Here is a 102,098-nt window from a genome sequence, read left to right as displayed (position 1 = left end):
CGTTGCCCGGAATGTCCACAAGGGACCCGATGGCGTAGGACCGGTTGCGGATGTTGACCGCCTGTTGCTCGGGCACGTCGGCGACATCCGCGTAGTAGACGTACCGATTGCGGGCCGCGGACAGCTGCGGCCGCGGCGTGTTGAGGATTTCCAGTGGTGACCGGTCGTCGAGGGGGAACGCGCCGTTGGCGGTGGCCTCGGTGAACCAGAGTTTGGTGAGCTCCTCGAGCTTGTCGGGGTGTTCGGCCGCGAGGTCGTACACCTCGGAGCGGTCGACGTCGGTGTGGTAGAGCTGCCACACGTCGTCGTCGAAGTTGCTCCAGCCGCTGATGGTCGGGTGTGTCGTCACGGCCTTCCAGCCGTCGTGCCAGATCCCGCGCGAGCCGAGCATCGAGTAGAACTGGGTGGATCTGGCCGAGGGCGCCGACGGATCTTCGAAGCTGTAGCGCATGCTCACCCCGTCGAGCGCGCTTTGCTTGTGTCCCTTGATCGCCTCCGGCACCCGCACGTCCAGGCAGTCGAGCACCGTGGGCACGAGGTCGACGGCGTGGTGGTACTGGTGGCGGATCTCGCCGCCGTGCCCGAGTACCGACGGCCAGGAGATGATGCACGGGTCGGCTGTGCCGCCGTTGAACTCGTAGCGCTTCCACATCTTGAACGGCGTGTTGAAGGCCATCGCCCAGCCGTTCGCGTAGTGGTTGTAGGTCTTCGGACCGCCTAGCTCGTCGAGCATCGCGAGGTTCTCGTCGAGATCGTCGGGGATGCCGTTGAACAGCTTGTTCTCGTTCACCGAACCGTTCGGGCCGCCCTCGCCGCTGGCGCCGTTGTCGGAGACCAGGATGACAAGCGTGTTGTCCCGTTGCCCGGTCTCCTCCAGGTGGTCGAGAAGCCGGCCGATGTGGTGGTCGGCGTGGGCGAGGAAACCCGCGTAGACCTCGGCCATCCGCGCGAAGAGCCGCTGTTCCTGAGTGGACAGGGAGTCCCACGGCTTCGTGTAGTCCAGCGGAGGGAACGGCTGCCCGTCCGGACCCTGGCGGGTCTCGGGTGTGCCGATCGGATTGATCGGCGGGAGCTCGGTGTCGGCCGGGACGATGCCGATCTCCTTCTGCCGCGCCAGCACGGTCTCGCGCAACGCATCGTATCCCCGGTCGAACTGGCCTGAGAATCGTTCGATCCACTCCCGCGGCGCGTGGTGCGGCGCGTGGCACGCCCCCGGTGCGTAGTAGAGGAAAAACGGCTTGTCCGGCGCGATCGCCTTGGCGTCCTTGATGAACTCGATCGCCTTGTCGGTGATGTCGTCGGTGAAGTGGTAACCCTCCTCGGGCGTTTTCGGTTGGTCCACGGGGTGGTTGTCGTACACGAGGTCGGGGTACCACTGGTTCGTCTCGGCGCCGAGGAACCCGTAGAACCGCTGGAAACCGCGACCGGTCGGCCAGTTCCGCCGTGTCGCGGCGAGGTTCATCTCGTCGGTCGGGCACAGGTGCCACTTGCCGACGATGTAGGTGTTCCAGCCCTGCTCCTCGAGGATCTCGGAGATCATGCCGTTTTCCGGCGGGATGGTGCCGTTGGCGTTCGGGAAGCCGATCGCCGCCTCGGTGATGCACGCCATCGCGTTGCGAGTGTGGTTGCGGCCGGTGAGCAGGCAGGACCGGGTCGGTGAGCACAGCGCGGTCGTGTGCCACTGCGTGAACCGCACGCCGTCGGCCGCGATGCGGTCGACGTTCGGGGTGTCGATGACGCCGCCGTAACAGCTCATCGCGGAGTACCCGACGTCGTCGAGAACCATGTAGACCACGTTCGGCGCGTCGTCGGCCGCCTGTGGTGGTTCGAACGGCGCCCAGTCCGGCACCGAGTCGCGGATGTCGACGTTGATCTTGCCCTGGAACGAATTGTTCATGTCACTCCTCAGCTCGCGCGACAGCGCCCGGCTCCACGTGGACCATCCGACCTCGAACGCCGGCGCCCGGCCTCACCTGCACCAGGTGAACACCGCAGGTGCCGGGTTCACGCGAGCGCACCGATGCCCTTGCCGATCAGAACCGCGCCGATGACGAGCAGCACGACCGCCATCACTACGGCGTTGTTGTGTTCCAGCCATTTCCGCAACGAGGTCAGCGTCGGCGTCATGCGTTTCCTCGCCACGAGATAGCCGACGACGGGAACGAGCACGGTCGAAGCCGCGACGACGGTGTAGACCGCCACCGCGACGACGTTCTCGGCAACGGACAGACCACCGCCCGCGACCACGGCGCCGGCGGCCACTGCCATCGCGAGGTTCTTCGGGTTGACCGCCGCGAGCAAGAAGCCGAGTCCGACCGCCTTCACCTGCGTGAACCGGTCGATCGTCGCCATCCAGGTGGGCAGCGTGGCCTGCGTGCCGGGCGTCGGCCTGGCACGCCACTGTCCGAACGCGAGCGCCAGGCACCCGACCCCGAGCAGCAGGAGGACGATGGCTGTGACGGTCGACGGACCGGTGCCCTCTTCCGTGCCGGTGGTGGCCCCGAGGACCAGCGCGACCACGGTGGTGGCGACGACGATTCCGGCGACCCACCCGAGCAAGTACCCCACGCTCGCCGCGGCGGCCCGTGGTGCGAGCAGCATCAGGATGACCGCGATGACGGGCACGGGCGAGATCGCGACGCCGACGGCGAACGGCAACAGGTCGCCGATGACCCCGTTCACGGTGCCCGCGGCAGACCGAGCGCAGGCCCGCTGTCAGACCGGAATGCAGGTTCCAGGCCGGCGAGGGCTGTCATTCGCGGACCCTAGGCGATCGCGGCGGGCGGCCGCGTCACCCCCGGCGAGCGAGAAGTCCCGCGCAGGTCATCCGGGAAGGGTGATGACGCGCGGTCAGGGCCACTGGGAACGTGTGCCGACGTCGCGCACAGCAGGTAGGGGTACGGATGGCCACCGCGCACACGGGGCAGGGACGTCGGCAGGGGGCGGGCGCGAAGCCCGGCCTGACCACGGAAATGGTGTGGATCGGCGGGCGCACGTTCGCGATGGGCTCCGACGAGCACTATCCGGAGGAGGCCCCGGTCCACGACGTGACCGTCGGCGGGTTCTGGATCGACCCCACCGCGGTGCGCAACCGCCGCGACTTCGAGCGCTTCGTCCGGGCGACGGGCCACGTCACGCTCGCCGAGCGCGCACCCGATCCGGCGGACTATCCGGACGCCTTGCCCGAGCTCCTCGTGCCGGCATCGTCGGTGTTCGTCGCACCGCGGCACGAGGTCGACGTGCGCGACGCCTACCGCTGGTGGCGCTCCGTGGCCGGTGCGGACTGGCGGCACCCGGCGGGCCCTGGCAGCTCGATCCGCAAGCGACCCGATCATCCCGTGGTACAGGTGGCTTGGGAAGACGCCGAGGCCTACGCGCGCTGGGTGGGCAAGGACCTCCCCACGGAGGCGGAGTGGGAGCTCGCCGCGCGGGGCGGGCTCGAACGCGCCGCCTACGCGTGGGGCGAAGAGCTCACCCCCGGCGGCGGGTGGATGGCCAATACCTGGCAGGGCCAGTTCCCGTACACGAATACCGGCGCCGACGGTTACCTGGACACCGCGCCGGTCGGGCGCTACCCGCCGAACGGCTACGGCCTCCACGACATGATCGGCAACGTGTGGGAGTGGACCTCGGATTGGTACTCCGCGCACGCCGACCAACCCGGTTCGTGCTGCGGCCCGAGCCCGCGTGACCGCAGCATCGAACGCGGTGAACGCGTTCCGCGCAAGGTGGTCAAGGGCGGCTCGTACCTGTGCGCGCCGAACTACTGCCGCCGTTACCGCCCTGCCGCCCGCATGGCGCAACCCGTCGACACCGCCACCTGCCACGTCGGCCTCCGCTGCGTGGTCCGGCCCTGACCATCGGAAGGAGAGTGGTCCCGTGCTGACCACCTGGCGCGACGGCGCCGCGAAGAAGGCCATCACCGAGTTCGTCGAGCACGCAGCAGAGGTACCGGCCGACGAACGGGTGGCCACATTCGACAACGACGGCACCCTGTGGTGCGAGAAACCGGCCCCGATCCAACTGGACTTCATCCTCCGTCGCCTCGTCGCGATGGCCCAGGAGTCACCCGAGCTGCGCTCGCGCCAGCCTTGGAAAGCCGCGTACGAGAACGACCTGGCGTGGTTCGGGGCCGTGGTCGCCGCACACTACGCCGGGGACGACACCCAGCTCCCCGCACTCGCTGCCGGAGTGCTGGAGGCCTATACCGGCATCGGCGTCGAGGACTTCGAAGCCCAGGCCAACGAGTTCCTCACCACCGCCCAGCACCCCACATTGCACCGGCCGTACGTGCAGTGCGCCTACGCGCCGATGGTCGAGCTGCTGGCCTACCTGCGGGACAACGGTTTCAGTACCTATATCGCGTCCGGCGGCGGCCGCGACTTCATGCGGCCCATCAGCCAAGCGGTTTACGGCGTGCCGCGCGAGCAGGTCATCGGCAGCACCGCGACACTGTCCTATGAGGACGACGAACGCGGCGGAACCATCCGCCACCAACCCGTGCTGGACTACCTCGACGACGGCCCGGAGAAGCCCATCCGCATCTGGAGCCGCACCGGACGCCGGCCGCTGCTGGCCGCGGGCAACGCCAACGGCGACGTCCCCATGCTGCGTTTCACCCACCACACCGGCAAACCGACCCTGCGACTCCTCGTACTCCACGACGACCCCGAGCGCGAGTTCGCCTACACCACCGGCGCCGAACAGGCACTCGACCAGGCCCACCGCGACGGCTGGACGGTGATCAGCATCCGCGATGACTGGCACACCGTCTTCTGAGTCACCGCCGGTGCGCCGCTTGCCCATTTCTGAGTCAGGGACTCGATGCGTGAGCCGCGATCACGGCCGCGGCGAACTCGCGGGTGTGTCAGTCGGCGAGCCGAGCACCCGAACGCTGCGGGTCCCGACGGTGATGCCTGGGTGGAGGTCGGTTTCGTCCTCTTCGACGGGACGCTGTTCGTCCGCGCGGTCCGTGGTCCGGTCTCCCGGTGGTTCCAGGCCGCTTCGAACCACCGCGGGGGCCGTATCCGGGTCGACTCGCTGAGCCGCGCCGTCGTGTTCGCTGCCGACGGCGAGGACCCGGCCGGGATCGACGAGGCCTACCGGGCCAAGTTCGCCAGCCGCTTCCCTCGTCACCACTGCCCGTGCGCGAGCCGCGACGCTCCGGAGCACCACTGATTGAGACGGCCGGATCCGCCGTCAGCACGTGAGGCTGCGGGCCAGGACGTCCTTCGCACCTTGCCATCGTGTTGCGCGTGTTCCGCCACCAGCTCCAGACGCGTGGGCCGGTACCACTCCGTCATGCCGAGCGCGGCGAGGTGGTCACGCAGGTCGGCGAGCGTCGGCGGCTCGGCCGCCGCGGCCACGAGACCGCGGCGGCCGGCTCGCCGCCCGTGCTGTCCGGGTAGCCGACGAGCGCGACGTCGCGGACGGCCGGGTGCTCCAGCAGCGCGGACTCCCCGCCGGCCGCCGGGATCATGAGCACGCCGCCGACGCGGTCGGCGTCGCGGCCGAGGAGGCGGATGCTTCCGCGGCCGTCGGGGATCGCGCGGTCACTGGTGTCGTACTCGCCGTCGTCGTGGTCGGCCGGCACGGTGAGCTCACCGCTGTCGCGGCCGACGGTGGCCAGGCAGACGGTGGCGCCCCGGACGTAGAGCCGGCCCGGTCGTTCGGCGGTGATCTCTCCCAGGTCGGAGCGCAGATCGAGTTCGCTGCCCCGGGAGGTCCGGCCGCCCCGGCCGAAGCGACCGGCCGGCTCAGAACTCCTCGGCGATCGAGGACCAGAACCGCAGTGCCGCTCGTTCCATCTCCAGCCCGAGCCGCAGCGGGATCATGCGGCGCGCGTACTTCGGCTCGGAACCGAAGCGGCGCTGCATGTCCTCGTACACGGAGATGCGTTCTTCGTGCTGCTTGATCTGCTCGCGCGCCAGGTTGACGATGTTGCCGGAGTCGCCCAGCTCGTTGAAGAACAGCTTCATCTCGGCGATGTCGCGCATCTCGAAATGCTCGTGCGTGGGCGCGGCGAGCCACGCGCGCACGGCTTCGCGGCCTTCGTCGGTGAGGCTGTAGATCTTGCGCCGCCGCCCGGTCTGCTCGGTCTCGACCTCCAGCAGCCCCATGCGCTCCAGGCGCTCCGGCTCCGAGTACAGCTGGGCGTGGGGGAAGGACCAGAAGTAGCCCACCGAGTGCCCGACGGCGCGCTTGAGGTCGTACGGCGTGGACGGGCCACGCAGCCCGATCGTCCCCAGCACGACGTACGACGTCGTGCTCAACCGTCCGCTTGACATGCCCTCGACCCTACCGTAATTTCGCCCATGGTCCGAATCAGACGATACGATTCAGACCATAGATCTCCGGGAGTGCGCCGATGGACTTGGTGAGATCCTTCCGCTGGACCGCCGAGCGGTACCCGCATCGCCGGGCGGTGGGTGGCCGGCACCCGATGACCTACGCCCAATGGGACGACCGCACCGACCGCCTGGCCGGCGCGCTGACCCGGCTCGGGGTGCGTCCGGGCGACCACGTCGCGCTCCTTCTCGGCGGCGGCGAGCCACTCGCCAGCCTGCACCTCGCCGTGCAGAAGACCGGCGCGATCTCCGTTCCGCTGTCCACGCGCTTCAGCGCCGACGACGTGGCCTACTGCCTGCGCGACTGCTCCCCCGCGCTCCTGGTCACCGACAGCACCACCGACCCGACGGTCGCCGGCATCGCCGAGCTGCCGGCCCGCGCGCACTCCGGAGCCGCGCTGGACGCACCCGAGCGGGTGACGCCGCTGGCTCGGCTGCTCGATTCCCCCGCACCGAAGCACCAACCGGCCGAGGGCGACACGAGCGTCATGCTGTACACGTCCGGCACCACCGGCCGGCCGAAAGGCGTGCCGCGCCGCCACTCCGCCGAGCACGCGGCCGCGGTGGCGCACCTGATCCAGACCCAGCACCGCACCGGCGAGGTCGCCCTCGGCGTCATGCCGATGTTCCACACGATGGGCATGCGGGCCCTGCTGGCCAGCATCGTCGCGGCGGGCACCTGGGTGCCCCAGGAGAAGTTCGACGCCGAGGAGTCGCTCGAGCTCATCACCGAGGAAGACGTGAGCGCGCTCTACCTCGTGCCGACGGCGTACTGGTCACTGGTCCACACAGGACGGCTGTCGGAGGCGAAGTCCGTGCGCCGGCTCGCCTACGCGGGCGCGTCGATGACATCCGCGCTCGCCGAGCGGCTCGACGCCGAACTGCGCCCGGAGGTGTTCGTCAACCACTTCGGCAGCACCGAGATCTACACCTTCACGATCGGGCCCGACGTGCGCCGCAAACCGGGCTGTGCCGGCCGCGCCGGGGTCTTCTCGCGCGTCCGCCTGGTCAGCCCGGCCGAAGGCGCGTCCCCGGACGACGTGGTGGCGCCGGGCGAACCGGGCCAGGTGGCGGTGTCGCTCGAGAGCCCGGAGGCGTTCAGCGGGTACTGGCACCGGCCCGACGCCGACGCGAAGTCGCTGCGCGCCGGCTGGTACTTCACCGGCGACCTCGCGACCGAGGACGAAGACGGCGACCTGTGGGTCGCGGGCCGCGTCGACGACATGATCAACTCCGGCGGCGAGAACATCTACCCCGAGGACATCGAGAACGCCCTCGTGCGCTGCCCGGCCGTCGCCGAGATCGTGGTCGCCGGGCTGCCGGACGACCGCTGGGGCAGCGCGGTCACGGCGTTCGTCGTACCCGAGGTGGGGCACCGGCCCGAGGAAGCGCTGGCGCAGCTGGAGTCCTACGTCCGGGAACATTCGGGACTGCCGTCGCTGAAACGGCCCAAGCGTTACCTGGCCGTGGCCGGCATCCCCAAATCGGCCGTCGGCAAGATCCTGCGCCGCGAGCTGACCGCGGGCCACTACCACCGGCTGGCGCAGCTTGTCCCCGGCAAGGAGCGCGCATGACGGCGGCCCGGATCGAAGACGTCCCGTTGCTGTGCGGCAAGGGGAAGTTCCTCGACGACCTCGACCCCATGCGCGGCTCGCTGGTCGCGGCGGTCGTGCGCAGCCCGCACCCGCACGCGCGCATCCGGTCCGTCGAGCTGTCGCGTGCCCGCGCCCACCCCGGCGTCGCGGTGGTCCTCGGGCCGGACGACGTGCTCGCGGGGCTGAAGCCGTTCCCGCTCTCGCTCAAGACGCCGATCCGCTACTACCCCACCGGGATCGACAAGGTGCGGTTCGTCGGCGAACCCGTGGCCGTCGTCGTCGCGACCGACCGCTACACGGCCGAGGACGCGGCGGAACTGGTCGAAGTGGACTACGAGCCGCTGCCGCCCGTGGTCGACTCCACGCGCGCGATCGCCGAGGACGCACCGCTGCTGCACGAGGAGCTGGGCAGCAACGTCGCCACCGACCGCACGTTCGGCTTCGGTCCCGTCGGCGAGATCTTCGCCGGCGCCGCGCACGTGGTGACCGGCGAATACCGGTTCCCGCGCTACACGTCGGCGCCCATGGAGTGCTACTCGGTCGTCGCGGAGTGGCTGGAGGACGTCGACGGACCGGGCGTCAGCGCGTGGGCCAACTTCCACGGGCCGTTCTCCATGGTCCCGGTGCTGGCGGCGGGCCTCGGGCTGCCGACGTCGCGGGTGCGGCTGCGCGTACCGGCGGACATCGGCGGCAGCTTCGGCATCAAGTCGGGCATCTACCCCTACGTCGCGCTGATGGCCTTGGCCAGCAAGCACTGCGGCCGGCCGGTGCGCTGGACCGAGGACCGCGTGGAGCACCTGCTCTCGAGCTCGGCCGGTTCCGACCGGTGGATGCGGTTCGAGGCCGCCGTCGACGCCGACGGCAAGGTCGAGGCCCTGCGCGCGGACCTCGTCGACAACGTCGGCGCGTACCTGCGCCCGCCCGAGCCCAGCACGCTCTACCGCTGCTTCGGCAACATCACCGGCGCGTACGGCATCGGCGCGGTGGCGATCCGGGCCCGGGCGGTGGTCACGAACAAGACGCCCACCGGCCTCAACCGCGGCTTCGGCGGCCAGCAGCTCTACTTCGGGCTCGAGCGGATCATGGACCGCATCGCCCGCGAGCTCGACCTCGACCCCGCGGAGATCCGGCGGCGCAACCTGATCCAGGCCGGCTCATTCCCGTACCGCACACCCAGCGGCGGAGTGTACGACTCGGGCGACTACCCGCGGGCGTTCGAGCTGGCCCTGCGCAACGCCGACTACGACAAACTGCGCTTGCGCCGGCGTCAGGCGCGCGAAGCCGGCGAGTACTTCGGCATCGGCATGGCGACCATCGTCGACCCGTCGGCCACCAACATCGGCTACGTCGGCCTCGCCACCCCGGCCGAGCAGCGCGCGAGCGGGCGCGGCAAGTCCGGCAGCACGGAGCACGTCCGGATCAGCGTCGACCCGCAGGGCGTGGTGTCGGTGCTGCTGGGCACCGTGCCGCAGGGCCAGGGACACGCCACGGTCGCGCGCCAGCTCGTGGCGCAGCGGCTGGGGCTGCCGCAGGAGTCCGTGCGGCCGGTGGTCGAGATGGACACGGCCACCACACCGTGGACGATCACCTCCGGCAGCTACTCCTCGCGCTTCGCTCCCCTGCTCACCAGCGCGCTCGTCGCCGCGGCCGACAAGATCGCCGAGACGATCCGGGCCGCGGCCGGGGTGCTGCTCGACACGGATCCGGCCGAGCTGGAGCTGGCCGAGGGGTTCGTGCGCAAACGCGACGTGCCCGATCAGCGCGTGGCGTTCCGGCACGCCGCCGGATTGGTGCACTGGGACCCCGGGTCGCTGCCCGAAGGAGTGCCGGCGCGGCTTTACGAGGAGGCGGCGTTCAACCCGCCCCAGGCCAAGGCACCGTCCACAGGGGACCAGATCAACTCCAGTCTCTGCTATGGCTTCGTCGCCGAGCTGGTCGCGGTGCGGATCGACCCGGTCAGCCTCGCGGTGCAGGTCGAGCTCGTGTCGACGGTGCACGACGCCGGCACGATCCTGAACCCGAAGCTGCTGGAGGGCCAGGTGCACGGGGCCCTCGCGCACGCGCTCGGCGGCGCTCTCTATGAAGAGCTCCGCTACACCGATTCGGGCCAGCCCACGTCGGCGACGTTCATGGACTACCTCTGTCCCACCAGCGCGGAGGCCGGCTACCCGCTGATCAGCGACCACCTCGAGACGCCCTCGCCGTTCACCACGCTCGGCGCGAAGGGCTGTGGCGAGGGTTCGAGCATGAGCCTGCCGGTGGCGATCGCCAACGCGGTCGCCGACGCGCTCGGCGTCGAGGTCACGACCCTGCCCCTGCACGGCAACGTCGTGCACGAACTACTGGAAAGGAAGGCCTGATGGCGCTCACCGGAGGCGAGATCCGGCTCGGCCGCACCCACGACGGGCAGGTCGCCGAGCTGACGCTCTCCCACGGCCGCTTCACGATCATCACGTGGGAGATGCGGCAACGGATGGCGGAGCTGTTCGCCGAGATCGACGCCGACGCCGACGTGCGCGTGGTGGTGCTGAAGTCCGACGGCGAGCACTTCTCCTCGGGCGGCGACATTCCCGGCTTCATGGAGGTCGAGCCGGTGGACTTCACCGACCTCGGCCACAACGTCACCGCGCCCTCGCGCAGCAAGAAGATCGTTGTCGCCGCCGTCGACGGCTACTGCTTCGGCGTGGGCCTGGAGCTCGTGCTGTCCACGGACATCCGGCTGGCGACGCCGCGCAGCCGGTTCGCGCTGCCCGAGATGAAGCTCGGCATGATCCCCGGCAGCGGCGGCACGCAGCGGCTCGCGCGGTTGATCGGCCTGTCACGCGCCAAGTTCCACATCCTCACCGCCGAGCGGATCACCGGCGAGCAGGCGCTGGACTGGGGTCTGGTGGCCAAGCTCGCGGCCGACCGCGACGAGCTGTACGCGGAGACGGACAAGGTTGTCGAGACGCTGCTGGGCTACTCGCCCATGGCGGCGCGCACCGCCAAGGAGGTGCTCGACAAAGGCGTCGACGGGCCGCTCTACACCGGCATCGAGCTGGAACGCAAGGCCTATGCGATGCTGCGGGCGAGCCACGATTTCGCCGAGGGCGTGGCGGCGTTCACCGAGAAGCGGCCCGCGAAGTTCCAGGGGCGCTGAACCGTGAAAGCCGCACCGTTCGCGTACGTCCGGCCCGCCACGCTCGACGACGCCGTCGCCGAGCTCGTGCGCAGCGCCGGTGAGGGCAAGGTGCTGGCGGGCGGCCAGTCGCTGGTGCCGATCCTGGCAATGCGGCTGGCGCGTCCATCCACTGTGGTCGACATCGGCGCACTGTCCGAACTGGACTTCGTTCGCCGCGAGGGCGACGAGCTCGTGATCGGGGCATTGGTGCGCCAGCGGGCACTGGAAGGACATCCGCTCGCCGCGGCCGTGCCTCTGCTGCGCTTGGCGCTGCCGTGGATCGGGCACCGCGAGCTGCGCAGCCGGGGCACGGTGTGCGGCAGCATCGCGCATGCCGACCCCGCCGCCGAACTGCCCGCCGTGGCCTGCTGCCTGGGCGCGTCGCTCGAGATCGCCGGTCGGGCCGGCCGGCGCACCGTGGCCGCGGCCGAGTTCTTCCACGGCGCCATGGCCACCTCGGTCGGCGCCGAGGACGTGCTGGCCGCGGTGCGCTTCCCCGTGGCCCGCCCGGGTGAGGGCTTCGGGTTCGGCGAGATCGCGCGTCGCCACGGGGATTTCGCGCTCGCCGGGGTGGCCACGCGGTTCCGGGCCGAGGACGGGGAAGCCGTGCTCACCGCCTTCGGGGTGTCCGATCGTCCGGTCACGCGCGACATCACCGGCCTCGGCGACGACGACGTGGCCGGACTGGCCCGCGGTCTCGTGGACACCGCGGGCGACACCCACGGCTCGCGCGAGTACCGGCAGCGGCTCGTGGCGGCGCTGGCCGTGCGTGAGCTGGCCCGGGCCCGGCGAGCGGCGGAAGGAGGATCGGCATGACAATGCCGCGGCCGGTCCGCGCGGAAGCCGGCGAGCCCCTCGACGTGACGATGACCGTGAACGGCACGGAGGTGACGCTGTCGCTGCCCGCGCGTGTGACGCTCGCCGACGCGCTGCGCGACCACCTCGGCCTCACCGGTACGCACCTGGGCTGCGAGCACGGCGTGTGCGGAATGTGCACGGTGCTGGTCGCCGGCTCCGCCGCCCGCGCGTGCCTGCTGTTCGCCTGCCAGCTCGACGGCGCGGACATCGTGACGGTCGAGGGCCTCGGCCGCCCGGACGACCTGCACCCGTTGCAGGAGGCGTTCGGCGCGCACCACGCGCTGCAGTGCGGGTTCTGCACCCCGGGGTTCCTGCTCAGCTCCTACGACCTCCTGGCACACAAGCCGGAAGTCGCCGAGGAGGACCTGCCCGTGGAGCTGTCCGGCGTGCTGTGCAGGTGCACGGGGTACCGCAACATCCTCTCCGCGGTGTCCGAAGTGGCCGGTGCGCACCGCGACGGCATTCCCGAGCCGCGCAACTGCGGGCAGCACGTGCTGATGGGCCACACCGCGGCCAAGCCCGGTGCCGAGACCGCGCCCGAAGCGACGGGCGTCCAGGACATCGAGCTGCCGCAAGGGGACCCGACGTTCACGGTCGAGGTCACCCAGGAGCTCACCGCGCCGCTGGAGAAGACGTGGGCGGTGCTCGACGACATCGACCTCGTCGCCGCGTGCCTGCCGGGCGCGGAGATCACCGAACACCTCGGCGAGGACCGCTATCGCGGTCACGCGCGGGTTTCCGTCGGGCCGATCCGGCTGTCGTTCGCGGGGCTGGCGCAGGTCACCGAACGCGACGCGGACGCGCACCGCCTTCGGGTGACCGGCCAGGGCGAGGACGCCGGCGGCGGGCGCACCCAGGCCCATATCCTGCTCGTCGCGGACGAAGCCGGCGCCGGGACGCGGCTGCGGGCGACCGCACAGGTATACCTGACCGGCCGGATCGCGCAGTTCGGCCGGGCGCTGGCCGGCGACGTCAGCCGGCGCATGTTCGAGCAGTTCGCCGCGGCCGTGGAGGAGACCGCGGTGTCCGGGGTGCGCACGACGGCAAGGAAGCCGCCGGGCGCACTGGCCCTCCTCGCAGCCACTCTCGCGGCGAAAGCCCGGGAATGGGGCCGGCGCCTGCGCCGGGCCGAGCACAACCCACCCACACATCCGAAAGGGACTCAACGATGAGTTCGACCGCCCCGATCGACAAGATCCTGAGCGACGCCGTCGACGCCGGCGACGTGCCCAACGTCGTGGCCATCGCCGCCGACGACAACGGCATCATCTACGAAGGCGCCGCCGGTCCGCGCGCCGCCGGCAGCGACGACCCCGCGTCCGCGGACACGCACTTCCGCATCATGTCGATGACCAAGATGGTCACGACCGCCGCCGCGTTGAAGCTGGCCGACCAAGGGCAGCTCGACCTCGATGCGCCGGTCGAGCGGTACCGGCCCGAGTTCGCCGAGATGAAGGTGCTCGAAGGCTTCGACGGTGACCGGCCGAAGCTGCGGGCGCCGGCCTCGCAGGCGACCGTGCGGCAGCTCATGACGCACACCTCGGGCCTGAGCTACTGGTTCTGGAACGCCGGCATCGTGAAGTGGGAGCAGGCCACGGGCGTCCCCAACGTGCTGTCGGGACAGAAGATCGTGCTGACCGCCCCGATGGTCGCCGACCCCGGCACGAAGGTCGAGTACGGCACCAACACCGACTGGCTGGGCCAGGTGGTCGAGGCCGTCGCCGGGGTGACGCTGGACGTGTTCTTCAAGGAGCACATCACCGGACCGCTGGGGATGACCGAGACGTCGTTCGCCCCGACCGGCTCCCAGCGCGCCAACCTGGCCCCGGTGCACGTCCTGGGTGAGGACGGCAAGTGGGTGGCCACCGACATCAACATTCCCGAGCAGCCCGAGTACTGGGCCGGCGGACACGGTCTGTACTCCACGCCGCGCGACTACCTCAAGTTCCAGCGGATGCTGCTGGGCGGCGGCACGCTCGACGGCACGAAGGTGCTGGAACGCTCCACTGTGGACGCCGCGTTCACCAACCAGATCGGCGACCTGGACTTCCCGGCGCGTATCCCGACCGCCGACCCGACGTCGTCGTTCGACTTCGCCGCGGGGCCGGGCCACAAGTGGGGCCTGGGGCTCGTGCTCAACAGCGAACAGCGGCCGGGTATGCGCGCCGCGGGCAGCGGGACGTGGGCCGGGCTGTGCAACTCGTTCTTCTGGGTCGACCCGGTGAACCGCGTGACGGGCGCGATCTACAGCCAGTCGCTGCCGTTCGTGCCGCCGCCGTTCGTCAAGCTGTACGAGAACTTCGAGCGGGCGCTGTACGCGACGATTTAACGGGGCCTCCCCTCAAGCGGCGACGTCCCCGGCCGGGTGCCGCGACCATCCGGCCGGTGTCGTCGGACCGACCCGGGCTCAGGCGGCCAGCGCCAGCCCGCCGTCCACGGCGAGGACCTGACCGGTGAGCCACGCCGCGTGCGGGTCGGCCAGTCGGACGACCCATGCGGCTACGTCGGCCGGATGACCGCGGCGGCCCAGCGGGATGAGCTCGGCCTCGGCCGCCTTGACGCGATCGACCTCCTCCGGCGACAGCCCCGCCGACACCAGCGCTTCGCTCTCCGTCGGCCCGGGGGCGACCGCGTTGACGCGCACTCCGTCGGGCGCCAGCTCGAGCGCCCAGCTGCGCGTGAGGGATTCGACAGCCGCCTTCGACGCCGTAGTGGGCCGCACGGCCGGCGGGCGGTGGCCGAAGGTGCTGGAAACATTGACGATCGCGCCCCGGCTTTCGCGCAACGGCTTCAGCGCGGCCCGCGCGAGCAGGCTCGGCGCGACGACGTTGACGGCGAACAGACGCTCGACCCCCTCGGCGGTGGTCTCGGCCAGCGGCATCCCGGTGAAGATGCCGGCGTTGTCGACCAGCACGTCGAGCCGGCCCCAGCGGCGCAGTGCGGCGTCCACAACGGACTCCGCGGCCCCGGTTTTCGCGAGGTCGGCCGCGTGGACCTCGATCGCCGGATGCCGGGCGGCGGTCTCGGCGAGAGCGTCGGCCCGCCTGCCGACGACGAGGACCTTCGCCCCCGCGTGCGCGAACGCCTCCGCACTCGCGCGGCCGATGCCCGAGCAGGGCGGTACTCCCCCGACGAACGGATCCGCATCAGGCACCCGACGCCCCGCCGGCGCCCGAGGACATGAAGCTGGCCGAGGTGCTCTCCGCGTTGAGCGACTCCGTCCGCCTCGGCCTGGTGCGCCAGCTCGCCGACGGCGCCGAACGCAAGTGGGGCGACCTGCGCGCGCCCGTCGCGAAGTCGACGCTCAGCCATCACCTGAAAACCCTTCGCGGCGCCGGCGTCACCGAAACCCGCGAAGACGGCACGCGCTGCTTCGTCACCCTCCGCCGCACCGCGCTCGACCAGCGATTTCCCGGCCTCCTTGACGCGGTGCTGAACGCCGCCGACGAGGAGCGGATCGGCGAAGCGCCCGCGCTCGACAGGACCGCCCGGCGGCCCTAGCCTGACTAGAGCGATCGCTCTAGCGGGAGGTGCCATGCCGACGATCGAGCTGTCCGCCGGGCCGATCGACTACGTGGACACCGGCGGGGCCGGGCCCGTGGTCGTGTTCACGCACGGGTTTCCGATGAACGAGACGCAGTGGCGCAAGGTCGTCCCGCTGCTGGCCGGCTACCGGTGCGTGCTGCCGACGCTCCCCCTCGGCGCCCACCGCCAGCCGATGCGCCGCGACGCGGACCTCTCCCAGCGCGGCCAGGCGCTGCTGCTCGGCGAGTTCCTGGAGCGCGTCGGCCTCGCCGACGTCACCCTCGTCCTCAACGACTGGGGCGGTCCGCAGTTCTTCGTGTCCGAAGGCCGTGCCGACCGCGTCGGCCGGCTGGTGCTCGTCGCGTGCGAAACGTTCGACAACTTCCCGCCACCGCCCGCCCGGCCGCTGGCGCGCCTGGCCAGAGCGCCCGGCGGAGTCTGGTTCCTCATGCGCCTGTTGCGCACGAAGTTCTTCCGCCACAACGAAAAGACTTACGGTGTACTCGCCAAGCACGGCATCCCCGACACCGTGCTCGACGACTGGTTCGCCCCGGCCAACCGCGACCGCGCGATCCGCCGCGACCTGGCCAAGTTCGCCGTCTCCACCCCGGACCGCGACATCCTGTTGCGCTGGACCGCCCGGCTCTCCGACTTCGACCGCCCCGTGCTGGTCGTGTGGGCGCCGGAGGACCGCATGATGCCGGGCTCCCACGGCCGCCGCCTGGCGGAACTCTTCCCGGCCGGCCGGCTCGTCGAGATCGCCGACTCGTGGACGCTCGTCCCGGAAGACCAGCCGGACCGCCTGGCGGAAGTGCTGCGGGAGTTCCTGCCCGCGGCGGCGTGAGCCGCTACTGCTGATACGGAGGGCGCGGCTGCTGGTATCCCTGCGGCGGCGCCGGCGGAAACCCCTGCGGCGGCGGGAAGCCCGGCTGCGGCCGGTATCCCTGCGGCGGAGACTGCGGAACCGCCGGCGCGGGCGGGTATCCCGGCGGCGGAGCGAAGCCGGGCTGCTGCCCGGGCCAGGGCTGGGGCACCGGGCCGGCACCCTGACTGGCCCGTCGTCGGATCGCGACGACCAACCGCCAACCGCACGCGGCCGCAATTCCCGCGCCGATCCCGAACGCGACCCACCGGCCGCCGCCCTCGAAGGTCTTCTCGTCCTCGATCGACTCCTGCAGTTTCTCTTCGTAGGTCTCGCTCGACGTCACGCCGTACTGCGTCCTCTCACAGGTCTGCCCCGGCCGCATCTCGTCGCTGCCGCACAGCACCTTGCCGGATGACCCGGTGCCGAACAGGCCCAGCGCCATCAACCCCAGCCCGAACAGCAGGCCGACAGACCACCAAACCACGCTTTTCATCCATCCCCCTCGGGTATCAAACCGGATAGCGGGGCATATCAGATCACAAAACGAACTGTGACGCACAGGCTTCAGACGTAACTTCCGAAAAGAGTGAACCCCGCAGGGCCGGCCGGGCGCCGTTTCGATCCACGCGCACCGGGTAGGCCGCGAAGGAACGCACACGACGAAGGGAGCACCATGAGCACCATCACCGAGTTCGTGGACGTGCACGTGCCGGTTTCCGCGGCGTACAACCAGTGGACGCAGTTCGAGTCGTTCCCGCGCTTCATGGACGGCGTTGAGGAAGTGCGCCAAGTCGACGACACGCACACGCACTGGAAGATCGCGCTGGGCGGGGTCACGCGGGAGTTCGACGCGACGATCACCGAGCAGCACCCCGACGAGCGCGTGGCGTGGGCATCTGACTCCGGGCCGACGCACGCGGGCGTGATCACGTTCCACCGGCTCGACGACGAGACCACCCGGGTGACGGCTCAGATGGATCTGGACCCCGACGGCTTCGCCGAGACCGCGGCCGACAAGCTCGGCATTCTCGACCGGCGGGTCAAGGGCGACATGCAGCGGTTCAAGACGTTCATCGAGCACCGCGACGGCCGCGAAACCGGCACGTGGCGCGGTGACGTCGCTCCCCCGCCGCAGCACTGACCCGGTTTCACCGCCCGTGCGCGGTGGTAACCGGCAGGCAGGAAGGGAGCCCCCATGACTGCCGACGAGAAGCAGCTGGACGAGCAACTCGAAGAAGTGCGCCACGCGGTCAGCGAGGCCAAGGACGCCGCCCAGGAAGTCCGCGACTCGCGCCCGGATCCCATGAGCTCCGGCGCCGAGTCGGCGGCCTCGGACGAGCGGCAGGAGGACTCACCATGAGCGAACCGGAAAAGCACGAAGAACGCGACGATCCCTACGGCGAATCCGCCGAGGAGCAGCGCGAGACGATCCGCGGTGAAAAGGGCACCTCGCAGGACCCGCACGACGACACCGACCCGCAGTCGGGCTCCTGACGGGTTTGCCTTGCACCGCAGCGGGTATCCGCCGGTCAGGAGCGAAGGAGGAGCCGTGCCTCAGGAAACCTGGAGCGACAAGCGCGAGCGTCAGTACGAGCACATCAAGTCGTCGCAGAAAGACCGCGGTGCCAGCACTTCCCGGGCCAAGGAGATCGCCGCCCGCACGGTGAACAAGAACCGCGCCCGTTCCGGCGAGTCCCGCACCGCGAGCAAGACCTCGATCCGCGACAAGAGCCCGCAGCAACGCGGCGGGGAACGCAGTGGCAGGCGCCTCGGGCCGGGCGGGCCGACCAAGGACCAGTTGTACAACGAGGCCAAGCAGCGCAACATCAAGGGGCGCTCGAGCATGACGAAGAAGGAATTGCAGGAAGCCCTGGGCCGCTGACTGTCGGCCCGGCCCGATCCCGTCGGCAGGTCCCTGCCGACGGGATCGGCGCGTCCGCTGTGGACCGTTCTCCTGACGAGGGAGGCCACTCGTGAGCAGCAGGCTGATCGCCGTTGCCATCGACTGCCGCAACGCCGAGGCACTGGCCGAGTTCTGGCGTGAGGCCCTGGACTACCCGGCCACTGAACGCTGGACGGACCACCACGGGCTGACCTACGTCGAGCTCAAGGCGCCCGGGCGGCCGTCGCTGCTGTTCCAGCCCGTGCCCGAGGACAAGACGGTGAAGAATCGGCTGCACCTCGACGTCGCGCCCGGCTCCGTCGAGCAGCGCGACGAGGTCGAACGCCTCGTCACCCTCGGCGCGAAGATCCTCGACGACCCGGACGACGAGCACTGGATCGTCCTGGCCGACCCGGAGGGCAACGAATTCTGCGTTCTGCCGAGGCGTTGAGCCCCGGGCGGTTTCCTCCGCGAGCACCGAGGCGGGTGCATGCAGCGCGAACGGGAGCCGGCCCTGGAAGCGGCAAAGCCGAGGCCGGCCGCCGAATCCCGCACTTCACCGAGGTGCACTACCGGATGTGGGCCGGCTTCGCGGGCCGGTCTGCGGGTTCGACCCGTGGGGCCTGGTCCGCCACCCCCGAGCTGATCGTGACGGTCGACGAGCCGGAGCTCGTCGCCGAGGCGGTCAACCGCATCGCCGGCCGCTGAACGGAGCGTCGCGGAGGACCACGTGAGTGGCGTTCACCCGAGCGGTTGACCCGATTCGGAGTGGGTACCCGATGGGGCGTCGACGCTGGGAGCACGCCATGAGCACTGATGACCTCGCCTCCGTCCTCGCTCAGGACCACCTGGTGTTGAGCAGGATCTGCACCGAGCTGGAGACCGATCACGGCAGCCCGGAGAACCGCAGGGAAGTGGCCGATCACCTCATCGCACAGCTGGTGCGGCACGAGGTCGCCGAGGAGCCGTACCTCCCGCCCGGTCCTGCTGCACTGCACGGCGCCGACGGCTTGATGCGCCGACTGGAAGGCCTGGGTCCCCAGGACGCGCGATTCGAACGCTTGCTGGCGACGTTGATCCACGCCGTGCGCCGGCACCTGCGCGAGGCCGGCCCCGCGGTCACCGGGCTGCGCAACCGCCACCCGGCCGCCCGGTTGCGGGAGCTCGGCCGCGACATCCTCGAAACCCGGCAGGCCGCGGACTCGCTGCCGCACCCGGCGATCGCCGACCGCACACCCCCGAACGCGCTACTGCGGACGGGACCGGGATTCGTCGATCGCGTCCGTGCGGCGCTGACCCCGTCCACTGAGGACCGATCGCAACCGGCTGCGACAGGAAGGCCACGCGGATGACCACAGTGGACGACGTGCTAGCCGAGTACGGTAGGACCCACGCCGAGCAGGCCGGCATCAAGCTCGCCGACAAGCCGCAGCCGCTGTACCAGCTGCTCGTCCTCACCACGCTGATGTCGGCGCGCATCGGTTCAGACATCGCCGTGGCCGCGGCGAAGGAGCTGTGGCGGGCGGGCTGGCGGACCCCGAAGGCCATGCGCGACTCCGAGTGGGCCGACCGCGTCCACGCGCTGGGGCGCGGCCGCTACGTGCGCTACGACGAGAGCACCGCCCGCTACCTCATGGACAGCGCGGAATTCGTGCACGAGCGCTACCACGACGATCTGCGCAACCTCGCCGAAGCGGCCGACGGCTCGCCGGAACGCCTGGAGAAGCTGCTCACGGAATTCCCGCGCATCGGCCCGACCGGCGCGCAGATCTTCTGCGAAGAGGTCCAGGCCGTGTGGCCGTGGGTGCGCCCGTACTTCGACAAGCGAGCGCTGGCCGGCGCGAAGAAGGCCGGGCTGCCGGCCGATCCCGAGAAGCTCGCGGGCCTGGTGTCCGGTGCCGACGTGGCGCGGCTCGCCGCCGCCCTCGTGCAGGTGAACATCCACACCAAGAGCTGAGAATCGGCGCTGCCGGGTTCACGCCCGGCAGCGCCGCCTCGCTCACGGGTCCACGGTGGAGTCGGCGACCGCGGTGTGGGCCAGCGCCGCGACCGTCTCTTCGAGGCCGCGCTGGATCTCGCCGCTGGAGCCCTCGCGGACGCTGCTCAAGGTCACCTCCACGCGGCTGGCCGTGGGTCCGGCCTCGTCGATCGAGAGGGTGCCGTGGTAGTCGTCCGGGCCCTCGGCGCCCCACGACAGGGTGCGGGTCCCTTCGTCCACCTTCAGCCAGGCCTCGCCTTCGACGTGCCGACCGTGGACCTCGGCCTCCACGTGGACGGTGTCACCGCCTTCAGGGCGCGCCGCCTGCATCTGCGAGAAGTAGTGCGGCAGGTTGCGCGGTTCGCGCAGGTACGCGAAAAGCTCGTCGGCGGGCAGGTCCACCGTGGCACTGTGCCGGTAGTCGGTCATGGGAACACCTCCTGTCCCGCCGGGTACCCGCGGGCCGCCCCACCAACCACCGCCGGTCAGTCACCGCGCGAGCCCGCCGACCGCTCGCGTTGCGGGACCACGACGTACTTCGGGTCCCGCGCCGACGCCACCCCCGCTTGGTAGACACCGAACCGCGTGCACAGGCCGGCCGCGAGGTAAGCCGCGCCGCTCGCCACCGCGGCCACTTTGCTGCGCCGGGCCGCGAGCGAAAACGCGGCGCCCGCGGCCGTGAGACCGCGGGCCGCCTTCATGAGGTTGCCCGCGCGACCGGTGCGGTACGGCTCGGACACGATCCCGAGGCCGTGCTCCAGGTGCTGCGCCACCGCCAGCTCCGCCACCGCGCCGACGATACCCGCGCGCACCACCGGCCCGAGCTCGGCGGAAGGCGCCCCCAGCAACGCCGCACCGGCGCCGCTCGTCACCGCGCTGCCCGCGAACAGCACCGGCAGATGCCGCCGCGCCTCGTGCCAGGACGGCGTCGCGGTGTCGGCCAGCAGCACCGCGGTGTAGGTGCACATCGCCGGCCCCAGCACACCCGCCGCGGCGCCCGCGAGCTTGCCGACCGGGGGCAGCAGGCCGGTTTCCGCGGAGCCGGCTGACACCGCGGCCAGCCCCGAGAACGGCGCCAGGATCCACGAGCCCACCGAAAGCGGCGACGTCGGCTTGAGCACCCTCAGCATGTGCAGGAACCGCGCCGGCCGCCCGAGGTCGTGGATCAGCGCGACGACACTCGCGCTCGCGCCGGCGGCCGCGACCAGGCGGCCGACGCGCGCGAGGCCCGGCCGGCCGGTGAGCGTCGCCAGGCTCGCCATCGTCGCCGACGAGCCCGCGGCTCCGCCGAGGAACAGGTACAGCGGCACATCCGGCTGCTTCCACGCCGGTTCCTTCAGGATCGGCCGCCCGTAGTACGAGGTGAACTCGACCGGGTCGACCATCGTCGGTTCGCGGCGCGGGCTCATCGCCGCCGCCCCAGGAACGAGACCACGAGTGTGCCCGCCACGCCCACTGCCGCGGCCGCCGCGCGTTTCCACATCTGCGGCAGGTGTTTCGTCGGCACGACGGGGTCAGGAGGGAACCCGTAGACCTCCGGTTCGTCCAGCAGCAGAAAAAACGCGCCGTCGCCGCCGACGCCGTCCTCGGGGTCGCGGCCGTAGAGTCGCGCCTCGGGCACGCCGGATCCGCGCAGGTCGCGCACCCGCTCGTCGGCGCGCTCGCGCAGCTCGTCGAGCACGCCGAACTGGATGGAGTCCGTGGGACACGCCTTGGCGCACGCCGGTTCCAGACCGGCGCCGAGCCGGTCGTAGCAGAGGGTGCACTTGAACGCGCGGCCGTCGCTCTCGCGCCGCTCGATCACGCCGTACGGGCAGGCGGGCACGCAATAGCCGCAGCCGTTGCAGATGTCCTGCTGCACCACGACGGTGCCGAACTCGGTGCGGAACAGCGCCCCCGTCGGGCAGACGTCGAGGCACCCGGCGTTGGTGCAGTGCTTGCACACGTCGCTCGACATCAGCCAGCGCACACCGGGATCTTCGGCGTCGCCGTCCGGTGCGGGCGCGCCCACGGCCGGCATCCCGAGCTCGACGGCCGGCGGGGCGGGCGGCACAGGTTGCTCCACGAACGCGACGTGCCGCCACGCGTTCGCGCCGAGGTCGCCGGTGTTGTCGTACGACGTGCCGAGCAGGTCGAGGTCCTGTCCGCCGGGCACCTCGTTCCACTCCTTGCACGCCACCTCGCACGCCTTGCAGCCGATGCACACCGAGGTGTCGGTGAAGAAGCCCATCCGCGGTTGCTCGCCGTACTCAGCCATCCGCCCTCCTGCGGTACTCCTGCACGAAGTCCAGCAACGCCGGGCCCCGTGGGCGACGGCCCGGCACGATGTCGCATGTCGCCGCCTTCGACTCCTGGATGTGCACGTTCGGGTCCAGCACGACGCCGAGCAGGTCGTTGGCCGCGTCGCCGCGCGAAAGCCCGCTGGGTCCCCAGTGATAGGGCAGGCCGACCTGGTGGATCGTGCGGCCGCGCACCTTGAGCGGTTTCATCCGCGCCGTCACCAGTACCCTGGCCTCGATCGCGGTGCGAGCCGAGACGATCGTGGCCCATCCGCCGTTCTCCAGTCCGCGCTCGGCCGCGAGCTCCGGCGAGACCTCGCAGAAAAACTCCGGCTGCAGCTCTGCCAGGTACGGCAGGGTGCGGCTCATCCCGCCCGCGGTGTGGTGCTCGGTGAGCCGGTAGGTCGTGAACACATACGGGAAGGCCATGCTACGGGCCGGGTTGTACGGGTTCGACGGCGTGATCAGCGTCTGGCGCGCCGGATTGTCCGACTGGCCGTACAGTGCATTGTCCACAGGGGACTCGAACGGTTCGTAGTGCGTGGGCAGCGGTCCGTCGGCGAGCCCGGCGGGCACGTAAAGCCAAGCGCGGCCGTCGGTCTGCATGATGAACGGGTCGGCACCACCGAGGGCGTCCTGCGCCCTGGCGCCCGCGGGCGGCACGTAGTCCGGACGCTTGGTCGCCTCGAAGTCGGCGACGTCGGGCCCGGCCCAGCGGCCCTCGTCCTCGTCCCAGTAGACGTACTTCTTGCGTTCGCTCCACGGTTTCCCGGCCGGATCGGCCGACGCGCGGTTGTAGAGGATGCGCCGGTTCGCCGGCCACGCCCACGCCCACTCGCTCGCCACCCAGTCCTGTTCGGACCCGGGCTTGCGGTCCGCCGCGTGGTTGTGGCCGCCGGCGCGCACACCGCAGTAGATCCAGCAGCCGCAAGAGGTGGACCCGTCGTCCTTGAGCTGCGTGTACGCCGACAGCGGACCTTCGGGGCCGTGGCCGTTGATCTCGGCGAGCACCGAATCGGCCGAGGGTTCGTCGAGCGGCCCTTCGGTCGGATAACTCCACGTCAGCTCCTGGACCGGCAGATCCCGTGGATCCGTGCTGTCGGCCAGCTTCTCCCTGATGAGCCGGCCCAGGTGGTAGTAGAACCACAGGTCGCTGCGCGCCTCCCCTGGCGGCTCCACGGCTTTGTGGTGCCACTGCAGCAGACGCTGCGTGTTCGTGAAGCTGCCGTCCTTCTCGGTGTGGGCGGCGGCCGGCAGGAAGAACACCTCGGTACCGATCTCCGTGCTCGCCAGCTCCCCCGTCTCGATCTCCGGCCCGTCCTTCCAGAACGTCGCAGACTCGATCATCTGCAGGTCGCGCACCACGAGCCAGTCGAGGTTCGCCAGTCCCAGGCGCTGCATCTTCCCGTTGGCCGAGCCGACGGCGGGGTTCTCGCCGACGAGGAAGTAGCCCTTGCACGTGCCCTCGATCTGGTTGCGCACCGTGGCGTAGGTGCCGTGTTCGCCGGTCAGGCGCGGCAGGTGGTCGAAGCGGAAGTCGTTGTGCGGCTGGGCGGCGTCGCCCCAGTACGCCTTGAGCAGGCTCACCATGTAGGCGTCCATGTTGCCCCAGAAGCCGGTGGCGCCGGCGTCGGTGGCGACGTAGTCGTCGAGACTGAAGTGCTGGTGCGCGTGGGGCATCGGCAGGTAGCCGGGCAGGATGTTGAACAGGGTCGGGATGTCGGTGGAGCCCTGGATGCTCGCGTGCCCGCGCAGCGCGAGGATCCCGCCGCCGGGACGGCCGATGTTGCCGAGCAACGTCTGCAGGATCGACGCGGCGCGGATGTACTGCGCGCCGACTGTGTGGTGGGTCCAGCCCACCGAGTACACCCACGCCGTCGTGCGCTCGCGGCCGGAGTTCTTCGTGACCGCTTCGGCGATCTCCAGGAACTGCCGCACCGGAATGCCGCAGACGTCCGCGACGACCTCGGGCGTGTAGCGGGAGAAGTGGCGCTTGAGGACCTGGTAGACGCAGCGGGGGTGCTGCAGCGTCTCGTCCATGTGCGGTTTCCCGCCCACCGCGGCGCCGCCGCTGCCGTAGGACTCGGCGCGCGCGGAGCTCTGGTGGTCCTCTCCACCGTGGTGCTGCTCACCCGGCAGCTCGGCCTCGCCGGTCCCCGCGGCGGGCAGGGTGTCGACGCCCTCGTAGGCCCAGGTGGACACGTCGTACCGGTGGTTCTCGGGGTCGTAGCCGGAGAAGACCCCGTCGAGGTCTTCGGTGTCCCGGAAGTCCTCACGCAGGATCGCGGCGGCGTTGGTGTAGGCCAGCACGTACTCACGGAAGTCGAGCTCGTGGTCCAAAACGTACTTGATCAGGCCGCCGAGGAACGCGATGTCCGAGCCCGCGCGCAGCGCCGCGTGGGTGTGCGCGACCGCGCTCGTGCGCGTGAACCGCGGGTCGACGTGGATGATCTTCGCCCCGCGGGCCTTGGCCTCCATCACCCACTGGAACCCCACGGGGTGGGCCTCCGCCATGTTGGAGCCCTGGATCACGATGCAGTCGGCGTTGACCAGGTCCTGCTGGAACGTCGTGGCGCCTCCACGACCGAAGGAGGTCCCCAGACCGGGAACCGTGGCGGAGTGTCAAATACGGGCCTGGTTCTCGATCTGGATCGCGCCGAGCGCGGTGTAGAGCTTCTTCATCAGGTAGTTCTCTTCGTTGTCCAGCGTCGCGCCGCCGAGACTGGCCAACCCGAGGGTGCGCTTGAGCGGCACACCCTTCTCATCGGATTCCTCCCACGTCTCGGCGCGCGTGCACAGAACCCGCTCGGCGATCATCTCCATCGCCTCGTCGAGCGGCAGACGCTCCCAGTCGGTGCCGTACGGGCGGCGGTAGAGCACCTCGGTGACCCGGCTCGGGCTCGTCACGAGCTGTTTGCTGGCCGAGCCTTTGGGGCACAGGCGGCCGCGCGAGATGGGCGAGTCGGGGTCACCCTCAATTTGGGTGACGCGCTCGTCCTTGACGTAGACGTTCTGCCCGCACCCGACCGCGCAGTACGGGCACACCGACTTCACGACACGGTCCGCGTCCTGGGTGCGCGCGTGCCAGGCCTCGGAGCCGCCGGACTTCGCCGCGACACCGCGAGCCAGCCGGTCGGGACCGGTCAGCTGCCGGTACACGGGCCAGCCTTCGATCCACCGCCGGACACCCATGCTCGCCAACCTAATCCCTTCGCGCGCGTAGCGCAGGTTCCTCACCCACGCGGGGTGTGGCTACCCCCTCGCTCCGACGGCCAAACCCGATCACCGCACCCGGCGGGTGCCGTCGCCGAGGGGCTCGGTCACGCCCGCCGCGTCGAGGCGTTCGAGCAGCGGAACCATGACGCGGCGGGTCGTGTCGAGGGCGCGGCGCGCGTCGGAGACCGTGAACGGCTGGGCCACGCTCGTGAGGACCTGCGCTGCCCGTTCCTCCGTGCCCGGGGCGAGGTAGACGCCCTCGGCCAGCAGCGTGAGCCGGCCGTGGCGGACGGCGGCGGCGAGTTCCCTCCGGCCCAGCCCCAGTTCGCGGAGGTGATCGGTCTCGGGCGCGCGGAACGGGTGCTCGGCGAACTCGGTGTCCAGTTCGGCGATGGCCTCGGCGATGCGCGGTTCCAGCCCGGTGCCGGGCAGGCGCACCACGCCGTCGCCGGTGTCCAGACCCGTGAGCAACGGCGGCAAGAGCTCCGGCGCCGGCAGTGCCAGCTGCCGGCGCAACGTCTCTTCCGGCATGCCCGAGGCGACCGGGTGGTCGCGGGTCCAGGCAGCGACCACCCCCCGGACCACCGCTTTGAGGTGGGCGAACCGGGCGGGATCGACCAGCCACTCGCCCACTTGCTCGCCCGCCGGCGCGAAGCCCATCGCCCGGAACTCCGTCACCTTGACGAACCCTCGCCGTTGCAGGTGGGTCGGCGCCGGCTCGCCGGTCAGCTCGTCACCTCGCGCGCGAGCAGCGCCCCGGCGCCGCAGCTCGGGCGGCCGGACGTCGAGCACCTCGACCCCGGCCGGGATGACGTGGGCGCTCGGGTCACGGACCAAGCCTCGGTCACCGACCCGCAAGGGCAACGGAGCCCGCAGCGTGAGCCTCGCGGTATCCGTCCCGAGTGGACGGACCCGCGCCGGGACGGCCGCGGTGCCCAGATGCAGCACCAGCGACGGGTGCAGGTCGGCGGAGCGGGCGCCCCTCAGGCGGACGTCTGCCTCGGTCGTGGTCAGCCACGCCCCGGGAGTCAGCAGTGCGTGGCCGCGCCGGGCCTGCTCGCGTGCGACGCCTCGAAGGTTCAACGCCACCCGTGCGACGCCGGCGACGCGTGCCCGCGGCTCTCCCAGCGCTTCGATCCCCTTGACCGTGACGGTGACACCCCCGAGGTCCAGCTCGTCACCGGCCGCGATCGTGCCCGCGGCGAGGGTCCCGGTCACGACTGTGCCCGCGCCGCGGACCGTGAACGCGCGGTCGAGCCACAGGCGCACGTCCGCCTGGGCGTCCGGCACCGGCAACGTGGCGACGAGCTCGCCCAAGGCGGCCCGCAGCTCGTCGAATCCGGCGCCGGTCGTGCCGCTGACCGCGACCGAGGGCACGGAACCCAGCGACGTCGCGGCAATCTCGTCCAGCGCCGCCGCCGTGGCAGGCCCGGGGTCGGCGCGGTCCGCCTTGGTCACCACGAGCAGCCCGCGGTCCACGCCGAACGCGTCCAGCGCGGCGAGGTGCTCGGCCGACTGCGGTTTCCAGCCCTCGTCGGCCGCCACCACGAACACCACGGCCGGCACCGGCCCGGCGCCGGCGAGCATGTTGGGCACGAACCGCTCGTGGCCCGGCACGTCGACGAACGCCACGTCCTCGCCGCCGATCCGGGTCCACGCGAAGCCCAGGTCGATCGTCAGGCCGCGGCGGCGTTCCTCCGCCCAGCGGTCGGGTTCCATCCCGGTGAGCCGCCGCACCAGCGTGGACTTGCCGTGGTCCACGTGACCGGCGGTGGCGATCACCCGCACCGGCGCACCGCGGCCGCGATCGTGGCGTCGTCACCGGGCGGGACGGTCCGCAGATCCAGCAGGCAGCGGTCGCGGACCACCCGGCCGACGACGGGCGGCTGCCCTGCGCGTAGAGCTTCCGCGTAGCGCGCGGGCAACGCGACGGCAACGCTGGGCAGCTCCACCCCGGGCGCTCCCCCGCCCCCGACGGCGGCCGTCGACTCGACGACGCCGGCGTCGACGCCGGCCGAGCGCAGTGTCGCGCACAGCTCGTCCGTGCGGCCGCGCAACTCCGGTAGCGGAATCCGCAAAGCTTCCCGCACCGGCGGAAGTGGGCCGCGCAACGTCGCCTCGAGTGCCGCCAGCGTCAGCTTGTCCACGCGCAGCGCCCGCGCCGCGGGGTGCCGGCGCAGCCGCTCCACCAGCGCCGCGTCGCCGAGCAGGAGGCCGGCCTGCGGGCCGCCGAGGAGCTTGTCGCCGCTCGCGGTGACTAGGTGCGCGCCCTGGGCGAGCACCGTGGCCGCGTCGGGTTCGTCCGGCAGCAGCGGGTGCGGCGCGAGCAACCCGGAGCCGATGTCCACGACCAGCGGCACGCCGAGCCCGGCCAGGTCCGCCACCGACACGTCGGCCGTGAAGCCGGTGACGCGGTAGTTGGACGGGTGGACCTTGAGCACGAACGCGGTCTCGGGGCCGATCGCGGCGGCGTAGTCGGTGAGGTGCGTGCGGTTCGTCGTCCCGACCTCACGCAACCGCGCACCGGTCGAAGCCAGCAGGTCCGGGATCCGGAAACCGTCGCCGATCTCGACGAGCTCGCCGCGGCTGACCACGATGTCGCGGCCCGGCGCGAGCGCCAGCGCGCACAGCAGGAGGGCGGCGGCGTTGTTGTTCACCACGTGCACGCCGCCGGCCGCCGGGACGGCGTCGGCCAGGGCCGCGAGCGCACCGCGGCCCCGGCGGGCGCGCCGGCCGGTGGTGAGGTCGAACTCGACGTCCGTGGCCCCCGCGGCCGCGGCGACCGCGTCGACCGCCGCCCGCGACAACGGCGCCCGGCCGAGGTTGGTGTGCACGACGACACCGGTGGCGTTGACGACCGGCCGCAGCGTAGCCGCGTGCCCGGGGAGGTGGGCGAGGATGTCGTCGACGATCGCCTCCGGGGTGATCAGGCCCGCCCGGACCCGCTGCTGGGCGTCGGTCACGATGGACTTCACCAGGTCACGGCCGAGCGGCTCGGCGGCCTTGGCGATGCGCGGGTCGGCGAGCAAGGCGTCGGTGCGGGGCACGGCCCGGCGCGGATCGGTCACCCGCGACGCTCCCGGCGGAGGCGGACGGGAATCGAACCCGCCGGCGACAGCGTCTGCCGCCCGACGGTTTTGAAGACCGCGCCGGCCACCAGGCCGGAGACGCCTCCCTGGAGCATGCCGCCATCCTGCCAAGGTCGCGGCGCGGCCGCAGCCCGGGCACGATAGGACGCGTGGAGTACCGGCTGACGCAGTACGCGCACGGCGGGGGCTGTGCGTGCAAGATTCCGCCCGGCGAGCTCGAGGACGTGGTCCGCGGCCTCACCGGCAAGGCCCCCGACGACCCGCCCGGCGAGCTGCTCGTGGGCCTCGACGATGGTGACGACGCGGCCGCCGTGCGTATCTCCGGCGGCACGGCCCTCATCGCGACGACCGACTTTTTCACCCCCGTCGTCGACGACCCCTACGACTGGGGCCGCATCGCCGCCGCGAACGCGCTGTCCGATGTGTACGCGATGGGCGGCACTCCCGTGGTCGCCGTGAACCTGCTCGGCTGGCCGCGCGGAGTGCTGCCGTTCGAGCTGGCCACGGAAGTCCTGCGTGGCGGCCTCGACGTCTGCGGCCCGGCCGGCTGCCACCTCGCGGGCGGGCACAGCGTGGACGACCCCGAGCCCAAATACGGTCTCGCCGTCACCGGCATCGCCGACCCGGACCGCTTGCTGCGCAACGACTCCGGCCGCCCAGGCGTGCCGCTGACCCTCACGAAGCCGCTCGGCATCGGCGTGCTCAACTCCCGCCACAAGGCCACAGGCGAACGCTTCGACCACGCCGTCGCCACCATGACCACGCTCAACGCCGACGCCGCCCGCGCCGCGCTGGCCGCCGGCGCCACCTGCGCGACCGACGTCACCGGCTTCGGCCTGCTCGGCCACCTGCACAAGCTCGCCCGCGCGAGCCACGTCACCGCCCGCCTCGACCCGGCCGCCGTCCCGTATCTCGACGGGGCCCGCGAGGCCCTCGCCGCCGGGCACGTCAGCGGCGGCACCCACCGCAACCTCGACTGGGTCCGCCCCCACGCCGACCTGTCCCGCGTCCCCGAAACCGAGGCATTGCTGCTGGCCGACGCCCAGACCTCCGGCGGGCTCCTGGTCGCCGGTGAAGTCCCGGGCTACCCGGTGATCGGCGAACTCCTGCCCGCCGGCGAACACACCGTCGTCGTCGGCTGACCAGGCGCGCCCGCCCGGGGAGACCACTCGGTCGTGCAGCGGTGGCGAGGTTTGGCGTGCGGTGGCCTGGGGAACGTGGGCGGCATGCGCGCGGTGCGGCAGGCAACACTCGAGGTCGGGTGGTGGTGGCTGGGACTCACGGGCCTGTGGCTGCTCACGCTCTCTTCCCCGACGGCGCCCGAAGTGGCGGCCGGAGCCCTCGGCTCGCTGGTGTGCGCGTGGGCCGCCCGAGTGTCGCGGCGGGTGCTGGGTGGGCGGTGGGGGTGCCGACCGAAGTGGATCTCGTGGGCGGTACGGGTACCCGTGGCGGCGCTGCGGGAGTCGGCGCTGGCGTGGCGAGCGGTGCTCGAGGACCCGTCGGCCGGCGAACTCGAAGCGATCGCGCTGCCGCGCGAACCCGCGAACCGCCGAGAGGGGAGAGTCGCCACGGCGACGCTGGTGCTCGGGTGTACCCCCGGGACGATGGTCGTGACACAGGACGGCGCGCGCCTGCTGGTGCACCGGCTGCCGGGCGGCGGGACGGCGGCGCTGCGGCAGGTGGCGCGGTGACGTGGCTCCTGCTCGCCGCGCTGCTGCTGGTCGGGGGCGGCCTCGGTCCGGCGCTGTGGCTCGCCTCGCGCGGCACTGCGGTCGAGCGGCTCGCCGGGCTGCAGCTCGCGGGCGCGGTCACCGTACTCGTGCTCCTGCTGCTCACCCAGGCCTACGGTCCGTCCAGCGCGGTCATCCTGCCGCTGGTCCTCGTGGTGCTCGCGTTCGCGGGCACGCTCGTTTTCGTGCGTCTGCTGGGTGCCCGATGACGGTCGTGGCGCAGGTCCTGGTGTTCGCCGGCGTGGGCGTGGTGCTGCTGTCCGCTGCGGGCGTGGTACGTGCCCGTGACCTCTTCACCCGGCTGCACCTGCTCTCGCCCGTCACCACGCTCGGCGCACCGCTCATCGGGGCGGGCCTGGTGCTCGCCAACGGATGGCACTTGGGTTCGGGCGCGATCGTCGCGGTGGTCGTGCTGCTCGCGGTGACCGGGCCGGTGCTCCAGTCGGCGACCGCGCGCGTCGAGGCACGGCGCCGGGGGCTGACGGACGAGGAGCTGCCGTCGTGACCACCGCGGTGCTGTTTCTCGCGCTGGCGCTGGTGGCGGTGTCGGCGACGGCGGTCGTGCTCACCGCCGACCCGAAGCGCCAGGCCGTGACGCTGTCGGTGTTCTCGCTGTGCCTCACGGTCCTGTTCGTCGTCTTCCAGGCGCCGGACGTCGCACTCTCGGAGCTGGCCGTGGGCTCCGCGGTGGTGCCGCTGCTGGTTCTGCTGACGCTGCGCAAGATGGGCCGCCGATGAGGGCGCGCGACGTCATCGGGCTCGTCGGCGCCGCCGGGGTCGCCGCGCTGTTCGCTGCGGCCTTCACCCGGATGCCCGCGGTCGGCGGCACGGAACACCTGTATCGCGATCTCGTGCTGCCCGCGGCTCTCCGGGCGACCACACCGAACCTCGTGTCGTCAGTGAACTTCGACCTGCGCGCGATGGACACCCTCGGCGAGGAGACCATCGTCGCCGCCGCGGTCGTCGGCGTGCTTGCGCTCCTGCAACCGCCTCGCCGCGAAATTCCGCACCCGCGCGGAAACGTGCAGCCGGCCGTGCGGTTCACCGGCTGGCTGTTGCTGCCCGTCGCCGCGCTGCTCGGCCTCGACGTGATCCTCCACGGCCACCTCACCCCCGGCGGCGGGTTCCAGGGCGGCGTGGTCCTGGCGACGGGCTGGCACCTGCTCTACCTGGCGGGCAGCTACCCGGCACTGCTGAAACTCCGGCCGCTGGACACCCTCGAGTACGCCGAGGCCGCCGCCACCGCCGCATACGTGCTGGTCGGCCTCGCCGGGCTGCTGCTCGCCGGGTCGTTCCTCGCGAACGTGCTGCCGCTCGGCTCCTTCGGCTCGCTGCTCTCGGCCGGGACCGTGCCCGTGCTGAGCGTGGTGGTCGGGGTCGAGGTCGCCGCGGGTGTCGTGGTGCTGCTGTCGCGATTCCTCGCGCACGCCCTCGGGCACGCGGACGAGGAGAGCCGGTGACGGCCGCCTGCTACGGCGTGGCCGCGTGGCTGCTGCTGCTGGGCTGTCTCGGCATCGTGCGCAGCCGCCACCTCGTGCACACGGTCGTGTGCCTGTCGGTCGCTCAGTCCGGGACCTACGTGCTGCTGCTCGCGATCGGCTACCAGGACAAGGCGGGTGTGCCCATCGTCAACGCCGGCGGGCGAACTCCCGTGGTCGATCCGACGGTGCAGGCCATGACGCTCACCGACATCGTCGTCTCCGCCACGATCACGGCGCTCCTGCTGGCGCTGACGGTGCAGATCTCCCGCCGCCACGGCACCGTCGACCCTGACGAGCTCAAGGCCCTGCGCGGCTAGCCGTGGACGCGCTCCCCGTGCTGCTCGTCACCGCGCCGCTGCTGGGCGCGTGCCTGCTGCTCGGCTTCGGCGGGTTCCTCCCGCGCGTCGCCGCCGACGTGGTGGCGACCGTGACCGCGGTGGCGGTCACGGTGGCGGCGGCGCTGCTGGTCGCCGCGACCCGTCACGGCCGCGTCGTCGACTGGCTGGGCGGGCACCGGCCCTCCGGGACCCGGACCGTCGGCATCGTCCTGGTCGCGGACCAGCTCGGCGCGGTGCTGGCGCTGCTGGCGGCGTTCCTGACGTGCTGCGCGCTCGTGTACAGCTGGCGGTACTTCGCCGCCGTCGAAGCCCGCTTCCACGCGATGGTCCTGCTGTTCCTCACCGGCGTGCTCGGGTTCCTCGTCACCGGCGACCTGTTCACCATGTTCGTGTTCTTCGAGCTGATGAGCGGCGTCGCCTACGCGCTCACCGGCTACCGCGTCGAGGAAGCCGACTCGGTGCAGGGCGCGCTCAACTTCGGCGTGGTCAACTCCCTCGGCGCCTACTTCACGCTCATGGGCATCGGGATCCTCTACGCACGCGGGGGGCAGCTCGGGCTCGCGCAGCTGGGCGTCGCACTGTCCGGGCGCGGCGCCGACGCGCTGATCGTCGCCGCGTTCGTGCTCGTGTGCACCGGACTGCTCGTGAAGGCCGCCGCGGTGCCGTTCCACTTCTGGCTCGCCGACGCGCACGCGGTCGCCCCGGCGCCGGTCTGCGTGCTGTTCTCCGGTGTGATGGTCGAGCTCGGCCTCTACGGTGTGCTGCGCGTGCGCACGACCGTGTTCGCGACCGCCCCGCCCGGCGCCGCCGTGGACCGGGCGCTGCTCGTGCTGGGAGTGGCGACGGCCGTGCTCGGTGCCGTGTTGTGCCTGACGCAACGCCACCTCAAGCGGATGCTCGCGTACTCGACCATCGCCCACACCGGACTGTTCCTCTGTGGTCTGACGGCTCCCGAGGCCGGCGCCGGGTTCGTGCTGTCGGTGCTCGGCCACGCAGGCGCGAAGGGCGCGCTGTTCTTGCTGGTCGGCGTGCTGCTGAACCGCTACGGCAGCGTCGACGAGGACGAGCTGGCGGGACGTGCCCGCCGCTCCCGGCCGGAAGGGGTGCTGTTCGTGGTCGCGGCTGTGGCGCTGGCCGGGTTACCGCCGTTCGGGCCCGCCCTGGGCAAGGACGTGACCGAACACTTCCTGCCCGGCTGGCTTGCGGTGCTGTTCACCGCGGTTTCCGCGGTCACGGCCGGAGCCGCGCTTCGGGCCGGCCTGCGCGTCTACTTCGGACTCGGCCACGCCCCGGCCGGCGGGAGGGGTGACCGTGACCGGTCCACGGGCAGCGAGGAGGAACCCGAGACCCGCCGGCGCCTCGGGCGCACGCCGGCGCCGATGACGGTGGCCGTCGTGCTTCTCCTCGCGTCTGCGCTGGCGGTGGGCCTCGTGCCGTGGTTGCGGACCGGTGCCGCGATCGCCGGAGCGCAGGCGGCCGACTCGGCCGGGTACTTCCACGACGTGCTGCCCGGTCCGCCCGCCGCGGTCCCGCACGCTCCGGCCGAAGTCGCGTGGACGGAGCCGGGTCTGGCGGGTGCGGGCGCCGCCGTGGCGCTCGCCGTGGTCGTCGCCGCGGCCGGGCTGTGGTCCCGGCGGCGGGCGCCGCGGGCAGTGCGCACCGGCGTCCACCTGCTGCACCGCGCGCACTCCGGCCACGTCGGCGACTACGTCGCGTGGCTGCTCGCCGGCGTCGCCGCGTTCGCGGGGCTGTTGTGGCTGTGAGTGTGCCCGCGCGGCCAAGCGGGTAGCCCGCGGCCGGAAAGGAGATCAATGACCGCCGTCCAGTCCCCTCATCCCATCCGGCGCCCGTCGTGGCGCCGCTGACCGTGTTGCTCGGCATCGCCGGGCTGCTCGCGCTCGCGGCGGCGGTGCTGCCGAAGCTGGTGGCCGACCGGCCCTTCTCGACGCCGCTCGTGATGCTCGTCGCCGGAATCCTGCTCGGGCTGGCCCCGTTGCCCGCGCCCTACGGCAGCGGCTGGGCCGAACCTTCGGAGCACTTGGCCGGAGTCGAGTCCTTCACCCAGTTGGGGATCCTCGTGGCGCTGGCGGGCGCCGGACTCTCCGTCGACCGGCCGTTCGGCCCGCGCAAGTGGGGTTCGACGTGGCGGCTGCTGGTGCTGGCCCTGCCGCTGACGATCGGTGCCGTCGCGGTGCTGGGCTGGTGGTGGCTGGGGCTCGTGCCGGCGGCCGCGCTGCTGCTGGGCGCGGTGCTCGCCCCGACGGATCCCGTCCTCGCCGGCGACGTCGGCGTGCCCGCGCCGAATGCCGAGCCCGACCTCGCGCGGGACAACGAGATCCGCTTCACCCTCACCACCGAGGCCGGGCTCAACGACGGGCTCGCCATGCCGTTCGTCGTGGTCTCCCTGGTGCTGGCGGGGCAGGCTCCCAGCGGTGCCTGGGTGTTCACCGACCTGCTGCTGCCGTTGCCCGTCGGCGTGCTCGCAGGGCTGGTCACCGGCCGGCTGCTCGCGTGGACCATGTTCCGCGCGCCATCCTCGCGGATCCGCCTCGCCGAGTACACCGACGGCCTCGTGCTGCTCGCGCTCGCGTTTCTCCCCTACGCGCTGGCGGAACTGTTGCACGGCAACGGGTTCCTTGCCGTGTTCACGGCAGCCGTGACCGTCCGCACGCAAGAACGCTCCCACAGCTACCACGATGTGCTGCACACCTTCGGCCGTCAGCTCGAACGCCTCTTCGTCGCCCTCGCACTGCTGGGTCTCGGCCTCGCACTCGGCGACGGGCTGCTGCGCGGGCTCACCGTCACCGAAGCCCTGCTGGCGGGTACCGCGGTGTTCCTCCTGCGTCCGCTGATCGGGTGGGTGTCGCTCCTCGGGTCTTCCGCGCGGGGCCGCGCGGCGTTCGGCATCGCGTTCTTCGGCGTGCGCGGGGTCGGCACCCTGTACTACCTGGCCTTCGCGCTGCACGCCGTTCGGGTGCCGGGGCAAGCGCCGTTGTGGCGGGTCGGCGCGCTGGCCGTCGCGCTTTCGGTGCTGGTGCACGGAATCGTGGCGCAACCACTGATGCGGCGCATCGAAGCCCGCGGTGACCACGTGCCGCTCCGCCAGGAGGATCCCGCCGGATGAAGATCCTCTCCGCGGGGTACCCGGTGCGGGAGACACTGGCGAACGAAGGACGTTTGAACGTCCTTTCCGGACCACCCCGCACTGGCCCGTCACCTCGAGGGCATGACCTACCCGTGCGGACGCGCGGAGTTGCTCCGGCACGCCAGCGCGGCCGGAGGCGGCGACGACGTCCTGGGCGCGCTCGGCGGCCTGCCCCACGACGAGCGCTACGACGACCTCGACAGTGTCTGGTCGGCGCTCGAGGCGAACCGCGTTCGCTGAAGGTTGAGCCGCGGCGAGAGCGGGCACCCGGGGAGCACCCGGCGGCCCGCGCCGGAGCGCGACGCGACGATGGAGGTGTTGTGGTGACCGAAGAAGTGCAGCCGGTTCCGCCGAGGGAACGCTCGGTCGGCGAGCTCATCTCCGACCTCACCGACCAGGTGAAACGGTTGGTGCGTGACGAGGTCCGGCTCGGGGTGCTGGAGCTGAAGCAGAAGAGCACACGGATGGGCGTGGGCGCCGGGTTGTTCGGCGCCGCCGGGCTCGTCGCGCTGTTCGGCGCGGGGGCGCTGGTGGCCGCCGCGATCATGGCGCTGGCGCTGGTGCTGCCAGGGTGGGCATCGGCGCTGGTCGTGGCGGGTGCGTTGTTCGTCGTCGCCGGGATCGTGGCGCTCGTCGGACGTACGCAGATCAAGAACGCGACGCCGCCGGTGCCGACGGAAGCCATCGAGGGCGTCCGCGAGGACGTCGAGGTCGTGCGGCAGGAGGTGCGCTCGTGAACCGCGAGTTCCCGGAGACCCCGGACGAGGTCCGCATCGACCGCGACGCCACGCGCGCCGAGCTCGCGCAGACGCTGGAGACCCTCGAGCAGAAGCTCGACGTGCGCCCGAAGATCAAGCAGGGCATCGACGAGCGGCTCGACCAGGCCGAGGCGAAGGTCGGCGCGGTCGTCGGCGAACCGACGGCCGCGAAGTTCCGCCGGGGCGCCGAAACCGTGCGCGCCAACCCGGTTCCGGTCTTCGCGAGCCTGCTCGGGCTGCTCGTCGTGCTCCGGCTCATCCTGCGCCGGCGCTCGCACGAAGACTGAGCGCGGCGTTGTCGATCGGCGGCGCCCCGGATGTTTGCCCGCCGCGGCCCCGCGGTACCCGAGCGGCATGACCACAACCGTTGCTGACTACGTGTTGCAGAGGCTGCGTGAATGGGATGTCGAGCAGGTGTTCGGCTACCCCGGGGACGGCATCAACGGTCTCGTCACCGCGTTCGGCGCCGCCAGCAACGAGCCGCGGTTCGTCCAGGCTCGGCACGAGGAGATGGCGGCGTTCGAGGCCGTCGGGTACGCGAAGTTCAGCGGACGCGTCGGCGTGTGCGCGGCGACGTCCGGGCCCGGCGCGGTCCACCTGCTCAACGGCCTCTACGACGCCAAGCTCGACCACGTGCCCGTGGTGGCGATCGTCGGCCAGACCGCGCGCAGCGCGATGGGCGGCAGCTACCAGCAGGAAATCGACCTGCAAGCGCTGTTCAAGGACGTCGCGAGCGAGTACCTCGTCGAGGTCAACGTGCCCGAGCAACTGCCCAACGCGCTCGACCGCGCCATTCGCACCGCGCTCGCGCAGCGGGCCCCCACGGCACTGATCATCCCGGCGGACGTGCAGGAGCTGCCGTACTCGCCGCCCGAGCACGAGTTCAAGCACGTGCCCTCCAGTCCGCCCGGCCACCCGCGCGCGAAGGTCGTGCCGCCGGACGAAGAGCTGACGAGGGCGGCCGAGGTGCTCAACGCCGGCGAGAAGGTCGCGATTCTGCTCGGCCAAGGCGCGCGCAACGCCGTCACCGAGGTCCGCGAGGTCGCCGAGCTGACGGGCGCGGGTGTGGCGAAAGCTTTGCTGGGCAAGGACGTGCTGCCCGACGACCTGCCGTACGTGACCGGCGCGATCGGCTTGCTGGGCACCCGGCCGAGCTACGAGCTGATGAACGACTGCGACACGCTGCTGATCATCGGCTCCGGCTTCCCGTACAGCCAGTTCCTGCCGCCGTTCGGGCAGGCGCGCGCGGTGCAGATCGACCTCGACGCACGGTTCCTGGGCCTGCGCTACCCCACCGAGGTCACCCTCCTCGGCGACGCGAAGTCCACTTTGGAACGCCTCATTCCGTTGCTGGAACGCAAGACCGAGCGCGCGTGGCGTGAGCGGATCGAGAAGAACGTGACCGAGTGGTCGGACACCGTCACGCGGCAGGCCATGCTGGCGGCGGACCCGATCAACCCCATGCGAATCGTCCACGAGCTGTCCGAGCGGATCCCGGAAGACGCCATCGTCACCGCCGACTCCGGCTCGACGGCCAACTGGTACGCCCGCAACCTGCGCATCCGCGGCCGGATCCGCGCTTCGCTTTCCGGGACGCTGGCGACGATGGGCCCGGCCGTGCCGTACGCGATCGGCGCGAAGTTCGCGCATCCCGACCGCCCGGTGGTCGCGCTCGTGGGCGACGGGGCCATGCAGATGAACGGCATGGCCGAGCTGCTCACCCTCGCGCGCTACCGCGAGCTCTGGCCCGACCAGCGGTGCGTGATCTGTGTCTTCCACAACGGTGACCTCAACCAGGTCACGTGGGAGCTGCGCGCGATGGGGGGCGCGCCGAAATTCGAGCCGTCGCAGTCGCTGCCCGAAGTGTCCTATGCGGACTTCGCCCGCGGTATCGGGCTGGGCGGCATCGCGGTCGACGACCCCGAGCGGCTCGGCGACGCCTGGACCACGGCGCTCAACGCGGACGTGCCGACCGTGCTCGACGTGCGGTGCGACCCGGAGGTGCCGCCGATCCCGCCGCACGCGACGCTCGAGCAGATCAAGTCCATGACCGAATCGGTGCTCAAGGGCGACCCCAACGCGTGGCACCTGGTCGCCCAGGGCCTCAAGACGAAGGTCCAGGAGCTCCTGCCGACGCGCACCTGATCCCGCGCACCAGAAAGGAGTCCCTTGTGGACACGAACGAGCTGCGTCCACTGACGACAGCGACCGGACCGTTCGCCTCGGTCCACTTCGACCAGTCGCATGACACCGAGGACGCGGCGAAGCAGCTTCGCTTGCGGCTCAAGGAGATCAACGCGTCTCTCTCCGAGCAGGGCGCCGACCCGGAGACGGTCGCCGCGATCGTCGACGCGATCGAATCCGCTCCCCCACCGGTCGGACGGGCCGGGCGGAGCCTGATCGCCGCGCACGGCGAGATCGTGACCGACCGACGGCTCACCGCTCCGCCCGCCGCGCAGGAGGCGCGCTACTCGGACCTGCCGTACTTCCTGCCGGTGGTGACGCACGCCGAGGACGCGCCCGAGTACGTGGTGGTGCTCGTCGACCGCCACGGCGCCGACGTCGAGGTGCACCACCCCGACGGCACGGTGCGCGCGGAAACCGTGCAGGGATCCGAGGACGACGTGCACAAGGTCCGCGGCGGCGGTCCGGCGCACCGGAACCTGCAGCACCGCACCGAGGAAGCCGTGCGGCACAATCTCGAGGATGTCGCCGGGGCCGTGGCCAAGACGGTCGAGCGGACCGGCGCCCGCCTGGTCGTGCTGGCCGGCGAGGTGCAGGCCCGCGCCGAGCTGTTGGGCCTGCTGCCGGAGCCCGTGCGCGCGATCACCGAGGAGACCGACGCCGGGGGCAGGGCCGCCGGCGCCGACCGCGCCGAGCTGGAGGAGCGCGTCCACGAGCTGCTGGCCGGCCGCCACCTCGGCGAGCTGGACGACCTCGCCGACCGCTTCCGCGCCGAGACCGGTCGCGGTTCGGGCCTCGCCGTCAGCGGCCTGGAAGCCGTCACGGCGGCACTGTCCGAGGCCAACGTCGCCACCCTGCTCGTCGGCGACCCCGGCGACGCCGAGGTGCTCACCGGGCGCGAACCGACCCAGGTCGGCGTCGCGGCACCCCGGCTCGCCGCCCTCGGTGCTCCCCAACCCGCAGCACACCGCGCCGACGAGGCCCTTCCGTACGCCGCCGTCGCCGTCGGCGCGGACGTGGTGGTGATGGACGAGCGCCTCGATCTGCCCGGCGGATTCGCCGCGCTGCTGCGCCACCCGTGACCCCCTGACCCCCGGCGGCGCGGGCACGCGGCGGGGTGTGCCCGCACCGCCCGGGCACCACAGCGACGCCGGGCATCGCGGTCTCAGGGCCGGCCGGACACCGCGGTCCGGCCGGCCTCGCCGTGCGCTGATCCGCCTTCGCGGGCCCTCCGCATCCGCACGCCCCCTCCGGTGCCGGCTACCGGCGCCACCACAGTGGTCTCGTGACGCGGCCGCGGCAGCCGTGACCAGACGCGCCCGGCACGGCAGCGGGCCGGATCGGAACGAGACTCCCGTCTCCCACCACAACCCGGCCGGACACCACGGTTCGGCAGGCCCTGGCCCTGTCTCAATCCTCCTTCGCAGCTGCGGCAACCGCGCCCGCGACGGCATCCACCACGCCGTCGTCGAACACCGTCGGCACGATGCGCTGCGGGGTGAGGTCGTCGGCGACGACGTCGGCCAGGGCGCGGGCCGCGGCGAGGAGCATGCGGCTCGTGACGCGCGGCGCGCCGGAGTCCAGCAGGCCGCGGAAGACGCCCGGGAACACAAGGACGTTGTTGATCTGGTTCGGGTGGTCGCTGCGGCCGGTCGCCACGATCTGCGCGTGCTTGCCCGCGAGGTCCGGGTCGATCTCGGGGTCCGGGTTGGCCAGCGCGAACACGATCGCACGGCCGGCCATCGCGGCGACGTCGTCTTCGCCGAGCAGGCCGCCGGCGCTGACGCCGATGAAGACATCGGCGCCGGAGAGCGCTTGGCGCAGGCTGCCCTGGACGGCGCTGTCACGGTTGGTGTTCTCGGCGAGCCAGCGCTTCTCGCCGACGAGGTCGCGGCCGGGGTGCAGCACACCTTGGCTGTCGCAGACGGCGATGCGCTCGTAGCCGGCCTCGCGCAGCAACCGCGCCGTGGCGCTGCCCGCCGCGCCCGCGCCGGAGATCACCACGGACGTGCCGGTGGGCTCGCGTTCGGTCAGCTTCATCGCGTTGTGCAGCGCGGCGAGCACGACGACCGCGGTGCCGTGCTGGTCGTCGTGGAAGACGGGGATGTCGAGCTCGTCGTGCAGGCGGCGCTCGACGGTGAAGCACCTCGGCGCGGCGATGTCCTCGAGGTTGATCGCGCCGAACGACGTCGCGAGGTCCTTCACGGTGCGCACCAGGTCGTCCGGCTCCCGGCTGACCGGGCAGATCGGCCACGCGTCGACGTCGGCAAACCGTTTCAGCAGCGCCGCCTTGCCCTCCATCACGGGCAGCGCGGCGGCCGGGCCGCGGTCGCCGAGGCCGAGCAGCGCCGAACCGTCGGACACGATCGCGACCGAGTTGGCCTTCACCGTCTCCCGCATCAGCGAGTACGGGTCTTCGGCCACCCGCTCGGCCACCTCGGCGACCCCGGGCGTGTACTCCCTCGCCAGATCCTCGGGCGCGTCGAGGCGGACCCGGGCCGAGATCTCCACTTTTCCACGGCTGTGGCTCATGCCCGCCGGATACCCCGTGCGGCCAGCAGGAAATCAGCCGGTTTTTCACCCTCTACGGCGGGTACCCGTGAGAACGGACGGAAAGGAGTTCCCTCATGCCCGAAAACCCGGCAGTGGACCCGGTGCGCGCTGATGGCCCGGCTCGGGTCACCGCGGGCCGCCGCGGCGCACGACGGCTGGTCGTGCTCGATCCGGCCGGCGAGGCCAAGCACGGCGGGCTTCCGCCCACATGGCGCCCGTTCACCGAGGACCACGAAGTCGTCTGGTGCCGGTTGCCGGTCAAAGGCGCCGCCCGCGAGGCCGCACAGGCGTTGTCCGGGCCGACCTCGCACCTCGGCGACCTCGTCGCCAGCGGCCCCTTCGCCGGTGACGCCCTGCGTCTCGCGGAGGAACACCGGGACCACGTGCGCTCGGTCCTGCTCGTCGACCCGGCCGCCGAGGGAGTCCTCAGCCCCGGCGACGCCGCGGCCGCCGCCGACACCTGGCTCGCCGACCACGGCAACCAGGTCGCCGCCCTGCGGGACACCGGCATCGACGTCGAAGTCATCGCCCACACCACCGACGACACCGAGGACCGCATCCCGCCGCCCCTGCCGCTGGGTCATCCGCGCGTAGCCGAGGCGGTGCGCACCGCCCTGGCGAACCTCCCCCCGCTGCACCGCCCGGCGCTCTGACGACCGGCAGTCCGGATCACCTCAAATCCGGACCGCGCACGGCGCCGGGCCGACCTCGTCCCGGCGCCCACCGGCCACTACTCCCGCAGGGCCGGCAACAGCTCCTTTTCCGCGAACGACAGGAACTCCTCCTGCCGGTCGCCGCCGATTTGGATCAGCGCCAGGTCCGTGAAGCCGGAATCCGCGAACTGCCGCACCGCGTCCCGGATCGGCCCGACCTCCGGACCGCACGGGATCCTCGCGGCCACGTCGTCCTGGCGCACGAACTGCGTGGCTCCCGCGAAGCCGGCCGGACCCGGCAGTTCGGAGTTGACCTTCCACCCACCGCTGAACCAGCGGAACTGCTCATGCGCCCGCCGGACGGCCGCGTCACGATCGGGATCCCAGCACACCGGCAGCTGGGCGACCTTCCGAGTCGGCGGGCCGAGGCGGGTAGCGTCCCACTCGCCACACAGTGCCGGGTCGGGCTCGACCGCGATCATCACGTCGGCCTGCGGGGCGAACCGGTGCACGGACTGCTTGCCGGACACGGCGATCCCGATCGGTACCCGCGTCGGTGAGAGGTCCCACAGCTTCGCGGAGTCCACGCGGAAGTGCCTGCCCTCGTAGTTGAACGAACCGCCGTCGAACAGGCCGCCGATGATCTGCACGGCCTCGGCCAGCATGTCGTGGCGCACGTTGACCGGCGGCCAGCCCTGCCCGGCGACGTGCTCGTTGAGGTTCTCCCCCGCGCCGAGGCCGAGGGTGAACCGGTCGTCGGACAGCAGCTGGATCGTCGCGGCCTTCTGGGCGACGACGGCCGGGTGGTAGCGCATCGTCGGGCAGGTCACGAACGTCATCAGGTCCACTCGTTCGGTCACCTGGCTCACCGCGCCGAGCACGCTCCAGGCATACGGCGCGTGTCCTTGCTCCGCGAGCCAAGGCGAGTAGTGGTCGCTGCAGACCTCGAAGTCGAAGCCGGCCCGCTCCGCCCCCGCCGCGTGGGCGACCAGCTCCTTCGGCCCGGCCTGCTCGGTCATCAACGTGTAGCCGATGCGCATGCGGTGTCCCCCGTTCGGTCGAGTCGCAGTGAACCGCCCCGGTCCACCCTTCCTCCGCCGGAGTTGCCCGTACCGCAGCGGCCGAAACCGGTCGTCACCCGGCGTGGCGCGCTCCGGGGGCGGTTGCCGGGGTGATCTGCGAAGCTGCGTTCCATGGCTTCCCGGACGAGTTCTCCCTGGTTGCGCTGGACGACGATCGCCCCGGCGGTCGCGGTGGTCGTGCTGGCGGTGACGTGGGGGCGGGTGCTCGGGACCGTGCCGGTGATCCTCGTCGCGGTGGTGCTGGCGGCCGCGGTGCTCGCGGCGGTGCACCACGCGGAGGTGGTGGCGCACCGGGTCGGCGAGCCGTTCGGGTCACTCGTGCTGGCGGTGGCCGTCACGGTGATCGAGGTGGCGCTCATCGTCACCCTCATGCTCTCGGGCGGCCCGAAAACGGCTTCGCTCGCGCGGGACACGGTGTTCGCGGCCGTGATGATCACGTGCAACGGCATCCTCGGCCTCTCGTTGCTGGTAGGCGCGTGGCGGCGCAAGACCGCGGTGTTCAACGCGGAGGGCACCGGCTCCGCGTTGGCCACTGTCGCGACGCTGGCGACCCTCAGCCTCGTCCTGCCCACGTTCACGACTTCCCGCAGTGGTCCGGAGTTCTCTCCCGGGCAGCTCGGGTTCGCCGCCATCGCGTCGCTGATCCTCTACGGGCTTTTCGTGGTCACGCAGACCGTGCGCCACCGCGACTTCTTCCTGCCGATCGACGACGAAGGCGCCGTGGTCGAAGAGGACTCCCACGCGAAGCCGACGACCACCCGCACCGCGCTGTTCAGCCTGGGACTGCTGCTGGTGGCGCTCGTGGCGGTGGTCGGGCTGGCCAAAGTGGAGTCACCGGCGATCGAGGCCGGTGTGGCGGCGCTGGGGTTCCCGCAGTCGTTCGTCGGCGTGGTGATCGCACTGCTGGTGCTCCTGCCCGAGACGCTCGCCGCCACCAACGCCGCGCGGCGCGACCGCGTGCAGGTGAGCCTGAACCTCGCGCTGGGTTCGGCGATGGCGAGCATCGGCCTCACGATCCCGGTGATCGCGCTCGCGTCGATCTGGCTCAGCGGTCCGCTGCTGCTGGGCCTGGACGCCACGCAGATCGTGCTGCTGGTGATCACCGTTGTGGTCGGCGGCCTCACCGTGGTTCCGGGGCGAGCGACGCGCCTGCAGGGCGGCGTCCACCTCACGCTGCTGGCGGCTTTCGTGTTCCTCGCCGCAAGTCCGTGATCGGGTGTCGAGCCGGACCCGGTCTGTTCGTCCTCGGGGTGCAAGGACCTCATGGAAAGGACGGACGATGGACACTTTGGCGTTGTACCGGCAGGCGCAGGACGGGTTCGACGCGGTGCTCGCCGCGGTGCCGGCCGAGCGCTGGGACGCGCGCTCGACCTGCCCCGGGTGGTCGGTGCGCGACCTCGCGGGCCACGCGGTGTGGGGCCAGCACCAGCTGCGCGCCTGGGCCACCGGCGAGGACTACGCCGACCGATCGGGTGCTCCGGGTTCACCCCACCCCGCGCCCATCGCCGGCGAAGACCCGCTCACAAGCTGGCGCGCAGCCCGTGCGTCCTGCCTCGCCGCGCTGACCCCCGAGGCGCTCGCGCGGACCACCACGATCCCGGGCCTCGGCGAGGTACCGGTCGCCGCGGTGGTGAGCCTGCTGACCACCGACCTGGTAGCTCACGCGTGGGACATCGGCCACGCCCTGGGCGCCGACGTGCGCCTCGACCCCGCCACGGTCGCGGCCGCCTTCGACTGGGCCCGCGCGCACGCCGTGCGCGCGCCCGGCTTCTTCGGCCCGGAACTCACCCCGCCACCCGGCTCGGACGACCAGACGCGGATGCTGGCCTTCCTCGGCCGGGCCGCGTGGGAGCCCGTCGCCGCGTGACGCAGGCGGTGGGTGTGTCCGGTGTGGACGCACCCACCGGCTCGCGGCCGGGGGTTCACGGTCGCGGGGGCGGCACCGGCGATGGCGGTGCGGTACCGCGAAGTCGGCGCCGCGCCGGTGCCGAGCCAGGTCAAGACCGAGCTACCGGCCGCCGGTCACCCGCCGAGCGCCTTCCGGCCCCGGTCGAACGCGGCCAGTGCGGTGCCGACCGCGGCCGCGACCGTGACCTCGAAGACCTCGTCCTCGGTGTGGCCGGCGGCCAGCAGCGCGGCGATGTCGGAGTCGGTCACGCGGTAGGACGCGGTGCGGACGGTGTCGGCGTAGGTCTGCCACGGCTCGGCCACCGGATCGCCCGCGACGAGCGCCGCGCGCAGGGCCCGGTCGGTGCCGCCGCGCGCCTCGACCACCACGTGGCGGAGGTTTTCGACGACGTCGCCGTGGTCGGTCTTGGTGCCGCCGGAGAGCAAGAAGCCCGGGAAGCGGTAGCCGAAGCGGTGCAGCGCCCGGGTGCCGGCTTCGAGCTGGCCGTCGCGCAGCACGAAGCCGAACGCGTTGGCCAGGCGGTTGACCACGTCCCACACCAGGTTCACGCGCAGCGCCTCCAGCACGGCCGGCACGGGCACACCGGTGACCAGCGACGCGTCGGGCTCGCCGCCCGGCCGCGAAACGGTGTCGAGGAAGGCCCGGACCGCCCGCAGTTCCGGGCGGGCGGACGCCGGCTCGTCCGGATCGACCTCGCCCTCGCCGGCGATGCGCGTGAGCTCCGCGTGGGTGACGATGCAGAAGGGGCACTCGTGCAGCTTCGCCGTGCCCATCGCCAGGTACTCGCGCTCGCCGGCCGTCCAGGACGACGGGCCGCGCATGGCCGGCGCCGTGAGGTCCAGCAGGGCGCGGGTCATGAAGTCCGGGCGGTACAGCAGCGTCCGCACGATGTCGGGACTGTCCACTCGGGACATAGTGGCCGTGGCCGAGAGGAACAGCTTCGCGCGACGGCGGTGGCCACGCTCCAGAATGGACAGTCTCACGGTGTCTCCCCGGGGTCGGGTGCGTCGAGGTCGAGCAGGCGGCGGGCGAGGAACCGCCGGTCCGCCGGCGTGTGGGCGAGTTCGTGGGCGCGCCGGTAGGCGGCGGCCGCTTCGGCGGGCCGGCCGAGGCGACGCAGCAGGTCCGCGCGCGCTGCGTGCATGAGGTGGTACTGGTCAAGCCCGTCGATCCGATCGATCAGCGCGAGCCCGTGGACCGCGCCCCGCGCCATCGCGACCGCCACGGCGTGGTTGAGCGCGACGACGGGCGAAGGCGTGAGTTCCAGCAGCCGCGTGTACAGGCCCGCGATGCGCGCCCAGTCCGTGCGTTCGGCCGACGGCGCCTGCGCGTGCAGCGCCGCGATCGCGGCCTGTACCTGGTACGGCCCGGGCTCGCCGTGGCGCAAGGCGCGGTTCAGCAGGCCGAGGGCCTCCGCGATCTCGGCCCGATCCCACCGCGTCCGGTCCTGGTCTTCCAGCAGCACCACGTCACCTTCGCCGTCGTGCCGCGCCGCCGCGCGCGAATCGTGCAGCAGCAGCACGGCGACGAGGCCGAGCGCCTCCGGTTCGTCCGGCATCAGCGTGGCCACGAGCTTGCCGAGCCGGATCGCCTCCTGCCGCAACTCGGTGTGCTCGGGCGAGCCGGCCGCGGCGGTGTAGCCCTGGGTGAAGATCAGGTACACCACGGCGAGCACGCCGGCGAGCCGTTCGGGCAGCAGGTGGTCCGGCGGGACTTCGAGCGTGATGCCGGCGTCGCGGATCTTGCGTTTGGCCCGGACCAGCCGCTGCGCGAGCGTGGCTTCGCCGATGAGGAACGTCCGCGCGATCTGCCCGGCCGTCAGTCCGACCACGGCCTGCAGCGTCAGCGCCACCCGCGCGGGCTCGGCGAGCGCCGGGTGGCAACAGGTGAAGATCAGGCTCAGCCGTTCGTCGCCCACGTCGAGCAGGCGCTGGTCGGAGAAGTCGGACATCGGCACCACCTCCGGCTCGGCCCCGATCACCGCGAGCTTCTCCCGGCCCAGCCGGGCGCGGCGCAGCCGGTCGATCGCGGTGTTGCGCGCTGCCGTGAGCAGCCACGCCACCGGGTCGTCGGGCACGGCGGCCCACTTGCGCAGGGCGAGCGCGCACGCCTCTTGCAACGCGTCCTCCGCGAGCTCGAAGTCGCCGAGCACGCGGATCAGCGCGGCGAGCATCCGCGCGCGGTCCGCCCGGTAGACCCGCTCCACCGCGGCGGCCGCCGGCTCACTCAGCAGGGGCCACCACGTCGACCGGCGCGTGGCCCACACCCGGGATCCCGACGACCGGACGCACCTCGATCGACCCTTCCGCCGCCATCGGGCACAGCGCGGCGAGCTCCAGAGCTTCGTCGAGGTTGCGGCAGTCGAAGAGGTAGAACCCGCCGAGGTGCTCGTGGGTCTCGGCGAACGGGCCGTCGGTGATCAACGTGCGTCCGTCCCGCACGCTCACGGTGGTCGCCGTCGACTCCGGCTGCAGCGGCTTGCCCTCCACCCACACGCCGCGGCGCCGGCACTCGTCGGCGAACGCGTTCACCCGCGCCACCGCCTCTTCGAACCCGGGGTCGCCCGGTTCGGGGCGTACGCAGTTGTAGATCAGCAGCATGTACTGCACGTGTCCTCCGCCTCATCTGGTCCAGGTCGTCCGAAGAAGATGACGAACAGCCCGACCGTAACTCGACACGGCGTGGTGAGTGTGGCGAAAGTTTTCTCCGGGCCGGTTCAACCGAGCAGCGACGGGTGCGGGTCCGGAGGCGCGCCGAGCTCCGCGCCGATGAGCGCGCGGCCCGAGTAGGTCATCAGGTCGGGCGACGCGCAGAGCGCGGCGATCACCCGGCCGGTGAACTGCGGGGATTCGCGAGGCACGGCCCTGCGCGCAGCCGGCGGGAGCGTCGCGAGGTGGGCCTCGGCGCGCTCGGTGCGCGCCGTAGGCCGGGCCCTGGTGGTAGGAGACTTGCCGTGCGCCGGCCGGGTGCCGGACCACGGCGCCGCCGGCGCTGCGCGGCGGCACTGCCCCGGCAGTCGTGCGCCGGACCGGGCGGTGGCAGCGTCAGCGGGCATCGGGTGCCGCCGGCGTGGCCGGGGGGCTCCAGCCGCCAGACGCTCGCCGATGCCCTGTGCGCGCAGCAGCTCATCGCCGGCCGCCTCGTGGTCCGAGCGGGCCCGAACAGCTCGCCGGGCGCGGGGGGCAGTCAGCGCCGCCGGCACTTCCGCGGCTTCCGGCGGCAGCGCCCGGACGGACGGGCCGCCCGGTTCGGTCAGAGTGCGGTGAAGCGCGACGGTGGCCACCTGAACAGGAATGCGGGGCGCCGAAGCACGGTCATCGCGGAGTAGCGTCACGGTGCGCGACAACAGCACGACAGGAGGACCCGGCGTGACGCCGATCGACGCCACCTTCAGCCTCGTCGACCACCACGGCACGGCCGTGACCGAGCAGAACTACCGCGGCACGTGGGTCACGGTCTTCTTCGGCTTCACCCACTGCCGCATGGTGTGCCCGCGCGCGCTCGGCCGTCTCACGACCGCGCTGGACGAGCTGGGGCCGTCGGCCGACAAGGTGCAGCCGCTGTACATCACCGTCGACCCGGAGCGCGACAGTCCCGAGGTGATGCGCGCCTACCTCGAAGCCGACCACCCGCGCTTCACCGGCCTCACCGGCACGCCCGAGCAGATCGAGCGGGCCAAGCGCGCCTTCCGTGTTTTCGCGCGCCGCAAGGTCGATCCCGAGGACCCCGACGGCTACGCGGTGCCGCACACCGCCATCACCTACGTGCTGGACCCCGATGGCGCCTACGCCACTCACCTCACCGACGGCCTCGACGACAAGACGTTCACCGAACGGCTGCGCGAAACCGTGGCCTGAAAACTGACTTCGGTTGCCGGAGCCGCCCTGCGGGACGGCCCCGGCAAGCGCAAGTCAGCTCAGCTTCGCGGGCACGTTGTACGCCTCCACCTGCAGCCGAGGCGACTTGACGGACCGCCGCGGCGCGACCGTCACCGTGCGGGACTCCCCTGGCAGCAGCCAGAAGTAGTTGTCGCCGTAGATCGTCGGCAGCACCCGGTCCTTGCCGTTGTTCTCCCGCAGTGACAGCCGCACCATCGCGGCCACGGTCGTGCCCGTGTTGCGGATCGTCGCGGTGTAACCGTCCTTGCCCGCCGAGCGCAGGCTCGTCGACAGCTGCGTGCGCCCGAGCTGGTTGAGCGCGCGCATCGCCGTGTCCGTCTGGTAGCGCCAGTACGTGTTCTCCGAAACGAGCGTGCCGTGCGAGTCCGTCATCGTCAGGCGCAGCAGGTGCAGCGCCGGCAGGTCCGCGCCGAACGGCACCGTGAACGCGGCCGTGCCCGAGATCGGGGCCACGTCGACCTTCTGCGTCTGCGCCGCGCCCAGCGGCTTGCCGTCGAGCCCGTGCAGCTGCGCCGTCACGGTCATGCCGCTCATCGCGTCAGGCGTGTGGTTGATCGCCCGCACCTGCCAGGTGGTGAGGTCGGCCTGCACGTGCCGAGCCTCGCAGCCCTTGCGGGAACCGTAGTAGCTGCCGTTCACGTCGAGGTCGTAGTCGTAGGTCTGCCACACCGTGCTGTGCCACGCCGGGTGCGACATCCACAGCAGCACGCCGGTGGCGTCGTTCCACAGCTTGGAGTTCCACGCTTCGAAGATCGCCCGCATGCTCTCGAAGTTCACGAACTGCGCCTTGCGGCAGAACTCCGCCAAGCTCGAGGACGGCGCGAGCCTGGCGTCGATCGCCGCGAGGTAGGTCTGCGGCGACTGGTTGCCCTGCGTGGACCAGTCGTGCAGGAACCACGGCGCGCCGATCGGCCAGCCCGTGTCGCCGTCGCCCACGAGGTTGCGCATGCTCTCCACCACGGACACGGTGGGGATGCCGATCTCACTCCAGAACCCGGCCTTGCCGCCCGTCGCCTCACCCGTGAAGTACTGCTTCGGGTCGAGCCAGCGGTACGGGCCGTCGCCGGTGATCACGCCGCCGGCGGAGTTGCTCTGGTACAGCAGGTCCGTGTTCTCCGTGACGATCGAGCGCAGCGCCTGGTCGATCACGGCCGGCGGCGTGCCCTCGTTGCAACCGAACCACACCGCGACCGACGGGTGGGCACGGTAGCGCAGCACCGTGTCCTTGGCCTGGGCCAGGAAGATGTCGTGGTTGGCCGGGTCGGTGGAGAAGCCGTCCCAGAACTCCGTCCACACGAGGATGCCGTAGCGGTCGCACGCTTCGAACAGCTCTTCGCGGTAGGAGGAGCCGATCCAGTTGCGCAGCATGGTGAAGTTCATGTCGCGGTGCATCGCGACGACGTTGTCCACGCGCTCCGGCGGCATCCGGCGCAGCAGCTCGTCCCAGCCCCAGCTGCCACCGCGGCAGAACACCTTGACCCCGTTGACGATGAACGTCAGCGGCTTCGCGGAGTTGTCCACCGACGCCGCGTCGGTCCAGTTGTCGCCGTCGGCCGAGACCTGGATCCGGAACGTCTGCGCGTACGCGGTCTCCCACGCCAGCACGACGCGGTCGAAGGACGTCGTGGCGCCGAGGTCGACCTGCAGCCACTGGTTGTCGGCGTACTCCGAGGTCCAGCGGGTCTTCGGGTCGCCGTCGAACGCGTTCTGCGGCGGGTTTCCGTCGGCGACCGTGGAGCTGGTGCCGGTCTTGCCCCGGGCGAGGTCGGCGCCGGCGTCGGCACTGTCCACCACCGACATCGTCCAGAGCGAGAAACCCCAGCCCGTGGCTCGTTTGTCGCACTGGACGCGGACGTAGCGCGCCTGCTGCGGCGCGAGGTCCACGGTCTGGGAGGCGACGCCGTCGACGGGCACGATCGGCACGTCGTAGGTGTAGGTGATCTGGCGGATGCCGAACTTGAGGCTCTTGCGGTCGCTCACCGCGGAGCCGATGGCGGCGGTCACGGTGAGGTCGTGCAGGGCGGCGTCGCCATAGCCGTTGGGCCACCACAGCTTCGGGTTCTCGATCCGCAGCTGGGGGAAGGCCGACGGCGCGAACACGGCCGCGCCCTCCTCGCCCGGCGCGACGGTGACTGTGCTCGACAACGAGATCCCGTCGAACGCCGCGGTGACCTTCACGCGCTGGGCCACCGAGCCGGCGTTGCGGACGGGGACCGTGATGGTCACCTCGGCGACGTCGGTCGCGGGCAGGTTGGGCAGCTTGGTGTCCACGCGGGTGTCGCCCACCACGATCGCGCCGGTCGAGCGCAGCCGGACGTGGTTCCAGATGCCGGACGCGCGGTCGCGCACCGCGGGCATCCAGTCCCAGCCGGACACCGCGACGAGCGTGGGCGAGTTGGCGAACATCGTGCCGCCCGCGTCGACGAAGGCCTGCCCCGCCGGACCCTTGTCGCCCGGACTGCCGGGGAACGGCATCGGCGCGATCTTTACCGCGACGTTCTGGTCACCGTTGCGGCGCAGCGTGGCCGTGACGTCGAGGGCGGCCCGGCCGAACGGGTGTGCCAGGTTCCCGACGTGGGCGCCGTTGAGCCAGATGTCGGCCTCGTGGTTGACGCCGTCGAATTCGAGCCACACGTGCCGGCCCGCGGAGGTGTCGAGACCGCGCGGCAGGGAGAACGTGCGGCGGTACCACCAGGAGTGCCGCGACAGGGCCTCCGGGATGTGCATGTTGTTCATGCCCTTGACCGGGTCCGGCAGCTGGCCCTGTTCCACGAGCGAGCCGAGAACGGTGCCCGGCACGGATGCGGGCAGCCAGCACCGCGTGTCGACCGCGTTGCCCGAAAGGACGGCGGCGTCGGTGCTCGGCGCTTAGTCCTGCATGGTGAGGACCCAGCCGGACTCCAGCGGCACGGAGCCGTCGGCGGCCACCGCCAGCGCGGGCGGGTTGTCGTGGCCGCGCAGGGGGAACGACGTCCAGCCGCGCACCGCGGGGCGGTTGTCGCTGGTGGCGCCGTAGACCTGGAACCCGTTGAGCCCCAACGGGTTGGTGGTCGAGCCGGCGGAGCTTGTGAGACGGACCCAGCGCGCGGTGACGGCCGGCTTCAGCGGGATCGTCACCACGCCGCCAGTGCCCTGCGCAGTGCTGTAGACGGTGCGCCAGGACTTGCCGTCCTGGGAGACGTCCAGGTCGAACACGGTCGCGTAGCTCGACTGGACCTCGGTGCCCTTCGTGTTGCTGCGCGAGGCGGTCGTGTCGAACGCCGGGTCGCCCGGGCGGGCCTCGAACGTGAGCACGACGGAGTCGACCTGGCAGCGCCCCTGCAGGTCCACGATGATCCACTGCGAGCCGCCGCCGGCCGCGCGCCAGCCCGAGCCCTGCACGCCCACCTGCGCGAGGCCGTCCACCGCGAACTCGGCGGGAGTGGCCGCGTAGTCGGTGGAGGACACCTGCACGGGGCGGAACAGCGCCAGGTCGGTCGAGGTGTGCCCGTCGGTGACCGCGGGGGACGCGGGCGCCGCCGAGGCCACGCCGGGCAACACCGCCGTCAGGCCGAACCCGGCCAGCAATCCGGTGCCGGCGGCCAGCACGCCCCGGCGCGACAGCGCCGAATCCGCACCCGGCGCGCCGCTCTGGTCCAACGTCATGGGATCTCCCGCTCTCGAGGCAAATCCCGTCCACGTGACGCGGGGACCGCAGGCGTCGACGTCGACGAGTGACAACGTTGCCAGGAAGCTTCCCGGCCGCTCACCCGCCCGTCAAGAGGACAAGAGAGACAAGAATCAGCCGTGTTGACATCGATGTCGGAAGCGGGAACGGGCGCCGTTCGACGAGAGCTGCAGGGACGATGCGATGCCCGGTTTGTCCCGGCTGGGCGCGTCCGGGTGGAGCGGACGCGCCCAGCCGGAGCGGTCAGCGCACGAGCACCGCGTCGCCGATCGGGCGCTCGCCGGTGGCGTCCGACGGGTGGTTCACGAGCTGTCCCGCGACGGCCATGGCGGTGGAGCCGCCGCCGTCGAGGTTGAGCGCGTCGACCGCGCCGAGGCTGCGCATCAGCTGCGCGCCCTCCTCGATCGTCACGCCTTCGCTGACGCCGGGCTGACGGCCGTCGACCGTCACCAGCAGCAGGCGGCCGTGCGCGTCGAGCCCGGCCATCGTGCGCGGTTGGCGCTGCTCGGCCCAGGCGTAGCCGAACGACAGGTCCTTCGGGTCGAGCACGCCCTCGGTGGCGGCGTCGATGGCCTGGCGGCCGTGCCGCAGCAGCACCGGCGCCGCGCTGACGATGCCGTCTCCGGCGCGCAGGTCGACCGGCCGGCCCAACGCGGTGCGCACGCGCTCGTCGAGGGTCAGCTCGCGGCCGGCCACGGCGTGGGCGGCCAGCCAGTCGGCGGCTGGGCCGATGCCCTGCACGGCGGAACCACCGACGGGCACGGCGCCGCCGCGCGCGCCCACGGTGAGCACGCGGCCGTTGCGGTCGAGCGTGACCTGCGTGCCCGCGCCGGCCGGCAGGGCGGCACCGAACTCGGCGGTGAAAAGCACGAGGTCGTCGACGGTGGTGCAGGTGAAGTCCTGCCGCGGTTTAGTGGTCGGCGTCAGGCCGGGCCGGCCGCAGTCGCGCACGACACCGGGCTTGCGGTTCACGCCTTCGACCGCGTACGCCGCCGCGCCGGAGCGCAGCGTCACCGTGGACGTCAGGTTCTCGATGGACACGTCGCCGCGGTGGCCGAGGACCAGCGCCGCGCGGGCGCCGGACGACTGCGATTCGAGCTTGCCGTCGTACGCGGCGAGCCCCGCCGGCACGCCCGGGAAGCCGTCGGCGTCGGCGGTCACGAAGAACCCGCCGTTCACGGCCACGAGCGCGCCCGTCTTCGCCGCGATCGACGACGTGGTCTCCCGCTGCGCCACCGTGGCGTCGTGCGTCGCCTCGATGCTGCCGTGGAAGCGGCCGCGGTCGATCACGGCGACGTGCACCCGTTCCGCGTCGGGCACGGAGTCGGCGTCGTAGCCGGTCCACTCCGCCACTGCGCTGAACCCGGCCGCCTTGAGGGTCGACGCGGCCGCGGTGGCCGCCGCCTGCGTCGGGTACGAGCCGGTGCGCACACGCACACCCTCGACGCCGTGTGGGGTGTCGGAGAAGCCGGGCCATCGCACGGTGTCCTGACGCGCCGGGTAACCCGCAGCCTGCAGCCGCGCGGCGGTGTCACGCGCCCACGCCGCCGTGCCGAGCTCGGCGGTCGTCGCGGCGCCGGTGAGGATGTTCTCTGCCGGCGCGGTGATCGTGACCGTCCAGGACGGAGGGTGGGCCGAGCGGCTCAGGACACCGGTGCGCACGGTGACGCCCGGCGCGAGCACGTCGGTGGTCCAGGTGTAGCCGGCGGGGCCAGGCACCGACGCGTCGGCGGCCGGCGTGAGAACCGCCGCCGTCCCTGCGACGACGACGGCTGCCGCGAGCACGCGCCAAGCGCGTGACGAGGTGAACACTGTGGGTTTCTCCCTTGCCTCAAGCGGATCCGGGGTGAGTCCACCCGGCGTGATCGACCCGGACCTGTCTGGCGGCTGGAGCGGCGGTGAACCTCTGCCGAACCGGATACGTACGTAGTTTCTCCGTAGGACTCCGGATGTGCGGGCGGACCCAGGGCGCGATTGTGGAAGCGCACGAAGCACCACCGACACGGAGGCCCCCATGGCGATCGACTCCCTTCGCCAGCCGTGCCCGGTCTGCTTCCGGTCCACCGTCCTCATCAGCCACTGGTGGGGCCGGCAGTGGACGCACGTCGGTACCTGGCGCCCCGGCTGCGAGCCGGCCGGGCGCGACCGGGAAGCGTTGCACTCCCCCGCACCGGACACCAGACCGCCCGCACCGGATCTGGCTGCCTGAAAGAAAAAGCGCCCCCGCGGAAAGGAGGTCGTCACTCTCCTCCCGATCGAGTGAGCCGACCCGCAGGACCCCGTACCACGGAACGCCGACGTGGTACGGGGTTCGGTGCTGCCCGGGTAAACGGACCAACCTGACATCGGCCGCCACGAGACGTACTCTCACACCAATGTCGTGGAGGTGGTCTCGATGGGGACGCTGCCCGCGGAGCTGACCAGCTTCATCGGCCGGCAGCGGGAACTGGTCGAGATCCGCAGGCTCCTCTCCGCGGGGCGCCTCGTCACGCTCACGGGAGCCGGCGGCGTCGGCAAGACCCGGCTCGCGCTGCGCGTCGCCGACCAGGTGGCGCACACGTTTCCCGACGGGGTCTGGCTGATCGAGCTCGGCGACCTCCACGATCCCGCGCTGCTCGCCCAGACCGTCGGCGCGGCGTTCGGGATTCGCGACGCCGACGAGGACCCGCCGGGCCGGCTCGTCGAGTACTTGCGCGACAAGAGCTCGCTGCTGGTGCTCGACAATTGCGAGCACCTCGCCGAAGCGTGCGCACGGCTCGCGCGCGACCTCCTCGCCCGCGCACCGGATCTGCGGATCCTCGCCACCAGCAGGCACGTGCTCGGCATTGAAGGCGAACACGTGTACTCCGTGGCGCCGCTGGCGGTACCGGAAGTCCGCGACCTCGCCGACGCCATCGGCCTCGACGCGGTAACGCTGTTCACCGAACGGGCCACCGCCGTGTCGATCGGGTTCGCCCTCGACAGCACCAACTGGTCCACCGTCGTCGAGGTGTGCCGCCGCCTCGACGGGCTGCCGCTCGCGATCGAGCTCGCGGCCGTGTGGCTGCGCACCCTGGCGATCGACGAGCTGCTCGACCGGCTCGACGACACCTTCCAGCTGCTGAGCCCCAACCCGGTCGCGCCGCAGCGACAGAAGTCGCTGATGGGCACGATCGACTGGAGCTACCAGCTGTGCACGCCGCGTCAGCGGGTTTTGTGGACTCGGCTGGTGGTGTTCTCCGGCGGCTTGCACCTCGCCGCGGCGGAGGAGGTGTGTTCCGGCGACGGCATCGAAGCCGGCGCCGTCCTCGGCCTGCTGGCGGGGCTCGTGGACAAGTCCATCGTGCAGACCTCGGCCGACCGGGCGCCGACGCGCTTTCGCCTCCTGCAGACGATCCGTGAGTACGGCCGGCAGAAGCTGGCCGAAACGGGCGGCGAAGGCGCGCTGCGCGACCGGCACAGCGAGTACTTCCACCGCCTGGCCTGGCGCGCGCAGAGCGACTGGGACACGGGAGCCGACCAGGCCGAGGTCTACGCGACGGTGCTGCGCGACCACGCCAACCTGCGCGCGGCGCTCGAACACGACCTGGACACGCCTGAGCGGTTCGCCGCGGGCCTCGACCTCGTCGTGACGCTGCACTTCTTCTGGCTGCAGTGCGGACACCTCACCGAGGGGCGGCTGTGGCTCGCGCGGGCACTGGGCGTGAACCCCCGGCCGAGCCGCGATCGCGCGCGGGCGTTGTGGATCAGCGCGTACGCCGCATGCCTGATGGGCGAACCCCGCGCGGCGCTACCGCTCATCCGCGAGGCCGAGGAGTGGGGCCACCGCAGCGGCGACGAGGTCGTGCTCAGCTACGCGGAGATGCTCACGGCCGCGTGCCGCTACCTGGAGGGTGATTTCGCCACCGCCACGGCGTTGTTCCGCAAAGCGAACACCCGGTTCGCCGCGATTCCCGGCTACACCAGCATCAAGGTCCTCAGCCTGGGCACGGTGGCGCAGTCCGAGGCGTGGGGCGGTGACCCGGCGACGGCCGTGACCGTCGCGGACGAGGGCTTGGCCGCGTGCGACTCGACCGGTGAGCGCCGCGCCCGCACGCACTTGCTGTACGCGCGTTCGCTCGCCCAGTGGATGCTCGGCGAGCACGAGGCGGCGGAAACGGGGCTGCTGCGCGGACTTCGCACGGCACGGCTCTTCAACGACATCCTCAACGCGGCGCTGTCCGTGGAGCTGTTGTCGTGGACCGCCGCCGCGACCGGCCGGACCGAGCTGGCGGCCGAGCGGCTCGGTGTGGCGAACCGCGTGTGGCCGCTCGTGGGCGGCAAGGCGATGCTCGGGCTGCGCCGCATGATCGACGAGCACGCCACCTGCGAGCGCAAGGTGCGGGAAGCCCTGGGTGATGCCCGTTTTCGCACGGCGTTCAAGCACGGTGTCGAGGCATCGACCGGGTTCGAGGCCGCGCTCGCCCACCTGCTCGGTGAAAATGTCACCCCTCCCGCTCGGGTCGCGCCGGTCCGGGACACGTCGGAACCGGAGCTCACGAGCCGCGAGCTCGAGGTGGCCGAACTCGTGGCCGAGGGGCTGACGAACAAGGAGATCGCGCACCGGCTGGTGATCAGCCGCCGGACGGTGGAGTCCCATGTGGACCACATCCTCGGCAAGCTGGGCTTCAGCTCGCGCGGCCGGATCCCGGCGTGGCTCGCGCAACGGCGCGGCTGAGTCTCACCGCGCCGGCAGCCGGGACTCGATGCCGTCCAGGAGGACCCCGAGCCCGAGGGCGAACTGGGCGTCGCGAGGCGGGCCGGCCGGGTTCGTGAGCCACGCCGTGAGCAGGGCCACGGCGGGGTTCGCGGCAGCGAGGTCGCGCACAGCCGCCAGCGCGTCGGTGAAGGCGTCACCGGTGGATTCGTGGCGGGCTTCTTCGGCTTCCTGCACGCCGCTGCCGAGGACATGCCGGTCGATCAGCGCGGCGTACGTCATCTGCGTCGGACAGCGTGGCGCCGCGCCCATGAACTCGAGGCGGCGCATGAGGTGCGGGCCGGCGGGCGGGCGCGTGTGGGCGAGCAGGGCGCACCACGGGTGACGGCCGAGCATGCGCCGTGTGTCGAACGCGAGGGCGCGCAGGTCGGCCCTCCAGTCGCAACCGGGCGCGACGGGCACGGGGATCTCGGCGACGGCCGCGTCGAGCATCAGATCGCTGCGGCCTTCCCGGCTGTGGACGTAGCGTTAAGCGCCATCGACATGCAGGGGCCGAGCCGGGCGGCCACGGACTTCATGGTGACCGCGGCTCCTTCGTCGGCCAGGGCGATCGCCGCGCCGACGATTTCGTCGCGGCCGAGGGCGCGTTGGCGCGGCGGAGGCGGGGGCAGCGTCCAGATCAACGAGGGCTCTGCCGGGGGGTCCGGCTGGGTGTGCAGCGGGGCATCAGCTACGGGCTGTTCGGCGAGCCGGACGAGTTCGTGCCGCAGGCTCGCGCGCTCGGCGGCGGGCTGGTGCGCGCCTACGTGTTCTGGAGCCAGGTCGAGCCGCGGCCCGGCGAGTACGACTGGACGGCGGTCGACGCCCAGCTGGCGCAGCTCGACGGCGCCGAGGAGGTGTGGCTCACCGTCTGTTCCAGCTCACCTTGGGCGACGAAGGTGCCCACGGACTTCCTGCCGCCTTCGCCGGCGCACGACCCGGCCGGGTTCCGGCGATTCGTCCGGGAGCTGTGCGGTGCTGTGCGAGCCGGGTCAAGTTCTGGCAGTGCGACAACGAACCGAGCAACACCGGGCTGCTGTGGGCCGGGACGGCCGAGGAGTACGTCGGGCAGCTGAAGGTGCTGCACGACGTTGTCAAGCAGATCGATCCGGCCGCGCTGGTCGTCCTCGGCGGGTGTGGCTACGACGTGTTCTCCAGCGAACCCGGCAGTGAGCCGCGGCGGTTCTTCGACCACCTCGTGTCCGGGAGCCCAAGCCGATCGTCGCGAGCGAGCACGACGGGCCGGTGCCGTTCGAGTTCCCGGAGCTGCAACCCGTGATGCAGCAGGCGTTCCTGCGCGCGTTCGCGGACGCGCCCGCCACAGAGCACCGGCGAGCTGAAGGAGAGCGCGGCGCAGGAGACGCCGGAGCGCGCCGCGATGCGATCGTTGTACGCGCGGATGGCCGAGCTGCCGCCTCGGTTGCAAATGTTCCTCTACGGCTGCCCGCCCGAGCTCGACGCGCTGCGCGACCGGATCGGCTGCCGGCAGCTCGTGGTGCGGACGGTGCTGGCGCTCGCGGCGGGGATCCGGCGCACGGCGTACTGGAACCTCGCGCCCGAGGTGCCCGGGCCGGTCGACCCACTGCAGCTGATGCACCTGCTGTTCGGGAAGCTGCCGCTGCTGGGCTACCGCGGCCGGTTCCTCGAGGTGCGGCGGCCGATGGCGGACACGTTTTCGCTGCTTGCCGAGCGGTTCGGGGGAGTCGAGCGAGTGTCGCGAATGGACGCCGGGGTGCCGGCGTACGCGTCGAGCGCACCGGGCGTGGTCCGCTGGTGGTGTGGGACCAGCGCGACCCGGTGGACGGGGAGCACGAGCCGCCCGTGTCCGTGCGCCTGCCGTGGTCCGCGCCGGAGGCGATCGCGGTCGACGCGTTCGGGGTGCCCGTCGCGACCGACCTCGCGAACGGCTCGGTGCGGCCGGCCGTGTCGCTCACGCCGGTGTTCGTCGGCGGCGCGTGACGCGGGAACTACGATGCGCTGGTGGAACTGCGCCAGCTGCGGTACTTCGTCGCCGTCGCCGAGGAGATGAACTTCGGGCGGGCCGCGGAACGGCTGCACATCGCCGGCCCCTCGCTCTCCCAGCAGATCAAGGCGCTCGAGCGCGATCTGGGCGTGCGGTTGTTCGACCGGGACCGCCGTTCGGTGGCGCTGACCGCGGTCGGCGAGTCGCTGCTGCCGGGCGCCCACGCGCTGCTGCAGCAGGCGGACGACCTGCGCCGCCAGGCCACCGGGCTGTCGGGCGCCGAGGCCGTGCGGCTCGGCTACGTGAACTGGCGGCCCGCCGACCTCGTCGAACGCACCGCCGGCGTCGCGCGCGTGCAGATCGACGCGTGGGTGCTGCCTTCGCACGCGCAGGCCGGGCGTGTCGCCGACGGCAGCATCGACCTGGCCATCTGCTGGGTTCAGACGCCCGACCTCGCCGACCAGGACCTCACCGCGCGGCTGATCGGCGCAGACCACCTCTACGCGGTGTCCCCCGGCACCGACACCTCGCCCGTCGCGGCGCAGGACCTGGCGGTGCTGGTCGACTCCGACACGCTCAGCTGGTCGTCGTGGAACCTCTACGCCGGGCAGTTCGCCCGCGACACCGGCGCCACCGTCGTGCAGACCGACGACGGCGGCGTCACCGGCCCCGGGTTCTTCGAGCACGTCCGCCGCTTGCGCCGGCCCGTCGTCAACTCGCCGAAGGGCCAGACCACTCCCCTGCCGCCGGACCTGGTGCGCCGCCCCATCGTCGACCCGTCGCCGTGCTGGACCTGGTCGCTGGTCACCCGCCGCGACGACACCCGCGCTTCCGTACGCGCCGTCGTCGACGCCCTCACCGCGGACCTCGGCACCTTCGGCCTCGACGACTCCACCTGGCTGCCCGCGACCGACCCGTACTCGCGGCGCACGGCCGACCCCGTGTGAACCGCGGCCTCCGACGTGCGAGTGAGCCGGTCGTGGCACCCGCGGGGCCGGTGCGGCGCAGGATCTCCCCGTCGGAAAGGGCTTCGCGAGCAGACAGCCATGAGTTCCTGGCCCGCGTCACCACCACCGTCGCCGACGGCACCGCCCCAGCCGAAGTCGACCACCGCCGCGCCGCCGAAGCCGTGCGCGCCCGCGAGCCGGCCGTCACCGGCCACCTCGGCCGGCTGTGGCGTCCGGTCGGCGAGCTGCGCAGCATCGGCCTCTGGCGCGCCGGCACCGAAGCCGCCCTCCGCAGCGACGTCCTGGGCACACTCCCCCGGGCGCGACTGGATGACCTACGAGATCACAGCCCTCGAACCGCATCCGAACGACCCGGGCCCGAAAGCCTGAACCCGACCGCCGGGGCCCCGCCCAACCACGCGCAGGCCGCGAACCCGTCCGTACCTGCGGGACCGGCTCCCCCGGCACCGCACCCAGAGCGTCTCGACGGCCGGCCTCAGCGGACCGGCTGCGCCCCCGTTGCGAAGCGGGCCGACGCGGCGAGCAGCGCGTCCCGCGCGGCCCGGATCCCGCTGTGCTCCTCCTCGCCCGCGCGGCAAACCGCGACGATCGTGCGAGACAACGCAGGCCGCGTGGTCAGGATGCGCACCCCGGCCGGCGGCGTACCGCGGGCCAGGCGGGGCACGAGCGCGGCGCCCGCGTTGCCGGCGACCAGCGCCAGCTGCGTCGGATAACCGCCGACGGTGCAGCTGATCTTCGGCTCCAGCTGTTGCGCCCGGAGGACGTGGACGAGCCATTCGTAGCAGCCTGAGCCGGCGGTCCAGGCGATCCAGGGCACGTCGTCGACCTCGGCGAGGTCGACGGTGCGACGGTACGCGAGGCGATGGGTACCGGGGAGCGCGAGGTCGGCGACGTCGGAGAAGAGCGTGGTGGCGGTGACGGTCGGCGGAAGCACTGTGGGGCGGTCCGCCCAGCTCTCGGCCACGGCGATGTCGAGGTCGCCCGCCACGACCTGGGGCAGGGTCTGCTCGGCCTCGCCCTCGCGCAGGGTCACCTCGAGGCGCGGGTGCTGGGCGGCGAGCGTCGCGAGGGCCGGCGGCAGGAGGGCGTGGATGGTCGTCGGAATCGCGCCGAGACGCAGCGGGCCGAGCACGTCTTCGTTCAGCAGCTCCAGATCCGACCTCGCCTGCGCGACCTGGGCCAGGATCCGGCCGGCGTGCCCGGCGAGCACCTGGCCCGCGCGCGTGAGCCGCACGCCGCGGCCGCGGGGTTCGAGCAGCGCCTGCCCGGCCTCTCGTTCCAGCTTCGCGAGCTGCTGCGACACCCCGGACGGCGTCACGTGCAGTGACGCGGCCGCCGCGGCCACCGAGCCGTGCTGGGCGACCGCGTGCAGGGCGCGCATCCGGTCGAGGCTGAACACGGTAGTGATGCTACCGAATTCCGCTCAGGAACATTCGCTTGTCCTTGACAGTTGCGCACCGCAGGCTTGAGGGGTGACCACGACCGAGCTCCCGTCGCGTCCCCCGGTGGCCGGGCCGATCACCGTTCTCACCGAACGGATCGATCCGCGCCTGCTCGCGGCGGCCGGCAGCCTATGCATCGCGTTGTCGTCGGTGTTCATCAAGGTGTCGGGCACGAGCGGCTCCACGAGCTCGTTCTGGCGGTGCCTGCTCTCGATCCCCGTGCTGGCTGCGCTCGCCTTCTGGGAGTGGCGGCGTACGGGCGTGCGACCGAAGATCCTGTTCCCGCTGCTGGGCGGCATCGGTCTCGGCCTCGACTTCGTACTGTGGGGCGAGTCGATCCCCCGCGTAGGCGCCGGCATCGCGACGGTCCTGCTCGGCGTGCAGGTCGTGATCGTGCCGCTGCTGGCGTTGCTGTTCCTCACCGAGCGCCCCGGCCGCCGCTTCCTGCTGACGGCCCCGGCACTGCTCGTCGGCATCGTGCTGAGCGGCGGGTTCCTCGGCAAGAGCGCCGTCGGCTCCGATCCGCTCAGCGGCGCCCTCCTCGCGCTGGCCGCGGGCGCGGGCTACTCCTGCTACCTGCTGTTCATCAGGCTCAGCAGCGGCCCTTCCACGCAGATCCGGTCGCTGCTGCTGGCGACGCTCTCGGCCGGCGTCGTCGCGGTCGCGCTCGGCGTGCCCACCCACCGGCTCGACTTCGCACCGGGGTGGCCCGCGTTCGGCTGGCTCGTGGCGCTCGCGCTCGTGGGCCAGGTCGTCGGCTGGCTGCTCATCGCCGCCGGGCTGCCGCGGATGACATCCGCGACGGGCTCGGTCCTGATGCTGCTGCAGCCGATCGGCGCGGTCGTCTACGGCATCGTGCTGCTCGGCGAGGAGCCGACGGTGCTGCAGTTGGCCGGCTGTGCGGTCGTCGTGGCCGCGGTGTGCTTCGCCGGCCGCGCGCCGCGGGAGGTCAGCTCTCCGGGAACGCCAGCCCCACCGACGCGAGGATGGCGCCCACGAGTTCGCGCGCCTCGTCGCGACGGAACTCGATGACGTCCGGCGCACCCAGCAGCTCCTCTTCGAGCTGCCCCACCGGCCAGGTCACCACGGTGCCGTGCCGCGCGAGCAGCAGCCCGACGTCGCGGATCCGGTAAATGTCCCCGACATCGAGCCACGCGTACAGCAGCAGCTGCCACAGCCAGCGGCCGATGCGATCGGGGTCCCGGACCCCGACCACGGTCTTCACGTCGAGCAGCGTCGCCGTGCCGTCGCCGATCCCGCCGGCCGGGTCGATCGCGCCCAGCAGCACGTCGCCGTCGGCCCAGCCGGGCACGATCGTGGGCCCGGCGATGCCGAGCTGCGCGCCTTCCGGCGGGTTCCCGCCCATCCGGCGCAGCTCCCACAAAGCGCCCCGGTCGTGCAGCCGCTTCGCGATTTCCGCCAGCTCCGCGACCTGGTCGTCCGTCGCCAGCCCGCGCAGCGCGTCGATGCTCGCACCGCCGCCGTCGACGACCCGTGCCAGCCGCGAGTCGATTCCGCCCGAGCGGTAGACGTCCTCGCACGCCGAGAGCACGAAGTTGGTCCGCGCCAGGCCGGCCTCCACTCCCGGCGACCCGAGCGTGCCCGGTGGCGCGTACCGGTCTTGGTAGGCGCGCGTGCGGTCGAAGAACTCCGCCCAAGCTTCGGCGACGCCGGGCAGCGGCTCGGCGACCGCGCCGCCGAGGCGGTCGCCGAGATCCAGCCACGTTGTCGCGGCGGGCCGGACGCCCAGCGCGCGGGCGCGGAATTCGGCCGGCAACCCCCGGTGTGTCGGGTACTCGGCGGCCTGTGCGTGCGCCCACGCCCCGGTGGCCCACTGCGCGCCGACGAGCCCGAGCAACGCGTAGTACGGCGGCGCCGGCTGAACGAGATCGGCCACGCGCTGGCCGAACGCGCCCCCGATCTCCGCCCAGTGGCGGCGCGGCACGTCGCGGGCGGGCGGGCGGACCGGCCGCACGTCCTGCACCGCCGCCTCGACCCGGGCCGCCACGGCGGGGGTGCCGGTGAACACGCTGGCGCACCAGGACGTGAGGACGCTCGCCGGGTCGGCCAGCTCCGAGGTCAGCGACACGCGGTCATCCCGCGAGCGCCTGGCCTTCGCGGAAGAACCCCAGGAGGTCGGGCAGCTCTCGCACGGGGTGCGCGGCACCGAACGGCGCGTTCCAGAACGCGCCCTCGCGCGGCTCGTGCGGGCCGACGTAGGCGTACGGCTCGGGCAGGTAGGCGTCGCCGGGCGAGAGGCCGTAGTTGACCGCGCCGAGCGTGATCGCGACGTCGAAGTGTTCCGGCCACAGCACCGGGGTCTCCTCCGGCGCGAACTCCCGCAGGGCCCGGTCACCGGCGGCGAAGGCGGACAGCAGGGTGGCCACCGCTTCGGCGTCGAGCTCGATCGTCTCGTCGGCGCGCACGGACGGTCCGTCGGAGTACACGTCCGCGAGGTCGCTCGGCTCCACGCCGATCGACGCCGCCACCTCGTGGTAGGTACGGCCGCTCAGGTCGACCGCCCCGGTCGGCGTCCGCAGCCGGGTTCCTTCCACCGCCAGATCGGGCTCGGCGATCGTCGCGAACCCCTCACCCACCACGCGCAGCTCGATGCGCTCGGACCTGCGGAACTGCGGTCCCGCCAGTAGCAGCTCGGCCACGCCGTGCAGGGAACGCCTGGTCGTCGTCAACGCCGTCACACCCCGATCCTGCCCTTCGCCTGCCCGGCGGGGCGAACCGGACACCCAGTACAGTCGCCGCGTGATCAAGAAGGCACTCTCCGCGGCGGTCGTGCTCGCCGCGTTCCTCGGTCTCGCCGCCTGCACCAACCCCACCGGGAAGTCGTGGGCCATCAGCTACGAGGTCACCGGCAGCGGGACCACGAGCGGGATCACCTACTCGCAGTCGGTCGACCGCTACCAGAACGACTCGACACAGCACCAGCTCACCGGCCCGATCGGGCTGCCGTGGAAGCAGGACGTGATCATCAGCGCCGGCCGCGACGCCTCGGTCACCGCCACGCCCACCGGCAACGCCACGCTGACGTGCCGGATCCTGCTGGACAAGCAGAAAGAACTCGCGAAGGCGACTTCGCCCGGGCCCGGCAAACCGGTGACGTGCAGCAAGACCACGGACAGCTGAGCCGGTCGGGCCGGCTGCGCTGATCGGAGACGTCGGGACCGGTCCCGCCCGGCGGTGGTGGTCTTGGCCGGTTCCAGCCGCCGTCCACCGGACAGCGCCCCGCGAGGGTTTGCTCGGCGGACGTTCCCGAGAGGTGGTGCCCGCCGTGCCCGACCCGAGTCCCACCGAGCTGCCGGCTCAGTAGTACCCATACGACGATGAAGACGTCCGCCGCGCCCTCTCCTCGGCCCGGTGGGCGATGGCCACGCAGGCGACGCTCTACCTCGTGCTGTCGATGCTCGTCTGGGCCCTCGTGACGAGCCTCGACGACACCGGCGACCTGGGCGGCGTCCTCGCACTGGCCTGGCTCGACGCCGCGCTGGCCGTGGCGGTGGCGGTCCGCGCGGTGCTGCTCGGCCGCCGCCGGCCCGTGGCGTGGTGGACGACGCTCGGCGTCGAGCTCGGGTTCGCGCTCCTCGTGGTCGGCGGTGTCATCGCTCTGCTCTCCGATGCGGCCGGCAGCGCCGCGCTGGTGGGCACCTTCCTGTGGCTGCTCCTGGCGCGGCCCGTGCTGCGGCCACTGCAGCGACCCGAGGTGAAGACGGCTTTCTGGCTGCGCGTCAAAGACGAGGAATGGCAGCGGGCGGCGCGGCGAAAACGGCGTTGAGCCGCACCGCGAACCGCGTCAGGACAGGAACTTCGCGACGGTCTCGGTGAAAGCGGCCGGGTCGTCGATCCACGGGTAGTGGCGCCGTGCTGGGTCACGGTGTGCGCGTCCGGGAACAGGGCCGCGATGGCGGCGGCTACCTCGGGCGGGGTGATCAAGTCGAGCTCGCCCGCGAGTATCAACACCGGGGCCCGGACCGCGGCCAGTCCGGCTCGCGTCCGTGGTGGGTCGAAGGCGCCTTCGCAGTTGTAGCCCGCGGGCGGCGCGGGCGTTGCGCTGCACCGACTCGGTCGCGTGGTGGGCTTTCGCGGTGTCGTCCCAGCGGCCGTAGTACCTCGGCGCGAGGGCGGCCCACGCGGTACTCGTGGCCCGGCCGGCGGCGATTTCTCCGTACGCCGCCGCGACGGCCGCGTACCCCGGTTCCGTTGCCCGGCGGGCGATCGAGTGCCGGCGCTGGTCGGGTGCCTGTTCGAAGGCGACGGACCGGGCGCTCGGGGTGATCAGCGCGAGCCGGCCGACGCGATGGGGCCGCGCGGCCGCGTACCGCATCGCCAGGCTCGCGCCTGCGGAGTGGCCGAGCAGGTCGAGGCTTTCGAGGCCGTGGTGCTCACGCAAGGCCTCGACGTCGCCGATCTGGCGGTCGCAGCGGTAGGTGCCCGGGTCGGCGGGCTCGGCGGACGCCCCCGTGCCGCGCAGGTCGAGCACCAACAGGCCTCGGTGCGCCGCCAGTCCTCCGAGGTCGCCGAGGTAGGCCGCATCGCGCATCGGGCCATCCGGCAGGCAGACGACGGGTGTGCCGGAACCGAGCACGCGGTAGGCGAGGGTGGTCCCGTCCGGCGCGGCGAAGGTCGGCATGCGCGGATCTTGGCACCGCCGGATGACCGGCGGCAAATTCGGTGGTCTGGCCGGGGTTCGCGCCGTAGCGTGCGCGTCGGCATCGAGCACGGAGGAGCGGGACAGCGAGCACGACCTACCACGGGGAAGCCGACGAACGCTTCGGAGCCGTCGCCGACGCGTTCGCGCGCAACTTCGCCGAGTTCCCCGAACTGGGCGCCGCGGTCACGGTGTTCGCGGGCGGCCGCAAGGTGGTGGAGCTGTGGGGTGGCGTCGCGGACCAAGCCGCGGGCCGGGCGTGGGAACGCGACACCGTGGTGCCGGTTTTCTCCTGTGCCAAGGCGATCGTGAGCTTGTGCGCACACCTGCTCGTGCAGGAGGGGCGGCTGGACCTCGACGCGCCGGTCAGCCGGTACTGGCCCGAGTTCGCGCCGGAGGGCAAAGAGGCCATCACGCCGCGGATGGTGCTCGGGCACCGCGCGGGACTGCCCGTGCTCGACAAGACCGTGCCGTTCGACGAGATCGCGCGGTGGACACCAGTGATCCGCGCGATCGAGGAGCAAAAACCGTTGTGGGAGCCGGGAACCACGTACGCCTACCACGGCCACGTGTTCGGATTCCTGCTCGGCGAACTCGTGCGGCGGCTCACCGGGCTCACGCCGGGCGCGTACTTCCGCTCGGCGGTCGGCGAGCCGCTCGGGCTGCGCGCGTGGCTCGGGCTGCCCTCGGCCGAGATGGCAGCGCGGGCCCGGCTGGCGGAAGCCGAGGGCCGCCCGCCCATGCCGCCGCCCGAGCACATCTTGACCCGGATCGTCACGATGAACGGCGCACTCGTGTTCCCGGGCCTCGACGAACCCCACGGCTGGAACGACCCGGCGCTGCTGGGCATGGAGCTGCCGGGCGCGGGGGCGACCGCGTCGGCGAGCGGGCTCGCCGGCCTGTACGCCGCCGCGGTCGCCGGTCTCGACGGCGGGCCTCGGCTGCTGTCCCCGGAGACCGTGACCGACGCCGTCCGCGAGGTCTCCTCCGGCAAGGACTGGTTCGGCTTTGACGCGGGCGCCCGGTTGGGCTCGGGCTTCCTGCTCGACTCGGCGTTCCGCCCGATGCTCGGCGCGCGCAGCTTCGGCAACGACGGCGCCGGCGGCCAGTTCTCCTTCGCCGACGACGAGCACGGCGTCGGCTTCGCCTACGTCGCCAACCGCATGGTCGGCCACGGCGACGCACGGGCCACCAACCTCGTCACCGCCCCGCGAGAGTGCCTGGGATGACCGGTCTTCGCGGCTTAAAGTCCACATCGGACACTATCGGCGGCCGGCGTGGGCTCGCCCGGCACGAGGAAGCGCCGGGCCCGCAGGGTCATGCCGGCCCGGCAAACTGCCCGTCGCCGCGAACTCGAGGCGCTTGCCGAGGACACGGCCTGGTCGGCGAAGCGCTCACAGCAACAACCGGCGAGGGCACCGAGCCCGCGACCACGCCCAGGGCGAGGAACCGCCGCCCCGCACACCCGCGCGGGCGCGTCCAAGCATTCGTCGCCGCGAGTTCCGGGCGCGCAGCAACCGACACTCCGATGCCGCGGACCGCTCAGAGCCACACCAGCAAGCGAGCAAAAACTGCTACCAGGCCGGCGCGAGGAAGCCGGCCCCGCAAGGTCAGCGCGGGCCCGGCAAAGCGCCCGTCGCCGCGAACTCGAGGCGCTTGGCGACCGACACGGTCTGGTCGGCGAAGCGTTCGTAGAAGCGGGTGAGCAGCGTGGCCGCGACGGCGGTGCGCTGGCCGTGCGTCCAGTTCGCGGAGGTGATCGTGGCGAGGATGCGCGCGTGGAGGGCGTCGACGGTTTCGTCGGAGCGGCTGAGCTCCGCGTAGCCGCCCTCGACGCCGCCGCCGCGGATGAACTGGGTGAGGCGGTCGGCCATGCGGGCGGTGACGTCGCCCAGTTCGGCGAAGACCGGCTCCAGGTCGGCGGGCACGGTGCGTTCGGGGTGGCTGCGCCGGGCGGTGCTGGCGATGTGGGCGGCCAGGTCGCCCATCCGCTCGATCTTCTCGGCGCAGTACACCACCGCGAGCACGCCACGCAGGTCGCCGGCAACGGGGGCCTGCAAGGCGAGCAGCGAGTACGCCTCTTCCTCACACTCGGCGCGCTGGTCGTCGAGTGCGGCGTCGGCGCCGATGACCTGCTCGGCAAGCGCGAGGTCCGCGGTCAGCAGCGCGCGGGTCGCGGACCGCATCGCCGCGGCCGCGGCCTCACCCATCCCGGCAAGCCGCTCGTCGAGCCGGTCGAGGTCGTCCTTAAAGCCTTCGCGCATGAACCGCGACTCTACCGAGGTCCGGCCGACCTCGCCGCGTCGGCCAGTTCCTCGACGTGCTCAAGGTCAACGAGGTCGGACGTGTGGCCGCCCTCGTGCCCGCCGGGCACGCGGCACACCGCGCCGTCTTCGGCGAGCGCGCCGCACTCCGCGCGGGCCTCCAGCACGCGCCGGCCCGGCCACCAGCGCAACCACCACCTCGGGCCACCGGGCCCGGCACCGCGGACGCCTGCGACGTGCTCGTGGCCGTGTCCTGCCTCGAGCTCGCAGTACAACGACGAGGACGCCCCGCGGACCGCAACGCTCCGCAGGACCGATCGTTCCCGCCCGGACAGCTCCAGTGGCTCCAGGCACAGCGCGCGATCCGCCATGGCTCCACAGCGTAGGCGCATGAGCCCGCACCCCCTTCCCGGCCCAGGTCCACCGGCGCGTCGCGGCTGGTCACCGGCCGGGAAACCCTTGCGCTGAACCGGATCCCACCGGCGTCCGTGATGAGCGGTGAGCCGGGCGGACGATCCGGCACCTCGAGAAAGGGTTCATGCCCCATGCGCGTCACCACCGTGGCCACTGTCGTCTCCTTCGCCGCGCTCGCCGTGTCCCTCACCGCGTGCAGCGGCTCGACGGGTGGCGCGGCCTCGCCCGATCCGCTCGTCGCCCGCAACGCCACGGCGTCGGCCACCGCGCCCGTCACGGTTCCGGCCACCACCCCCGCCACCCGGGCCCCTTCGACGTCCGCGAAACCGCCTGTCCAGAAGGCCACCGCGGCCGAGACGTTCCACGCCGAGCTCACCCTGCAGCCCGACCAGAACGTCGCCCTCCTGACGCTCGAGAACCGCGGCAAGACCACCGTGACGCTCAAGGGCTGGCCGAAGCTGCGGTTCCTCGGCGCCGACGGCTCGCCGCTCGACTTCCCGATCCACGAGGTCGAGATCCCGGGCGCGGCCATCCCCGTCACCCTCAAGCCCGGCACGACCGCATTCGCCGGCGTGAAGTGGACACTCGGCGACAAGGCCGATTCCGACGCTTTCGTGGCCAGCAACTTCGAGGCGACCCCGCCCGGCGCCACGGGAACCACGAACATCGACCTCATCGGCCTCGACGGGCAAACCGTTCAGGTGCCTCAGTTCCCGATCAAGTCCGTGGAGGTCGGCACGCTGCAGCCCGCCGCGCAGGGCGTGCTCGTCTTCTGAGTCCACAAAGGACGTCACCAGGGCGGCTCGACCAAGAGTTCCAGCGCCGTGCCCACCGACGCCAGCGAAGCGTCGTCGTGTGAAGCCAGCGCGACGACGAAAGCGCCTTGCAGCAACGCGAGCACGGCGTCGGCGAGGACCTCGGCCGGCTGGTCGGCCCGCACGTCACCGCGCCGCTGCCCTTGGCGCAGCAGCTCGGCGATCCGTCCTTTCCAGACAGCCAGGTCCTCGGCGAGCTGTGCGCGGAACGCTTCGTGTTCCGCGCACAGCTCCGTGGCGAGCTTGCCCGCCAGGCAGGCGTCCCGGTGCCCCGAGGCGATGAACCGGTCGGCCATCGCGCGGAAATACCCCGACAGCACCGCGGGTGTGGTCAGGTCCGCGCGGCCGCTCCACTCGCCGAGCTGGTCGAGCTGGAACTGCACGTACCGCGCGAGCACCTGCTTCGCGAAGCCTTCCTTCGAGCCGAAGTGGTGGTAGAACGAGCCCTTCGGCACGCCGGCGCCCTCGAGGATCGCGTCGATCGTGGTGCCGTGGAAGCCGTGGCCATAGAGCCGGCGCATGCCTTCGCGCAGCAGCTTCTCCCGGTGCGGGATCGTCGTCGACGCAGTCATCTGCACCTTTCCGCAGCGGCCGGACCCGGGCCACGCGGAGCGTAGCGCCAGGCGCCGGTCCGGTCCAGCCGCTGCCGGAGCGCTACGTGCGCAGCCCCGCGACCAGCAGGGACACCAGGCGGCGCGCGTCGTAGCGGTTGTCGTTCTCCGCGCCGATGCAGAGGTTGCCGACGCCCCGCATCAGCTCGTACGCGCCGACGTCGGCCCGGATCTCCCCGGCCTCGGCCGCCGCGGTGAGCAGCCGCGCGCACACCGGCATCAGGCGATCGAGGAACAACGAGTGCAGCGCTTCGAACCCGGCCTCGTCGGACTGCATCGCGCCGGCCAGCCCGTGCTTGGTGACGAGGAAGTCGACGAACAGCTCGATCCAGCGCCCCAGCGCGACGTGCGGCGTGGGGCCCGCCGCGAGCAGCTCGGGCCCCGCCTCCGCGCACGCCTCGATCTGATGCCGGTACACGGCGACGATCAGCTCCGCCCGCGTCGGGAAGTGCCGGTAGATCGTGCCCATCCCGACGCCGGCCTTCGCCGCGATGTCGCGCACCGGCGCGTCGACCCCGGACGCGACGAACACCGCGGCCGCTGCGGTCAGCAGCGACTCCTCGTTGCGCCGCGCGTCCGCCCGCTTCGGCCGCGCGACGGGCTCCTCGTTCACCACAGCTCTCCTCACCGGCCCGCAGCGGAACAGTGTTCCGCCTGCCTATGATGCCACGGGAGCCGGGCTCAGACCGCGACCAAGCCGGCTTCGCGCCGGGTCTCGTGCTCGACATCGCGAGCGCGCCGGCCAGGCGGATGTGCTCCTCGCAGGCACGCCGGGCCGCGGCCGGGCCGCGGTGGATGGCGGCAGCCGTGCCGATCGCCCGCACCTCGCGCAGCGACAGCTCCGCCCGCCGGTCGTCGACGAACGCGAAGTGCCGGAAGATGGTGATCCGCGAGCGGATCCCGTGCGGCTGGTCGGCGAGCACCGGGTTGTGGTCGCCGAGTAGCAGCCGGTAGAACCCGTCTTTTCCCCGGCCGCGCGTCGTCACTTCGCCGGCAGAGGAACGTCGACTCCAGGTGGTCCGGCTGGGCGACCAGCGCCTCGGCATCGGACTCCGACGCGCGCTGCGCGAACTTCTCCTCAGCGAGACCTTCCAGGTTCTGGCGGACCCCGCAGAGCGCCTCGACGCCTTCCTGCGTCAGGGCCGTGACGATGGGCTCGCGGCGGGGATTCGGCGCACCGGCGGCCGCTCGGTCATCGACGTCTCGTCGATCCGGGGGCACCGTCGCCGTCGCGCGCGCCCACGGCTACCCCGCGACGAAGGGCGCGGTGCGGACCATGTCGAAGAGCGCGGCGATCCCCTACGCGCAGGAGAACATTCGTGTGAACTCCGTGTACCCCGGCTTCAACCGCACGCCGCACACACCGAGGCGCAGGGCCCGGAGATCACGCGTTCGTGATCGGCCAGGCCCCGATGGGCCGCGCGGGCGACCCGCGGAGGTCGCCAACGGCGCCCTGTTCCCGGCCGGCGACGAGTCCAGTTTCGTCACCGGTCCGAGCCGGGCGTGGACGGTGGCTCTCTGGCTCAGTGAGGCGGCGGCGCGACCTGGCCGCTCCCTGCCGGCAACCGATCGGCGCCCCAGCTGCGTTCGAGGTACCCGACGATCCGCTCGACGTCCTCGGCCGGCACCTTCTCCGGCTCGCCGTGTTCCAGCGGGTCGACGTGGAAGAGGTAGAGCCGCGAGGCGAACTGGTCGAACGGGAGCGAGGCCTCGCCGAAGCGTTCGCCGTTGCCGGCGGTGGAGACGACCACGCCGTCACCCCAGTCCTGGCCGCTGTCGTTGTTGGGGTTGAAGAAGTACACGCGCATCACGTCCTGCGGGTCGGGCGCGACGCGCAGGATCGTGATCGCGTGCCAGCCCACGTAGCGCGCCGCGCTGTCGGTCACGGCGACGCCGGCCGGCTGCGGGTGGATCAGCGGCTGGTCGCCGTTGTAGGCCGGGTGGTAGCTGGCGTGGAAGGCCCGCAGGAACTCGTCGAGGTCGATCAGGTTCCCGGTGGCGACGTCGACGTTGATGCGGAAGCCGCGGAACGCCCACCAGCCGTGGAACTCGGGGTTGACCCAGCGGTGCGGGTCACCGGGGCGGTCGACGCAGCGCCGGCCCATCTCGGCGTAGATGCGGTCCAGGTGCGGCACCACGAGCAGCGACACCGGGTCCAGGTCCACCGGCAGCTTGCGCGCGACACCGCCCTCGCTCTCGCGCGACGAGATGGGCTGCCCCTCGAAGTGCATGGTGATCTCGTCGTCGCGGGCCGCCCACACGACCATCTGCAGCAGGTAGTCCGGGTCGTTGCCCGCCCACATCGACAGCGCGCGGGCCGACTGGCAGGTCGGGTTGTCGCCCTGCCCGACGCCGAGCGGCAGGCCGAGCATCGACAGGACGCCCGCGGTCAGGCGCGCCTTCGCGTCGGGCGCGGGGCCGAACACGGCCGTGAGCCGTTCGCGCGCGGCCGGGCCGAGGGTGAGCGCCAGCTGGCGCCACAACGCGGGCACCACCGGCGGCTCGTACAGGATGCCGCGGTCGAGCAACAACGCCAGACCGTAGACGGACTGCGCGGTCTCCGGGTGCACGGCCTCCTCGATGAGCTGGTGCACGAGATCGCGGTAACGCAGCAGGCAGTTGCGGCCGGTGTCGGACAGCCCGAGCGCCTCCGCAACGAGGTAGTCGCCCTCGTGGCGCACGAACCGCAGCAGCTCGGCGTGGTACGGCGAAACCAGCCCGGTGTCGTGCATCGCCCGGGCGAAGCCGGAGGCCTCGTACTGCAGGCCACCGCCGTCCATCGCCTCGAGCCGCGAGCGGAAGACCTCGAACCCCGGGTCCTCCCGGCACGCCTCGGTGGTGCCGAACAGGCTCGTGATGAGCCGGTCGAGCCCCTGCCCGGAATTCGGGCCCAGGTCGACCTCGGGGTCGTCGCGGTAGACGGAGATCCTCGTGATCAGCGACTGCACCTGCTCGACCTGGATCGGGCGCTGGCGCAGGATCCGCCAGATCTCCTCGCCCAGCTTGTCGAGCACGCTGGCGTAGCCGATCCCGTCGGCCACGTGGCGGAACAGCGCGCGAATGAGCTGCGCGGTGCGGCCCTCGTGCGCCCGCTCGGCCTCGGTGGGCGGGGTGAACAGCAGCTCCAGGTTCATCGCGAGCACCTGGGAGAGGAACCCGCGGGCATCCTCGGCGGACAGCGTCGGGTGGGGGTAGTCCCCCAGCGCGACGGCGAGCATGCGCAGCTCGCTGGCCGCCTCGATCACGACGGTGTCCGCTTCCCCGCTGTGCAGCCCCGGGCCGACCAGCGCAGGCAGGAGGATCTCCGGCGAGGCCCAGTCGGTGCCCTGATAGAGACCGGCTTCGTCCAGCGCCTGCGCGCGGGCCTGCACGGCGGCGGCCCCGCCGGGCTGCAGCAGCACGCGCCGCAGGGCCTCCAGGACCCGCCGCAGCTTCGTGTGCTTGCCGAAGTCGCGCGTCTCGGCCATGGCCTGGACGGCATCGTCGAGCGAAGCCACCCGCTTGGCGAGGGTGGCGCCGCCCGTGGCGTCGGCGTTCGGATTCACTGGTGTTACCCCGGTCGGCTCTCCCGCCTGGTTCTCAGACGTAGAAGTCGAGCTCTTCCTGTTTCTTCAGCGTTTCGCGCATCCGGTAGGCGTCGTCACCGAAGAAGTACAGCAGTCCCCAGTGGGTGCCGAACGCGGTCCGCTTGGTCACCGTCTCCTCCAGCGGCGCCGACAGGTCGTGGGACTCGTAGTAGTCGTCGTCTTCGGTCTCTTCCGGGATCCGCAGCTCGCTGACGACCCGCCGCCGAGGGTAGACCCCGAAGCAGCCGGCGACGCCGGACGCGTCGACGACCTCGCGAGGGAAGAACGCGTCGATCTCCTCTTCCGTTGTCTTCGGGTCGAACGCGAGCGCCAGCGCCTGGTAGGCGTTGAAGCCGTAGGCGCGTTCGAGCAGCTCGAAAACCTTGAAACCCGGCGGGCGGTACGCGACCTCGCCGAAGTACATCTCGCCGTCGCTGGTCACGAAGTACTCGGGGTGCACGAACCCGAACTCGATGTCGAAGGTCTTCACGAGCTTCTCGATCTGCGCGGTGATCTGCGGCCGGTAGCGCTCCAGCTCCGGCGTCGCGGGCACGAACACCGAATACCCGAGCGTGACGTACTCGGAGATGTTGAGGAACTTGATCTTTCCGCGGTGGATCCACGCCTCGACGGCGAACTCCCAGCCGTCGAGGTGGGACTCCATGAGGACGGGGAACTCCTCCTCCGGGATCATGTCGATCTCGTCGGGGGTGCGGATCACGCGGTGGCCCAGGCAGCCCGCCTTGTCGAACGCCTTGAGGTGGATCGGGTCGTTCGGATCGCCGTCGAGCTTGAGCAGCGTCTGGTTGACGCGCTTGAGGAACCGCACCACGTCGTCCCGCGCGTGGGCCTCCTCGAAAATGCCGACGCGGATGCCGCCCAGCTGCGCGCGGCGCTTCATCAAAGCCTTGTCCCGCAACAACATCGCCTGACCGAACAGGCGCGGGTTGTCCATCAGCACGGAGTTGATCGCCCCGGCCCACTCCACCGTCTCCTCGAACAGCGGGATGGCGACGTCGACCCCTTCCTGCTTGAGGGTCTCGGCGATCTCCATCGACCGGTCGTTGAGTCTCTCGAAGTTCCACGGCAGGTACGGGATGTCGTGCTCGGCGCAGTACTCCTCGGCCCAGTCGGGCGCGACCACGACGTAGCGGCGGTCGAAGCGGTCGAGCGCCTCGATCGCGTTGAGACTCCAGCCGAGCACGGCCAGGTATCCTTTGTCGGGATTCTTCGTGACCGGTGCGGGCTGGGCCATGGACCGCTCCTCTGATCGGCGCGTGCGTGGGGTTGGACGGGGTCTGTACCTCCACGGTCCCAGATGTCCGCACCCCCCGCCGATCGAGCGGGCCACGTGTCCATTGTGGATGATCCCGGTCGGCCGTCCGATGAGATCCAGGTCACGTCCGGTCCGCTCGCCGCGCCACCCGTTCGGGTGCCTGCCATCCTGTGCGCTCAAGAACGCGCGGTTCGCGCCGGAGCTCGACGCCGCGCCGCGGCCGGGAGGACAGTCATGGGAATCATCAGCTGGATCGTGCTGGGCCTGATCGCGGGGCTGATCGCGAAGGCGCTCATGCCGGGCAAGGACCCCGGCGGCTGCATCATCACGATCCTGCTCGGCATCGGCGGCGCGTTCGTGGGCGGCTGGGTCGGCAAGACCTTGTTCCACGTGCAGCTCGGCACGTTCTTCGACCTGCGCACGTGGGGCCTGGCCATCCTCGGCGCGCTGATCATCCTCGTCGCCTACCGGATGGTCTTGCACCGCAGCCGGGACTGACCAGCGGGCGGGGCGGCTCTTCGCGAGCCGCCCCGCCCCTGGCTCACTTCACGCGCTCGAGCAGCGCGAACAGGTTCTCCCAGTGCCGCTTCTCGGCGGCCTCGTCGTACGCCGCCGTGTCGGTCATGGTGTACCCGTGGGTCGCGCCCTCGTAGACCTCCGAGCGGTACGTGACCCCGGCCTCGTCGAGCGCGGCCTCCAGCGTCTTGATCTGCTCGGCCGACATCGAGTGGTCCTGGTCGGCGTGGCCGAAGTACACCTCGCCGGTGATCGAGCCGACACCCAGGTGCGCGCTGTCCGGCCCGTCCGTGACCACGCCGCCCGCGTGGAACGCCGCGATCGCCTTGACGCGCTCGGGGAATGCCTCGATCACGCGCAGGGCGTTGGTGCCGCCCATGCAGTAGCCCGTGATCACGACCGGACCCGGGGCGACACCTTCCTGCGCGGCGAAGAAGTCGAGGTACTTCTCCGCGTCACGCTGGATCGCGTTGTCCGTGCCCAGGGCCTGGATCAGCGGCATGATCCTGCCGAAGATCTCGCCCCGCTTGTCCGGATCGCCCAGTCCCGAGAGGTCGATCTCGGACGATCCGCCGCGGTAGAGCAGGTTCGGGGCGAGCACGGCGTAGCCGGCCTCCGCGATCCGCTCCGCCATCTCCTCGATCCGCGGCCGCAACCCGAACGCATCCATGAACAGCAGAACCCCGGGGTGCGGCCCCCCGTCGGGAACGACCAGGTACGAGTCGGCGACCCCGTCAGCGGCCGGGACGTCCACCTTCTCCTTGCGCATGTCACTCCTGTCGATCAGCTTGCCGGCTCTCGATCGTCAACCTAGTACCCCGCGCAGAACCGAGGTCACGACGGCGTCCGCGTAGGTGTGGTCGAGCGGGCGCCGGCCGGTGAGGAGGCGGTAGTGCAGCGGGGCGAAGACCAAGTCCAGCAGGAGGTCCACGTCGACGTCCGGCGGGACGACCTCGCGGACCGCGGCGCGGACGGGTGCGCGCCGGGGCTCGAACCAGTGCTCGTCGAGGCGGGCGACGAGGTCGGGATCCTGCTGCGCCGCGCCGAGCAGGCCGGTGAAGACGCGGCCCAGCACGGTGTCGACGTAGAGGTCGGCGAAGTGGCGGGCGTGGGCGCGCAGCAGGCCTTCGGCGGTGGTGGCGCGCGTGGTGACCGGGTCGGCGCGGGCGCGGTCGAGGAAGGCTTCGAGCACCACGGCGGCTTTGCCGGTCCACCAGCGGTACACGGTGCGCTTGCCGACGCCGGCGCGCGCGGCGATGGCGTCGACGCTGACCGCCGACCAGCCGCCGGCGGCGGTGAGGTCCCAGGCGGCGTCGAGGATCGCGCGGTGGACCTGGGGGTTGCGGCGGGCGGCGTCAGGCACCGCGCACCGCCCACGCGCCGGCCACGCGCCGGTTGACCTCGGTGACGGGGCCGACGAGGTCCTCGTACGGCTCGTCCCACGGATCCTTGAGGCCCCAGCCGCGCTGCGGGTTTTCGACGTAGGCACACCAGTGCCAGCCCAGGCACCAGTCCAGCGCGGCGAACGCCTCGGCGGTGCGGACGTAGCCGGCGGCGCGGTCGGCCTGGTCGCGCATGCTGCCGGTGCGGTGCGGGCTCAGCCGCGTGGGGCACCAGTTGCCGGTGTCGGCGACGAGCACGGGCAGGCCGGTCCTCGTGTGCCAGCGTTCGAGTGTCTCCAGCGCCGTGTCGAGCGCGCCCGGGCCCGGGAAGGTCTGCACCGACAGGACGTCGAGGTGGCGGGCCGCGGCGTCGAGGACTTCGTCCGGTGCGCCCGCTTTCGTCCCGAAGCGGTCGCCGAGGATCAGGTGGTTCGGGTCGTGGCGGCGGATCGCCGCGGTGGCCGTGGCGTAGTAGGCCTCGGCCGTCTCGGCGAGCGGACCGGGCCAGCCCGCGCCCGTCGGGTGGCGTGCCCAGGCCGGCCCGTCGACCAGAAAGTACCCGAGCAGCAACGGATCCTCCGGCCGGCACAGCGTGCGGGCCAGGTGGTCGCAGTACTCGGCGAACGCGGGCGAGCGCGGATCACGGTAGGCCGGGTGCCCGTTCCACGACTCGATCTCCGCGACCCGCAACGCCTGCACGTACGGCAACCCGGCCGCGGCGACATCCGCACCCGGCAGGTCCTCCGCGTGGCCCAGATCCACGACGGTGCCCGTGACGCCGAGGCCGGTGCCGCTGATGTACTCCGCCGTCGAGCCGACCGTGGTGAACCCCCAGGCGCGCAGGTCCGCGCCCAGGCCGTCGCGAAGCCACTTCTCGCGCGAGCCGCCATAGCGCGTGCGCCAGATGTCCTGGTTGTGCGGGTACCGCAGGTTCGTGTCGTGCGCGTGCGCGACCCCGATCGAGGGGAACGGCTCGCCGTCCGGCCCGGTGAACGTCCACCGCCCGTGGCGGGTCACTGAGAAGAACGCCATGGCGTCGAGGATACGAACCGGTTCGTCTCCCTCGCCGACCGGGGTCGCCCTCCTGCGGGAGCAGAGGGGCCGGCCTGGTCCAGGGCGCGACGAGCAGTCACCCACACTCGTTCGAACTCGGCACCGGAGATCTCGACGACCTGATCCGACTCGCGCCGGCCGGGTCGCCGTGGTCGCGCAGGCGCAGGACCTCGTCGAGGGCCGCCACAGTCACCGGCTGCCGGCCGGGACCTCGAAGCCCGACGTGCCGTATTGCCCACCCTTGGTCGCCGAATTCGATGAAGCAGGTCAGGTCTTCGAGGTCACCCGCCTGCGTGAGCCCAGGAGCGGGCCGGGACCGCCGGTGTCACCAGCACCGCCGTGAGGTGGAAGGGCGTGGCCCGGGCCGCGGGCGTACCGGTGGGCATCGGGCTCGCGGCGGGGCCGGGGTGTGGGTGCACTCCGCCGAGCGCACGGCCGGGGACACGTGGCACTCCATCGGCACGGAGGAACCCGACCGGATCGACGTGAACGCCACCGTGCAGAAGGTCGACGCCGTCGCGCGTGAGGTGACGTTGCGGGTGCTCGTGGTGCCGCGTGGGCGGCTCGGCGAGGACGACGGGGTCGCGCCGGCGAGCGACCTCACGCTGCTGAACTCCTCGAGCCTGCGCGGCGACCAGACGTTCCCCGCCCACGAGCGCATCGCGAGCGCCGGCCTGCCGATCGCGTTGACGGGCGGCGCGATCACCGACTACCCGTTCGACGGTTACGAGAGCCACTTCCAGTTCGCCGCCGTGCAGGACGGCAAGCCGGTGCCGGTCCTGCTCACCGTGGACAAGGCCGACAGCCTGTTCGGCCTCGCGGTGACCGGCTCCGACACCTCGCGCGGTCTCGACATCAGCCTGACACGCGCGACCAGTGTGCTCGTCTTCGCGCTGTTCATGATGCACGCGATGTGGGCGATCACCGTCGCGGTCGCGCTCGGTGCGCGTCACCTCGTCATGCGGCGCCGCGGGCTGGTGTGGCCGGCGTTCGGGTCCATGGCCGCGTCGCCGTTCGCGCTGGTGTCCTTCCGCAACGCCGCTCCGGGCTCACCGCCGATCGGCACGCTGCCGGACTACACGGCGCTCCTGTGGGCCGAGCTGATCGTGGCGCTGAGCGTGTTCGCGTCGGTGGTCGCCGGCGCCGTCGTGGGACAGGCGAATCGCACCGGATAGCGAAGAGGTGTCTGTTTCGCGCTCGCCCGGGAGTCGTCCCTGCGACGACCCGACGACGAAGGAGCGCACCGTGATCACCCCGAACCTGGCCTGGCAGCTCGACCACCAGACGCGCCGCGACCATCGCGACGCCGACGAACGCCTCGGCCGCCTGGCGGCATTTGTCACTCGGCGGCGCCGGCGGACAAGTGTCCGTGGGACGATCCGGGGCGAGCACCGACCCCAGGGAGCGCCCACATGGCCCGGCACCACCTCGACCCGACCCGTGAAACCACGATCGACGTCTTCAACCGGGACACCGAGCCCGTCCTGACCGTCGACCCCGGGGACACGGTCGTGGTGGGATCGCTGGACTGCCACGGGTTCCTGGAACGCCAGCGCACGCCCGGCGAGCAGCGGCCGCGGATGATCGACCCGAGCCGCGGCCACTGCCTTACCGGCCCGATCGCCGTGCGCGGCGCGGAGCCGGGCACCGTGCTCGCCGTGCACCTGGACGACCTGCGGCCCGGCGACTGGGGCTGGACCGTCTCGGCGTCGAAGGACAACTGGCTCACGCAGAAGCTCGGCGTCGCGGGCGGTCCGCCCGGCCGGCTGCTGTGGGAACTCGACGCCGGCGAGCGCACCGGCACCAACGACCGCGGCCAGACCGTGGCCCTGGCACCGTTCCTCGGCGTGATCGGCCTGCCGCCGGCCGAGCCGGGCGACCACTCCACCGTGCCGCCGCGCCCGGAAGGCGGCGGCAACATCGACTGCCGCGAGCTCGTGGCGGGCTCGACCCTGTACCTGCCCGTGACGGTCGCCGGCGCGCGGCTGCTCGCCGGCGACGGGCACGCCGCCCAAGGCGACGGCGAGGTCGGCGGCACGGCCATCGAATGCCCGATGACCACCGAGCTCACGCTGGACCTCACCACCGACCGGCCCGTGCCCGGCATCCACGCCGAGACGCCCGCCGGGCGCATCACGTTCGGCTTCCACACCGACCTCAACGAGGCCACCGCCGAGGCGCTCGGCGCGATGCTCACGTGGCTGCAGAAGCTCTACGACCTCGACCGCCCCACCGCGCTGGCGCTCGCGAGCCCGGTGGTCGACCTGCGCGTCACCCAGGTCGCCAACCAGACCTGGGGTGTGCACGCTGTACTCCCCGCCGACGCGATCCGCTGACGATCCGGCGAAGTCTGCCTTCGCGGCCACCCGGGTCTGCCCCCCCGGGGGCACACTGGTCTGGTCCATCCGTGACCCAGGTGCGATCACACCTTAATTCGAGTCGAGAAATAACGGACTTCCGTAGGGTCCGGACCTCTTGACGCCATCCTCTTTGTCCGGTCAGGATCGCCAAGGCCCGCTTTGGGCCCGTCCCCGCCGCCCTCTGCAGAACGGACTGTCGATGGCCAGAAGATCCCCCGGGTGGTCCCGGGCCCGAAGGACCACGTTCGCCGCGCTCGCGAGCCTCACCCTCCTGGGCGGCGTCGCGAACGCGGAGCCCGCCCCCGCCGCACCGGCCACGCCCGCCGCGGCGCAGCCCGAGATCGGGCAGCCCGCGCTCGACAAGAACGGCTGCGCGCGCATCGAGAACACTCTGCCGACCCTTTCGGACTGGCCGAAGGTCGACAGCAAGATGAAGAAGAACCCGCAAGACGAGGCGCGCATCGCGAAGATCCTCTCCGGCATGACGCTGGAGGAGAAGGTCGGGCAGATGACGCAGCCCGAGATCAACGCGATCACCCCCGACGAGGTCAAGCAGTACGCCATCGGCTCAGTGCTCAACGGCGGCGGCTCGTGGCCCGGCGGCAACAAGCACGCCACGCAGCAGGACTGGCTGAACCTCGCCGACGCGTACTGGAGCGCCTCGAAGACCAGCCGCACGAAGATCCCCGTGATCTGGGGCATCGACGCAGTGCACGGCAACAACAACGTCTACGGCGCCACCGTCTTCCCGCAGAACATCGCGCTCGGTGCGGCCCACGACCCGTGCCTGGTCCGCGACGTCGAGAACGCCACCGCGCGCCAGATCCGCGCCACCGGCCAGGACTGGGCCTTCGCACCCACGCTCGCCGTGGTCCAGGACGACCGCTGGGGCCGCACGTACGAGGGATTCTCCGAGGACCCGCGCATCACGCGCGCCTACGGCTACGAGGCCATCAACGGCCTGCAGGACGGCGCCACGAAGCGCATCACCTACAACGGCGTGATCGCCACCGCCAAGCACTTCATCGGCGACGGCGGCACGATCAAGGGCCAGGACCAGGGCGTGAACCCCTCGTCCGAGGCCGAAATGATCAACATCCACGGCCAGGGCTACTACGGCGCGCTCGCCGCCGGCACCCAGACCGTGATGGTGTCGTTCAACAGCTGGGCCAACGCCGAGGACGGGATCAACGAGGGCAAGCTGCACGGCAGCGACAAGGCGCTGAACCAGATCCTCAAGGGCAAGATGGGCTTCGACGGCCTCGTCGTGTCGGACTGGAACGGCATCGGGCAGGTCCCCGGCTGCACCAACGCGAGCTGCCCGCAGGCGATCAACGCCGGCGTCGACCTCGTGATGGTGCCGGCCGACTGGAAGGCGTTCATCGCCAACACCGTCGCGCAGGTCAACGACGGCCAGATCCCCATGGCCCGCATCGACGACGCCGTGACCCGCATCCTGCGCGTGAAGCTGCGTGCCGGGATCCTCGACGAGCAGAAGCCGTCGGACCGTTCCTACGCGAACTCCGACGAGGCGCTCACGGACAAGTGGCTCGCCCGCGACGCCGTGCGCGAGTCGCAGACGCTGCTGAAGAACAACGGCAACGTGCTGCCGCTCAAGCCGAAGTCGAAGGTGCTGGTGGTCGGCAAGAGCGCCGACAGCATCCAGAACCAGACCGGCGGCTGGACCCTCTCGTGGCAGGGCACGGGCAACACCAACGCCGACTTCCCCAACGCCACCTCGATCCTGGGCGGGCTCAAGGAAGACCTCGGCGACGCCAACGTCACCTTCAGCGAGAAGGGCGACGTCGACCCGACCGGCTACGACGCCGTCATCGCCGTGATCGGCGAGACGCCGTACGCCGAGGGCGTGGGCGACCTGCAGCGCAAGTCGCTGGAGGCCGCGAAGCTCTACCCGGAGGACCTCGCCGTGCTGGACAAGGTGAGCGGCAAGGGTGTCCCGGTCGTCACCGCCTACGTCGGCGGCCGCCCGCTGTACCTGAACAAGGAGATCAACCGCTCCGACGCGTTCGTGGCGGCCTGGCTGCCCGGCACCGAGGGCGGCGGCGTGGCGGACATGATGGTCAAGGGCAAGGACGGCACGGGGTACCAGGGCAAGCTGTCCTACTCGTGGCCGAAGAGCGCGTGCCAGACGCCGCTCAACCCGTGGAGCCCGGACTACGACCCGCTGTTCGCGCTGGGCTACGGCCTCAAGACCGGCCAGCGCGCCACTGTGGCGAAGCTCGACGAGACCGAGGGCCCGACGACCTGCGGGTCGACCGGCGGCGGTGGTACCGCGACCGAGGACCTGTCGATCTTCGACCGCACGGACATCGCGCCGTACAAGAGCTACATCGGCTCGGCCTCGAACTGGGGCGGCACCGAGATCGGCCCCGACGGCACCGCGGAGCACCCGGAGATCACCGTGGCCCCGGCCGACGTCAACGTGCAGGCCGACGGCCTCAAAACGACGTGGACCGGAACCGGTGCGGCGCAGCTGTACCTGCAGAGCTCGGGGACCAGCGACCTGCGCGGGTACCCCAACGCGGACGGGGCGCTCGAGTTCGACGTGATCGTGAACTCGCCACCGGTGAACCGCACCGTGGTGAGCATGCACTGCGTCTACCCGTGTTTCTCGGAGGTCAACGCCACCAAGCTGTTCACGGACCTGCCGGCGGGCCAGAAGTCGACGGTGAAGATCCCGCTGTCGTGCTTCGCGAACGGCCTCGACTTCGAGAACGTCAACACCCCGTTCCTGGTCTACACCGACGGGCCGTTCTCGGCGTCGTTCGCGAACGTGAGGTGGTCGCCAGGCGGAGCGAACGATCCGGACGCGCGAAAGTGTTCGGATCTGACGTGAGATGAGTGCCGGGGCGCTCGCGGGACCTTCCCGCGAGCGCCCCTTTTTACGCGACCAGCTCGAGAATTCTTTCCCGGGCCTCGGCCAGGGATTTCTCCGCGAGGTCCTCCAGCCCGGCCAGCGCGGGCAGGTCGCCGACGCGGGTCAGCTCCGCGTGCACGAACGCGAGATTTCCGGGGCTGACGCCCAAGTTCGTCAGGTACGCCCGCAAGTACGGCTCCTGGAAGTCGAAGCCTTCCCGTGGAGTGCCCGGCCCGTAGGCGCCGCCGCGCGCGGTGATGACCACGAACCTGGTGGCGCCCAAGGCGTTCGCGAATACGCCGGGGAACGTCACGCGGTCGATCCACGCCTTCAGCGCGGCGGGCACGGAGAAGTTGTACATCGGCACGCCCAGCAGCACGGTGCCGGCTTCGCGCAGCTCCGTGACCAGCGGCAGGGTCAGCGCCCATTCGCGGCGTTCGCCTTCGTCGGCGGCCAGCGCGACGATGTCGTCCAGGGGCACGGTTCCCCGGCGTTCGACGCGCCGGCCGAGGCGGGCGTAGGGCTCGCGGATCGGCGGCACGGGGTCGGCGGCCAGGTCGCGGTGGCGCACCTCGCCCCGCCAGTGCCGCACGAACAGCGAGGTCAGCCGCCGCGTCACGGACTCCGCGCCGTCGGCGCTGGAGTCGACGCGCAGCAGGGGCGCTAGCATGTCGGTCATCCGGTTCCTCTCCTCAGGTCCAGCGGGTCGGCCTCACTCACCTACCCCGACGCACCACGAAGAGGAAAGGTGACCGATGCCCGAAACCCTCGCGGCCCGGTTCGAAGCGGAACGGCCCCGGCTGCGCGCGCTCGCACGGCGGATGCTCGGCTCGGCGGCCGAAGCCGAGGACGCCGTGCAGGAATCCTGGCTGCGGTTGGCGTCGGCGTCCGGGATCGACCACCTGGCGGCGTGGCTGACCACGGTCGTTTCGCGGATCTGCCTCGACGTGCTGCGGGCGCGGCGGGAGACGCCGGTCGAGCGGGTCCCGGACCACGGCGTGGCGGGTCCCGAGGCGGATGTCGCGCTCGCCGACGAGGTCGGCCGGGCCATGCTGGTGGTGCTGGCGACGCTCGCGCCCGCTGAGCGCGTGGCGTTCGTGCTGCACGACTTGTTCTCGGTGCCGTTCGACGCCGTCGGCCCGATCCTGGACCGCACGCCCGCGACGGCGAAGAAGCTGGCCAGCCGCGCGCGGCTGCGGGTACGCGGCACTCCCGTGGCCGCGTCCGAGCTCGGTGAGCACCGGCAGGTGGTGGAGGCGTTCCTGGCAGCGGCCCGCGGCGGTGATCTCGCCGCGCTGCTCGAACTGCTGGCCCCCGACGTCGTCCGCCACGCCGACGCGGCCGCGTTGCCGCCGGGCGCCGCCGCCCTCCTCCGCGGCGCTGACGCTGTCGCGCGCGGTACCACCGCGTTCGCCGGTCGCGCGCGTCTCGCGGAGCCGGCTCTGGTGGACGGCACGGCCGGGCTGGTGCTGGCGCCCTACGGCCGGCTGACGGGCGTGCTCAAGGTGACGGTGACGGCGGGGCGGATCTCCGCGTACGAGGTGATCGCGGATCCGGACCGGCTCGCAAAGGTGGCGGTCGCCGTCCTCCCGTGATCACTCAAGGGTGTGACACTTCGAAGCGAAGTGCCACATTGGTGCCATGCTGGGCTCCGGTCCCCGCCACACGAGGCCACGCCGCTCGGGACGTGGCACCAAGCGAGGAGACGGAATGAGCACCATGAAGAGGATGGCCGCGATCGGCGCGCTGACCGCGCTGGCCGCGACGTTGTTCACGGGCACCGCTTCCGCGAAGACGGAAAAGGCCTGCACCGCGAACTTCTGCAACTCGACCGACGGAAGTGGCCTGTACGTGAACCAAGTCATCGCGCTGCGGCAGCAGCCGATCAAGACGAGCTACGGCTACTTCCAGGTTTTCGGCCGGGGCTGGTCGCGGGGGCCGTCGTCGTCCGGGACGACCGCGGCGCAGATCATGCACGTCGGTCAGCAGGTGGTGAAGGGTGAGCTCGTGTGCCTGCGCTTCTTCGCGCGTGAGAACGGCAAATGGCAGGAGATCGGCAGCCCGGCGTGCACCACCGCACCGTTCTGACCGGGGCGGCATAGGTCGTTATACAGCTCGGCGCCCTTTGGGAACGGCCACGAGTTCGTGACGCACACGCGGTGGTCAGCCGGCACGGCGCCCTGGTCGCCGCCGGGGACGTTGTTGAGGTGGGCGACGTAGTCGTCGGCGACGCCGAAGGTCTGCTGCATCATGACCGGCGCCGGCCTACCGGCGCCGCCGCAGCCGACGTGGGAGTGGCCCAGCGCGGGGCCGACCTCGTGGTTGATCGCGTACTGACGGTAGGCGGTCAGGTTCGCCCCGTAGGCTTTCGCGCCGCGCACCCAGCGGGAGAGGTTGATCAGCACGCGGTGCATGCTGCGGCGGAAGCAGGAAGCCTCGTAGGTGATGGAAAACCCGCAGGCGTCGGCACGATATGTGGTGTCGGGAGTGGAGAGGCTGACGCGGAAGTCCGGGTGCGCGTCACTCGCGTCCACGCGCTGCAGCGCGACCTTGCCGTCGGCGGTCCAGCTCTTCGGGTCGGACAGGATGCCCTGCACGGCGGCCGCGAAGCTGTCGTCACCGGCGTAGCTCGCCGGGTCGATGCCGTCCTCGACCTCGACGGTGTAGCGGTAGAGGCGGCCCGTGCCGATCTTCGGGCCGGAGCCGGGGACCACGTGCCACTTGCCCTGGCCGGTCCGCGTGTACGGACCGCCGGCGGGCAGGGCGGCGGTGGGGACGTTCGGATTGGCCGGTTTCGCGGCGTTCCCAGGAACGCCCGGCTGGGCGGAGTCCACGGAGGACTCCACGCGGGCGGGTGCGCGCACCGGCGCGGAGGCGGGCTGTTGCGCCGCCGTCGACGGGGCCGAGGTCGTGGCCGTGTCGACCAGTACGAGCACGGTGAGCACCACCATCACCGGCAGCGCGTAGACGCGCCGGCCGTAGGTGCGCAGGAAACCCTTCTTCCTCGCGGATCTCCGCTCCGGCAACGGTTTCCACGAGGCGCGCAAGGGTTCCCGCGCCCGCGTTTCGTCCTGCGCCACGCACTTCCCCAGCTCTCAGGTGACAGTTCCTCCCGATCCAACGGGTGGGGCGGGCGAAAGGTTGAGACCAACCGGGGTCACGGCCCGTGATCCCGACTTTCCTCGGTTCCGGACAGCAGGCCTGTTGATCACGGTGGAGGCGAGTCTGCGCAGCACCCCGGCTCGTTCGCGGTCACGCTCGACGCCGCGATCGAAGACTCCGGGCTTTCCTCGACCGGGTCCGCCACCACCTCGCCGCCCGAGGCGTGACGCTCTCGCGCTCCGCCTTGTCCTGCCGGCGCCGCGGCCGCTCCCGGCCCGAGCGCGAGACGTCGCTGAACGCCGTGCCGCAGTCGAAGCCGTGCTGGAGCTCTCCCCCGGCTCGCTCACGTCGCTGCTCGGCCCGCGAGCGCCGCGCGGGCGCCGGCTCGGCCAACCGCCCGACCGCGTGGAGCGCCGCCGGTTGTGGCCGCACCTGCGGCCGCTCACGGCGGAGCTCAAACCGCCGCCGGACGGGCAGCTCGCGTTCTGGTCGGTGCACGACCGCGTAGCCGTCGACCCGGCGCTGGAGTACGGCCGGCGGTTCACGCGGCCGGTGCGCGAATACGCGTGCCAGGGGCAGTTCGGCCTGCGGCTCCCGCGGCAAGTCCGCTCTTTCGACCGCCGCGGCCCCGACGGGCCCCGCCACATCGGCGACCCACGGCGCGTCGGCAAGACCCACGCCGTCACGTCCGCCGCCCGCGACGCGGGGCCCCGGCATCCACGGCGCGCGTGTTGGACGTGGTGACGCCAATTCTGTGACCACGACCCGCCGAACTGCGGATCCTGGGTACCGGGCACCGGCTGTCCACTTCGGTCTGGAACGCGCGGTCCGCGGCTGGTGACCGTCCGCCACGTCGCTCCCCCGGTCCCCCCGTCCGCCGGACAGGCACCGCCATGCGCCGTCTCACTCGGACCCTGACCACCCTCGCCGCCGCGGCCGCGCGCCCGATGTCGATGGCCGCGCAGCTCGGCACCCTCGCGCCGTCGGCGAAGGTCAACCTCATCGGCGACGACTACCCCGCGAAGTGGCGCAACATCCCGCAGGACTCCGTCGTCGACGACTGGAACATGGACAACCGCGAGTGCGTCTCCTGGGCCGCGTTCACCATCGACCACCACGGCGGGAGCGCCTCGAACTACCGCGACGCCAAGTACTGGGACGACAACGCCCGCAAGCACGGCTACCGCGTGGACAACACGCCCACCCCCGGCAGCATCGCCCAGATGACGCGGGCCGCTACGGCCACGTCGCCGTCGTCGACAGCGCCCTCGGCTCCACCGTCACGGTCGAGGACCACAACTGGGGGTGACGGCCACTACCGCGTCCACGATCTCGACAAGGGCGACTTCCGCTACCTCCACTTCCACAGCTGAGTCACCCCGAGCACCCCCACAGCTCGAAGCCCTCGGCACGACCCCTGCATCGGGTGAAATCCGGGCCGGAGCTTTCGCCGTCGCCGGAGCGCACCATTGAGCGATGAGCGATCGCGACGATTTCCTCACGTGGGTCGAGACCACGTTGCATGACGCGGAGTTCGCGCTCCACAACGGAGACCCGGCGCCCCGGCGCGCGATCTGGTCGCGGGCCGAGCCCGTGAGCGTGCTGGGCGCGTGGCGCAACGCCTGCGGCCGGCGCGAGGTCGACGGCCTCTTCGCGGCGCTGGGCGAGACCTTCTCCGGCTGCACGGCCTACCGTTTCGATATGCTGGCCTGCGACGTCGTCGGCGACATGGCCTACACCACGGGCTTCGAGCACACCACGGTGTCCGTGAACGGTGAGCCACGCACATACACCCTGCGCGCGACGCAGGTATACCGCCGCGAAGAGGGCGTGTGGCGCGTGGCCCACCGGCACGGGGACACCGTCACCTGACCGAAGGGCCCGGAAGCAGGCTCAGCGCACCTGCGGGCGATGACCTCGTTCCTGGTGCGGCACTTCCTGCCCGCCACCGGGTGCGGTCGGCTTGGGCAGCTGCGCCACCTCGTACTGGGCCAGGTTGTATTGCCCCTGGGTGTCCGGCAGGACCGGCGCGTGCTTGCTCGCGTCGTGGAAGCGGAAGACCGAGGTCAGGTCACCGACGGTGCGGCGGCGCCAGTCGCTGATGTTCGGCTCGGCGACGCCGGTCACCTTCTCCAGCAGACGCAGCTGCGAGGTGTGGTCGAACAGCTCCGAGCTCACCCAGCCGCCGGCGGTCCACGGCGAGACGACGATGCACGGCACGCGGTAGCCCAGCCCCGTCGGCAGGCCGCCGCCCTTGACGCCGCTGGGCGAAGTGGCGGAGACGAATTCACCGGGCGTGCCCGCGCGCGGGGTGGGCGGCAGGACGTGGTCGAACAAGCCGTCGTTCTCGTCGTAGGACAGGATGAACACCGTCTTGGCCCAGACCTCCGGGTTGGCGGCGATCGCGTCGATCTTGCCGGCGACGAACTGGGCGCCCGCGGCCGGCAGGTGGGCGGGGTGCTCGTCGTAGGCGCTCGGCGGCAGCAGCCAGCTGACGGTGGGCAGCTGATCGTGCAGCGCGTCGTACTCGAACTGGCCGAGCGGAGACGGCTTGATCGCCTGCTCGTAGAGCGGCGAGCCCGGCTGCGCGTCGGCGTACTGCTTGATCGCGTTGAACGGCGGCAGCCCAGTCGCGCCACCCGGCGAGTGGTAGACCTTCCAGCTGACGCCGGCTTCCGTGAGCCGCTCCGGGTAGGTCTTGAACGTGAAGTGCCCGTCCGGCACGTTGCCGGTCTCCAGCGATGGGCCGCCGAAGTCGCCGTCCGCGTCGATGGTGCCGGCGAGCCACATGTAGCGGTTGGGCCAGGTCGGGCCGAGGACCGAGCAGTGGTAGGCGTCGCAGATGGTGAACGCGTCCGCGAGCGCGTACTGGAACGGGATGTCCTCGCGCGTGAAGTAGCCCATCGTGTAAGGACCGTTGGTGGCGCCGTCGGCCGCGAGGTGGGCGGGCAGCCAGTTGTCCATCGTCCCGTTGTGCCACGCCTGGTGCTGCACGCCCCACGCGTGGCTCGTGGACGGGATCGCCTGCGCTGCGCTGATCTTCGTGTTCAGCCGGTACGGCAGCAGATAGCCGTCCGGGTGCGACGGGTCGGGCTGGTGGAACACCGAACGCCCGCCGGGCAGCCGCAGGGCGTGCGGGTCGTCGAACCCGCGCACGCCGGACAGCGTGCCGAAGTAGTGGTCGAAGCTGCGGTTCTCCTGCATCAGCAGCACGACGTGCTCGATGTCGCGCAGGCGCCCGCCCGACGGCGGCGAGGACGCGAGCGCACTGCGGACGTTCGGCGGCAGCACGGACGCGGCGGCGGCGAGGCCACCGGCGGCCGCGGCGCCGAACAACCTGCGGCGGGTCAGACCGGTTCTGTCGTTCTCCGGGGCGTCGGTCATCGGAATCCTTCCGGCTTCGGGCACGGTGGGGAGCTCCGACAGGCTTTCGGCCGCGGTTGAGCCCCGGGTGATCCCGCCGGTGGCCACCGGTTGAACTTCGGCTGAACGCCCCGAGCCGGTGTGTGATTTGCCCCGTCCCGCCGGGCATCCGTCCACAAAGGATCACGTCAGTACCCGGCCGCCCGCTCCAGGTACTCGAGCGGCGCTGCGTGGGCCCACGTGGTGCCGTCGCTGCCGTCGCCCCGAGCAGCTGGAGGACTTCACCTACCGGATGGCCTGGCGCTCGCGGCTCGACGCCGACCCGCTGCACACCTGGCCGCGGAACTTGGTCCTCGACGCCGCTCTGCAGCTCACGGAACTCGACGAACGGGCCTGACCCCCGGCCGTCACTCGGTGCGGGTCGCGGAATCCTCCGCAACCACTTCAAGCGGCGCGTCCGGCGCCGGATCGCGGTTGACGACCGTGATGGCGACCGCGCCGATGGCCGCGACGACGGCGAAGAGGTAGAAGCCCCACGGGTACGCCAGTCCGGCGGTGAGCAGGAAGCCGGTGACGAGCGGGCCGGAAATCGCGCCGAAACGGCCAATGCCGCTGGCCGCGCCCAGCGCCGTGCCCCGCGCGGCGGCCGGGTAGACGCGGGCGACGTAGACGTACACGAGTACCTGTGCGCTGAAAGTGAAGATCCCTGCGAGCAGCACGCCGACGTAGACGCTGAAGCCGGGCAGCTTGATGCTCAGCAACGCGAGGAACGCGGCCGCCGCGGTGAACCAGACGATGGTGGAGCGGCGGTAGCCCAGCCGGTCGGCGACGCGGCCACCGATCAGCAGGCCGATCACGGCGCCGACGTTGAGCACCAGCAGCAGGGCGAGCGCCGCGCCGAGCTCGTAACCGGCCTCGCGCATGATCTGCGGGAGCCAGGTGTTGAGGCCGTACACGAGCAGCAGCCCCATGAACGACGTGACCCAGAACGCGATGGTCGCGCGCCCGTAGCCGTGGCGGAACAGGATGCCGATCGGGTTGCGCTCGCGCGGCGGCCGGGCCGCGCGGGTGCCGCGTGCCTTGAGGAATTCGGCCGACTCCGGCAGGAACTTCACCATCAGCGGCACGAGGATCACCGCCGGCGCGGCGCCGATCACGAACATCCACTCCCAGCCGTAGCGCTCCACCACGAGGATGCCGAGCAACGCGGTGAGCACCGCGCCCACGTGGTAACCGGTCATGAGCACCGTGGTGGAGCTGCCGCCGCGGCCCACCCGCGCGTACTCGGTGATCAGCGCGAGCGCGGTCGGCAGCACGCCGCCGAGGCCGAGCCCGGCGAGGAAGCGCAGCAGCCCGAACAGCCAGGGGCCGTCGACCACCGCGCACAGCAAGGTGAACACCGAGAAGCTCGTGACCGTGAGCAGCATCGTGCCGCGGCGGCCGAACAGGTCGCTCACGGGGCCGATGGTGAGCGCGCCCACGGCCACGCCGAGGAGGCCGACCACGGAGATCAGCGAGGCCGAGTTGGGGTTCAGGCCCCAGCTCGGCACCTTGAGCAGCGCGGGCAGCACCACACCCAGAACCACGAGGTCGAACCCTTCGAGTGCCACCGCCGTCCAGCACAGCGGGGCGACCCAGCGCGCGTACCTGGCCCGGGGATCGGTCGGCGAGGAAACCGTCATGTCATCACCTACGTCGTCGGAGGGGACTGGGGAAACCGGTGCGTCAGAAGGGATACTGCGGGCGGTCACCGCGCACGGTGACCCATGGTGTCTCGGTGAACGCCTCGAGGTTGGCTTGCGCGCCGCCGTGGTGGGAGCCCCTGCCCGGCTCGGCCCTCTCCCGCTGCACCCAGCCGCCGGAGAGGATCCTTCCCTGCCAACGGGCCCCACCCAGCAGCGGGCCGGCCGGGGCGCTCACCGCGCCACCGCCACGTCGAGCACGAGCGGCTGGGCGGCCCGCGCCAGTGCGGGCAGCACCTCGTCCAAAACGGACTCCAGTTCCTCGTGGGTTTCGACCCGCCGGGCGGGACACCCGAGCGAGCGCGCGAGGTCGCTCACGCTGACCTCGTCGAACGCGGGCCACGGCGCGGCGCCGGGGGCGGCCGACCGTTCCCCGTGCCGGGCGGCCAGCTCGTCCATGATCGCGTAGCGGCCGTTGGCGAGCACGATCACGAGCACGCCTGCGCCGTAGTGGGCGGCGCTCCACAGCGCCTGGATCGCGTACAACGACGAGCCGTCGCCGACGACCGCGACCACCGGGCGGTCCGGGCGCGCCATCCGCACGCCGATCGCCGCGGGCACCGCGAACCCGAGACCGCCCATGGCGGCGCTGAGAAACCCGAGCGGCGCGCGGGCGGGCACGAGCGCGTGCAGCAACGGCCGGCTCGACGGGGTCTCCTCCACCAGCACCGTCTCGCGCGAAATCCGCCGGGCCAGGGCGGCGAACACGTGCTCCGGCGCCAACCCGGTGGTGGGCGGCTCGGGCAGGTCGATCGTGCGCCCCGGCGGTTCGGCCGGCGCCGGCCGCGCCGGGAGACGCTGCGCCAGCGGACCGCACACGGCGGCCGGCGCCGCGAGCACCGCGAGGTCGGCCGGGCTGCGATGCGCTTCGTCGGGATCGTCGGTGACCACCGCGACGCGAGTGCCCGGGCCGATCAGCCGGCCGGGTTCATGCGGGTATTGGCGGAACACCGGTGCGCCGACGGCGAGCACGGCGTCGTGGCCGGCGAGCACCTTGCGCAGCTCCGCGCGGCCCGCGGGCAGGTGCCCGGCGAACTGCGGGTGGTCCTGCGGGAACCCGGCCCGCGCGCCGAACGCCTCCTGCCACACCGGGCACTGGAGGCGCTGGGCGAGCGCTTCGAGCGCGTGCCACGACTGCGCGTCGTCGGCGCCGGCCCCGACCACCAGCACCGGTCTTTCCGCGCCCGCCAAGAACTTCTCGAGTTCGGCGACGACCTCCGGCTCCGCCGCGGTGGCCCGGACCAGCCGCGCCGGCGCGGGCAGCGGCTCGTCCTCGTCGGCCGGGGCGAGCCAATCGTCCATCGGCACGATCACCAGCGCCGGACCCCGGTGGTCACGGGCTTCGTACCACGCGCGGGCCAGCGCACCCGGCACGTCCTGCGGCCTCGGCGGTTCCCCGACCCACACAGGCGCGGGCGCGGCGACGTCGTCGAGCCGATGCCCGGCGAGGAACGGCTCCAGCGCCAGGTGGCGCCTGTCCTGCTGCCCGACGAGCACGACCAGCGGCGCCCGGTTGACCCGCGCAGTCGCGAGCGCGCCCACCGCGTTGCCCAAGCCCGCAGTGGTGTGCAGGATCGCGACCGCAGGCCGCTCGTGCGCGAGCGCCCAGCCCGTCGCCATGCCGACCACCGAGCCCTCGTGCAACGCCAGCACGAACTCGAAGTCGCCCGGCAGGTCGGTGAGCAGCGCGATCTCGGTCGAGCCGGGATTGGCGAACAACGTCGTCGCACCGAAGCGGCGCAGGACGTCGAACGCGGCATCTCGGACGGTGGTCACGGAACCTCCCTGGCGTGTGTGGCTCAGCAGTGTTCGATACGTCCGGCCTCGACGCCCAGCCCGGCTCTCACTGGACGGAAAAATTTCAGCCCGTCTGGATCGCACGGGACACGCCGAGCGCGGCCATCCGGACGACCGGGATCAGCGGCGAGAGGTTCGGCGTGCTGCTGGGCACGACCACGGAGATGGCGGCGATGACCTCGCCGGCGAGCCCGCGCACCGGCGCGGCGACCGACGAAGCGCCCTCGGTCATCTCGTCGCGCGAGATGCTGAAACCGGAGCGGCGGATCTCGGCGAGCACGCCGCGCAGCTGCGCGGGATCGGTGATGGTGCCGCTGGCGCGGCGGTCGAGGCCGGCCGACACCACCTCGTCCACGCATTCGGCGGGCGCGTGCGCGAGCAGGACTTTGCCGGGCCCCGTCGCGTGCAGCGGCAACCGCTTCCCGACCCGGGAGGTGACCACCACGTCCGGGTGCGCCTCGAGCTTTTCGAGGTAGAGCGCACGACCCCCGTCGAGCACCACCAGGTGCACGACCTCGTGGGTCACCTGTAGCAAGTCCTGCAGGAACGGCAGCGCGACGTCCCGCAGCTCCCGCCCGCTCGGCGCCTGCGAGCCGAGCTGCCACAGCCGCAGGCCGATGCGGTAGCGACCGCGGCCGGTACGTTCGAGCGCACCCCAACCGACCAGCTCCGCGAGCAGCCGGTACACCGTGGCGGGCGCGAACCCGGTGGCCCGCGTGATCTCGCCGTGCGTCTGCTCAGGGCGGCCGTCGAGGAACGAATCCAGGATCGCGAACGCACGGCTGAGCACCGTGCGCCCGGGTTCGGCAGCGTTGCCGGCGATCGCGCGCCTCCCTGACCTCGGGGATACCGAGTCGCCCATCATCCGCCCGTGACGCGGCGGAGGCAAGCGGGGGCGACCTGGTCCCCGCGTCAGGAGTCCAGGGTCCACGCCTTCCAGACCTGCGCGGCCGCGCACACGCCCACGGCGAGCAGGTACGCGCCGGTGTGCCCGCACTGGTCCGGACCCGTGCCGGGAGCGACCGGCTGGCCGTGGCCCATCCCCGTGATCGAGTACGTTTCGACCGCCGCGCCGCCCGCGCCGTCGCGGTAGACCGCGTGCGGGTATCCGCCGACCGTGTCCGTTGTGGACGGTGTGGCGGCCACGCCTGCGGCGTTCGTCCACTGCTCGGTGAGCTCACGCAGGTTCGCCGGCGCGACGGTGAAGTCCGCCGTGCCCTGCCACAGGCTCACCGTGGGTCGCGGGCCGGAAAACGGTGCCGCGGCGCGGACTTTCGCACCCCACTGCGCGGGCGTGAGGTCCTTGCCCGGGTACATGCACGAATACGCGTCGAGCGCCGAGGACGCGCACCCGTACGGCAGACCGGCCACCACCGCGCCGCCCGCGAACAACTCGGGATACGCGGCGAGCATCACCGACGTCATCGCTCCGCCCGCCGACAGACCGGTGACGTACACCCGCGACGCGTCGGCACCCGTGTCCGCGACCGCGTGCCGCACCATCTGCGCGATCGACTCGGCCTCCCCCGACCCGCGGGTGGTGTCGGGCGCCTGGAACCAGTCGAAGCAGCCGGTGATGTTGTTCGCCGGCTGCTGCTGCGGCAACACCAGGGTGAAGCGCCGGCGCTCGGCCAGCTCGACCCACCCGGCGCCCTGGCCGTAGCCCGTCGCGTTCTGCGTACAGCCGTGCAACGCCACCACCACGGGCCGCCCGGCGGCCAGCCCGTCGGGCACGTACTCGTACATCTTCAGCGCGCCGGGGTTCGTCCCGAACCCCGGGACCTCCTTGATCGCCGCCGCCGACGCGAACCCGGGCAGGAGCACCAGCAGAGCCGACACCAGCAGCCCGGTGAGGACCTTCCGCACACCGACCACCTCTGTGTGACCCCGGTGAGCACCGTCACGCTCAGCGTAGGAACACCACCCTCCGCGTTCCCACGGTGCGGATCACCACAACCCGCGCCTGGTTTGTGTGGTCTCGCCGGATACCGCACGCGGGTGGTCCGGTCCTACGGTTCCGGCATGCGTACGCGGCGGCTCCCCCTCGTCCTCGCCGGCCTGCTCGCCGGCACCGTCCTCACGGCCCCGGCGGCGACCGCGGCCCGGTGCGCGCCGGTCCCCGTTCCCGGTGCGGCACACCAGGAACAGGCGTGCCTCGCCGACCTGACCACCACCGGCACCCTCGCCACCGGCCACACCGTCCAGGCGGACTGGGCGGGCCTGACGTCGGCCGCGCTGCCCGCACCGAGTGGCGTGCCGGGCGTTCAGGTCGACGGCTACTTCCCCGACACGTCGAAGACCAACGGCAACCACGGCTGGAACCACGACGCGCAGTTCGTGCTGCGGCTGCCGGACCGCTGGAACGGCGGCCTCGTGGTCTCCGGCTCCCCCGGCACCCGCCGCCAGTACGCCGACGACCGCGCGATCGGCGACCAGGTGCTCGCCGCCGGTTACGCGTTCGCGGCCACCGACAAGGGGAACACGGGCACGGACTTCCACGCCGACGGCCGACGTCCCGGCGACGCGCTCGCCGAGTGGAACGACCGCGTCACCCAGCTGACCGTCGCCGCGAAGCTCGCCATCGCACGGCACTACGGCCGCGCGCCGGCACGGACGATCGCGGCCGGGCTGTCCAACGGCGGTTATCTCGTGCGCTGGCAGCTGGAGAACCGGCCGTGGCTCTACGACGGCGGTGTCGACTGGGAGGGCACGCTCTGGACGGCCGGCGGACCGAACCTGCTCACGTTCCTGCCCCCGGCGCTGCGCGAATACCCGGCCTACGCGGCCGGCGATCCCCAGGCGCACCAAGCGATCCTGGACGCGGGCTTCGCGCCGGGCTCGGAGTTCCTCTGGCCCTACCACGACCAGGTCTACTGGGACCTCACGCAACGCACCTACCGCGCTGAGGTCGATCCCGGGTTCGACGGCGCCCTCGCTGCCGGGATCCCGTTCTGCACCAGCGGAACCCCCGCGTGCGACGCCGACTACGACTATGCGGAGCGCCCTGCCGCGGTCCACCGAGCGGTGGAGCGCGTGGCACTGACCGGGCGCCTCGGCCGCCCGCTGCTGACCCTGCACGGCACGCTCGACAGCCTCCTGCCGATCATCCGCGACTCCGACGTCTACGACCGGATGGTCGAGCGCGCCGGCCGGGGCGCGCTGCACCGCTACTACCGCATCGAGGACGGCAACCACGTCGACGGGCTGGTCGACACGTTCCCGGACCGGCTCCGGCCGATCGCCCCGTGTTTCCGCACGGCGTTCACCGCGCTCGCGGACTGGCTACGCGGGGTGCGGCCGCCGGCCTCGGCGACGGTGGCCCGCCCCGCGGGTGCGACTCCCGCGGAGCTGGCCACCGCCTGCTCACTCTGACCGAGTCTCAGGAGCCTCCGAACTCCTTGCGGCGCAAGCCGTACCCGGCCTTCATCAGGAGCAGCAGCACCGTGCCGAGGATCAGCGGCTGCTGCAGGATCAGCTGCACCACTTGCGGCAGCACCTTCATCGTCGCGGGCGGCACGAACAGCCCGCCGATCGCGGTGATGAACGGGAAGCCCGCGAGCATCAGGTTGTCGCGGGACCAGTGCACACCCGCGAGGGTGTCGATGGCGCTCGCGAACAGCACTCCGAACAGGACCGTGCCGGCCGCGGCCAGCACGGGCAGGGGGACGGCCTGCAGCAGGTGGTCGAACGGGCCGAGGCCACCCAGCACGAGCAGGATGACGCCGGTCGCCAGCGTCACGTAGCGGGAGCCGACCTTCGTCACGCGCAGCAGGCCGATGTTGTCCGGGTAGGCCAGCGTGGACATGCCGCCGAAGACGGCGCCGACGGTGCTGCCCAGGACCTCGCCGAACACGCCCTGCGAGACGCGGTAGCCGGACAGCTCCTGGCGGCCCCAGCCGGCGACGATGTCGTAGGTCGCGATGCTCTCCGCGATCGCCGGCAGCAGCGTGATGAAGAAGATCACCACGAGGTCGCCCTGCACGGCGAAGCCGAACGGGAAGATCCGCGGCACCGTGAACCCCACGTTGTGCACCACGCCGGCGAAGTGCGTCGGCTCGAAGAGCGCGTACACGACCGTGCCGACGATCACCGCGACCAGCACGGCGCCACGGCGCAGCACGGTTCCCTTGGGCAGCAACGTGAGCAGGATGACGACCAGCGCCGTGACCGAGCCCGACACGAGGTTCATGCCGGGGAAACCGGGGGAACCGGGCGTGCCCAGCACGTTCGGCAACGCGGTGCTGGTGAGCTGGGTGGCGAGGATCAGCACCAGCACGCCGCAGATGATGGGGTCGCGCACGAACTTCGACAGGTACGTGATGAGCCCGTACTTCTTGAGCGGGATCGCGAGCACGCACCAGATCAGCCCGGCCACGACCATCGAGCCGAACGCGGCACCCAGCCCGCCCTTGCCGTGGCCCACGGCCAGCAGCGCGGCCAGCGAACCGGCGTATGGGCCCTGCACTATCGGCAGCCGCAGCAGGAACACCGACTGCAGGATCACCACGAGCCCGGACGTCATGAACGTGACGCCGTAGAGGTAGGCGGTGTCGGTGGCCGACAGCTTGAACGCGGTGCCGATCAGCGCGGGAAAGATCAGCAGCCCGGCCATGCCGAGGATGTTCTGGACCCCGAGCCCGATCGAGCTCGAGATCTTGACCTTGTCGTCGATCCCGATGTCGAAGATCGGCACGGGTGGGGTTTCGGGTGGGGCAGCAGGAGCCGTGGCGGCGGTGACGGCCATGGGGGAGCTCCAAGCGATGACGGACGGCTGTGGCGGCCATCGAGCGGGGGGACGGGGAGCGGAGCTTGGATCGGTCGAACGGTGGACGGGTCAGGCTTCGGTGGACTTGCGCAGGCGCGCGGCCCACCGCTCGAGGTAACCGGCGAGCACGATGCGAATCAGCACCGACGCCTTCATGGGCGGCGCTTCGTCGAACTGGGGAGCGGGACGGGGCGCGGTGGCGGTTGCCGCGGCGGGTGCGGCCGCGGCGGGTGCGGCCGCGGCCGGTGCGGCCGAGCCGTTGACCGCGGCGGCCGGCGCGGGAGCGACAGCCGCGGCCGGGGCTTGTTCCCCGGCTTCGATCCGCTGCCGCACCCGCGAAGCCAGCTCGCCGACCATCCGCCCGGACACGTCGGACATGATGCCCCGCCCGAACTGCGCGAGCTTGCCGGAGATCGTCAGGTCCGTCTCGAGGGCGACGTGCGCGCCCCCGTCGGCCGGTGTCACGCGCATGGTCGCCTTGGCTTTCGCCGTGCCGGCGCCGCGGGTGTCCTTGCCGTCGGCCACCAGCACGGCCACCCGGGCGGTGCCGTCTTTTTCCACGATCTTCGCGACGCCCTGGTAGGCCGCCGTGACCGGGCCGACCTTGATCTTCACCTTGCCGCGGTAGGAGTCGTCGCCCAGGTCCTCCACGAGCTCGGCGCCCGGGAAGCACGCGGCGACGTTGTGCGCGTCCTGCAGGAAGGTGAAGACCTCGTCCGGGTCGGCGGCCACGTCGAAGGAGTTTTCGATGAGCATCTGGCGCCTTTCAGTCCTGGTCGGCGCTGGCCGGCTCAGCGCGGTGGATGGCGTCGACGATGCGCGCCGGGGTGATCGGCGCGCGCGTCAAGCGGGCCCGCAGCGGCCGCAGCGCGTCCTCCACGGCGTTCGCGATCGTGGCGGGCGCCGGGATCGTGCCACCCTCCCCCGCGCCCTTCACCCCGAGCGGGTTGAGCGGGCTGGGGGTCTGGATGTGGAACAGCTCGACCGGCGGCACCTCGGTGGCCGACACGAGCGCGTAGTCGAGGTAGCTCGTAGCCTGCGGCTGGCCTTCGACGTCGTACACCGGCTCCTCGTACATCGCGTTGCCGATGCCGTGGGCGAAACCGCCGAGCACCTGGCCGTCGACGAGCAGCGGGTTGATCACGTTGCCGCAGTCGTGGCCGATGACGTACTTGAGGATCTCGATCTCGCCGGTCTCCGGGTCGACCTCCACGAGCGCGGCGTGCGCGCCGCTGGCATACGCGGCTCGCTCCGGCGAGAAGTAGCTTGAGGTCTCGATGCCGGCCTTGATGCCACGCGGCATCGTGATGCCGTGTTTGCCGATGTTCGCCGTCTGCGCGAGCTGTTGCAGGGAAACGGATTTCTCCAGGTCCCCGCCGAGACAGGCCTTGTCGCCGACGAAGTCCACTTCGGACGCGTCGCAGCCGAGCAGCACCGCCGCGGTGTCGAGCAGGCGTTCGCGCATCTGCTTCGCCGCGTCCATCACGGCCGGCCCGCAGGTGGCCGTGATGCGTGAGGCGAACGTGCCCTGCCCGAACGGGATCCGGCTCGTGTCGCCGGTCTTGACCTCGATGAAGTCCATGTCGAGCCCGATGCCGTCGGCGGCGATCTGCGCGTAGACGGTCTCGTAGCCCTGGCCCTGCCCGGCCGCCGCGAGCGTGACGAGGATGCGGCCCTTGTTGGTCAGCCGGATCTTCGCGCCTTCGTACGGGCCGAGACCACAGCCCTCGATGTACACCGAGAGCCCGATGCCGACGTAGCGGCCTTCGGCGCGCAGCTTGGCCTGCCGCTCGCGCGCCTCGGTGTAGCCGATCCGCTCGAGCGTGCCTTCCAGCAGCGCCGGGAAGTTCCCGCTGTCGTAGGTGAGCGGGCTGCCGTCGCGGAACATGATGCCGACCTTGTACGGGAACTCGTCGGCCTGGATCAGGTTGCGCCGGCGCACCTCCGCGGGGTCGAGCCCGAGGTGCTCGGCGATCCGGTCGATCATCCGCTCCATCACGAACACCGCCTGCGGCCGGCCCGCACCGCGCACCGACGAGGTCGGCACCATGTTCGTGTAGCACGCGCGCAGCTCGATCGCGATGTTCGGCACGTGGTAGGGACCGGGCACGGTCGACGTGGTGATCGACGGGACCTGCAGGCCCGCGCAGTAGGCGCCCTGGTCGTGCTCGATCACGTCCTTGACCGCGAGCAGCAGCCCGTTGTCGTCGAACGCGACGTCGACGCGGTGGGTCTGCGAACGCTCCATCATCGAGGTGACCATGTTCTCCTGGCGGTCCTCGACCCACTTGACCGCGCGGCCCAGCTTCATCGCGACCCACGGGATCACGACCTCTTCGCCGTAGAACTGGGCCTTCGGGCCGAACCCGCCGCCGACGTCGGCCGGCGCGATCACACGGATGTCGTCCTCGGCCATCTCGTAGATGACCGACAGCTGCTGGCGCGCGTAGTGCGGGGCCTGGGTGGTGTCCCAGATGGTGACCTGCCCGGTCGCCGCCTCGAACCGCGCCGCCACACCGCGGGTCTCCATCGAGTGGCCGCCGCCGCGCATCACGAAGAACTCTTCGGACAGCACGTTCGGCGCCTCGGCGAGCGCTTTCGCCGCGTCGCCCGCGCTCTGGCTGAGCAGCACGGCGACGTTGCTCTCGTCGCCGGAGTGGGCCAGCGGGCCGTTCTCCTGCAACGCGGCGGCGGTGGACGCGACGGCGGGCAGCACCTCGAAGTCGACCTCGATGAGCTCCAGCGCGTCTTCGGCGATGTACCGCGACTCGGCGACGACGACGGCGAGCGGCTCGCCGACGTAGTGCAGTTCGGCCGGCGGCATCGGCAGGCGCGGGTAGTCGCGCAGCTGCGGGTGCTGGACCTTCGGTGCCAGGGGCTTCTGGATCTCCATCAGGTCGGCGCCGGAGTAGACGGCGATCACGCCGGGCAGCGCGAGCGCCTCGGTGGCGTCGAAGGAGCGGATCTTCGCGTGGGCGTGGGGCGAGCGCAGGAACGCGGCCGCCAGCGCGTCGGGCAGGTCGAGGTCGTCGAGGTAACCGCCGTGGCCGGTCAGCAGGCGCTCGTCCTCGCGGCGCTCCAGGCGCCGGCCGATCATCGTGCCTTCGGGGACCAGGGTGTCGCTCATGCCTCGGTGTCCTTCCCCTGCGATTCCTTGCCCTGCGCGACTTCCAGCACGGACTTCACCAGGCCGGTGTAGCCGGTGCAGCGGCAGATGTTGCCGCTGAGCACCTCGCGGGCCTGTTCCTCGTCCGTCACGCTCTCCTCGCGCAGCGCGGCCGTGACGCTCATCAGGAAGCCGGGCGTGCAGAAGCCGCACTGCAGGGCGTGGTTGCGCTTGAACGCCTGCTGCAACGGCGCCAGCTCACCGTCTTCGGCGAGCCCCTCCACGGTTTCGACCTCGGCGCCGTCGGCCTGCACGGCGAGCATGAGGCACGAGCGCGTGGCCGCGCCGTCGACGATCACGGTGCACGCGCCGCAGACGCCGTGCTCGCAGCCGAGGTGCGTGCCGGTGAGGCGCAGCTTCTCGCGCAGGAAGTCGGCGAGCGTCATGCGCGGGTCGACGACGGCCTCGTACTCGCGGCCGTTGACCGTGCAGCCCACGGTGTGTGTCTCGTCCTGCGTGCGGGTGGGGAACTCCGTCGCGTGGTCACGCACGGGTGGCCTCCAGTTTTCCTCGGATGTCCGCGAGCGCGCGCTTGACCAGGACGCCCGTGAGGCGGCTGCGGTACTCGGCGCTCGCGTGGATGTCCCCGGTCGGGTCGACCTGCGCGCGGGCGGCGGCCTCGACGTCGGGCCACAGGTTCTCGTGCAGGGAGGCGCCGGTCACCAGCGCCTCGACGTCGGTGAGCCGGTGCGGCGTGGGCGCCACTCCGGCGGCGGCGATCCGGCACGTGGTCACCACGCCCGCGGCGTCGACCTCGCACACCGCGGCCACGCCGGCGAGCGCGAAGTCCCCGCGCCGCGTCGCGAACTCGCGGAACGCCGAGAACTGGTTCGCCGGCGGACGCGGCACGCTGACCTGCAGCAGCAGCTCGTCGGGCTCGAGCGAAGTGGTGAGGTGGAAGAGGAAGAACTCCTCCGCCGGCACCTCGCGCACCCCGCGCGACGAGGCGATCGTGAACGTCGCGTCGAGCACCGAGAGCACGCTCGGCAGCTCCGCCGCCGGGTCGGCGTGGGCGAGGCTGCCGCAGATCGTGCCGCGGTTGCGGATCTGCGGGTGCGCCACCTGCTGCAACGCCTCGGTGAGCACCG

Annotated in this window: 104 protein-coding genes, 1 tRNA gene and 5 pseudogenes (1 of these 110 running past the window's edge); 60 read left to right on the top strand and 50 right to left on the bottom strand. The window is 71.9% G+C overall.

Features of this window, described 5'->3' with window-relative positions:
- Both AB0F91_RS31570 and AB0F91_RS31565 read right to left on the bottom strand, forming a co-directional pair.
- A partial coding sequence (locus tag AB0F91_RS31570) for an arylsulfatase (RefSeq protein WP_360603397.1) occupies positions 1–1,897 on the bottom strand: 1,897 nt, incomplete at its 3' end.
- A gap of 107 nt (positions 1,898–2,004) precedes the next feature.
- On the bottom strand, positions 2,005–2,682 hold the full coding sequence (locus AB0F91_RS31565) for a GAP family protein (RefSeq protein WP_360603395.1): 678 nt from the start codon (positions 2,680–2,682) through the stop codon (positions 2,005–2,007).
- Positions 2,683–2,903: 221 nt separating this feature from the next.
- Here AB0F91_RS31565 and AB0F91_RS31560 point away from each other — a divergent pair, with 221 nt between their 5' ends.
- The 3 genes from AB0F91_RS31560 to AB0F91_RS31550 all read left to right on the top strand — a co-directional run bounded on the left by AB0F91_RS31560 (position 2,904) and on the right by AB0F91_RS31550 (position 5,178).
- A complete protein-coding gene (locus tag AB0F91_RS31560; protein WP_360603393.1) occupies positions 2,904–3,857 on the top strand; it encodes a formylglycine-generating enzyme family protein in 954 nt (317 codons plus the stop codon).
- A gap of 22 nt (positions 3,858–3,879) precedes the next feature.
- Complete coding sequence (locus tag AB0F91_RS31555; RefSeq protein WP_360603391.1) at positions 3,880–4,779, top strand: HAD family hydrolase; 900 nt, start codon at positions 3,880–3,882, stop codon at positions 4,777–4,779.
- A 141-nt stretch (positions 4,780–4,920) separates the two neighbouring features.
- Complete coding sequence (locus tag AB0F91_RS31550; RefSeq protein WP_360603389.1) at positions 4,921–5,178, top strand: DUF2255 family protein; 258 nt, start codon at positions 4,921–4,923, stop codon at positions 5,176–5,178.
- Between the two features lie 121 nt (positions 5,179–5,299).
- Here the strand turns inward: AB0F91_RS31550 and AB0F91_RS31545 are convergent, their stop codons facing one another.
- A complete protein-coding gene (locus AB0F91_RS31545; RefSeq protein ID WP_360603387.1) occupies positions 5,300–5,593 on the bottom strand; it encodes a hypothetical protein in 294 nt (97 codons plus the stop codon).
- 163 nt (positions 5,594–5,756) lie between these two features.
- Entirely contained in the window at positions 5,757–6,287 is a 531-nt protein-coding gene (locus AB0F91_RS31540) for a PadR family transcriptional regulator (RefSeq protein WP_360603385.1), read from the bottom strand.
- Positions 6,288–6,367: 80 nt separating this feature from the next.
- On the opposite strand from AB0F91_RS31540, the gene AB0F91_RS31535 reads away from it, so the two are divergent.
- Genes AB0F91_RS31535 through AB0F91_RS31510 form a run of 6 tightly spaced genes read left to right on the top strand, consistent with a single transcriptional unit; the run spans position 6,368 to position 14,289 of the window.
- Positions 6,368–7,921, top strand: a complete 1,554-nt coding sequence (locus tag AB0F91_RS31535) for an AMP-binding protein (RefSeq protein WP_360603383.1) — start codon at positions 6,368–6,370, stop codon at positions 7,919–7,921.
- Positions 7,918–10,302, top strand: a complete 2,385-nt coding sequence (locus AB0F91_RS31530; RefSeq protein ID WP_360603381.1) for a xanthine dehydrogenase family protein molybdopterin-binding subunit — start codon at positions 7,918–7,920, stop codon at positions 10,300–10,302. The genes AB0F91_RS31535 and AB0F91_RS31530 overlap by 4 nt, the downstream gene beginning before the upstream one ends.
- A complete protein-coding gene (locus tag AB0F91_RS31525) occupies positions 10,302–11,081 on the top strand; it encodes an enoyl-CoA hydratase/isomerase family protein (protein WP_360603379.1) in 780 nt (259 codons plus the stop codon). Before AB0F91_RS31530 ends, AB0F91_RS31525 begins: the two co-directional genes overlap by 1 nt.
- Before the next feature lie 3 nt (positions 11,082–11,084).
- A complete protein-coding gene (locus tag AB0F91_RS31520) occupies positions 11,085–11,918 on the top strand; it encodes an FAD binding domain-containing protein (RefSeq protein ID WP_360603377.1) in 834 nt (277 codons plus the stop codon).
- Positions 11,915–13,132 (top strand): 2Fe-2S iron-sulfur cluster-binding protein, encoded by a 1,218-nt coding sequence (locus AB0F91_RS31515; protein WP_360603375.1) that lies wholly within the window; start codon positions 11,915–11,917, stop codon positions 13,130–13,132. Before AB0F91_RS31520 ends, AB0F91_RS31515 begins: the two co-directional genes overlap by 4 nt.
- Positions 13,129–14,289, top strand: coding sequence for a serine hydrolase domain-containing protein (locus AB0F91_RS31510; RefSeq protein ID WP_360603373.1), 1,161 nt, complete (start codon positions 13,129–13,131; stop codon positions 14,287–14,289). Before AB0F91_RS31515 ends, AB0F91_RS31510 begins: the two co-directional genes overlap by 4 nt.
- A 78-nt stretch (positions 14,290–14,367) precedes the next feature.
- On the opposite strand, the gene AB0F91_RS31505 is transcribed toward AB0F91_RS31510, so the two are convergent.
- On the bottom strand, positions 14,368–15,114 hold the full coding sequence (locus AB0F91_RS31505) for an SDR family oxidoreductase (RefSeq protein WP_360603371.1): 747 nt from the start codon (positions 15,112–15,114) through the stop codon (positions 14,368–14,370).
- A gap of 26 nt (positions 15,115–15,140) precedes the next feature.
- On the opposite strand from AB0F91_RS31505, the gene AB0F91_RS31500 reads away from it, so the two are divergent.
- Together AB0F91_RS31500 and AB0F91_RS31495 are read left to right on the top strand one after the other, a co-directional pair.
- Positions 15,141–15,461 carry an ArsR family transcriptional regulator gene (locus AB0F91_RS31500; RefSeq protein ID WP_360603369.1) on the top strand — a complete coding sequence of 107 codons (321 nt, stop codon included), beginning with the start codon at positions 15,141–15,143 and terminating at the stop codon, positions 15,459–15,461.
- 34 nt (positions 15,462–15,495) lie between these two features.
- Positions 15,496–16,329 (top strand): alpha/beta hydrolase, encoded by an 834-nt coding sequence (locus tag AB0F91_RS31495; RefSeq protein WP_360603367.1) that lies wholly within the window; start codon positions 15,496–15,498, stop codon positions 16,327–16,329.
- A gap of 4 nt (positions 16,330–16,333) precedes the next feature.
- On the opposite strand, the gene AB0F91_RS31490 is transcribed toward AB0F91_RS31495, so the two are convergent.
- Positions 16,334–16,843 carry a hypothetical protein gene (locus tag AB0F91_RS31490; RefSeq protein WP_360603365.1) on the bottom strand — a complete coding sequence of 170 codons (510 nt, stop codon included), beginning with the start codon at positions 16,841–16,843 and terminating at the stop codon, positions 16,334–16,336.
- 180 nt (positions 16,844–17,023) lie between these two features.
- Between AB0F91_RS31490 and AB0F91_RS31485 the strand changes: the two genes are divergently transcribed.
- The 8 genes from AB0F91_RS31485 to AB0F91_RS31450 all read left to right on the top strand — a co-directional run bounded on the left by AB0F91_RS31485 (position 17,024) and on the right by AB0F91_RS31450 (position 20,189).
- Complete coding sequence (locus tag AB0F91_RS31485; protein WP_360603363.1) at positions 17,024–17,491, top strand: SRPBCC family protein; 468 nt, start codon at positions 17,024–17,026, stop codon at positions 17,489–17,491.
- A gap of 54 nt (positions 17,492–17,545) precedes the next feature.
- Entirely contained in the window at positions 17,546–17,710 is a 165-nt protein-coding gene (locus AB0F91_RS31480; RefSeq protein WP_360603361.1) for a hypothetical protein, read from the top strand.
- Positions 17,707–17,844 (top strand): hypothetical protein, encoded by a 138-nt coding sequence (locus tag AB0F91_RS31475; RefSeq protein ID WP_360603359.1) that lies wholly within the window; start codon positions 17,707–17,709, stop codon positions 17,842–17,844. Before AB0F91_RS31480 ends, AB0F91_RS31475 begins: the two co-directional genes overlap by 4 nt.
- A 55-nt stretch (positions 17,845–17,899) precedes the next feature.
- Positions 17,900–18,232 carry a plasmid stabilization protein gene (locus AB0F91_RS31470; protein WP_360603357.1) on the top strand — a complete coding sequence of 111 codons (333 nt, stop codon included), beginning with the start codon at positions 17,900–17,902 and terminating at the stop codon, positions 18,230–18,232.
- A gap of 91 nt (positions 18,233–18,323) precedes the next feature.
- Positions 18,324–18,683: a VOC family protein gene (locus AB0F91_RS31465; protein WP_360603355.1), complete on the top strand. Its 360-nt coding sequence runs from the start codon at positions 18,324–18,326 to the stop codon at positions 18,681–18,683.
- Between the two features lie 35 nt (positions 18,684–18,718).
- Positions 18,719–18,940, top strand: a complete 222-nt coding sequence (locus AB0F91_RS31460; protein WP_360603353.1) for a hypothetical protein — start codon at positions 18,719–18,721, stop codon at positions 18,938–18,940.
- Positions 18,941–19,038: 98 nt separating this feature from the next.
- The gene (locus tag AB0F91_RS31455) at positions 19,039–19,584 is read left to right on the top strand and encodes a hemerythrin domain-containing protein (protein WP_360603351.1); all 546 of its coding nucleotides are present in this window, start codon (positions 19,039–19,041) and stop codon (positions 19,582–19,584) included.
- Positions 19,581–20,189, top strand: a complete 609-nt coding sequence (locus AB0F91_RS31450) for an endonuclease (RefSeq protein ID WP_360603349.1) — start codon at positions 19,581–19,583, stop codon at positions 20,187–20,189. Before AB0F91_RS31455 ends, AB0F91_RS31450 begins: the two co-directional genes overlap by 4 nt.
- 42 nt (positions 20,190–20,231) lie before the next feature.
- Here the strand turns inward: AB0F91_RS31450 and AB0F91_RS31445 are convergent, their stop codons facing one another.
- The 7 genes from AB0F91_RS31445 to AB0F91_RS31415 all read right to left on the bottom strand — a co-directional run bounded on the left by AB0F91_RS31445 (position 20,232) and on the right by AB0F91_RS31415 (position 28,880).
- On the bottom strand, positions 20,232–20,639 hold the full coding sequence (locus tag AB0F91_RS31445) for an SRPBCC family protein (protein WP_360603347.1): 408 nt from the start codon (positions 20,637–20,639) through the stop codon (positions 20,232–20,234).
- Positions 20,640–20,695: 56 nt separating this feature from the next.
- Complete coding sequence (nrfD, locus tag AB0F91_RS31440) at positions 20,696–21,619, bottom strand: NrfD/PsrC family molybdoenzyme membrane anchor subunit (protein WP_360603345.1); 924 nt, start codon at positions 21,617–21,619, stop codon at positions 20,696–20,698.
- Entirely contained in the window at positions 21,616–22,467 is an 852-nt protein-coding gene (locus tag AB0F91_RS31435; RefSeq protein ID WP_360603343.1) for a 4Fe-4S dicluster domain-containing protein, read from the bottom strand. Before AB0F91_RS31435 ends, nrfD begins: the two co-directional genes overlap by 4 nt.
- Positions 22,460–25,681: a formate dehydrogenase gene (gene fdh, locus AB0F91_RS31430; protein ID WP_360603341.1), complete on the bottom strand. Its 3,222-nt coding sequence runs from the start codon at positions 25,679–25,681 to the stop codon at positions 22,460–22,462. The genes AB0F91_RS31435 and fdh overlap by 8 nt, the downstream gene beginning before the upstream one ends.
- Positions 25,682–25,771: 90 nt before the next feature.
- Positions 25,772–27,493 carry a selenocysteine-specific translation elongation factor gene (gene selB, locus AB0F91_RS31425; protein ID WP_360603339.1) on the bottom strand — a complete coding sequence of 574 codons (1,722 nt, stop codon included), beginning with the start codon at positions 27,491–27,493 and terminating at the stop codon, positions 25,772–25,774.
- Positions 27,484–28,773 (bottom strand): L-seryl-tRNA(Sec) selenium transferase, encoded by a 1,290-nt coding sequence (gene selA, locus AB0F91_RS31420; RefSeq protein ID WP_360603337.1) that lies wholly within the window; start codon positions 28,771–28,773, stop codon positions 27,484–27,486. Before selA ends, selB begins: the two co-directional genes overlap by 10 nt.
- A gap of 15 nt (positions 28,774–28,788) precedes the next feature.
- Positions 28,789–28,880, bottom strand: a tRNA-Sec gene (locus AB0F91_RS31415).
- Between the two features lie 63 nt (positions 28,881–28,943).
- Between AB0F91_RS31415 and selD the strand changes: the two genes are divergently transcribed.
- The 14 genes from selD to AB0F91_RS31345 all read left to right on the top strand — a co-directional run bounded on the left by selD (position 28,944) and on the right by AB0F91_RS31345 (position 39,512).
- Complete coding sequence (gene selD, locus AB0F91_RS31410; protein ID WP_360603335.1) at positions 28,944–29,936, top strand: selenide, water dikinase SelD; 993 nt, start codon at positions 28,944–28,946, stop codon at positions 29,934–29,936.
- A gap of 84 nt (positions 29,937–30,020) precedes the next feature.
- Positions 30,021–30,485 (top strand): hypothetical protein, encoded by a 465-nt coding sequence (locus tag AB0F91_RS31405; protein ID WP_360603333.1) that lies wholly within the window; start codon positions 30,021–30,023, stop codon positions 30,483–30,485.
- Positions 30,482–30,733 (top strand): monovalent cation/H+ antiporter complex subunit F, encoded by a 252-nt coding sequence (locus tag AB0F91_RS31400; protein ID WP_360603331.1) that lies wholly within the window; start codon positions 30,482–30,484, stop codon positions 30,731–30,733. Before AB0F91_RS31405 ends, AB0F91_RS31400 begins: the two co-directional genes overlap by 4 nt.
- Positions 30,730–31,029, top strand: coding sequence for a monovalent cation/H(+) antiporter subunit G (locus AB0F91_RS31395; protein ID WP_360603329.1), 300 nt, complete (start codon positions 30,730–30,732; stop codon positions 31,027–31,029). The genes AB0F91_RS31400 and AB0F91_RS31395 overlap by 4 nt, the downstream gene beginning before the upstream one ends.
- Positions 31,026–31,262: a hydrogenase subunit MbhD domain-containing protein gene (locus AB0F91_RS31390; protein WP_360603327.1), complete on the top strand. Its 237-nt coding sequence runs from the start codon at positions 31,026–31,028 to the stop codon at positions 31,260–31,262. The genes AB0F91_RS31395 and AB0F91_RS31390 overlap by 4 nt, the downstream gene beginning before the upstream one ends.
- Positions 31,259–31,984, top strand: coding sequence for an MnhB domain-containing protein (locus AB0F91_RS31385; RefSeq protein ID WP_360603325.1), 726 nt, complete (start codon positions 31,259–31,261; stop codon positions 31,982–31,984). Before AB0F91_RS31390 ends, AB0F91_RS31385 begins: the two co-directional genes overlap by 4 nt.
- A complete protein-coding gene (locus AB0F91_RS31380; protein WP_360603323.1) occupies positions 31,981–32,322 on the top strand; it encodes a cation:proton antiporter subunit C in 342 nt (113 codons plus the stop codon). The genes AB0F91_RS31385 and AB0F91_RS31380 overlap by 4 nt, the downstream gene beginning before the upstream one ends.
- 2 nt (positions 32,323–32,324) lie before the next feature.
- The gene (locus tag AB0F91_RS31375) at positions 32,325–34,106 is read left to right on the top strand and encodes a complex I subunit 5 family protein (RefSeq protein ID WP_360603322.1); all 1,782 of its coding nucleotides are present in this window, start codon (positions 32,325–32,327) and stop codon (positions 34,104–34,106) included.
- An 89-nt stretch (positions 34,107–34,195) separates the two neighbouring features.
- Positions 34,196–35,467, top strand: coding sequence for a cation:proton antiporter (locus AB0F91_RS31370; RefSeq protein WP_360603320.1), 1,272 nt, complete (start codon positions 34,196–34,198; stop codon positions 35,465–35,467).
- 102 nt (positions 35,468–35,569) lie between these two features.
- Complete coding sequence (locus AB0F91_RS31365; RefSeq protein WP_360603318.1) at positions 35,570–35,728, top strand: DUF2795 domain-containing protein; 159 nt, start codon at positions 35,570–35,572, stop codon at positions 35,726–35,728.
- 83 nt (positions 35,729–35,811) lie between these two features.
- On the top strand, positions 35,812–36,225 hold the full coding sequence (locus AB0F91_RS31360; protein ID WP_360603316.1) for a phage holin family protein: 414 nt from the start codon (positions 35,812–35,814) through the stop codon (positions 36,223–36,225).
- Positions 36,222–36,533 carry a DUF3618 domain-containing protein gene (locus tag AB0F91_RS31355; RefSeq protein ID WP_360603314.1) on the top strand — a complete coding sequence of 104 codons (312 nt, stop codon included), beginning with the start codon at positions 36,222–36,224 and terminating at the stop codon, positions 36,531–36,533. The genes AB0F91_RS31360 and AB0F91_RS31355 overlap by 4 nt, the downstream gene beginning before the upstream one ends.
- Positions 36,534–36,600: 67 nt before the next feature.
- Positions 36,601–38,391: a thiamine pyrophosphate-requiring protein gene (locus tag AB0F91_RS31350; RefSeq protein WP_360603312.1), complete on the top strand. Its 1,791-nt coding sequence runs from the start codon at positions 36,601–36,603 to the stop codon at positions 38,389–38,391.
- A 26-nt stretch (positions 38,392–38,417) separates the two neighbouring features.
- A complete protein-coding gene (locus AB0F91_RS31345) occupies positions 38,418–39,512 on the top strand; it encodes a Vms1/Ankzf1 family peptidyl-tRNA hydrolase (protein ID WP_360603310.1) in 1,095 nt (364 codons plus the stop codon).
- 328 nt (positions 39,513–39,840) lie between these two features.
- Here the strand turns inward: AB0F91_RS31345 and AB0F91_RS31340 are convergent, their stop codons facing one another.
- Positions 39,841–40,962 carry a malic enzyme-like NAD(P)-binding protein gene (locus tag AB0F91_RS31340; protein ID WP_360603308.1) on the bottom strand — a complete coding sequence of 374 codons (1,122 nt, stop codon included), beginning with the start codon at positions 40,960–40,962 and terminating at the stop codon, positions 39,841–39,843.
- A 95-nt stretch (positions 40,963–41,057) separates the two neighbouring features.
- On the opposite strand from AB0F91_RS31340, the gene AB0F91_RS31335 reads away from it, so the two are divergent.
- Entirely contained in the window at positions 41,058–41,636 is a 579-nt protein-coding gene (locus AB0F91_RS31335) for a hypothetical protein (RefSeq protein ID WP_360603306.1), read from the top strand.
- Between the two features lie 77 nt (positions 41,637–41,713).
- Here AB0F91_RS31335 and AB0F91_RS31330 read toward each other — a convergent pair whose 3' ends face one another.
- Positions 41,714–42,676, bottom strand: coding sequence for a TIGR03557 family F420-dependent LLM class oxidoreductase (locus tag AB0F91_RS31330; protein WP_360603304.1), 963 nt, complete (start codon positions 42,674–42,676; stop codon positions 41,714–41,716).
- Between the two features lie 153 nt (positions 42,677–42,829).
- On the opposite strand from AB0F91_RS31330, the gene AB0F91_RS31325 reads away from it, so the two are divergent.
- Together AB0F91_RS31325 and AB0F91_RS31320 are read left to right on the top strand one after the other, a co-directional pair.
- On the top strand, positions 42,830–43,930 hold the full coding sequence (locus tag AB0F91_RS31325; protein ID WP_360603302.1) for an ionic transporter y4hA: 1,101 nt from the start codon (positions 42,830–42,832) through the stop codon (positions 43,928–43,930).
- Between the two features lie 67 nt (positions 43,931–43,997).
- The gene (locus AB0F91_RS31320) at positions 43,998–44,585 is read left to right on the top strand and encodes a TIGR03086 family metal-binding protein (RefSeq protein WP_360603300.1); all 588 of its coding nucleotides are present in this window, start codon (positions 43,998–44,000) and stop codon (positions 44,583–44,585) included.
- Between the two features lie 155 nt (positions 44,586–44,740).
- Here AB0F91_RS31320 and AB0F91_RS31315 read toward each other — a convergent pair whose 3' ends face one another.
- The 4 genes from AB0F91_RS31315 to AB0F91_RS31300 all read right to left on the bottom strand — a co-directional run bounded on the left by AB0F91_RS31315 (position 44,741) and on the right by AB0F91_RS31300 (position 47,487).
- Positions 44,741–45,610 (bottom strand): hypothetical protein, encoded by an 870-nt coding sequence (locus tag AB0F91_RS31315; protein WP_360603298.1) that lies wholly within the window; start codon positions 45,608–45,610, stop codon positions 44,741–44,743.
- Positions 45,607–46,833, bottom strand: a complete 1,227-nt coding sequence (locus tag AB0F91_RS31310; RefSeq protein WP_360603403.1) for a DUF6596 domain-containing protein — start codon at positions 46,831–46,833, stop codon at positions 45,607–45,609. Before AB0F91_RS31310 ends, AB0F91_RS31315 begins: the two co-directional genes overlap by 4 nt.
- A gap of 16 nt (positions 46,834–46,849) precedes the next feature.
- A complete protein-coding gene (locus AB0F91_RS31305) occupies positions 46,850–47,236 on the bottom strand; it encodes a YciI family protein (RefSeq protein ID WP_360603296.1) in 387 nt (128 codons plus the stop codon).
- Positions 47,237–47,343: 107 nt separating this feature from the next.
- Positions 47,344–47,487: a hypothetical protein gene (locus AB0F91_RS31300; protein ID WP_360603294.1), complete on the bottom strand. Its 144-nt coding sequence runs from the start codon at positions 47,485–47,487 to the stop codon at positions 47,344–47,346.
- A gap of 508 nt (positions 47,488–47,995) precedes the next feature.
- Between AB0F91_RS31300 and AB0F91_RS31295 the strand changes: the two genes are divergently transcribed.
- Positions 47,996–48,484, top strand: coding sequence for an SCO family protein (locus AB0F91_RS31295; RefSeq protein WP_360603292.1), 489 nt, complete (start codon positions 47,996–47,998; stop codon positions 48,482–48,484).
- Positions 48,485–48,538: 54 nt separating this feature from the next.
- Here AB0F91_RS31295 and AB0F91_RS31290 read toward each other — a convergent pair whose 3' ends face one another.
- The 3 genes from AB0F91_RS31290 to AB0F91_RS31280 all read right to left on the bottom strand — a co-directional run bounded on the left by AB0F91_RS31290 (position 48,539) and on the right by AB0F91_RS31280 (position 54,005).
- Entirely contained in the window at positions 48,539–51,325 is a 2,787-nt protein-coding gene (locus AB0F91_RS31290; protein ID WP_360603290.1) for a discoidin domain-containing protein, read from the bottom strand.
- Positions 51,326–51,394: 69 nt separating this feature from the next.
- On the bottom strand, positions 51,395–52,171 hold the full coding sequence (locus AB0F91_RS31285) for a discoidin domain-containing protein (protein ID WP_360603288.1): 777 nt from the start codon (positions 52,169–52,171) through the stop codon (positions 51,395–51,397).
- Between the two features lie 265 nt (positions 52,172–52,436).
- Positions 52,437–54,005 (bottom strand): phosphodiester glycosidase family protein, encoded by a 1,569-nt coding sequence (locus AB0F91_RS31280; protein WP_360603286.1) that lies wholly within the window; start codon positions 54,003–54,005, stop codon positions 52,437–52,439.
- Between the two features lie 202 nt (positions 54,006–54,207).
- On the opposite strand from AB0F91_RS31280, the gene AB0F91_RS31275 reads away from it, so the two are divergent.
- Entirely contained in the window at positions 54,208–54,402 is a 195-nt protein-coding gene (locus tag AB0F91_RS31275) for a hypothetical protein (RefSeq protein ID WP_360603284.1), read from the top strand.
- Between the two features lie 186 nt (positions 54,403–54,588).
- Positions 54,589–56,889, top strand: coding sequence for a LuxR C-terminal-related transcriptional regulator (locus AB0F91_RS31270; RefSeq protein ID WP_360603282.1), 2,301 nt, complete (start codon positions 54,589–54,591; stop codon positions 56,887–56,889).
- Between the two features lie 3 nt (positions 56,890–56,892).
- Here AB0F91_RS31270 and AB0F91_RS31265 read toward each other — a convergent pair whose 3' ends face one another.
- The gene (locus AB0F91_RS31265) at positions 56,893–57,360 is read right to left on the bottom strand and encodes a TetR/AcrR family transcriptional regulator C-terminal domain-containing protein (protein ID WP_360603280.1); all 468 of its coding nucleotides are present in this window, start codon (positions 57,358–57,360) and stop codon (positions 56,893–56,895) included.
- Positions 57,360–57,551, bottom strand: a complete 192-nt coding sequence (locus AB0F91_RS31260) for a hypothetical protein (protein ID WP_360603278.1) — start codon at positions 57,549–57,551, stop codon at positions 57,360–57,362. The genes AB0F91_RS31265 and AB0F91_RS31260 overlap by 1 nt, the downstream gene beginning before the upstream one ends.
- 30 nt (positions 57,552–57,581) lie before the next feature.
- On the opposite strand from AB0F91_RS31260, the gene AB0F91_RS31255 reads away from it, so the two are divergent.
- The 4 genes and pseudogenes from AB0F91_RS31255 to AB0F91_RS31240 form a co-directional block, all read left to right on the top strand.
- Positions 57,582–57,983 (top strand): hypothetical protein, encoded by a 402-nt coding sequence (locus AB0F91_RS31255; protein ID WP_360603276.1) that lies wholly within the window; start codon positions 57,582–57,584, stop codon positions 57,981–57,983.
- 697 nt (positions 57,984–58,680) lie between these two features.
- Complete coding sequence (locus AB0F91_RS31250) at positions 58,681–58,866, top strand: hypothetical protein (RefSeq protein ID WP_360603274.1); 186 nt, start codon at positions 58,681–58,683, stop codon at positions 58,864–58,866.
- 21 nt (positions 58,867–58,887) lie between these two features.
- Positions 58,888–59,817, top strand: coding sequence for a LysR family transcriptional regulator (locus AB0F91_RS31245; protein WP_360603272.1), 930 nt, complete (start codon positions 58,888–58,890; stop codon positions 59,815–59,817).
- Positions 59,814–60,125, top strand: a pseudogene (locus AB0F91_RS31240) (muconolactone Delta-isomerase family protein); the annotation flags it as partial. The gene AB0F91_RS31245 and the pseudogene AB0F91_RS31240, both read left to right, overlap by 4 nt.
- A gap of 188 nt (positions 60,126–60,313) precedes the next feature.
- Here the strand turns inward: AB0F91_RS31240 and AB0F91_RS31235 are convergent.
- The gene (locus AB0F91_RS31235) at positions 60,314–61,237 is read right to left on the bottom strand and encodes a LysR substrate-binding domain-containing protein (protein WP_360603270.1); all 924 of its coding nucleotides are present in this window, start codon (positions 61,235–61,237) and stop codon (positions 60,314–60,316) included.
- Between the two features lie 73 nt (positions 61,238–61,310).
- Here AB0F91_RS31235 and AB0F91_RS31230 point away from each other — a divergent pair, with 73 nt between their 5' ends.
- Positions 61,311–62,312, top strand: a complete 1,002-nt coding sequence (locus AB0F91_RS31230; protein ID WP_360603268.1) for a DMT family transporter — start codon at positions 61,311–61,313, stop codon at positions 62,310–62,312.
- Here AB0F91_RS31230 and AB0F91_RS31225 read toward each other — a convergent pair.
- On the bottom strand, positions 62,230–63,369 hold the full coding sequence (locus tag AB0F91_RS31225) for a hypothetical protein (protein WP_360603266.1): 1,140 nt from the start codon (positions 63,367–63,369) through the stop codon (positions 62,230–62,232). The genes AB0F91_RS31230 and AB0F91_RS31225 overlap by 83 nt on opposite strands.
- 4 nt (positions 63,370–63,373) lie before the next feature.
- Positions 63,374–63,979, bottom strand: coding sequence for a hypothetical protein (locus tag AB0F91_RS31220; protein ID WP_360603264.1), 606 nt, complete (start codon positions 63,977–63,979; stop codon positions 63,374–63,376).
- A gap of 61 nt (positions 63,980–64,040) precedes the next feature.
- Here AB0F91_RS31220 and AB0F91_RS31215 point away from each other — a divergent pair, with 61 nt between their 5' ends.
- Together AB0F91_RS31215 and AB0F91_RS31210 are read left to right on the top strand one after the other, a co-directional pair.
- Positions 64,041–64,421, top strand: coding sequence for a hypothetical protein (locus tag AB0F91_RS31215; RefSeq protein ID WP_360603262.1), 381 nt, complete (start codon positions 64,041–64,043; stop codon positions 64,419–64,421).
- 238 nt (positions 64,422–64,659) lie between these two features.
- The gene (locus tag AB0F91_RS31210; RefSeq protein ID WP_360603260.1) at positions 64,660–65,067 is read left to right on the top strand and encodes a hypothetical protein; all 408 of its coding nucleotides are present in this window, start codon (positions 64,660–64,662) and stop codon (positions 65,065–65,067) included.
- Positions 65,068–65,192: 125 nt separating this feature from the next.
- Here the strand turns inward: AB0F91_RS31210 and AB0F91_RS31205 are convergent.
- Positions 65,193–65,252 (bottom strand): annotated as a pseudogene (locus tag AB0F91_RS31205) (hypothetical protein); the annotation flags it as partial.
- A 310-nt stretch (positions 65,253–65,562) separates the two neighbouring features.
- A pseudogene (locus AB0F91_RS31200) lies at positions 65,563–65,832 on the bottom strand (alpha/beta fold hydrolase); the annotation flags it as partial.
- 263 nt (positions 65,833–66,095) lie between these two features.
- On the opposite strand from AB0F91_RS31200, the pseudogene AB0F91_RS31195 reads away from it, so the two are divergent.
- A pseudogene (locus AB0F91_RS31195) lies at positions 66,096–67,169 on the top strand (serine hydrolase domain-containing protein); the annotation flags it as partial.
- A 381-nt stretch (positions 67,170–67,550) separates the two neighbouring features.
- Here AB0F91_RS31195 and AB0F91_RS31190 read toward each other — a convergent pair.
- Positions 67,551–68,204, bottom strand: coding sequence for a phosphate uptake regulator PhoU (locus tag AB0F91_RS31190; protein WP_360603258.1), 654 nt, complete (start codon positions 68,202–68,204; stop codon positions 67,551–67,553).
- Positions 68,205–68,215: 11 nt separating this feature from the next.
- Entirely contained in the window at positions 68,216–68,575 is a 360-nt protein-coding gene (locus AB0F91_RS31185; protein WP_360603256.1) for a hypothetical protein, read from the bottom strand.
- A gap of 174 nt (positions 68,576–68,749) precedes the next feature.
- On the opposite strand from AB0F91_RS31185, the gene AB0F91_RS31180 reads away from it, so the two are divergent.
- A complete protein-coding gene (locus tag AB0F91_RS31180; protein ID WP_360603254.1) occupies positions 68,750–69,394 on the top strand; it encodes a DUF4232 domain-containing protein in 645 nt (214 codons plus the stop codon).
- 14 nt (positions 69,395–69,408) lie between these two features.
- Here the strand turns inward: AB0F91_RS31180 and AB0F91_RS31175 are convergent, their stop codons facing one another.
- Positions 69,409–70,005 carry a TetR/AcrR family transcriptional regulator gene (locus AB0F91_RS31175; RefSeq protein WP_360603252.1) on the bottom strand — a complete coding sequence of 199 codons (597 nt, stop codon included), beginning with the start codon at positions 70,003–70,005 and terminating at the stop codon, positions 69,409–69,411.
- Positions 70,006–70,087: 82 nt separating this feature from the next.
- Complete coding sequence (locus AB0F91_RS31170; RefSeq protein ID WP_360603250.1) at positions 70,088–70,657, bottom strand: helix-turn-helix domain-containing protein; 570 nt, start codon at positions 70,655–70,657, stop codon at positions 70,088–70,090.
- Between the two features lie 47 nt (positions 70,658–70,704).
- Between AB0F91_RS31170 and AB0F91_RS31165 the strand changes: the two genes are divergently transcribed.
- Positions 70,705–70,998, top strand: coding sequence for a hypothetical protein (locus AB0F91_RS31165; RefSeq protein ID WP_360603248.1), 294 nt, complete (start codon positions 70,705–70,707; stop codon positions 70,996–70,998).
- 196 nt (positions 70,999–71,194) lie between these two features.
- Positions 71,195–71,476 (top strand): annotated as a pseudogene (locus AB0F91_RS31160) (SDR family NAD(P)-dependent oxidoreductase); the annotation flags it as partial.
- 91 nt (positions 71,477–71,567) lie between these two features.
- Here AB0F91_RS31160 and AB0F91_RS31155 read toward each other — a convergent pair.
- Both AB0F91_RS31155 and AB0F91_RS31150 read right to left on the bottom strand, forming a co-directional pair.
- Positions 71,568–73,589, bottom strand: a complete 2,022-nt coding sequence (locus AB0F91_RS31155; RefSeq protein WP_360603246.1) for a hypothetical protein — start codon at positions 73,587–73,589, stop codon at positions 71,568–71,570.
- Positions 73,590–73,623: 34 nt separating this feature from the next.
- Positions 73,624–74,865, bottom strand: a complete 1,242-nt coding sequence (locus AB0F91_RS31150; RefSeq protein WP_360603244.1) for a carboxylate--amine ligase — start codon at positions 74,863–74,865, stop codon at positions 73,624–73,626.
- A gap of 255 nt (positions 74,866–75,120) precedes the next feature.
- On the opposite strand from AB0F91_RS31150, the gene AB0F91_RS31145 reads away from it, so the two are divergent.
- Entirely contained in the window at positions 75,121–75,384 is a 264-nt protein-coding gene (locus AB0F91_RS31145; protein ID WP_360603242.1) for a GlsB/YeaQ/YmgE family stress response membrane protein, read from the top strand.
- Positions 75,385–75,427: 43 nt separating this feature from the next.
- Here the strand turns inward: AB0F91_RS31145 and AB0F91_RS31140 are convergent, their stop codons facing one another.
- From AB0F91_RS31140 to AB0F91_RS31130, 3 genes are read right to left on the bottom strand one after another with little or no spacing between them, the layout of a single operon-like run.
- On the bottom strand, positions 75,428–76,171 hold the full coding sequence (locus tag AB0F91_RS31140; protein WP_360603240.1) for a dienelactone hydrolase family protein: 744 nt from the start codon (positions 76,169–76,171) through the stop codon (positions 75,428–75,430).
- A gap of 36 nt (positions 76,172–76,207) precedes the next feature.
- A complete protein-coding gene (locus tag AB0F91_RS31135; RefSeq protein ID WP_360603238.1) occupies positions 76,208–76,765 on the bottom strand; it encodes a TetR/AcrR family transcriptional regulator in 558 nt (185 codons plus the stop codon).
- Positions 76,758–77,816, bottom strand: coding sequence for an agarase (locus AB0F91_RS31130; protein WP_360603236.1), 1,059 nt, complete (start codon positions 77,814–77,816; stop codon positions 76,758–76,760). The genes AB0F91_RS31135 and AB0F91_RS31130 overlap by 8 nt, the downstream gene beginning before the upstream one ends.
- 434 nt (positions 77,817–78,250) lie before the next feature.
- Here AB0F91_RS31130 and AB0F91_RS31125 point away from each other — a divergent pair, with 434 nt between their 5' ends.
- The 3 genes from AB0F91_RS31125 to AB0F91_RS31115 all read left to right on the top strand — a co-directional run bounded on the left by AB0F91_RS31125 (position 78,251) and on the right by AB0F91_RS31115 (position 83,054).
- Positions 78,251–79,012 carry a DUF4436 family protein gene (locus AB0F91_RS31125; protein ID WP_360603234.1) on the top strand — a complete coding sequence of 254 codons (762 nt, stop codon included), beginning with the start codon at positions 78,251–78,253 and terminating at the stop codon, positions 79,010–79,012.
- A 237-nt stretch (positions 79,013–79,249) separates the two neighbouring features.
- A complete protein-coding gene (locus tag AB0F91_RS31120) occupies positions 79,250–80,173 on the top strand; it encodes an acetamidase/formamidase family protein (RefSeq protein WP_360603233.1) in 924 nt (307 codons plus the stop codon).
- A gap of 223 nt (positions 80,174–80,396) precedes the next feature.
- The gene (locus AB0F91_RS31115; RefSeq protein WP_360603231.1) at positions 80,397–83,054 is read left to right on the top strand and encodes an exo 1,3/1,4-beta-D-glucan glucohydrolase; all 2,658 of its coding nucleotides are present in this window, start codon (positions 80,397–80,399) and stop codon (positions 83,052–83,054) included.
- Between the two features lie 46 nt (positions 83,055–83,100).
- Here the strand turns inward: AB0F91_RS31115 and AB0F91_RS31110 are convergent, their stop codons facing one another.
- A complete protein-coding gene (locus tag AB0F91_RS31110; RefSeq protein WP_360603230.1) occupies positions 83,101–83,754 on the bottom strand; it encodes an NAD(P)H-dependent oxidoreductase in 654 nt (217 codons plus the stop codon).
- Between the two features lie 76 nt (positions 83,755–83,830).
- On the opposite strand from AB0F91_RS31110, the gene AB0F91_RS31105 reads away from it, so the two are divergent.
- Together AB0F91_RS31105 and AB0F91_RS31100 are read left to right on the top strand one after the other, a co-directional pair.
- Positions 83,831–84,670, top strand: coding sequence for a sigma-70 family RNA polymerase sigma factor (locus tag AB0F91_RS31105; protein WP_360603228.1), 840 nt, complete (start codon positions 83,831–83,833; stop codon positions 84,668–84,670).
- A gap of 115 nt (positions 84,671–84,785) precedes the next feature.
- Entirely contained in the window at positions 84,786–85,163 is a 378-nt protein-coding gene (locus AB0F91_RS31100) for a hypothetical protein (RefSeq protein ID WP_360603226.1), read from the top strand.
- Here the strand turns inward: AB0F91_RS31100 and AB0F91_RS31095 are convergent.
- Complete coding sequence (locus AB0F91_RS31095; protein ID WP_360603224.1) at positions 85,058–86,155, bottom strand: DUF3152 domain-containing protein; 1,098 nt, start codon at positions 86,153–86,155, stop codon at positions 85,058–85,060. The two genes, AB0F91_RS31100 and AB0F91_RS31095, sit on opposite strands and share 106 nt — an antisense overlap.
- A 340-nt stretch (positions 86,156–86,495) precedes the next feature.
- On the opposite strand from AB0F91_RS31095, the gene AB0F91_RS31090 reads away from it, so the two are divergent.
- From AB0F91_RS31090 to AB0F91_RS31080, 3 genes are all read left to right on the top strand, one after another.
- Positions 86,496–86,921, top strand: a complete 426-nt coding sequence (locus tag AB0F91_RS31090) for a hypothetical protein (protein WP_360603222.1) — start codon at positions 86,496–86,498, stop codon at positions 86,919–86,921.
- A gap of 149 nt (positions 86,922–87,070) precedes the next feature.
- Entirely contained in the window at positions 87,071–87,550 is a 480-nt protein-coding gene (locus tag AB0F91_RS31085) for a CHAP domain-containing protein (RefSeq protein ID WP_360603220.1), read from the top strand.
- A gap of 103 nt (positions 87,551–87,653) precedes the next feature.
- Positions 87,654–88,049, top strand: coding sequence for a nuclear transport factor 2 family protein (locus AB0F91_RS31080; RefSeq protein WP_360603218.1), 396 nt, complete (start codon positions 87,654–87,656; stop codon positions 88,047–88,049).
- Between the two features lie 21 nt (positions 88,050–88,070).
- Here the strand turns inward: AB0F91_RS31080 and AB0F91_RS31075 are convergent, their stop codons facing one another.
- From AB0F91_RS31075 to AB0F91_RS31055, 5 genes are all read right to left on the bottom strand, one after another.
- On the bottom strand, positions 88,071–89,561 hold the full coding sequence (locus AB0F91_RS31075; RefSeq protein ID WP_360603217.1) for an alkaline phosphatase family protein: 1,491 nt from the start codon (positions 89,559–89,561) through the stop codon (positions 88,071–88,073).
- A gap of 386 nt (positions 89,562–89,947) precedes the next feature.
- A complete protein-coding gene (locus AB0F91_RS31070; RefSeq protein ID WP_360603215.1) occupies positions 89,948–91,222 on the bottom strand; it encodes an aromatic acid/H+ symport family MFS transporter in 1,275 nt (424 codons plus the stop codon).
- A gap of 234 nt (positions 91,223–91,456) precedes the next feature.
- Positions 91,457–93,058, bottom strand: a complete 1,602-nt coding sequence (locus AB0F91_RS31065) for a thiamine pyrophosphate-dependent enzyme (protein ID WP_360603213.1) — start codon at positions 93,056–93,058, stop codon at positions 91,457–91,459.
- 85 nt (positions 93,059–93,143) lie between these two features.
- Positions 93,144–93,869 (bottom strand): IclR family transcriptional regulator, encoded by a 726-nt coding sequence (locus AB0F91_RS31060; RefSeq protein WP_360603211.1) that lies wholly within the window; start codon positions 93,867–93,869, stop codon positions 93,144–93,146.
- 122 nt (positions 93,870–93,991) lie between these two features.
- Positions 93,992–94,945, bottom strand: a complete 954-nt coding sequence (locus AB0F91_RS31055; RefSeq protein WP_360603209.1) for a PHB depolymerase family esterase — start codon at positions 94,943–94,945, stop codon at positions 93,992–93,994.
- A gap of 156 nt (positions 94,946–95,101) precedes the next feature.
- Here AB0F91_RS31055 and AB0F91_RS31050 point away from each other — a divergent pair, with 156 nt between their 5' ends.
- On the top strand, positions 95,102–96,451 hold the full coding sequence (locus AB0F91_RS31050) for a tannase/feruloyl esterase family alpha/beta hydrolase (RefSeq protein ID WP_360603207.1): 1,350 nt from the start codon (positions 95,102–95,104) through the stop codon (positions 96,449–96,451).
- 7 nt (positions 96,452–96,458) lie between these two features.
- Here the strand turns inward: AB0F91_RS31050 and AB0F91_RS31045 are convergent, their stop codons facing one another.
- The 5 genes from AB0F91_RS31045 to AB0F91_RS31025 form a co-directional block, all read right to left on the bottom strand.
- Positions 96,459–97,823: a solute carrier family 23 protein gene (locus AB0F91_RS31045; RefSeq protein WP_360603205.1), complete on the bottom strand. Its 1,365-nt coding sequence runs from the start codon at positions 97,821–97,823 to the stop codon at positions 96,459–96,461.
- Positions 97,824–97,913: 90 nt separating this feature from the next.
- Complete coding sequence (locus tag AB0F91_RS31040) at positions 97,914–98,600, bottom strand: SRPBCC family protein (RefSeq protein ID WP_360603203.1); 687 nt, start codon at positions 98,598–98,600, stop codon at positions 97,914–97,916.
- A 10-nt stretch (positions 98,601–98,610) separates the two neighbouring features.
- Positions 98,611–100,971, bottom strand: a complete 2,361-nt coding sequence (locus AB0F91_RS31035; protein WP_360603201.1) for a xanthine dehydrogenase family protein molybdopterin-binding subunit — start codon at positions 100,969–100,971, stop codon at positions 98,611–98,613.
- Complete coding sequence (locus AB0F91_RS31030) at positions 100,968–101,447, bottom strand: (2Fe-2S)-binding protein (RefSeq protein ID WP_360603401.1); 480 nt, start codon at positions 101,445–101,447, stop codon at positions 100,968–100,970. Before AB0F91_RS31030 ends, AB0F91_RS31035 begins: the two co-directional genes overlap by 4 nt.
- 46 nt (positions 101,448–101,493) lie before the next feature.
- A protein-coding gene (locus tag AB0F91_RS31025; protein ID WP_360603199.1) for a xanthine dehydrogenase family protein subunit M crosses the window boundary here: on the bottom strand, positions 101,494–102,098 show its 3' portion. 277 nt of this gene lie beyond the right edge of the window; the window shows 605 of its 882 coding nt (coding positions 278–882); the start codon falls outside the window, past its right edge; its stop codon occupies positions 101,494–101,496.

It is taken from the genome of Amycolatopsis sp. NPDC023774, assembly GCF_040639695.1.
Lineage (GTDB): Bacteria > Actinomycetota > Actinomycetes > Mycobacteriales > Pseudonocardiaceae > Amycolatopsis.
Note: the sequence above shows the minus strand (reverse complement) of the source record. Positions and strands in the feature narration are given on the sequence as shown.

Excerpts from the sequence above, each read along its gene's own strand:
- AB0F91_RS31560 (WP_360603393.1), top strand. The coding sequence starts at position 2,904 with ATGGCCACCGCGCACACGGGGCAGGGACGTCGGCAGGGGGCGGGCGCG.
- AB0F91_RS31540 (WP_360603385.1), bottom strand. The coding sequence starts at position 6,287 with ATGTCAAGCGGACGGTTGAGCACGACGTCGTACGTCGTGCTGGGGACG.
- AB0F91_RS31535 (WP_360603383.1), top strand. The coding sequence starts at position 6,368 with ATGGACTTGGTGAGATCCTTCCGCTGGACCGCCGAGCGGTACCCGCAT.
- AB0F91_RS31530 (WP_360603381.1), top strand. The coding sequence starts at position 7,918 with ATGACGGCGGCCCGGATCGAAGACGTCCCGTTGCTGTGCGGCAAGGGG.
- AB0F91_RS31525 (WP_360603379.1), top strand. The coding sequence starts at position 10,302 with ATGGCGCTCACCGGAGGCGAGATCCGGCTCGGCCGCACCCACGACGGG.
- AB0F91_RS31515 (WP_360603375.1), top strand. The coding sequence starts at position 11,915 with ATGACAATGCCGCGGCCGGTCCGCGCGGAAGCCGGCGAGCCCCTCGAC.
- AB0F91_RS31510 (WP_360603373.1), top strand. The coding sequence starts at position 13,129 with ATGAGTTCGACCGCCCCGATCGACAAGATCCTGAGCGACGCCGTCGAC.
- AB0F91_RS31500 (WP_360603369.1), top strand. The coding sequence starts at position 15,141 with ATGAAGCTGGCCGAGGTGCTCTCCGCGTTGAGCGACTCCGTCCGCCTC.
- AB0F91_RS31495 (WP_360603367.1), top strand. The coding sequence starts at position 15,496 with ATGCCGACGATCGAGCTGTCCGCCGGGCCGATCGACTACGTGGACACC.
- AB0F91_RS31490 (WP_360603365.1), bottom strand. The coding sequence starts at position 16,843 with ATGAAAAGCGTGGTTTGGTGGTCTGTCGGCCTGCTGTTCGGGCTGGGG.
- AB0F91_RS31485 (WP_360603363.1), top strand. The coding sequence starts at position 17,024 with ATGAGCACCATCACCGAGTTCGTGGACGTGCACGTGCCGGTTTCCGCG.
- AB0F91_RS31480 (WP_360603361.1), top strand. The coding sequence starts at position 17,546 with ATGACTGCCGACGAGAAGCAGCTGGACGAGCAACTCGAAGAAGTGCGC.
- AB0F91_RS31475 (WP_360603359.1), top strand. The coding sequence starts at position 17,707 with ATGAGCGAACCGGAAAAGCACGAAGAACGCGACGATCCCTACGGCGAA.
- AB0F91_RS31455 (WP_360603351.1), top strand. The coding sequence starts at position 19,039 with ATGAGCACTGATGACCTCGCCTCCGTCCTCGCTCAGGACCACCTGGTG.
- AB0F91_RS31450 (WP_360603349.1), top strand. The coding sequence starts at position 19,581 with ATGACCACAGTGGACGACGTGCTAGCCGAGTACGGTAGGACCCACGCC.
- AB0F91_RS31445 (WP_360603347.1), bottom strand. The coding sequence starts at position 20,639 with ATGACCGACTACCGGCACAGTGCCACGGTGGACCTGCCCGCCGACGAG.
- nrfD (WP_360603345.1), bottom strand. The coding sequence starts at position 21,619 with ATGAGCCCGCGCCGCGAACCGACGATGGTCGACCCGGTCGAGTTCACC.
- AB0F91_RS31435 (WP_360603343.1), bottom strand. The coding sequence starts at position 22,467 with ATGGCTGAGTACGGCGAGCAACCGCGGATGGGCTTCTTCACCGACACC.
- AB0F91_RS31405 (WP_360603333.1), top strand. The coding sequence starts at position 30,021 with ATGCGCGCGGTGCGGCAGGCAACACTCGAGGTCGGGTGGTGGTGGCTG.
- AB0F91_RS31395 (WP_360603329.1), top strand. The coding sequence starts at position 30,730 with ATGACGGTCGTGGCGCAGGTCCTGGTGTTCGCCGGCGTGGGCGTGGTG.
- AB0F91_RS31385 (WP_360603325.1), top strand. The coding sequence starts at position 31,259 with ATGAGGGCGCGCGACGTCATCGGGCTCGTCGGCGCCGCCGGGGTCGCC.
- AB0F91_RS31365 (WP_360603318.1), top strand. The coding sequence starts at position 35,570 with ATGACCTACCCGTGCGGACGCGCGGAGTTGCTCCGGCACGCCAGCGCG.
- AB0F91_RS31350 (WP_360603312.1), top strand. The coding sequence starts at position 36,601 with ATGACCACAACCGTTGCTGACTACGTGTTGCAGAGGCTGCGTGAATGG.
- AB0F91_RS31340 (WP_360603308.1), bottom strand. The coding sequence starts at position 40,962 with ATGAGCCACAGCCGTGGAAAAGTGGAGATCTCGGCCCGGGTCCGCCTC.
- AB0F91_RS31335 (WP_360603306.1), top strand. The coding sequence starts at position 41,058 with ATGCCCGAAAACCCGGCAGTGGACCCGGTGCGCGCTGATGGCCCGGCT.
- AB0F91_RS31330 (WP_360603304.1), bottom strand. The coding sequence starts at position 42,676 with ATGCGCATCGGCTACACGTTGATGACCGAGCAGGCCGGGCCGAAGGAG.
- AB0F91_RS31325 (WP_360603302.1), top strand. The coding sequence starts at position 42,830 with ATGGCTTCCCGGACGAGTTCTCCCTGGTTGCGCTGGACGACGATCGCC.
- AB0F91_RS31320 (WP_360603300.1), top strand. The coding sequence starts at position 43,998 with ATGGACACTTTGGCGTTGTACCGGCAGGCGCAGGACGGGTTCGACGCG.
- AB0F91_RS31285 (WP_360603288.1), bottom strand. The coding sequence starts at position 52,171 with ATGACGTTGGACCAGAGCGGCGCGCCGGGTGCGGATTCGGCGCTGTCG.
- AB0F91_RS31275 (WP_360603284.1), top strand. The coding sequence starts at position 54,208 with ATGGCGATCGACTCCCTTCGCCAGCCGTGCCCGGTCTGCTTCCGGTCC.
- AB0F91_RS31270 (WP_360603282.1), top strand. The coding sequence starts at position 54,589 with ATGGGGACGCTGCCCGCGGAGCTGACCAGCTTCATCGGCCGGCAGCGG.
- AB0F91_RS31265 (WP_360603280.1), bottom strand. The coding sequence starts at position 57,360 with ATGCTCGACGCGGCCGTCGCCGAGATCCCCGTGCCCGTCGCGCCCGGT.
- AB0F91_RS31210 (WP_360603260.1), top strand. The coding sequence starts at position 64,660 with ATGGCCACGCAGGCGACGCTCTACCTCGTGCTGTCGATGCTCGTCTGG.
- AB0F91_RS31190 (WP_360603258.1), bottom strand. The coding sequence starts at position 68,204 with ATGCGCGAAGGCTTTAAGGACGACCTCGACCGGCTCGACGAGCGGCTT.
- AB0F91_RS31185 (WP_360603256.1), bottom strand. The coding sequence starts at position 68,575 with ATGGCGGATCGCGCGCTGTGCCTGGAGCCACTGGAGCTGTCCGGGCGG.
- AB0F91_RS31180 (WP_360603254.1), top strand. The coding sequence starts at position 68,750 with ATGCGCGTCACCACCGTGGCCACTGTCGTCTCCTTCGCCGCGCTCGCC.
- AB0F91_RS31175 (WP_360603252.1), bottom strand. The coding sequence starts at position 70,005 with ATGACTGCGTCGACGACGATCCCGCACCGGGAGAAGCTGCTGCGCGAA.
- AB0F91_RS31165 (WP_360603248.1), top strand. The coding sequence starts at position 70,705 with ATGATGCCACGGGAGCCGGGCTCAGACCGCGACCAAGCCGGCTTCGCG.
- AB0F91_RS31150 (WP_360603244.1), bottom strand. The coding sequence starts at position 74,865 with ATGGCCCAGCCCGCACCGGTCACGAAGAATCCCGACAAAGGATACCTG.
- AB0F91_RS31145 (WP_360603242.1), top strand. The coding sequence starts at position 75,121 with ATGGGAATCATCAGCTGGATCGTGCTGGGCCTGATCGCGGGGCTGATC.
- AB0F91_RS31140 (WP_360603240.1), bottom strand. The coding sequence starts at position 76,171 with ATGCGCAAGGAGAAGGTGGACGTCCCGGCCGCTGACGGGGTCGCCGAC.
- AB0F91_RS31130 (WP_360603236.1), bottom strand. The coding sequence starts at position 77,816 with ATGGCGTTCTTCTCAGTGACCCGCCACGGGCGGTGGACGTTCACCGGG.
- AB0F91_RS31120 (WP_360603233.1), top strand. The coding sequence starts at position 79,250 with ATGGCCCGGCACCACCTCGACCCGACCCGTGAAACCACGATCGACGTC.
- AB0F91_RS31115 (WP_360603231.1), top strand. The coding sequence starts at position 80,397 with ATGGCCAGAAGATCCCCCGGGTGGTCCCGGGCCCGAAGGACCACGTTC.
- AB0F91_RS31110 (WP_360603230.1), bottom strand. The coding sequence starts at position 83,754 with ATGACCGACATGCTAGCGCCCCTGCTGCGCGTCGACTCCAGCGCCGAC.
- AB0F91_RS31105 (WP_360603228.1), top strand. The coding sequence starts at position 83,831 with ATGCCCGAAACCCTCGCGGCCCGGTTCGAAGCGGAACGGCCCCGGCTG.
- AB0F91_RS31100 (WP_360603226.1), top strand. The coding sequence starts at position 84,786 with ATGAGCACCATGAAGAGGATGGCCGCGATCGGCGCGCTGACCGCGCTG.
- AB0F91_RS31085 (WP_360603220.1), top strand. The coding sequence starts at position 87,071 with ATGCGCCGTCTCACTCGGACCCTGACCACCCTCGCCGCCGCGGCCGCG.
- AB0F91_RS31080 (WP_360603218.1), top strand. The coding sequence starts at position 87,654 with ATGAGCGATCGCGACGATTTCCTCACGTGGGTCGAGACCACGTTGCAT.
- AB0F91_RS31075 (WP_360603217.1), bottom strand. The coding sequence starts at position 89,561 with ATGACCGACGCCCCGGAGAACGACAGAACCGGTCTGACCCGCCGCAGG.
- AB0F91_RS31070 (WP_360603215.1), bottom strand. The coding sequence starts at position 91,222 with ATGACGGTTTCCTCGCCGACCGATCCCCGGGCCAGGTACGCGCGCTGG.
- AB0F91_RS31050 (WP_360603207.1), top strand. The coding sequence starts at position 95,102 with ATGCGTACGCGGCGGCTCCCCCTCGTCCTCGCCGGCCTGCTCGCCGGC.
- AB0F91_RS31045 (WP_360603205.1), bottom strand. The coding sequence starts at position 97,823 with ATGGCCGTCACCGCCGCCACGGCTCCTGCTGCCCCACCCGAAACCCCA.
- AB0F91_RS31040 (WP_360603203.1), bottom strand. The coding sequence starts at position 98,600 with ATGCTCATCGAAAACTCCTTCGACGTGGCCGCCGACCCGGACGAGGTC.
- AB0F91_RS31035 (WP_360603201.1), bottom strand. The coding sequence starts at position 100,971 with ATGAGCGACACCCTGGTCCCCGAAGGCACGATGATCGGCCGGCGCCTG.